The organism is Pseudomonas sp. 8(2025) (genome assembly GCF_052665325.1).
The window spans coordinates 108,573-222,707 of the sequence record NZ_JBQOIE010000009.1 but is presented as its reverse complement, the minus strand read 5'-3'; the positions used below and the strand labels follow the sequence as shown (position 1 = coordinate 222,707).

Below are 114,135 nucleotides of genomic sequence, written 5' to 3'. Positions count from 1 at the left end.
ACAAGCTACCCCAGATCACCCTGGCCTTCTGGGTCATGAAAATCTGCGCGACCACCCTCGGCGAAACAGCGGGGGACCTGCTGTCGATGACCCTGAATGTGGGTTATGCCATCAGCTCGATGATTCTGATCAGTGTGTTCCTGCTGACCCTGGTCACCCAGCTGTGGTCCAAGACCTACAACCCGGTGCTGTACTGGATCGTGATCCTCTCCACCAGTACCGCCGGCACCACCATGTCGGATTTCATGGACCGCACCCTGGGCCTGGGCTATGCCAGTGGCTCGTTGATACTGATCGGTATTCTGCTGGCGATCTTCGCGCTCTGGCGTCTGAGCGGCGACTCGCTGAACGTCAACAAGATCCAGACCTTTCGCGGCGAGATGTTCTATTGGATGGCGATCCTGTTTTCCAACACCCTGGGCACCGCCCTCGGCGACTACCTGGCTGACGATTCGGGGCTGGGCTTTGCCGGCGGGGCGCTGTTGATCGGCTCGACCATCGCCGTGGTGGTGCTGCTCAAGTACTTCACCAGGCTCTCGTCGGTACTGTTGTTCTGGGTCGCTTTCGTATTGACCCGGCCGTTCGGCGCAACCTTGGGCGACTTCCTCACCAAACCCCACGAAAAAGGCGGCCTGGATTTCGGCACCATCGGCTCGTCGGCGGTATTGGCGGGAATCCTGCTGGTGATGATCGTGGGGGCGGCCTGGGCCCAGAGCCGCGATGGGCGCCAGGGCGCTGCCGAACTTTCCTGACCTGTACAGCCTCTGTAGGAGCCGGCTTGCCGGCGAAAGCTTCCCCACAGATCGCGAAAAGCGCCCGGGCCTTGCACCCGGGCGTTGTTGTTTTCAGTCAGTCTCGATCCGCGAATGCTTGCGGGTGTCTTTCATGGTCGCGTAGACCAGCAGCGAACAGGCGATGCAGGCGGTGACGTACCAGTAGTAGCCGGTTTCCATGCCGATGCTCTTGAACCACAGGGCGATGTATTCGGCGGTACCGCCGAAGATCGACACGGTCAGTGCGTACGGCAGGCCCACGCCCAGGGCGCGGATTTCCGTAGGGAACAGCTCGGCCTTGACCACCGCGTTGATCGAGGTGTAGCCGCTGACGATGATCAGCGCCGCCATGATCAGGAAGAACGCGCCCCACCAGGTCTGGATGGTGTGCAGGGTGGTGAGGATTGGCACGGTGAACAGGGTGCCGAGGATACCGAAGGCAATCAGGATCGGGCGCCGGCCAACCTTGTCCGAGAGAGCACCGATCACCGGTTGCAGGCACATGAACAGGAACAGCGTGGCGGCGGAAATGGTGGTGGAGTCGGAGATGCTCATGCCGACAGTGTTCACCAGGTATTTCTGCATGTAGGTGGTGTAGGTATAGAAGGCCAGGGTGCCGCCCATGGTCAGGCCGACCACGGTCATCAACTCCTTGGGATGACGCATCAGGGTGCGCATCAGGCTTTCCTTGGGCTTTTCCTTCTTCTTGGTGAAGGACTCGGTTTCTTCCATGCCGCGACGCAGGTACAGGGCTACCACGGCGCAGAGGGCACCGATGCCGAACGGAATCCGCCAGCCCCAGGACTGCAGTTCCTCGGTGGTCAGAATGTTCTGCAGCACGATCAGCACCGCCAGGGCGATGAGCTGGCCGGAGATCAGGGTCACGTACTGGAAGCTGGAGAAGAAGCCACGACGTTCCTTGGTCGCCATCTCGCTGAGGTAGGTGGCCGAGGTACCGTATTCACCGCCTACCGACAGGCCCTGCATCAGGCGCGCCAGCACCAGCAGGATGGGAGCGCCGACGCCGATGGTTTCGTAACCCGGGGTCAGGGCGATGATCAGCGAGCCGAAGCACATCAGCAGCACCGAGGCCATCAAGGCGGCCTTACGCCCTTTGCGGTCGGCATACAGCCCCATCAGCCAGCCACCGATCGGGCGCATCAGGAAGCCCACGGCGAAGATCGCGGCGGTGTTCAGCAGTTGGGCAGTGGTGTCGCCCTTGGGGAAGAAGACTTTGGCGAAGTACAGCGAGAAGGCGGCGTAGACGTACCAGTCGTACCACTCGACCATGTTGCCCACGGAACCGCTGAAGATCGACTTCAGGCGGCTGGCGGTGGTCTTTTCTGTGGCGGGCGCAGCCGCCGACCCGGCAGGCAGGGTATTAGAGATATCCATGAAGGACCCTTCTATTCATTGTTTTTGTGGAGTGCGCGCGAGCGCAGCCTGCTGGGGCTATAGCAGGACCTGTGCCAAGGGCGAGAAGCCCGGGCTAGAGGGGGGGAGGCGGGAGTGATGAGCGGAAATCCGCCTATCGGCACCTTGCGGGTAAGCGGGAAATTGCCGAAAGCGGCCGTGCCCCTGGGCATGTGGGCGAAGGCGTCGATGGGGGCGGTGCCGGGCTTGAGGGCTGATTCTCCGGCAAGCCGGGTCCTATAGGGGTTACTCCTCCTTGAGGAACTGTTCCCTGGTCAGTCCATGGCGCTGCATCTTTTCGTTAAGAGTCCGGCGGGGCAGTTGCAGCTCGTTGAGTACCGCCTTGATATCACCCTTGTGCCGGCTCAGGGCCGCGCGCAGGCATTGGGCCTCGAAGGCTTCCTGCTGCGCCGCCAGGGACTGGCCGGGTTCGATGGCGTCGGGTTCCGGCTCGCCCAGGCCCAGCACCTGGCGCTCGGCGGCGTTGGCCAGCTCGCGCACGTTGCCCGGCCAGTCGTGGCTGAGCAGGCGGCTCAGTTGCGCGCCGCTCAAGGGCGCGACGCTGCGCCCCAGGCGTTCCCCGGCATTCTGGGCAAAGTGCTCGTAGAGCAGGGGGATGTCCTCGCGGCGCTCGCGCAAGGGTGGCAGGCGCAGTTCAGCCACGGTCAGGCGGTAGGCCAGGTCTTCACGGAAACGCCCGGCACGGGCCTCGTCCAGCAGGTCGGGCTTGGTGGCGGCGATGATCCGCAGGTCGACCTTGATGCTCTGGTTGGATCCCAGGCGTTCCAGCTTCTGCTCCTGCAACACCCGCAGCAGCTTGACCTGCTGGGCCAGGGGCATGCTTTCGATCTCGTCGAGAAACAGCGTGCCGCCGTCGGCGTATTCCAGTTTGCCGACGCGTTTGCCCTGGGCGCCGGTGAAGGCGCCGCTTTCATGGCCGAACAGCTCGGCCTCGAACAACTGCTCGGGGATCGCCGCGCAGTTCAGGGCGACGAAGGGCTTGCCGGCCCGCGGGCCGAAGTCGTGCAGGCAGCGGGCAATCAGTTCTTTGCCGCTGCCGGTCTCGCCGCGGATCAGCACGTTGACCGGCAGGGCTGCCAGTTCCAGTACCTGGCGGCGCAGGGTCTGCAAGGCTCTGGAGACCCCCAGCAAGGTGGCGTCGAGCTTGGCCCGGCTGTCGGCCTGTTGGTGCAGGCGGCGGTTTTCCAGGACCAGGCGGCGCTTGTCCAGGGCCCGGCGCAGGCTGCTGAGCAGGGTGTCGGGGCTGAAGGGTTTTTCCAGGAAGTCGTAGGCCCCGTCGCGCATGGCTTCCACCGCCATGGGGACATCGCCGTGGCCTGTGAGCAGGATGATCGGCAGGTCCGGGTCCAGGCGCTGGACCTGGGCCAGCAGTTCCAGGCCACTGATGCCGGGCATGCGCACATCGCTGAGGATCACCCCGGGAAAGTTCTTCGGCAGTTGCGCCAGACAGTCCTCGGCCCGGCTGAACAGCTGGACCTCGAAGCCCGACAGGCTCAGCCACTGCTCGACGGCGGTACGGATGCTGGCTTCGTCGTCCACCACGATCACTGAGTTCAGCATTGGATATGGGCCTCCAGGTCGATGGGCAGGCTCAGGGTGAATACCGCCCCTTGCTCCTGGTTGGCCACGCTCAGGCGGCCACCCAGCTCGTGGACTATGGCATAGGACACCGCCAGCCCCAGCCCCAGGCCATCACCCACCGGTTTGGTGGTGAAGAATGGATCGAAGACGCTCAGCAAGTGTTCCTCGGCAATGCCGCCGCCGTTGTCGGCCACCCGCAGTTGCCAGAGCTGGTCTTCGGCTTCGAGACTGATCTCCAGGCGCTTGTGCGGTTTGTCCTGCATGGCGTCCAGGGCATTGCGCAGCAGGTTGATCAGCACCTGTTCCAGGCGGATGGCGTCGCCCCGGACCCAGGCCGGGCGGGTCAGTTGCAGCACCACTTCGACGTCTTCGGCACGCAGCCGGGCTTCCAGCAAGTGCAGCGACTGGTCCACCACAGCGGTCAGGTCCAGGCGTTCTCGCAGGCCACTGGGGCTCTTGCGGGCGAAGGTCTTGAGATGGCTGGTGAGGGCGGCCATGCGGGTCAGCATGTCGTCCAGTGGGCGCAGGGCTTTGTAGGCTTCGTCCACCCGGCCGTGATCCAGCAACAGCCTGAGGGTTGCCAGCTGCATGCGCTGGGTGGTCAGGGGCTGGTTGATTTCGTGGGCCAGGGCGGCGGACATCTGCCCCAGGGCCGCGAGCTTGGCCGATTGCACCAGGCCTTCCTGGGCGGTGCGCAGATCGCGGGTACGTTCCTCCACCAGTTGTTCCAGCTCCTGGCGATTGCGCTGGCGGACTTTCCCCAGACGCCAGCGCTGGTTGAGGAACAGCAGCAGGAACACCAGGGTCAGCCAGGCACCGGCGGCGGCAAGCCCGGCATTGCGGGTTTCCTCGAAGGCATTCGGCGGTTTGCGCAGCAGGTGCAGGGTCCAGCCTTCGGCGGCCAACGGCAGGGACTCCCAGAGGTAGCTGGCGCGGCCCTCGGGGCCTTCGACCCGGGCCAGGCTGCTGTTGTCGTCAAAGCGTTGCAGCGTCTGGTGCTGCAGCGGGGTCAGGGGCTGTTTGTCGTACTGGCGGGTGAGCTTGATTTCTTCCAGATCGTTGCTCGACAGCGGCTGCAAGTGCCGGTAGCGCCAGCCGGGCTGGTTGGCGATGAACACGATGCCCCGGGCATCGCTGACCAGCAGGGTGTCGTTGCCCTGGCTCCATTCATGTTCCAGCTCGGGGAATTCCAGCTTCACCACCATGGCCCCGAGGAAGTCCTGGTTGTCGGCCTTGACTGCGCTGGCCAGAAAATACCCCGGGATGCCGCTGGTCACGCCCACCGCATAGAAGCGCCCGCTGCCCTGGCTGCGGGTCTGCTTGAAGTAGGGGCGAAAGCCGTAGTTGTGGCCCACGTAGCTGCTGGGCAGGCGCCAGTTGCTGGCGGCCACGGCCAGGCCCTCATGGTTCAGCAGCTCCAGGGTCGAGGAGCGGGCCGCGCCATTGATCTTTTCCAGCTTGCGGTTCAATGCGTCCTGGGTTTCGGTGGCCACAGGCCCCTGCAGCGCCGCGCGCAGTTCCGGGTCCAGGGCCAGGACCGCCGGCAGGGCGCGATAGCGTTCGATCAGGGTATGCAGCGAGTTGGCATACAGCCCCAACTGCTCATTGGCACGGGCGGCTTCCTCCACCAGCGTCTGCCGTTCTGCATGGCGCATGGCCAGGCCGGCGCTGAGCACGGTGCCAGCAAGAATCACCAGGATATAGAACGTCAAGCGGAGGGGGCGAGAGATCTGGGCCATGAGTCGGGGCAGGCTGCAATGGGGGCGGGAACGATAGCATGAGCGCCGGGGCTAACGTTGATCGCGGACAGTGTCGGGAAAGGGCGGTGCATAAAAAAAGCGGCGGGCCATTCAATGAACAGCACCGCCGCCTGGGCCGAACGGAGGAAGGGCTTACTGCACTTCTACCGCCAGGCTGTCACTGATCTTCTTCTGCCAGATGGCGGGACCTGTGATGTGTACCGACTCGCCCTTGCTGTCGACGGCGACGGTCACCGGCATGTCCTTGACCTCGAACTCGTAGATCGCTTCCATGCCCAGTTCGGCAAAGGCCAGGACCTTGGACTTCTTGATCGCCTGGGCTACCAGGTAGGCAGCGCCGCCGACGGCCATCAGGTACACGGCCTTGTTGTCCTTGATCGCTTCGATCGCGGTCGGGCCGCGCTCGGACTTGCCGATCATGCCCAGCAGGCCGGTCTGCTCGAGGATCTGGCGGGTGAACTTGTCCATCCGCGTGGCGGTGGTCGGGCCAGCCGGGCCGACCACTTCGTCACCGACCGGATCGACCGGGCCGACGTAGTAGATGAAGCGACCCTTGAGGTCCACCGGCAGGGTTTCGCCCTTGTTCAGCATCTCGACCATGCGTTTGTGCGCAGCGTCGCGGCCGGTGAGCATCTTGCCGTTGAGCAGTACGGTTTCGCCCGGCTTCCAGCTTTGCACTTCTTCCGGGGTCAGGGTGTCGAGGTTGACCCGACGGGCCGACGGGCCGGCTTCCCAGACGATTTCCGGGTAGGCGTCCAGCGGTGGCGCTTCCAGGCTCGCCGGGCCGGAGCCATCCAGTACGAAGTGCGCGTGACGGGTGGCGGCGCAGTTGGGGATCATGCACACCGGCAGGGAAGCGGCGTGGGTCGGGTAGTCCATGATCTTCACGTCGAGCACGGTGGTCAGGCCACCGAGGCCCTGGGCGCCGATGCCCAGCTGGTTGACCTTCTCGAACAGCTCCAGGCGGATCTCTTCGATGCGGTTCTGCGGGCCACGGGCCTTGAGCTCGTGGATGTCGATGGATTCCATCAACACTTCCTTGGCCATCACTGCCGCTTTCTCGGCGGTGCCGCCGATACCGATGCCCAGCATGCCCGGTGGGCACCAGCCGGCGCCCATGGTCGGAACGGTCTTGAGTACCCAGTCGACGATCGAGTCGGACGGGTTGAGCATGGCCATCTTCGATTTGTTCTCGGAGCCGCCGCCCTTGGCCGCCACGTCCACTTCCACGGTGTTGCCCGGGACGATGGAGTAGTGGATCACCGCGGGGGTGTTGTCCTTGGTGTTTTTCCTGCTACCTGCCGGGTCGGCCAGGATGGAGGCGCGCAGGACGTTTTCCGGCAGGTTGTAGGCGCGACGCACGCCCTCGTTGATCATGTCGTCCAGGCTCATGGTGGCGCCGTCCCAGCGCACGTCCATGCCCACGCGCACGAATACCGTGACGATGCCGGTGTCCTGGCAGATCGGCCGGTGGCCGGTGGCGCACATGCGCGAGTTGATCAGGATCTGCGCTATGGAATCACGGGCAGCCGGCGATTCTTCCCGCAGGTAGGCCTCGTGCATCGCCTGGATGAAGTCCACGGGGTGGTAGTAGGAAATGAATTGCAGGGCGTCGGCAACGCTCTGAATCAGGTCGTCTTGCTTGATCACGGTCATGAGTCGCGCTCCTCTAAAAGACGGGAACATTTAATAAGGTGCCTGCACTTGGGTGCATCGGTCGGATGCAGGCACCTTCTAAGGCACGCCGGACAGACAACTGGCGCGACGCTAAAAAGGCGCGGCAGTATACCTCGCCTGGGGGTTGGGTACACCCGCCGGCCGGGCCAACCAAAGTCGCCCATCGGATGGGCACTGTTCTTGCCTGAGTCGGCGCTGAAACCTGGCGACGGGGTTTTAAATTTGAATAGTCATTTGCCGGGCTCAGCACTAAAGTGGCAAGTGGCCTGCAGGGTAGGAAACTCTTTAAGCCTCCTTTCTCACGGTGAGTCAACGATTGACCCATAAAGCCATCCAGAGCCTGTTATTCAAGCGCTTCGCCATTGCCGCGGGCACTTACGCACTGATCCTGCTGCTGTTCTGGCTGGCCGTCGTCACGGGGCATTCCCGTGCTTCGAGCGGCAGCGCGCTGCTGGGCACTGGCCTGGTGCTGGCCAGCCAGGCGCTGCTGTGCTGGGTGTTCGTCAGCGGACGCAACCTGCAGTTCGCCGACCCCAGCCTGACCGAAGTCCAGGTGGTGCTGGGCATCGCCTGGCAGACCTGGCTGATGGCCCATCTGGATCAGGCCCGCGGGGTGTTCCTGGTGTTCTACCTGCTGCCGTTGCTGTTCGGCCTGTTTCACCTCTCCCGCCGGGCCTATCTGCGCAGCGCGGCGCTGAGCTTCTTCTGCTTTGCCGGGGTCAATCTGTGGGACGGCTATCGCCTGCTCCTCGGTGATCCGCAACTGGCCGCGCTGCAGGTCTGCGTGCTGCTGGTGATGCTGGTGTGGATGTGCCTGTATGCCGCCTATGTCCAGGCTTCGCGCTCACGCATGCGCCAGCGGCGCTTTGCCTTGCAGGCCCATCAGGACACGCTGCGAGGCATGATGCGACAGCTGGAGGACCTGGTAGCCACCGATGAACTGACGGGCCTGTTCAACCGCCGGCACTTCCTGCGCATTGCCAGCCGCGAGCTGCAAGCCATGGATCAGGAGCAGGTGCATGGGCTGGCGCTGATCGACCTGGACCATTTCAAGCGCATCAACGATCTCCACGGCCATGCTGCCGGCGACCAGGTACTGCAGGCCTTCGCCGCGGTGGCCACGGCTTGCCTGCGCGATGGCGACGTATTGGCCCGTTACGGTGGCGAGGAATTCGTGGTACTGCTGCCCGAGTGTGACGCCGAGCGCCTGACCTCCTGCTGCGAGCGTTTGCGCCTGGCGTTCACCGAAGTGCAACTGGTGGGCCTTAACGTACGAGACCTGAGCCTGTCGGCGGGGATGACCCTGCTGCGGGCCGGCGACGATCTGGACCATGCCCTGCAACGCGCCGATCAGGCGCTGTATCGGGCCAAGCGCGACGGTCGCAATCGTTGCTCTGCGGCCTGGGAAAACCTCGATGCCTGAATTGACCGTTGGCAACCGGTGCTGGCCGGTGGCGCCTGGAAGCAACCTGCTGGATGCCCTGAATCAGGCTGGCGTGACGGTGCCCTACAGTTGCCGCGCCGGTAGTTGCCATGCCTGCCTGGTGCATTGTGTCCAGGGCTTGCCCAGCGATAGCCGGCCAGATGCCTTGAGCGACGAACAGCGCCGGCTCGGCTGGCGCCTGGCTTGCCAGTGCCAGGTGGTGGAGGACCTGCACGTCGAGACCTTCGACCCTGTGCGTGATGGCCTGCCTGCGACGGTGAGCGGCCTGGACTGGTTGTCGAGCTCGGTCCTGCGCCTGCGCCTGCAGCCGCAGCGGCCCTTGCGTTACCGCGCCGGCCAGCATCTGGTGCTGTGGGCCGCCGGCCAGATCGCCCGGCCTTATTCCCTGGCCAGCCTGCCGGAAGACGACCGCTTTCTGGAGTTCCACCTGGATTGCCGGCATCCGGGCCAGTTCAGCGATGCGGCGCGCCAGTTGCAATTGGGCGATCCGATGCGCCTGGGGGAGTTGCGGGGCGGCGCCTTGCACTACGATCCGGACTGGCAGCAGCGCCCACTCTGGCTACTGGCCGCGGGAACCGGCCTGGCGCCGCTGTTCGGCATACTGCGCGAGGCCCTGCGCCAGGATCACCAGGGCCCCATCCGTATCATTCACCTGGCCCATGACAGCAGTGAGCATTACCTGGCCAAACCCCTGGCGGCCCTGGCGGCGAACCGGGCCCAGCTGTCCGTCGAGCTGTGGACCGGGGCCGAGCTGACAGCCGCTTTGGCGCAACTGCGGCTTGTTTCCCGGCAAACCCAGGCCTTACTCTGCGGTCACCCTGACAGTGTCGAAGCCTTCGCCCGGCGCCTGTACCTGGCGGGGCTGCCGCGCAATCAACTGCTGGCCGATGTGTTCCTGCCCCGCGGTTGAGCGCTGATTCTTCCAGAGCGAGATCCCCATGACCGATGCCATCGAGTTGCAACGTGAGGGCGGGCTGCTGACCCTGCGCCTGAACCGTCCCGACAAGAAAAACGCCTTGACCCGCGCCATGTACGCTCGCCTGGCCGACGCCCTGAGCGAGGCCGATGGCGATCCCGAGATCAACGCCGTGCTGATCTGCGGCAGCAGCGAATGCTTTACCGCCGGCAATGACATCGCCGACTTCCTCCAGCAACCGCCCCGGGACCTCGACAGCCCGGTGTTTCGCTTCATGCGCAGCCTTGTGCAATGTCGCAAGCCGGTGGTGGCCGCAGTGGCCGGCGCGGCAGTAGGCATCGGCACCACGATGCTGCTGCATTGCGATCTGGTCTATGTCAGTCGCGATGCACGGCTGCGCATGCCGTTCGTCAACCTGGGGCTGTGCCCGGAATTTGGTTCGAGCCTGATCCTGCCGCGCTTGCTGGGGCAGGCCAAGGCGGCGGAGTTGCTGTTGCTGGGCGAAGGCTTCAGTGGCGAACAGGCCGCCGCCTGGGGGATTGCCAGCGCCGCCCTGGGGGATGGTGTGGCCACCTTGGCCAAGGCCCGGGAGGCGGCCTTGCGTTTCAGCCAGTTGGCGCCCGAAGCGGTGCAGGTGAGCAAGCGCCTGATGAAGGCGCCGGACCGCGAACAACTGCGCCAGGTCATTGAGCAAGAGGGCGTGGAATTCACCCGGCGCCTGCAGTCCCCGGAAGCCATCGCCGCGTTGTCCGGGTTTCTCAGCAAGGGCTGAAGCCGTGGACAGCGGTTTCACGCGGGCATGAAAAAGCCCCGGTGTTTTCAGCACCGGGGCTTTTTGCTCAGCAAGGCGAAGACTCAGACCATCGGGTCGCCCACGTGCAGGATCTTCATGCCGTTGGTGCCGCCGGTGGTGTGGTAGCTGTCGCCCTTGGTGAGAATCACCCAGTCGCCTTTCTCTACGACACCGCGCTTGAGCAGCTCATCGATCGCTGCCTGGCTGACCTGCTCGGGCGGCAGGGAAGCCGGGTCGAACGGGATGGTGTAGACGCCACGGAACATGGCTGCGCGAGCCTGGGTTTCGCGGTGCGGGGAGTAGGCGTAGATCGGCACCGAGGAGCGAATGCGCGACATGATCAGCGGGGTGTAGCCACTTTCGGTCAGGGCGATGATCGCCTTCACGCCCGGGAAGTGGTTGGCGGTGTACATGGCAGCCAGGGCGATGCTCTGGTCGCAGCTTTCGAACACCTTGCCCATGCGGTGGCTGGAGGTCTTGCTGGTGGGGTGCTTTTCCGCACCGACGCAGATCCGCGCCATGGCCTGCACCGCTTCCAGCGGGTAGGCACCGGCGGCGCTTTCCGCCGAGAGCATCACCGCATCGGTGTAGTCGAGCACGGCGTTGGCCACGTCGGACACTTCGGCGCGGGTCGGCATCGGGTTCTGGATCATCGACTCCATCATCTGGGTCGCAACGATCACCGCCTTGTTGTGGCGACGGGCGTGCAGAATGATTTTCTTCTGGATGCCCACCAGCTCGGCGTCGCCGATTTCCACGCCCAGGTCGCCACGGGCAACCATGACCGCGTCGCTGGCCTTGATCAGGCCGTCGAGGGTTTCGTCGTCGGCCACCGCTTCGGCGCGTTCGATCTTCGCTACCAGCCAGGCAGTACCACCGGCTTCGTCACGCAGCTTGCGCGCGTATTCCATGTCGGCGGCGTCCCGTGGGAAGGACACGGCCAGGTAATCGACTTCCATCTCGGCCGCGAGCTTGATGTCGGCCTTGTCTTTCTCGGTCAGGGCCGGGGCGGTCAGGCCACCACCACGACGGTTGATGCCCTTGTGGTCGGACAGCGGGCCGCCGATGGTCACCACGCAATGCAATTCGGTGGCGGTGGCGGTTTCCACACGCATCACCACGCGGCCGTCGTCCAGCAGCAGCTCGTCACCCACGCCGCAGTCCTTGACCAGATCCGGGTAGTCGATGCCGACGATATCCTGGGTGCCTTCGGTCAGCGGATGGCTGGTGGAGAAGGTGAACTTGTCACCGATCTTCAGCTCGATGCGCTTGTTGGCGAATTTGGCGATGCGGATCTTCGGGCCCTGCAAGTCGCCGAGGATGGCCACGAAGCGGCCGTGTTTGGCTGCCAGGTCGCGGACCAGTTTGGCGCGAGCCTTGTGCTCGTCCGGAGTGCCGTGGGAGAAGTTCAGACGGGCAACATCCAGGCCCGCGAGAATCAGCTGTTCGAGAACTTCCGGCGAGTTACTGGCCGGGCCAAGGGTGGCAACGATTTTGGTACGACGAACGGACATGCACGGACTCCTGAGTTCAAGCGCAACGAGAGGCTACTATGCTCCGAAGTTGTAGTCATTGTTCGTTTGCACTACTTATTGCTTTGTTTGTTTACCGCAACAACCTTGAAGATTTTTGCCGATGAGTCGATACACTGCACAAGACAGGAGATACCCCATGCGATTCGTACTCATTGCTGCCCTGGCCGTCAGTGTTGTCGGCTGTACCCGCTGGTCCATGGACCATCATTTGAATAACGCCTACCGCGCTTATGACCGCGGCAACTGCGAGAGCGTGATGCTCGAGTTGAGCCAGGTCGACCGTGACAGCCGTGCCCGTCGCTACATCCAGCCGGAAGTGTCGATGCTGCGCGGGCAATGCCTGGAGCGCCAGAAGTTGTTCGTCGATGCCGCGCAGACCTACCAGTTCATCATTACCCAGTACCCCACCAGCGAGTACGCGTTTCGCGCCCGGGCTCGCCTGGATACCCTGCAACAGTTGGGGCACTACCCGGCAAATGGCGCCGCTCAAGTTCGTCGCACGGCGTTGTAAAAGAGATTCACTAGGGGGCGGTGTAATTGCCCCTCGTGCTTGAGCTAACATCTGCACAGGCTGTTCGAAAACTGCCCCGGCCCGGCTGGTGGCAGTGGCGTTGGAATCCTTCTGGCAGTCTTCCTCGCGCATCGAATCCGGGAGGGCGGGCCGATATCAGGGCCTGTTCCGAAGCACTAGTGCGGTCATGCTTAATGACCTTTCATAGCGATACCCAGCATGTTCATGGAACCTCGGATCGAGCGGCACCAACTGCCGTCCTTTTTAAAAGTATTCAATCGTTTCACCGACAAGCCGGTGGGTTTCCTTGGCAACCTGTCGGCCGACGGGCTGATGCTGATCAGCCAGTTGCCGATGCTGATCGGTGCCGAATTCGACTTGCGGGTGAAAGTCCCCGGCGGTGACGGCCAGGTGCAGTTCATCGACTTCAGCGCCTGCTGCCTCTGGTGCCATGAGGACCTGACGCCGCACCACTACGACAGCGGTTTCAGCCTGTTGCGGGCCGGTGCGGAGTTTGTCGAGCTGGAGCAGGCGTTGCGTCATTACTTCAGCTTTCACCCGTTGCAGACCTCGGCCTGAGGCGCTCGGCAGCAGTTACAGGCTGCCGGCTTTCTTCCAGCTCAGATAGCGGCTGACCAGTTCGGCCCCCAGTTCTCCCGGGCGAGCGTCGAGCAGGGCGACGCCGTGGGCGCTCAGGCGTTCGTGCAGCTCGGCGCGGCTGTTCAGGTAGTTCACCGTCGCGCTGTAGGCCAGGGCTTCGGGCAGGGTTTGCACCGGGCTCTGGCGCAACTGGTCGTGCACCTCTTCGCGCAGGCTGGCCACCAGCACCCGATGCTGGCGGCCGATGCGCTTGACCGCCGTCAGCAGTTCCTGGTCATCCTCGTCCCGCAGGTTGGTAATCAGCACCACCAGTGCCCGGCGTTTCTGCCGCGCCAGCAGCTCGCTGGCGGCGGCCTGGTAATCGGCGGGGCGCTGGCTGGTGTCCAGGTCGTAGACGCCATTGAGCAGCACGCTCAACTGGGCCGAGCCCTTGACCGGTGCAAGGTAGCGCGAGCGTTCCCCGGCAAAGCTGTACAGGCCCACCGCATCGCCCTGGCGCAGGGCGACATAGCTCAGCAGCAGGCAGGCATTGAGGGCGTGGTCGAAGTGCGCCAGCTCGCCATCCTGGCTGCGCATGCGGCGCCCGCAGTCGAGCATGAAGATGATCTGCTGGTCGCGTTCGTCCTGGTACTCCCGGACGATGGGCGCGCGTTGGCGGGCCGTGGCCTTCCAATCGATCTGCCGCAGGCTGTCGCCTTCGCGAAACTCACGCAGTTGGTTGAACTCCAGGCCCAGGCCGCGGCGTTGTCGCTGGCGCACACCGAGTTGGCTGAGCCAGTTGTCCACCGCCAGCAATTGCGCGCCGTAGAGCCGGGCGAAGTCCGGGTAGACCCGGGTGCTGTCGTGCACCTTGAGCAGGCGCCTGGCGCTCCATAATCCGAGAGGGCTGGGCAGGCTGACTTCGCACTGGTCGAAATTGAAGTGGCCGCGCTGCAGTGGGCGCACGTTATAGCCGATCCGGCTGACCTGCCCCGGCTCCAGGCGCGTGGACTGCGGCAGGTGCTCGAAGCCCAGGCCCTGGGGCGGGTGGTCGAACAGCTGCACATCCAGTGGTTGCCGGTAGTCGTGCAGGATCTCCAGTTGCACTTCGCTCCAGCGGCCCAGGGGCAGGCTGCCGGGTAGCTGGCGCTGGATCTGCGGCGAGGCCACGCGCAGCAGGCGCAGGGCGTCCAGCAACGCCAGCAGCAACAACGCCAGCAGCAGGCCCCAGGCAATCGAGTCCAGGCGCGGCAGGGCCTCGCTGCCCAGGGCACGGGCGGCGCCGAGCAGGGTGTACAGGCCGGTCAAAGTACCCAGCCAGATCAACAGCAGACGGGTCGGCTTCATTGGCGTGGGCGGCTCACAGGCGCGGTGCCGGAATCTGTTCGAGCATCTGCTTGAGCACCTGTTCCACCGACAGGCCTTCGATGTCCAGTTCCGGGGCGACCCGCACTCGATGCCGCAGCACGGCCATGGCGCAGCCCTTGATGTCATCGGGAATCACGAATTCGCCGCCACGCAGCAGGGCTCGGGCACGAGCGCCGCGTACCAGGGCAATGGAAGCGCGGGGGCCGGCGCCCAGGGTCAGGCCTGGCCAACTGCGGGTGGCCCGGGCCAGGCGCACGGCATAATCGAGCACCTGCTCGTCCAGGGGCAGTTCGCTGGCGATGCGCTGCAGAGCCAGTACGTCCTTGGCCTGGAGTACGGTGCGCAGAGGCTGTACGTCGAGCATGTCGGCGCGGGTCGAGCGCGTCACCTGGCGGACCATGGTCAGTTCTTGTTCGGCATCCGGGTAGTCCATGCGCAGCTTGAGCATGAAGCGATCCAGCTCGGCCTCCGGCAGCGGGTAGGTGCCTTCCTGTTCGATGGGGTTCTGGGTAGCCAGGACCATGAACGGCTGGGCGATGGGCAGCGCTCGGCCTTCGAGGGTGACCTGACGTTCCTGCATGGCTTCCAGCAGGGCGGCCTGGGTCTTGGCCGGCGCGCGGTTGATCTCGTCCGCCAGCAGCAGGTTGGTGAACAGCGGGCCCTTGCGCAGCTTGAACTGCTCGGTCTGCAGGTCGTATACCGCATGCCCGGTGACGTCGCTGGGCATCAGGTCGGGGGTGAACTGGATGCGCGCGAACTCGCCGCCAAAGCAGCGGGCCAGGGCTCGTACCAGCAATGTCTTGCCGAGCCCGGGTACGCCTTCGAGCAGCACATGGCCGCCAGCGATCAGGGCGGTCAGCACATCATCGATGACCGCTTCCTGGCCGATCACCGCCTTCTGCAGTTCCAGGCGCACCGCCTGAGCCAGCTGGCTGGCCCGCTGGCGCTGCTGGGCAGCATGGACCTGAGGCTGTGGGGCCTCGGAAGGCTCGGGGGATTCGATCGGTTGTTCGCTCATAGGGCATTCCTGAGAGTTTGCAGGCGGGCGACCTGGTGGCTGAAATCAACGCTGGAAAGGCGCTGTCCGGACAAGGGTTGCAGGGCCTGTCGAATGGCCTCGACAGGTTGTTGGCTGAGCAGGGCCAGCACGTCCCACTGGGCCTCGGCCGGCAATTGCTCGAAGCCCGGGTGGCGGCGCCGCGCACGGCGCCGGATATCCAGTTGCAGGGCCTGCAGCAACGCACCCTGGCCGGCATGGCGCAGCAGGAAGTCGGCACTGGCCCGCAGGTGTTCACGCAGTTGACGCCGCGCCTTGGGGGCTGGAGCCAGCAACGGCCCGTGGCGCACGCCGGCCTGCCAGAGCCACAGGCCGAGCAGCAGGGCCAGGGCTACCAGCGCCTGGGGGAAATAGCGCCAGAGCAACTGCCAGAGGTCCGGGTGATCGGTATTGAACAGCAGCGTCACGGCGCTATCGGTATTGAGGTACCACAGCAGCCAGGCGTTGTCGTACAGGCCGATGGCTGGGGCTTTCCAGATATCGGCATCGGTGAGCACGATGACCGCGCCCTTGCCGTATTCAAGCTGGATCATGTGGGTCGCCGCGCCGCTGTTGGCCCAGGATTGCGCCAGGCTTTGCGGGTCGTCCAGGTGGAAGTCGGTGTCGAAACTGATGTAGGCCGGAGCCTGTTCGTCTTCCAGGTAGACCTTGGTCAGCTTCGGATAGGCATCGTCGGCTTCCGGCTCCGGTGGCTCGTCAAGGTCCTGGCTGAGCTGCTGGTGGATCTGCACCTGGTCCAGCAGCAGGTCGCCGCTCTTCTGGCTGTCCTCGTCCCACAGGGCCTCGGCGACGAAGAGCAGGCGGCCGCCGGCGCGGGCCCACTCCAGGAGCTGGTCGACCTGGGGCGGGCTCATGTTCGAGCGCTCTCCCAGCAGCAACAGGCTGTTGCCGGCCGGGGGCAAGCTGGCCAGGACATCCAGGCTATTGGCGTGTTGTACCTTGAGGCCACGTTCACGCAGGAACATCTCGGCCGCCAGGTAGGGGTTGGCCCGGGCCTCGGGGGAGGGGCCGTGATCGACCAATTCCTGATAGGGAGTGGCATGGCGATACAGGTAATAGCCGCCGGCCCCGAGGACCAGAGCCAGGAGCAGGACCAGGCCGCCCCACAGGTAGCGCTTCATGGCTGTGCTCCGGGGCCGAACAGGCTGCGCCAGGCGCCGCACAGTTGTGGTTGCAGGTCGGCGCCGGGTACCTGATGACCGTACGCCATGTTCTGCCAGTGGCGGGTCAGGCTGATGCTGAAAGCCTCCAATTGTGGCTGCTGCAGCGCCTTGATGCGCTCCAGCACCTGGCCTTCGGTATCGGCCACGCTGAGGGGCAGGTGGAAGTCTTCCAGCAAGCGACTGAGCAGCGCCCGGTACAGCAGGCCCAGGGCTTCCCGGGGCTGGCTGGCCCAGAGTTCAGCGGCGCGGGCGGCGACATCGGCGGGCAGGGTTTCGCTGCTGACTTCCAGCCCGAACAACTGCTGGGGCATGGCCGCGGGGCGTTTCTTGCGCGGCAGCGGACGACGGCTGACGAAGGCCTGCAGCCAATCGCGGTAGCGCCAGATCAGCCAGCCCAGAGCCGCCAGCAGCAACCCCCAGAGCAGAATCTCCAGGCCCTTGGCGACCCCGCCGAAACTGTCCTTGCCGAGGCTTTCCAGCAGGTTCTTGAGCCAGCCTGGAGGCTTGCCCTTGGCGTCCTTCTTCTGGGCTTGCTCGTCACCGAAACGGTAGCGAGTGACCGACTCCTGGTTCTTGAAGGGGGGCTTGTCCAGGATGGCTTGGATGCTGTCCCTGGAGGCCTTGCTGGTCAGCGGTTGCTGCAGCAGCCGCGGGGTCTCGGGGCCGGCCGCGGAACTGCTGGGGGCGGCGGCCCAGAGCGCTTGGGTCGGTGCCAGGAACAGCAGGCCGGCGAGCAAGAGCAACGTGCTGGCACCGGTCAGGCGCTGGCGCAGGCGACGGAACACCAGCTCGATGTCCCAGGCCTCCAGCTCGGTGCGTCGGTTCAGGTACAGGCTGAAACCGCAGGCCACGTAGATCGGCTCCCAGATCACCAGGACCAGGGCGTAGAAGACGTTGGTCAGGTGTTCCAGCCATAGCCAGTCCTGTTGGGCGGCGATCATCAGGCTCTGCCAGCTCCAGTCCACTTCGACCTGTTGTGGCAGCAGCAGGTAGAACAGCACCATCAGGCCAATCCACAGGGCGCCTTCCAGGTGCATGCCAATCAGGGTCAGCCAGCGCGCGGCACCGGCATTTTTCTGTAGCAGCACCGCCAGGCGTTGTTGCCGGGCGTCGGCGCTCAGGCCTTCAAGTTGTACCACCGGCAGGGTGAAGCTGCGGCTCATGCTCAAGCGACGCCAGGTCAGGCTGGCCAGCAGTTGCGGCTTGAGCAGGCGGGGCCATTGTTTCAGCGCTTGCCCCAGGCTGGGTGTTTCGCCGAACAGGGCTTTAGACAGAATAAACAGCGGCAGGCGTTCGAAGGCCGGCTTCAGCCACCAGAACAGCAGGATCGCCAGCGACGGCGATTCCCAGAGCAGCAGGCTCAGCAGGGCGAACACTGGCAGGCTGACGATGGCCCAACTGCTCATCAGCAAGCGCCGATGACGCTGGCTCAGTAGCACGCCCAGGTCCATGGCCTCCCAGGCGCTGCGGGGGCGGATCACCACGCTGGCATCACTCAGGCGCATGGGATTCACGTCCGGCCAGGGTCAGGTAGGCCGCCACCAGGCCCCAAAGGGCACTGCCGACGCTGTATTTGACCCAGGCGGCCGGCCAGGTCATGGAGGACCAGTAGGCCTCGACAAAGGCGGCGATCAGCAAGAAGCCGATGACGCCGTAGATCAGTTGCACGCTGACGCGCGCGGCTTGCAGCAGGGCTTCGCCGCGGGTCAGGCGGCCCGGCGCGATCAACGCCCAGCCAAGCTTCAGCCCGGCGGCGCCAGACAGGGCAATGGCGCTGAGTTCAAAGGCGCCGTGGCCGATCACGAACGGCCAGAAGGTCTGGCCGAAGCCGATCTGGGTCAGGTGGCCGGCAATGGCGCCGATCATCAGGCCGTTGAAAAACAGGAAGAACACACTGCCCACGCCGAACAGCAGGCCGCTGGCAAAGGTCTGAAAGGCGATCCCGATGTTGTGCATGATGTAGTAGCCGAACATCACCCAGTCTTCGCTCGAGGCCCGTTCGGCGGCCCGCCCCAGGCGCCCGGCGGTAGGGTCGTACATGCCCTGCATCTCGCTGACTTGCTGCGGGCTCACCAGGCTGTAGATCAGATCGGGAAACAGGTACACCAGCACCCCGATGGCCAGCAGGCTGCCGAAGAACAGCAGGCTGGCCAGCAGCACCAGGCGCCACTCCTGACGCACCAGGCGGGGGAAACCGGCCAGCACGAAACTCAACAGATTGGCCCCGAAGGCGCTGCGCTGTCGGTACAGCTGCTGGTGGCCACGCAGGGCCAGTTGTTGCAGCGGATCGATCAGGTAGCTGCTGTAGCCGCGTTCTTCGGCCAGGGCCAGATGCTGGCACAGGCGCCGGTAGTCCTGGACGAAGCTCTGGCATTCCTCGGCTTTGGCCCGGCCATGTTCCAGACGCTCGAGCAACTGCTCGAACTGCTGCCATTGCGCCTGGTGGCGGTGTTCGAAAAGGCTTTGTTTCATGGGGTTCCCAGGAAGCCGCGGGCAATGCCATTGAGTTCGGCCGTGGCCTGGGCACTGGGTACATGCAGCGGTTGTGCGAGGATGCCGGCCAGTTCCCGGGTACGTTCGGCCGACAGCTGGCCCTGGCGCTCGGCAAAGCCGAGGATCGCCCGTTGCTCATTCAGGCTCAGGGCGAAGGGCGCAGTGCGGGGGACGGCTGGCGGCAGTTCGGGGCGTTTGACCGGCTGCTCGCGGTAGATCACCAGGGTGCCGGCGGCCAGATCGCCGAGGCGTTTGAAGGTCGGGTGCTGTAGGCAACTGATGGCGCCGAGGAAATAGCCGAAAGGCAGCATGTCGGCAAAGCGCAGCAGGTTGCGGGTCAGGGAGGCACTCCAGCCAATCGGGGTGCCGTCGTCCTGCACCACTCGCAGCCCCATCAGTTGCTTGCCGGGGGAGCGACCCTGGTTCAGCACCTCGAACAGCACCATGTACCACCAACTGATGAGGAACAGCAGGATGGAGCCGAGGCCGACGCCGACTTCGTCGAAAAAGCCCAGGATGATGAACAGCAGGCCCAGCACCAGCCCGCGGATGCCCAGGTCGAGACTGAAGGCCAGGGTGCGCACCAGCAACCCCGCAGGCCGCAGCGGCAGGTCGATGCCCTCGGGGGTTTCGACCTGGTAGCGCGTATCCAGTGGCGGGTGCAGCGATGCGTTCCTTGGCGTTGCTGTCGTCTCAAGCATGGGTAACTTATCGGCTTGGTCTGGTAAAAAATCCAGCGCCGATGCTAGCAGTGTCTGAGGGGCAAACGACATCATTAACTACGAATTCGCCAAGTCCAATGCCTTCGCCCCGGTTCGTGCGGCTGGCCCTGACGGCGCCTGAACGCCTAGACTGCGGCGGTCTTTCAGTTCAGGAACAGGCCGTGACTTCCCTCTTTTGGTACGACTACGAAACCACCGGCATCAATCCGCGTTGTGATCGCCCGTTGCAAGTGGCCGGTATCCGCACCGACCTGGCACTCAACGAGATCGACGAGCCGGTCAACCTCTACTGCCAGCCCAGCGACGATATCCTGCCCCATCCGATGGCTTGCATGATCACTGGCATCACCCCTGGCCGTCTGGCCGAACAAGGCCTGGGCGAGGCGGATTTCATGACCCGGGTGCACGGGCAACTGGCGCGCCCCGGGACTTGCGGCGTGGGCTACAACACCCTGCGTTTCGACGATGAGATGACCCGCTACAGCCTGTATCGCAATTTCTTCGACCCCTACGCCCGGGAGTGGCAGGGCGGCAACAGCCGTTGGGACCTGATCGACGTGGTGCGCACGGCTTATGCGTTGCGCCCCCAGGGGATCGTCTGGCCCGAGGAGCAGGGGCAGGTAAGCCTCAAGCTGGAGCGCCTGACCGCAGCCAACGGCATCGATCACGGCCAGGCCCATGACGCGCTGTCCGATGTCCGGGCGACCATCGCTCTGGCGCGACTGGTTCGCGACAAACAGCCCAGACTCTATGACTGGCTGTTCCAGTTGCGCAGCAAGCAGCGGGTGATGGATCAGGTCCGCCTGTTGCAACCCATGGTGCACATCTCCGGGCGCTTTTCTGCGGCGCGCCACTACATCGGCGTGGTCCTGCCCCTGGCCTGGCATCCACGCAATCGCAATGCCTTGATTGTCTGCGACCTGCACCTGGACCCTCAGGGGCTGTTGGAGTTGGACGCCGAAACCCTGCGCCAGCGTTTGTACACGCGCCGGGAAGATCTGCTCGAAGGCGAGTTGCCGGTGCCGTTGAAACTCATCCATATCAATCGCTGCCCGGTCGTGGCGCCATTGAGTGTTCTGCGCAGTGAAGATCAACAGCGGCTGCACTTGGACATGGAGCTATATCAGCGTCGGGCTGTGGCCTTGAGCGAAGCTCAAGAAGTTTGGCGGGATAAACTTTCGGTGATTTATGGGCCGGATGAATTTGCCGCAAGCGATGACCCGGAGCAACAGTTGTACGACGGTTTTATTGGTGACCGTGACCGGCGTTTGTGTGAGCAAGTACGTGAGGCTGACCCGTTGCACTTGGCCCAGCAACAATGGCCATTCGATGATGAGCGCTTGCCGGAATTACTCTTTCGCTACCGTGCCCGCAACTTTCCAGAAACATTGAACAAAGCCGAGCAAGAACGTTGGCTGGTTTTTTGTCAGCAGCGTTTGCTAGATCCGCAACTCGGTGCACCCAATACCCTGGAAAGTTTCCGGCAAGGGCTTGAGCAATCGCTGTTAAGTGCGGACCCGGTGCAGCGTCAGGTTCTGGATCAATGGCAGGACTATGTACAGGCCCTGACTCGGCGCCTGGCTCTTTGAGCCGCGGCCCCGCTCCTTGGGCGGGTTGCCAGGGCATAAAAAAACGCCAGCATGCTGGCGTTTTCTCTGTAGGGCTGAAAAGCCCGGGCGCTCAACGGAGAGGCTTAGCCCAGCAGGGTGGCCCAGCCTTCTACCACGTCGCCGCCCCACTTGGCTTTCCACTCTTTCAGAGTCTTGTGGTTGCCACCTTTGGTTTCGATGACTTCGCCGTTGTGCGGGTTCTTGTACTGTTTAACTTTACGGGCGCGCTTGGTGCCGGTGGTTTTAACCGCGGCGCGAGGTGCTTTAACTTTCGAGTCCGGATCCAGCAGGGCGATGATGTCGCGCAGGGATTTGGAGTACTCGCCCATCAGGCTGCGCAGTTTGCCTTCGAACTCGAGTTCGGCTTTCAGTTTGTCGTCTTGGGACAGGTTCTTCAAACGCGCTTGCAGTTCTTTGATGGCTTCTTCAGTGGCACGGTATTCGTTGATCAGGGACATGAGGACTACCTTATTGAGCGCTGAGTGGCTGGGTGACAGTGTCGCAATAATAGTCAGGGAGTTTGAGCAAGTAAACATAATACCGCTGTTTTATTCGTCTCTCTTAGTGTGTTTAGGCGTAAAAGACATTTCGCTATTTAATAGGTTGATGCATTCGGGCCGGTTATTCACAAACTAGTTAAGCACTATTTACAAGTGCCATTACGGCGCCTGGAGTAGCGGCCGCTAAGCCGGGCTGGGGCGGCCCTTGGTGATCTACCCAGGGCGCTGGATGCAATGAATACTGCAGTTTTGTCGCGCAATCGCTAGAATGGCGACCTTTGCGAAGTTCTGGAGTTTCCCCCCCATGCGCACCTTTCGGTTGGTGATTTCTTGCCCTGACCGCGTTGGCATCGTTGCCAAAGTCAGTAACTTTCTAGCCTCCCACAACGGTTGGATCACCGAAGCGAGCCACCACTCGGACAATCTCAGTGGCTGGTTTTTCATGCGCCACGAGATTCGTGCCGATTCACTGCCCTTTGGCCTGGAGGCTTTTCGCGAGGCCTTTGCGCCGATCGCCGAAGAGTTCTCGATGGACTGGCGCATTACCGATACCGCCGAGAAAAAGCGCGTGGTACTGATGGCCAGCCGCGAATCCCACTGCCTGGCCGACTTGCTGCACCGCTGGCACAGCGATGAGCTGGATTGCCAGATCGCCTGCGTGATTTCCAACCACGATGATCTGCGCAGCATGGTCGAGTGGCACGGCATTCCTTATTACCACGTGCCGGTCAACCCGCAGGACAAGGAGCCGGCCTTCGCCGAGGTGTCGCGCCTGGTCAAGCAGCACGACGCCGAAGTGGTGGTGCTGGCGCGCTACATGCAGATCCTGCCGCCGGAGCTGTGCAGCGAGTACGCGCACAAGGTGATCAACATCCACCACAGCTTCCTGCCATCCTTTGTCGGTGCCAAGCCTTACCATCAGGCCTCGCTGCGCGGTGTGAAGCTGATCGGCGCAACCTGCCACTACGTCACCGAGGAACTGGACGCCGGTCCTATCATCGAGCAGGACGTGGTGCGGGTCAGCCACAGCGACAGCATCGAGGACATGGTGCGTTTCGGTCGTGACGTGGAGAAAATGGTCCTGGCCCGCGGCCTGCGCTATCACCTGGAAGACCGCGTGCTGGTGCACGGCAACAAGACTGTGGTGTTCTGATTGAAAAAAAACCAGGCGCGGGGGTTCAATACCCCGCTCCTGGTTTTGCACATCACGAGGTCAGCCCGATGACCGATCCACTGGATAAAGCCACGTCCAAGGCACCCGCCACCCTCGGCGAAGGTTGCCTGAGCCGTTATGACCCCGATGAGTTGAGCCCTGACGACGGCACCGATTTTCCCGATGCCGCGCAGTTGTGGGAGCAATTGCAGCAGGAACCCCAGGCGCCATCCCGGCCCAAGCCTGCTTGAGCCTGCCGCCGGCTAGCCGGCGGCAGGGCATTGGGCGCTTTCAGATCCTGAAACTGCCCACCAGTTGCTTCAAGCGTGCTGCCTGCTGCTCCAGATCGGAGCAGGCCCGCAAGGTGGCCTGGAGGTTTTCCACGCCTTCCTGATTCAGCGTATTGATCTCGGTAATGTCCATATTGATGGACTCCACCACCGAGGTCTGCTCTTCGGTCGCCGTGGCCACCGACTGGTTCATGCCGTCAATCTCGCCTATGCGCTGGGTCACGCTGTTGAGTCGTTCCCCGGCCTGGTTGGCGATTTCCACGCTGTCCTGGCTGTGGCGCTGGCTGTTGCTCATGGTGCTCACCGATTCGCGGGCGCCCACTTGCAGCTCCTCGATCATGCCCTGCACTTGCTGTGCCGACTCCTGGGTGCGGTGCGCCAGGTTGCGCACTTCATCGGCAACCACGGCAAAGCCGCGTCCTGCCTCGCCGGCCCGGGCCGCTTCGATGGCCGCGTTGAGGGCCAGCAGGTTGGTCTGCTGGGAAATGCTGGTGATCACTTCGAGGATCTGCCCGATGTTCACGGTCTTGCTGTTGAGGGTTTCGATGTTGCTGCTTGAGGCGCTGATCATGTCCGACAGTTGGTTCATCGCCTGGATGCTGCGATCCACCACTTGCTGGCCGTCTTCGGCGAGGTTGCGCGCATCGCTGGCTTGTTGCGAAGCCTGGGCGGCATTGCGGGCGATTTCCTGGGCGGCGGCCCCGAGCTGATTGATGGCGGCGGCCACGCTGTTGGTGCGGCTGGCCTGCTCGTCGGAGTTGAGCATCGACGAGTTGGAGGCGCTGACCACGCGCAGGGCGACTTCGTTGACGTGCTCGGTGGCCGAGGACACTTCGCGGATCGAGCCGTGGATGCGTTCGACGAAACGGTTGAAGGCGGTGCCGAGGATGCCGAACTCGTCCTGGTTATGGATGTTCAGGCGTCGAGTCAGGTCGCCTTCGCCATCGGCGATGTCCTGCATGGCCCGGGTCATCACGTGCAGCGGCTGCATCAGCAGGCGGATCAGCAGGCCCAGCAGGGCAATGGTCAGGGCCACGGCCGTCAGGGTGGCGATGATCGCCGAGGTGCGGAACTCGCTGAGCATGGCGAAAGCCTTGTCCTTGTCCACGGACAGGCCGATGTACCAGTTCACCGAGGACAGGCCCTTGATCTGGGTGAAGGTGACAATACGCGGCTTGCCATCGACAGTGATCTCGCTGAGTTCACTGCTGATCTTGGGGGTGTCCTGGGGGTAGACGTCCTTGAGGGTCTTCATCACCAGGTTCTTGTCCGGGTGCACCAGGATCTTGCCGTCGGCGCTGATCAGGAAGGCGTAGCCCATGCCGTCGAAGTCCAGGGCATTGATGCTGTCGGTGATTACTTGCAGGCTCAGGTCGCCGCCGACCACACCGATCCTCTGGCCGGCCTTGATCACGCTGTCGACGATGGAGATCACCAACTGGCCGGACGCCAGGTCGATATAGGGTTCGGTCAGGGCCGAGCCGCTGCTGCTTTCGGCACTCTTGTACCAGGGGCGGGCGCGAGGATCGTAGCCATCCGGCATCTTGCTGTTGGGACGGATGATGAAGGTGCCGTCATTGTTGCCCAGGTAGGCCCCCATGAAGGTCGAGCTGACGGATTTCTGTTCCAGCAGGTTGCTGACATTCGCAGGGTCCGTGTTGAGGGCCACCGACTGGGAGATGTTCTCGATCAGCAGGGCGCGACCGGCGAGCCAGGTCTGAATATTTTTTGCCGTGACGTCGCCCATTTCCTGAAGATAGTTGTCCAGATCATCACGAATGGCGTTGCGTTGCAGGTAATCGTTGTAGAGCGTGAATAGTGCAAATGCAGCTATGACGATCAGCGAGGCGGCAAGCAGGATCTTGTGGCTGAAGCGCAGATTTTTGTTCATGGCTTGGGGTGTCCGCTAAGGTCTTTGAGTCCAGGGCATCGGGTTGGAAAAACGCACAGAAGGGCGGTGTTATAAGTAAGCTGATATCTCCATCTATCCCACGGGAATTACCTGACCTTTATTTCAGATACTTCTGATCCATCATTTATTCATATCGACCGTGTAAGGCCAAAGATTAACCAGGGGTGACAAAATGCCTGACTCATCGCAACTCGTAATCGGTGCCGGCCTCGATGGCCTGCCGATCGCCCAGGCCATGCGCCTGGCCAACCGCCACGGTCTGGTGGCGGGCGCCACGGGCACCGGCAAGACCGTCACCCTGCAGCGCCTTGCAGAAGCCTTCAGTGATGCCGGGGTGGCGGTATTTGCCGCAGACATCAAAGGCGACCTCTGTGGGCTGGGTGCTGCGGGCAACCCCCAGGGCAAGGTTGCCGAGCGGATCGCCGGCATGCCCTGGCTCAAGCATCAACCACAGGCCTATCCGGTGACCCTGTGGGATATCCATGGGCAAAGCGGTCATCCTCTGCGCACCACCCTGAGCGAAATGGGCCCGCTGCTGCTGGGCAGTTTGCTGGAACTCACCGACAGCCAGCAGTCGGCGCTCTATGCGGCGTTCAAGGTGGCTGATCGCGAAGGCCTGTTGCTGCTCGACCTGAAGGACCTCAAGGCGTTGCTCAACCACCTCAAGGACAACCCGCAGCTTCTCGGGGACGATGCTGCGTTGATGACCACCGGCTCCAGCCAGGCGCTGTTGCGGCGCCTGGCGACCCTGGAGCAGCAGGGCGCCGAAGCACTGTTCGGTGAGCCGGCGTTGCAGCTGGAGGACATTCTGCAGCCGGCCGCCGATGGTCGCGGGCGGATTCATCTGCTCGATGCCAGCCGCCTGGTGCATGAGGCGCCGAAAGTCTATGCGACCTTCCTTTTATGGCTGCTGGCCGAGCTGTTCGAGCAACTGCCGGAGCGGGGCGATGCGGACAAGCCGCTGCTTGCGCTGTTCTTCGACGAAGCGCACCTGCTGTTCGCCGGTACTCCCAAGGCCTTGCAGGACCGGTTGGAGCAGGTGGTGCGGCTGATTCGCTCCAAAGGTGTGGGGGTGTATTTCGTTACCCAGTCGCCCGGGGACCTGCCGGACAATGTACTGGCTCAATTGGGATTGCGTATCCAGCATGGCTTGCGGGCCTTTACTGCCAAGGAACAGAAGTCCCTGCGCGCCGTGGCGGATGGTTTCCGTCCCAACCCCGCCTTCGATGCGCTGGCGGTACTGACCGAGCTGGGCATCGGCGAAGCGCTGGTGGGCACCTTGCAGGACAAGGGCACGCCAGAAATGGTCCAGCGGGTACTGGTGGCGCCGCCGCAGTCGCGGATCGGGCCGCTGACCGAGGCCGAGCGCCAGGCCCTGATCGCCAGTTCGCCGCTGCTGGGGCGCTATGACAAACCGATCGACCGCGAATCAGCCTATGAAGTGTTGCTGGGGCGCAAGGAGCTGGCACCGCAGGATCAGCAGCCTTCTGGCAAAGCAGCGGTTGAAGAGCCCAGCCTGGCCGACCGGGCGGGTGAGTTCCTTGGCACGGCTGCCGGGCAGGCATTGAAGTCGGCCATGCGCCAGGCGGCTAATCAATTGGGACGGCAACTGGTGCGGGGCTTGATGGGTTCCCTGCTCGGCGGCAGCAAGCGGCGCTGAAGTACAGGCTTGAGTCAGCCCCGCGGTTTGGCGTGGCTGGCCAGGCGCTCCAGGGCCGCGCGCAGGTTGGGGTCGGTGATGCCCTCTGCGGTGGCCTGGATGGTTTCAGCGGCGTTGTTCGACAGGTCCATGGTGTGTCCCGCGGCCCCTTGCTGGACCGTCGGCGGCTGGACCTTGAACAGGATGCGCGTCAGGTTGCTGAACTCGTTGAACTCCAGCAATTGACGTTGCAGACGCTTTTGCTGATAGCGCAGGCGCGTTGCCCAGTGCCCGTCGGTGACGATCAGCAGCAGGCTGCCTTCACGCCAGGAAGCAACGTGGCAATGTTCGCGAGCGGCCGGCTGCAGCTGGCTTTCCAGCAGGCGCTGCAGATGCGCCAGGCGCTGGGCGTGGCCGAGTATGGCTTTCAGAGGCTTGGCTTCGCGAAGAAGAACGGCGGGAGCGCGTGCCGTAAGGGGGCGAAATGCCATGATCAGAAACCTGAAGTTACAGAGGCGCCATGGTAGCAGAAAGCGCCCGCCACGCCGGCGCCATCGCTTGTTCGTACTTTGATCAATTTCTGGTTCTTTGCTGATCGTAATCATTAACTTCTGTGGTCAATGGGCTTGAAGTTCAGCGAAAAGCCCTTATTTTAGGTGAGCCCCGTCACAGCGCTGTGCCAGCATCGTGGAATAACGCCACTTTCCTCACCATCGTTTCCGGGTAGAATGCTCGTTCGCATGCGGCCATGAGGGCTGCTCGGGCGACTCACGGGGCCGCCCTCCAACCCTATGTGTGGAAGATCCTGCCGATATGTTTGCGCCTTTGTTAAAGAAACTTTTTGGAAGCAAGAACGAGCGTGAAGTCAAACGCATGCTCAAGACGGTACAGATCGTCAATGCCTTCGAAGAGCAAATGGTGGCCCTTTCGGACGATCAATTGCGTGCCAAGACTGCCGAGTTCAAGGCCCGTATCGCCAAGGGTGAAACCCTCGACAAACTGCTTCCCGAAGCCTTCGCGGTCGCCCGTGAAGCCGGTAAGCGGATCATGGGAATGCGCCACTTCGATGTGCAACTGATCGGCGGCATGACCTTGCATGAAGGCAAGATCGCCGAGATGCGCACTGGTGAGGGCAAGACCCTGGTAGCGACCCTGGGTGTGTACCTCAACGCGCTGTCCGGCAAGGGCGTGCACGTGGTGACCGTGAACGACTACCTGGCTCGCCGCGACGCCAACTGGATGCGCCCGCTGTACGAATTCCTCGGCCTGAGCGTCGGCGTGGTCACGCCGTTCCAGCCGCCTGAAGAGAAACGTGCTGCCTACGCCGCCGACATCACCTACGGCACCAACAACGAATTCGGTTTCGACTACCTGCGCGACAACATGGCTTTCAGCATGGAAGACAAGTTCCAGCGCGAGCTCAATTTTGCCGTGATCGACGAAGTCGACTCGATCCTCATCGACGAAGCCCGTACTCCGTTGATCATTTCCGGCCAGGCTGAGGACAGCTCCCGCCTGTACACCGAGATCAACAAGCTGATCCCGCGCCTGGAACAGCACATCGAGGAAGTGGAAGGCCAGGTCACCAAGGCCGGGCACTTCACCGTCGACGAGAAGACCCGCCAGGTCGAGCTCAACGAAGCCGGTCACCAGTTCATCGAAGAAATGCTGACCCAGGTCGGCCTGCTGGCTGAAGGCGAAAGCCTCTACTCGGCGCACAACCTGGGCCTGTTGACCCACGTTTACGCCGGCCTGCGTGCGCACAAGCTGTTCAACCGCAACGTTGAATACATCGTCCAGGATGGGCAGGTGGTCCTGGTGGACGAACACACCGGTCGTACCATGCCCGGTCGCCGCTTGTCCGAAGGCCTGCACCAGGCCATCGAAGCCAAGGAAAACCTCAATATCCAGGCCGAGAGCCAGACCCTGGCCTCGACCACCTTCCAGAACTACTTCCGTCTGTACACCAAGCTGTCCGGCATGACCGGCACCGCCGACACCGAAGCCTTCGAGTTCCATCAGATCTACGGTCTGCAGGTGATGGTGATTCCGCCGAACAAGCCGCTGGCCCGTAAGGACTACAACGACCTGGTGTTCCTGACTGCGGACGAGAAATACGCCGCGATCATCAACGACATCAAGGAATGCATGACCCAGGGCCGTCCGGTGCTGGTAGGCACCGCGACCATCGAAACGTCCGAGCACATGTCCAACCTGCTCAACAAGGAAGGCATCGAGCACAAGGTCCTGAACGCCAAGTTCCACGAAAAGGAAGCGGAAATCATTGCCCAGGCCGGTCGCCCGGGCGCCCTGACCATCGCCACCAACATGGCCGGTCGTGGTACCGACATCCTGTTGGGCGGCAACTGGGAAGTGGAAGTGGCTTCCCTGGAGAACCCGACTCCGGAGCAGATCGCCCAGATCAAGGCCGACTGGCAGAAGCGCCACCAGCAAGTGCTGGAGTCCGGTGGCCTGCAGGTGATCGCTTCCGAGCGCCATGAGTCCCGTCGTATCGACAACCAGCTGCGTGGCCGTGCCGGCCGCCAGGGCGACGCCGGTTCCAGCCGCTTCTACCTGTCCCTGGAAGACAGCCTGATGCGTATCTTCGCCTCTGACCGGGTGAAGAACTTCATGAAGGCCCTGGGCATGCAGTCCGGCGAGGCGATCGAGCACCGCATGGTGACCAACGCCATCGAGAAGGCCCAGCGCAAGGTCGAAGGCCGCAACTTCGACATCCGCAAGCAGTTGCTGGAGTTCGACGACGTCAACAACGAGCAGCGTAAAGTGATCTATCACATGCGCAACACCTTGTTGGCCGCGGACAACATTGGCGAAACCATCGCCGACTTCCGCCAGGACGTGCTCAACGCTACCGTCAGCGCCCACATCCCGCCGCAATCGCTGCCTGAGCAGTGGGACGTGGCAGGCCTGGAAGAAGCCATCCAGAGCGGCTTCGGTGTCAGCCTGCCGATCCAGCAATGGCTCGACGAAGACGATCACCTGTACGAGGAAACCCTGCGCGAGAAGCTGCTCAACGAGCTGATCGCCGCGTACAACGAGAAAGAAGACCAGGCCGGTGCCGAAGCCCTGCGCACTTTCGAGAAGCAGATTGTTCTGCGGGTACTGGACGACCTGTGGAAAGACCACCTGTCGACCATGGACCACCTGCGTCACGGTATTCACCTGCGTGGTTACGCGCAGAAGAACCCGAAGCAGGAGTACAAGCGCGAATCCTTCACCCTGTTCTCCGAGTTGCTCGACTCCATCAAGCGCGACTCGATCCGCGTGCTGTCCCACGTCCAGGTGCGTCGCGAAGACCCGGCCGAGGAAGAGGCTCGCCTGCGTCAGGAGGCCGAGGCTCTGGCCCAGCGCATGCAGTTCGAACACGCCGAGGCACCGGGGCTGGATCAGCCGGAAGCCCTGGAAGAGGGCGTCGAGGTCGATGTGGCCCTGGCCACCGCGCCAGTGCGCAACGAGCAGAAGCTTGGCCGCAATGAACTGTGCTACTGCGGTTCGGGCAAGAAGTACAAACACTGTCACGGCCAGATCAACTAAGATCCCCGCCAGACACTGAAACACCCGCGCCGTGACGGCATCAGCCGTCGCGGCGTTTTTCCATTTGCGGCACCGTCTTTTGAGACGACGGTGCAGACACCTGATAAGAGGAGCGCATTCATGGCTGTTGGTCTTGGTCCTTTGCCTACGTTGCACCCGGTTGCCGGCTTCGAGCTTGGTATCGCTTCGGCCGGCATCAAGCGCCCGGGGCGCAAGGATGTGGTGGTCATGCGTTGTGCCGAAGGCTCCACGGTGGCGGGGGTGTTCACCCTCAACGCGTTCTGCGCCGCACCGGTGATTCTGGCCAAGCAGCGGGTACAAGGCCCGGTGCGGTATCTGCTGACCAACACCGGTAACGCCAACGCCGGCACTGGTGAGCCGGGCCTGGCCGCGGCGTCCCGCACCTGCGCCAAGCTGGCGGAGCTGACCGGCGTCGATGCCAGCGCCGTGCTGCCTTACTCCACCGGGGTGATCGGCGAGCCATTGCCGGTAGAGAAAATCGAAGGCGCTCTGCAAGCTGCGCTGGACGACCTGTCCGTGGACAACTGGGCTGCCGCCGCCACTGGCATCATGACCACCGATACCCTGCCCAAGGGCGCCAGCCGCCAGTTCCAGCATGATGGCGTGACCATCACCGTGACCGGCATCAGCAAAGGCGCGGGGATGATCCGCCCGAACATGGCAACCATGCTCGGCTACATCGCCACTGACGCCAAAGTCTCCCGCGAAGTGCTGCAGAACCTGTTGCTGGACGGTGCCAACAAGTCCTTCAACCGCATCACCATCGACGGCGACACGTCGACCAACGACTGCTGCATGCTGATCGCCACGGGGCAGGCCAAGCTGCCGGAAATCACCAAGGCCGAGGGCCCGCTGTTCGCTGCCCTGAAGCAGGCGGTGTTCGAGGTGTGCATGGAAGTGGCCCAGGCCATCGTCCGTGACGGTGAGGGCGCGACCAAGTTCGTCACTGTGGAAGTCAACGGCGGGGCTACTTGCCAGGAGTGCCTGGACGTGGGCTACACCGTGGCTCACTCGCCACTGATCAAGACCGCGCTGTTCGCTTCGGACCCGAACTGGGGCCGCATCCTGGCGGCAGTAGGTCGTGCCGGAGTGCCGGACCTGGATGTCAGCAAGATCGACGTGTTCCTCGGCGAAGTCTGCATTGCCAGCCGTGGCGCCCGTGCTGCCAGCTACACCGAAGCCCAGGGCGCGGCGGTGATGCAGCAGGAAGAAATCACCATCCGCATCGAACTGGGGCGTGGCGCGTGCAGCGAAACCATCTGGACCACCGACCTGTCTCACGAATACGTGAAGATCAACGCGGAATACCGCACCTAAGAACCTCGCCGGCGTTGCCGCTCCTGCTGTAGGAGCCGGCTTGCCAGCGAAGCGCAGATCCAAGGCCCGGCCCGCAAGGGCCTGGCCAACATGCCTGAGCAGAGGAAGTAGTGCGGTGAAACGAGTACATGTGGCTGCGGCCGTTATCCGGGATGCCAGCGGCAAGATCCTGATTGCCCGGCGTGCCGATACTCAACATCAAGGTGGCCTGTGGGAGTTCCCCGGCGGCAAGGTCGAGCCCGGGGAGGCGGTCGAAGCCGCGCTGGCCCGCGAGCTACAGGAAGAACTGGGCATCGCCGTCACCGCAGCGCGCCCGCTGATCAAGGTGCAGCACGATTATCCGGACAAGCAGGTACTGCTGGATGTCTGGGAAGTCTCGGCGTTCAGCGGTGAGCCTCACGGCGCCGAAGGGCAACCTCTGGCCTGGGTCACTGCTCGTGAGCTGGCCGACTATGAGTTCCCCGCGGCCAATCAGCCGATTGTCGCTGCCGCGCGTCTGCCAGCCCAATACCTGATCACCCCGGAAGGCCTGGAAACCCCGACCCTGCTGCGAGGCATGCAAAAAGCCGTGGCCCAGGGCTGCAAGCTGATTCAACTGCGGGCTCCCGGCGGCTACGACCCGCAGTACCGCGACCTGGCGGTGGATGCGGTGGGCCTGTGCGCTGGCAAGGCGCAACTGATGCTCAAGGGGCCCTTCGAATGGCTGGGGGATTTCCCCTCGGCGGGCTGGCACATCACTGCGGCGCAACTGCGCAAGTACGCCAGCGCCGGGCGGCCGTTCGGCAAGGATCGCTGGTTGGCGGCTTCCTGCCATAACGCCGAGGAGCTGTCCCTGGCCCAGCAGATGGACGTGGACTTCGTGACCTTGTCTCCGGTACAGCCCACCCAGACCCATCCGGATGCACAGCCATTGGGCTGGCAACAGGCCGAGCAACTGATCAGCGGTTTCAACAAGCCGGTGTATCTGCTGGGTGGCGTGGGGCCCGCCGAATGCCAGCAGGCCTGGGCAGCGGGTGCTCAAGGTGTAGCGGGTATCCGCGCCTTCTGGCCGCAGGATTGAAGACATCCTCAATGGCAGCCTGGGCCCAGGTCTGCGGGAGCAGGCTTGCCTGAGAGGCATCGTCGGGCGCTTGCAGGCCCTTTCGCCCGCAAGCCGCGTGGTCAGGGCTTGGCGGCAGCCTGCCAGAGGATTTCGGCAATGCCCTGGCGCTTGGCGATCAGTCGGGCGGCGACAAACAGCAGGTCCGACAGGCGATTGATGTAGGCCAGCCCAACCCCTTGCAAAGGCTCAACGGCATTCAGGTGCTGACAGCGACGCTCGGCGCTGCGGGCCAGGCTGCGGCAGACATGGGCCTGGGCGATCAGCGCCGAGCCGCCGGGCAGGATGAAGTTCTCCAGCGGGCCCAACTCCTCGTTCCACAGATCGATGGCCGCCTCCAGGCGCTGTACTTCGGCCTCGTTGAGTGCCTGATAGACCGGCATCGCCAGCTCGCCACCCAGGTCGAACAACCGATGCTGACAGGGAGCCAGCACTGTGATCACTTCTTCGAGCCCGGGGCAGTCACCGCTCTGCTCACCGAGGCCTGCCAGTAGCAGGCCCAATTGGCTGTTCAGGGTATCAACCTCGCCAATGGCTTCGACCCGAGGGTGATCCTTGGGCACCCGACGGCCATCCCCCAGTCCGGTTTCGCCTTTGTCGCCAGTGCGGGTGTAGATCTTCGACAAGCGAAAGCCCATGTTCAGTTCTCCAGTGGTAACGGTTCTTGGACCAGCGGCTGGCTGCTGGCCAGGGGCAGGCGCAAGGTGAAGCAAGTGCCCTGCCCGCGAGTGGACTGCACCTCCATCTGCCCCTTGTGGTTATTGGTGATGATGAAGTACGACACCGACAGGCCGAGCCCGGTGCCCTGGCCGATTTCCTTGGTGGTGAAGAAGGGCTCGAAGGTACGCTTGCGCACGTTTTCGCTCATGCCGATTCCGTTGTCCTCCACCTGGATCTCTGCCCAGGGCGGATTCAAACGGGTACGCAGGATGATACGTCCGGGTTCGCTGTCATCTTCGCGCTGATGGATGGCCTGGGCGGCGTTTTTCAGCAGGTTGAGCAGCACCTGTTCCAGTTCGTTGGCAGTGCCGGCAACCGGGCCCAGGTTCGGGTCGAACTGGCGAATGATCGCCTGGCCCTTGAAGTCGAAGCCAATGGCCAGGTCGAAGTCGTTGCTGGCGATCTCCACCGCCTGGTCGATCAGCGCCGGCAGGTCGCAGGGGGCCATCTGCCGGTTGCTGCGCCGGCTGAAGCTGAGCATGTGGGTGACGATCTTCGCCGCCCGGGCTCCGGCCTGCTGAATGCCATCGAGCAGTTGCGGCACTTCGCGGCTTTCCAGGTAGCGATTGACGGTCTGCAGTTCAACACCGATCTGCTGCGCGTGCTCAAGGTTCTTTGGCAGGTCGGCAGACAGTCGTCGGCGAATGTTCTGTACGTTGTGCAGGATCGCTCCCAGCGGGTTGTTGATCTCATGGGCCATGCCGGCCGCGAGGCCGCCCACCGAAAGCATTTTCTCCGATTGCACCATCATCTCTTCCAGGGACAGGCGCTGGGTGATGTCGTCGATACGGATCACCACCCCGCGTCCGGCGCCCCCCATCAGGGGGTAGAAGGTCAGGGCGTAGTGCTTGGGTTCTTCATCCTTGAACCAGGTGACCCGCTCGACCTTGGTCACCGTGTGCTGTTCGACGGTTTCCTTGAGTTGCGGCAGGAACGGCTTGAGCGGTTCGAAGGCGAGGAAGATCGGCTGGTTCAGGGCTTCGTCGAGCCGGGTGCCGGACAGGGCGCTGGCTTCCTGGTTCCACTGGGTGACGTAGAGCTGTTCATCCAGAGCGATCAGCGCCGAGGGCATGGAGTCGATGATGCTGTTGAGGTAGTTCTGAAAGCCGGTGAGCTTCTTCTCGATCTTGCTGCGCACCTGGACTTCCAGTTCCAGCTTGCGGTTGGTATGGCGGGTTTCCTCCGCCAGCCCCTGGGCCTGGTCGTAGGCGGCCTGGGAGTCGTCCCGGGCGCGCTTGAGCTGCTGCTCGCGAGCTTCGATGCGCGACAGCATGGTGTTGAAGGCTTCTGCCAGGCTGCCGATTTCATCGTGGTTGCCCCGGGCTGCGCGCAGGGCGTAGTTCTCCTCGCGGGTGACCTGGCGCGACAGTTCCTCGAGCTGATGGATCGGCTGGGTGATCAGGCGCTTGATCTGCCGGGCGATGACCAGCCACAGCAGCACACTGAAGATCAGGATTCCCAGGCTGGCGGTCAGGGTGCCGGTGTAGAAGGCCATCGGCAGTTCGCTGGTGGCCACCAGCAGCAGGTGGCCGGGGGCCTGGCCCGGGCGGGGCAGGGTGATGACCTGGTTGCTGCGAAACTCGGTCATTTGCCAGGCTTCGATGTGCCGGTAGCGTTCGGGCAGCTTGAGGCGTTCGCCGTGCTGCAACTGGGCCAGGCGCTGGCCCTTGCCGTCATAGAGTGCGGCAGCCCGCAGCGGGGTATAGCTGTCGAGTTCGTTGAGCAGCTTCTCGGCATCTTCGGGGGAGTTCAGCGCCTGGATCGCCAGGGTCGGATTGGACACCAGGCGGCCAATGGTCTGCAGCGCCTGGGGCGCCATGCTTTCCTGGGAGATCCAGTAGGCCGCGCTGATAAAGGTCAGGTTGGCGACCAGCAGAACGGTGGTCAGCAGGACAAGCAGGGCGGCCAGGAGCTTTTGGCCCACTGGCAGGTTTTCGAGGCGCTGGCGCAATGGCATCGGCTATATCGCTGGAAATGAGCAAGTGGGGAGCGTAGCCGCTGCTCAGGCGCTGGGCAATCCGCGTTGCTGCAGCTGGTTCACCAGGCGCTGTTGCAACTGCTGCAGATGGGGCAGTTGCAGGCGATGCCGGGCAGCGGCTTCACAGGCGTAACCCAGCAGGTAGCTGATTTCGGTACGCCGCCCGTTGCTGACATCCTGGTGCATTGAGGAATAGTTGGCGGCGGTGGCCAGGATCACCCGTTCCACTTCCTGTTGCAGGTTTTGCGCTGCGGCGGGTTGCCCGCAGCATTGCAGCAGCTCGCTCAGCTCGGCGCACAGGGTGGCCACTTCGCAATGATGCTGCTGCAAGCCACCGTTACGGCAGTCGTGCAGTACCGTCAGTGGGTTGATCGCGCAGTTGAGTGCCAGCTTGCGCCAGAGCCGGGTGAGGATCTGGGTGCTCCATTCATGGGGAATGCCGCTGGCCGCCAATTCGTCGAGCCAGATCGGCGGCGTGGGGTGCCCCGAGTCCCCCAGCCAGGTGTAGCCGTGGCCGGCAAAGACCACGCGCCAGTCGCCATCGCGGAAGGCGCCCTCGGTGCTGGAGGCGGCAATGCAGCGTGCCTGGGGTACTCGGGCGGCCACGGCATCCTGGCTGCCCAGGCCGTTCTGCAGCAGGATCAGTTCGGCTCCCGGCGCCAGGCGCGGGGCGATGCTGGCCACTGCCGCCTCGGCGTCGTAGGCCTTGCAGGCCAGCAACAGGCGCTGGATGGGGGCGCTGCTGGTGCTGGTTTCTCCAGGAATTGCCAGCAGGCTGCTCTGGCCCTGTTCTACCAGGGTCAGGCCGCCGGCCGCCTGATAGGCCTGCAAGCGGGCGGCGTCACGCAGAATCAGGCGTACCGGCAAGCCGGCGCGGGCCAGGCGGGAGGCCCACAGGGTGCCGAGGCTGCCGGCGCCGAGAACATGCCAGGTGGTGGACATCAGGTTTTCGCTCTGTTTGGCCGCCCGGGGGAGGGCGCGGGGTGAAGGAGGGGAAAGACCCGTTATAATGAGCGCGGATTTTAACCGCAAGCCGGGCGTGTTCGATGTTTTGAACAGCGCCCCTTTTTATTTGGAGAGATTACATGCCGTCGTTTGACGTGGTATCCGAACTGGACAAGCACGAAGTCACCAACGCGGTGGAAAACGCCGTCAAGGAACTGGATCGCCGTTACGACCTCAAGGGCAAGGGCAGCTTCGAGTTCAAGGACAAGGAACTGACCGTCAACCTGACCGCCGAGGCCGAGTTCCAGCTTGAAGCGATGATCGAGATTCTCAAGCTGGCCCTGGTCAAGCGCAAGATCGACGTGCAGTGCCTGGAGGTCAAGGACGCCTATGCCTCGGGCAAGGTGATGAAGCAGGAAGCGGTCCTCAAGGAAGGTATCGATAAAGAACTGGCGAAGAAAATCGTCGCCCATATCAAGGACGCCAAGTTGAAAGTGCAAGCCGCCATTCAGGGCGAGCAAGTACGGGTGACCGGCAAAAAGCGTGACGACCTGCAAGAGGCCATCGCCGCCCTGCGTGCCAAAGAGTTCGGCATGCCGCTGCAATTCAACAACTTCCGCGATTGATCGGCTTCTCCGGGAACCTCTAGAGCTTATTGGCGTCCGAGGCCGGAGGAATGGCAGAAACGATTGAGCTCCCGCGGGGCTGGTCGTTCTGCCTGTCAGTCATGTGCGCCGCAACCCCGGGAATCTGGAGAAATAGATGGATTTGAACGCTGAAGTAGACAATCTGGTCCGGGCCTCCCAGGCCTGGATTCCAATGATCATGGAATACGGCAGCCGGGTGCTGCTGGCTGTCATCACCCTGGCCATCGGCTGGTGGTTGATCAACAAACTGACTCACAAAGTGGGCAAGTTGCTGGCCCTGCGCAATGCCGACCTGGCGCTGCAAGGTTTTATCAGCAGCCTGGCCAACATCATTCTCAAGGTCCTGCTGATCGTCAGTGTGGCTTCGATGATCGGTGTCGAAACCACCTCCTTCGTGGCCGCGATCGGTGCTGCCGGCCTGGCCATCGGCCTGGCGCTGCAAGGCAGCCTGGCGAACTTCGCCGGTGGGGTATTGATCCTGCTGTTCCGCCCGTTTCGTATCGGTGACTGGATCGAAGCCCAGGGCATCAGCGGTACTGTCGACAGCATCCAGATCTTCCACACCGTGCTGCGTACCGGTGACAACAAGACAGTGATCGTGCCCAACGGCAACCTGTCCAACGGCATCATCACCAACTACAACCGTCAGCCGACCCGCAAGGTGGTGTTCGACGTGGGTGTGGACTATGACGCGGACCTGCAGAAGGCCCGCGAGGTGTTGCTGGAACTGGCCAAGGATGAGCGGGTACTGGCCGATCCGGCCCCGGTAGCTGTGGTTTCTACCCTGGGCGATAGCGCCATTACTTTGTCGCTGCGGGTATGGGTCAAGACTTCGGACTATTGGGACGTGCTGTTCCAGTTCAATGAGTTGTCCCGTGATCGCTTGAAGGCAGCGGGCATTGATATTCCTTTTCCACAACGGGTGATTCGAGTGGTTCAGGAAGCAGCAGCGCAATAAGTCAGTTTCATGACCTGGCCGTTCGGTCAGCTAATGTTGTTCAAGACAAGGGGCTATCAGCCCCTTGTTTGTTTTCGATACTAGCCAATAGCAACTAGTGAATCTGCTTTCGAGGCGGAACATGGACTATCCCAAGCACTCCTGTTAGTTAGCTTGCTATTTAATTGTGTATTTGATCTGGTACTTTTCCAGAGGCAAAAAAAACCGCCGCCCTGATTAGGAGCGGCGGTTCTTATTAGTGCTGCGCGTTAGCGCAATCAGCTGGGCATCGATATTACAAGATGCTTAGTGGGTACTCTACGATGATGCGAACGTCGTTGTTGTCTGCGGTGTAGTCTTTGTTGTAAGCACCGTTTGCACGGTACACAGCGCTACGCAGGCGGAACGACAGGTCCTTGGCTGGACCTTCTTGCATCACGTACTTGGTTTCGAAGTTGAACTCGTTTTCCTTGCCTTCGGTGTTCGACGAAGTGGTGATGTTGTCACCCTTCACGTAACGGGCCATGAAGCTCAGGCCTGGAACACCCAGGGTCGCCATGTTCAGGTCGTAGCGAGCCTGCCAGGAGCGCTCGTCTTCACCGATGAAGTCGGAGATCTGGATAGAGTTGGCGACGAAGACGGTACCGTTGCCGTCAACACCGTACAGGTAGTTGGTGTCGCCGGTGGAGCGCTGGTGGGCGATGGTGAACTTGTTCGGGCCGATGCTGTAGGCGGCCGCCAGGCTCCACAGTTTGTTGTCCAGCTTGCCGTACAGCTTCTTGCCGTCGTCTTCGGTGCGATAGCCGTTGAAGTCGAGGTTCAGCGACTGGTTATCGGCGATCGGGAAGGTGTAGTTCAGGTTGATGTACTGCTTCTTGAAGTAGTCATCGACCTTGGACGCGGCCACGCCACCGACGAAGTTATCGGTGAACTGGTAGGTAGCGCCCGCGAAGTCGGCAGCGGTCAGGCCCGGGTTTTTCAGGCCGGTGTCACCGTTGCGACCGTTGATGCTGTCGTTGTACTGGCCGGTTTGCGAGCGCAGTGCAGTGAAGTGACCAGCGTTCAGTTCCAGGCCTTTGATCTCTTTGCTGGTGATCAAGGTACCGGTGGCCACTTCAGGCAGCAGACGGCTGTCGTCGGTGGAGAACACAGGGCTTGCAACCATCTGGTCGCCGTACTTGAGCACGGTGTCGGAGATGCGGAATTTGACTGCGCCGCCTACGGCCGAAGAGTCTTTTTCGGGTTGGCCGAGGCTATTGTTGGCGGCCAGGCCGTTACCGGAGCGACCTGCGCCGCCGTCGAGTTTGATCACGCCCATGGCGAAAGCATCGACACCGACGCCTACGGTGCCCTGAGTGAAGCCGGAGTTGTACTGCAGCAGTTCACTCAGGCCGGTATCTTGGCGATAGCCGCTCTTGAAAGTACCGTCGTCACGCGCATGGTTGCCTGCACCGTTCTTGAAATCACGGTTCATGTACTCGAGACGGGTTTTGGCTGTCAGGGTGCTATCTTCGATAAAGCCTTTTGCATCGTCCTGGGAGGATGCAATTGCAAACTGCGAGGTGCCTGCTGATACAGCCAGGGCGATCATGCTCCACTTCATCACGCGCATCGTGATTTGCTCCTTTGGTTTTTAGAAGAGTACTGCCGTCCCACCTGTTTTTTTATCTGGGCGGCTCTTTCTTTTTGTGTCGGCGCAAACTTATATCACGCTGACAATGTTGGCGATACTTGCCTATCTATCCTTTCAGCTTCTTTACGGCCCTGTCGCAATTTGCTCGATAGGCGTCGTAATTCTGCAGTCAGTCTGTATCCAGGCCGACAACTTTCAGCAGTGTTTTTCGAAGCCGAGAATGAAGGAAACAAGTCCCCATGCACACACTCTAAAAAGCACCGCGGGGCAGCCCTGCCACTATTATTATGAGTCTGTAAGGCCTGACTTCCGTTAGACCGTTGCAGACGATGCGGGGTTGAATGCAACAAGCGTGCACAAACTGAATCCAGCCACCCATTTTTCTTCAAAGAGCCGTTCGGGCCTGTAAAAACCGCATAAAACCGCTGTTTCAAGGGGCGTTTTGTTTGGCTTGACTCTGTGGTTTTCCTGGTGCAGGGCTGTGCATTAAGTTGCACAGTGCGGCGAAACGTTACCGCTGCACACTGCAAAGTGAGTAAACGGCGGATGCTTGAGGAATTTAGCGTAGACCGCCTGTGCGATTCTGGTGCAAAACTTTTGCAACGCTGTGCACGATTCATACAGTCAGGCCCAGGCAAAATAAGGGGCGCAAGGGTTGGCTCGGGTCATTTTCCGAATGGTCTGCGGGTTGTGGGCGCAAATGGTGCGAGGCACGAGAAAATGTCCTGCTGTGGGGCGTGGCCTTTGCATCGCGATCGGCTCCTTGCCGTGCCTGAGTGTGTGCTGTCCGGTCTCTGGCTCATTGGTCATGAAGCGCAGGGCATTCGCAGGTATGCTGCGCGTCTGTCGCCTGGCAGGAGTCCGTCTACTGGACGCCGGGCTGAAACAAGCTGAGCGGGAGTAAACGCGGTGTTCACTTTAGATTCACGGCTGCAACAAGACACATTGACCCTCGGGGATTTCCCCCTCTGCCGGTTGCTGCTGTCCAATGACGCCAACTATCCCTGGTTCATCCTGGTGCCGCGTCGCGAGGATATCAGCGAGTTGTTTCAACTGGATGTCACCGACCAGCAACAGCTATGGCAGGAAACCACCGCGCTGGCCGAGTTGCTCAAGGACTCGTTCGATGCCGACAAGTTGAATGTGGCGACGTTGGGCAATGTGGTGAGCCAACTGCATATGCACGTGATCGTGCGCAGGCGTGATGATGCGGCATGGCCGGCACCGGTATGGGGCAAGCATCCGGCCAAGCCTTACAGCACCGAGCAAGTGGCGGCGATCCGTGAACGCCTGCGGTTGGTGCTGACCGATGATTTTCAGTTTCTGGAGGGGTGAGGCATGAGTCTGCAAGAGCGTGTAACCGACCTGGAGAGCCGCCTGGCATTTCAGGATGACACCATTCAGGCCTTGAACGATGTGCTGGTGGCGCAGCAGAGGGCAGTGGAGCGCCTGCAGTTGCAGATGGCGGCATTGCTCAAGCGCCAGGAAGAAATGGTCGGGCAGTTCGAGTCGTTCGAAGAGGAAGCGCCACCCCCTCATTATTGAGGGGGATCGCCCCCCATAAAAAAACCGCGCCTGGGCGCGGTTTTTTTTATGGGCGACCGATCAGCGGCGCGGCAGCGCGGCAATCACGTCTTCGGCTTGCAGGCCCTTGTCACGGTTCATTACCGAGAACTCCACGCGCTGGCCTTCCACCAGGACGCGATGGCCTTCTCCGCGAATGGCGCGAAAGTGCACGAAAATATCATCGCCGGAATCCCGGGAGATAAAACCGAAGCCCTTGGAGGTGTTGAACCACTTCACGGTACCGGTATCACGATTGCTCATATCGTAGCTTGGCGTGGCGGAAGCGGAAGGTGATGACTTGTAGAAGCTGATGGCCAGGTGCAGGACTACGGCGATCAGTGCAGTCAGCAAGCTGACCAGAACCGCCGGTTGGCCACCAATGACTGGCATGGGGGCCAGCAGGGTGAGGGTTTGCAGTACAACGACCAGCACCAGCAGGGCGCTGACCAGATTTTGCAGGTGATGACGAGAGCCTTTGTTCCAGTAGGGAATAACTGGAGCCAGGATCAGGTTGAGCAGGCCGAAAAGGGCCAGGTAAAGAGCATCGGGTTGTTGCAGGTAGGGAACCGCGTCAGATCTCAGACTCGGAATCAAGGACAGCAGCAAAGCTGCAATGCCTGTCAGCAGGTGGACGATTTTCAACATTTTGATTAACTCACGTTAAGAAGGAAGCACAAGGAGGAGCTGATCACGCACGGTTCGCTTCTGAACAAATAGGTGAGGCGGTGGTTACGTACGCGGTGTCAGCCTATGCGCGCTGGCCGAAGAAATAGGCAACAGCGACACGGGCTCTATTTAACAGCAAAGCCCAGGCCTTCTCAAATCAGCAGCGGGGCTTGGCCCGGGCGTACAAATGAGCGCTTCTGCAGGCCGAGCTCGGAGAATCGGGCAAAAGCCTGTTCTAGACAGATGGCGGTGATTTTTCCAAGGAACGTCGGATTTCTGCTGCTGTCTGACCTGACTCGAACTCAGTGAGGTTTATCCCGGGCCGGGCCACGGGACAATCCACCGCAGGCCGATTGACGATCCTGGGCGGCGCAGGGGCGGTACTCTTGCTAGAGTGGTCCGGCAGATGAATGGGTGAATCCATCCCGATAACGGAGAGAAACATGGCAATTGATATCGGTATCAGCGAAGAAGATCGTAAATCCATCGTCGACGGTCTTTCCCGTCTGCTTTCGGATACCTACGTGTTGTACCTGAAAACCCATAATTTCCATTGGAACGTCACCGGCCCGCAATTCCGTACCCTGCACTTGATGTTCGAAGAGCAGTACAACGAACTGGCCCTGGCAGTGGACCTGATCGCCGAACGCATTCGCGCCCTGGGCTTCCCGGCTCCGGGGGCCTATTCCATCTATGCCCGGCTGTCTTCGATCAAGGAAGAGGAAGGGGTGCCTGCCGCCGAGGAAATGATCAAGCAACTGGTCGCCGGCCAGGAAGCAGTGACCCGTACCGCCCGGGGCATCTTTCCGTTGCTGGACAAGGTCAGCGACGAGCCCACGGCGGATCTGCTGACCCAGCGCATGCAGGTGCATGAAAAAACCGCGTGGATGCTGCGCTCTCTGCTGGAAAACCGTTAAGCCCGCTCCTGCGAATGGCGTCCCGTACGCCGTTCGCACCCTCGCCCAGCAGGCAGCACCTGCGTTCTCCTGACCTTCCGGGGTTGCAGCCGGATAGATGCCTGACGGTCGGTGACGCCCGCGATGGGGTCATACGGCTGCACAGGGCCGATTTAATGGATATAATCCCGCTCTTTGCTACGTAGCCCGGGCTTTGGCGTGGGCTCTGGCTGTAGTTCAAGCAGTAATCTGGATTGCCGAGACGCCCCCCATGCCCATGTACGACTATCAATGCGCTTCCTGTGGTCATCAGCTGGAAGCCATTCAAAAGATCAGCGCCGCGCCGCTGGTCGACTGCCCAGCCTGCCAGGCGCCCGAGCTGAAAAAGATGCTGTCCATGCCTGGTTTCCGCCTGAGCGGCACCGGCTGGTACGAAACCGACTTCAAGACCGGCTCCAAGAAGAACCTGGCCGGTGGCGACAAAGCTGACTAAGTTGAACGACACGCGCGAGTTCTTGCACTATCCGGCACCTTGAGGTGCGCAAGGCCTCCATCGAATTTCGAATTACGAGAAGTGAAACCACTACCATGATGCGCAGCCATTATTGCGGCCAACTGAACGAAAGCCTGGAAGGTCAGGAAGTAACCCTTTGCGGATGGGTCCACCGTCGCCGTGACCACGGCGGGGTGATCTTCCTCGATATCCGTGATCGTGAAGGTCTGGCCCAGGTGGTGTTCGACCCGGACCGCGCTGAAACCTTCGCCGCCGCCGACCGCGTGCGCAGCGAATACGTGGTCAAGATCACCGGCAAGGTACGCCTGCGTCCGGCCGGTGCCGGCAACGCCAACATGGCTTCGGGCATGATCGAAGTCCTGGGCTACGAGCTGGAAGTGCTGAACGAAGCGGAAACCCCGCCGTTCCCACTCAACGAATACTCGGACGTGGGTGAAGAAACCCGTCTGCGCTATCGCTTCATCGACCTGCGCCGTCCGGAAATGGCCGAGAAGCTGCGCCTGCGTTCGCGCATGACCACCAGCATCCGTCGCTACCTGGACGAGAACGGTTTCCTCGACGTGGAAACCCCGATCCTGACCCGCGCCACCCCAGAGGGCGCCCGCGACTACCTGGTGCCGAGCCGCACCCACGCCGGCAGCTTCTTCGCCCTGCCGCAATCGCCACAGCTGTTCAAGCAACTGCTGATGGTGGCCGGCTTCGACCGCTACTACCAGATCGCCAAGTGCTTCCGCGACGAAGACCTGCGTGCCGACCGTCAGCCTGAGTTCACTCAGATCGACATCGAGACCAGCTTCCTCGACGAAAAAGACATCATGGGCCTGACCGAAGGCATGATCCGCAACCTGTTCAAGGAAGTGCTGGGTCTGGAATTCGGCGAATTCCCGCACATGACCTTTGAAGAAGCCATGCGTCGCTACGGTTCCGACAAGCCGGACCTGCGCAACCCGCTGGAACTGGTGGACGTTGCCGACCAGCTCAAGGAAGTGGAGTTCAAGGTGTTCAGCGGCCCGGCCAACGATCCGAAATGCCGCATCGCCGCCTTGCGCGTTCCAGGCGGGGCGAGCATGCCGCGCAAGCAGATCGACGACTACACCAAGTTTGTCGGCATCTACGGCGCCAAGGGCCTGGCCTACATCAAGGTCAACGAGCGCGCCAAAGGCGTTGAAGGCCTGCAATCGCCGATCGTCAAGAACATCCCGGAAGCCAACCTGAACGTGATCCTCGATCGCGTGGGCGCGGTCGACGGCGACATCGTGTTCTTCGGGGCCGACAAGGCCAAGATCGTCAGCGAAGCCCTGGGCGCGCTGCGTATCAAGCTCGGTCACGACCTGAACCTGCTGACGTGCGAATGGGCGCCGATGTGGGTTGTCGACTTCCCGATGTTCGAAGAGAACGACGACGGCAGCTTCACCGCCCTGCATCACCCGTTCACCGCGCCGAAGTGCTCGCCGGAAGAACTGGAAGCCAACCCGGCTACCGCTCTGTCGCGCGCCTACGACATGGTTTTGAACGGCACCGAATTGGGTGGCGGTTCGATCCGTATCCACCGCAAGGAAATGCAGCAAGCGGTATTCCGCCTGCTGGGCATCAGCGAAGCGGAACAGGAAGAGAAGTTCGGCTTCCTGCTGGACGCCCTCAAGTACGGCGCGCCGCCGCACGGTGGCCTGGCCTTCGGCCTGGACCGCCTGGTGATGCTGATGACCGGCGCCCAGTCGATCCGCGAAGTGATCGCGTTCCCGAAAACCCAGAGCGCGGCCTGCGTCATGACTCAGGCACCGGGTCTGGTGGATGCCAAGGCTCTGCGCGAGCTGCACATCCGCCTGCGCGAACAGCCCAAGGCTGAATAAGCCGGCCCGATAAGGCGCACCTTCGGGTGCGCTTTTTCTATGGGTCGAGTTTTGTTGCCCGCACCCGCCAGGCGGCGTGGGCAATGTTTCAAAGAGAATTTGGAGCAAGTTATGGCAGGTCATTCCAAGTGGGCGAACATCAAGCACCGCAAAGAGCGTCAGGATGCCAAGAGAGGCAAGATTTTCACCAAGTGGATTCGTGAGCTGACCGTCGCGGCCCGTCAGGGCGGCGGCGATCCCAACTCCAACCCACGCCTGCGCCTGGCCCTGGACAAGGCCCTGGGTGCCAACATGAGCCGCGACATCATCGACCGGGCCATCGCCCGTGGCACCGGCGCTGCCGGCAGCGACGATGTGGTCGAGCTGACCTATGAAGGCTACGGCCCCAACGGCGTGGCGGTGATGGTCGAGTGCATGACCGACAACCGCAACCGCACCGCGGCAGCTGTTCGTCATGCCTTCAGCAAGTGTGGCGGCAACCTGGGTACCGACGGTTCGGTGGCCTACCTGTTCGAGCGCAAGGGGCAGATCACCTTCGCCGAAGGTGTCGATGAAGACGCCTTGATGGAAGCGGCGATGGAAGCCGATGCCGACGATGTGGTCAGCAACGAAGACGGTTCGATCGACGTGTTCACCTCGTTCGCCGGTTTCTATGGCGTGCGCAATGCCTTGGAAGCGGCGGGTTTTACTGCTGCGGACGCGGAAATCGTCATGCTGCCGACCACCAGTGCCGAACTGGACCTAGAAGGCGCCGAGAAGGTCCTCAAGCTGATCGACATGCTGGAAGACCTGGATGATGTGCAGAACGTCTATTCCAACGCAGATATTCCCGAGTCGGTCGCCGAGCAACTCGGCTGATTCAACTGCACTAACCTTGAGGCCGGAGGTGCGACGCCGTGATCATTGCGCGGCAGGGCGCTTCCGGCTTCTGCCTTTTCGCTGTTCCGGTCCTGGCCGGCAAGCCTCTTTATTCAAGCAGCAGGCGTTATGACTCTTATTCTTGGCATCGACCCCGGTTCGCGCATTACCGGTTATGGCGTGGTTCGAGACACGGGGCGCGGCTGTGTGTACGTGGCCTCTGGCTGTATCCGTACCGGGGCTGGCGAGCTGCCCGACCGGCTGCAGATCGTCTATCGCGGGGTGCGTGAAGTGATCCAGACCTACGGTCCGGTGACCATGGGGATCGAGAAGGTGTTCATGGCGCGCAACGCCGACTCGGCGCTCAAGCTCGGCCAGGCGCGGGGGGCAGCGATCGTTGCCGGTGCCGAAGAGGGGCTGGAGATTGCCGAGTACACCGCCACCCAGGTCAAGCAGGCCGTGGCCGGCACTGGCGGGGCCAACAAGGAACAGGTGCAGATGATGGTCATGCACCTGCTCAAGCTGACCACCAAGCCGCAGATCGATGCCTCGGATGCCCTGGCCATTGCCATCTGTCACGCTCATACCCGTTCCAGCCTGCTGCCCCATGGTCTGGGGACAGCACGCAGTCGTGGCGGCCGCCTGCGTCTCTGATAGCATCAGCGCAGTCATTTTAGGGATTGAGCGTTTTGCGCCTGGGTAGCCGGCGCAGACGCTCGCCCAACGAGTCGCCAGCTGCGGGCTGGCCATCGCCTAAGGATCTGAAACGTGATTGGACGCTTGCGCGGCACCCTGGCTGAGAAACAGCCGCCGCACCTGATTCTTGATGTAAACGGGCTGGGATATGAAGTCGAAGTGCCGATGACCACCCTGTATCGCCTGCCGTCGGTCGGCGAGCCCCTGACCCTGCACACCCATTTGGTCGTCCGCGAGGATGCGCAGTTACTCTACGGTTTTGCCAGCAAGCGCGAGCGAGACTTTTTCCGCGAGTTGATCCGTCTCAATGGTGTTGGCCCGAAACTGGCCCTGGCGTTGATGTCCAGCCTTGAGGTGGATGAGCTGGTGCGTTGCGTGCAGGCCCAGGACACCTCGGCCCTGACCAAGGTGCCCGGAGTCGGCAAGAAGACCGCCGAGCGCCTGCTGGTAGAACTCAAGGACCGTTTCAAGGCCTGGGAAGCCGTGCCGAGCATGTTCGCCCTGGTGCCGAACCAGCCGGATGCGCCGGCGCCAGTGGCCAGCGCCGAGTCGGACGCGGTCAGCGCGCTGATCTCCCTGGGCTATAAGCCGCAGGAAGCCAGCAAGGCCGTATCCGCGATCAAAGACAAAGGCTTGAGCAGTGAAGACATGATCCGCCGAGCCCTGAAGGGAATGATTTAAGTGATTGAAGCCGACCGTCTGATCGCCGCCACGGGCCCCCGTGAGCGCGAGGAAATCCAGGACCGGGCGATTCGTCCGGTCAGCCTGGCCGACTACATCGGCCAGCCTAGCGTGCGCGAGCAGATGGAGCTGTTCATCCAGGCCGCCCGTGGGCGCAACGAATCCCTGGACCACACCCTGATCTTCGGTCCCCCGGGCCTGGGCAAGACCACCCTGGCCAACATCATCGCCGAGGAAATGGGGGTGTCGATCAAGAGTACGTCCGGCCCGGTGCTGGAGCGCCCAGGCGATCTGGCGGCCTTGCTGACCAATCTTGAGCCTCACGACGTACTGTTCATCGACGAGATTCACCGGCTTTCGCCGATTGTCGAAGAAGTGCTGTACCCGGCCATGGAAGATTTCCAGCTCGACATCATGATCGGCGAAGGCCCTGCGGCGCGCTCGATCAAGCTCGATCTGCCGCCGTTCACCCTGGTGGGGGCAACCACGCGTGCGGGGATGCTGACCAACCCGCTGCGGGACCGCTTCGGCATCGTCCAGCGCCTGGAGTTCTACAGCACTGCGGACCTGGCAACCATTGTCAGCCGTTCCGCCGGCATTCTTGGTTTGCCCCTGGATCCGGAAGGCGCCTTCGAGGTCGCGCGCCGTGCCCGGGGCACTCCGCGGATCGCCAACCGTCTGCTGCGTCGGGTGCGGGATTTCGCCGAGGTGCGGGCCAAGGGGCATATCACCAAACCGATCGCCGACCTGGCGTTGAACCTGCTGGACGTCGATGAGCGTGGCTTCGACCACCAGGACCGACGTCTATTGCTGACCATGATCGAGAAGTTCGACGGCGGACCGGTGGGGGTCGACAGCCTGGCCGCGGCCATCAGTGAAGAGCGCCATACCATCGAGGATGTGCTGGAGCCGTACCTGATCCAGCAGGGCTATATCATGCGCACTCCCCGTGGTCGTGTGGTGACCCGGCATGCCTACCTGCACTTCGGTCTTAACATTCCGTCACGAATGGGGGACATGCCCGTGGTAGACGAATTCCTCGATGCCGTGGACGATTAATAACCCGCTCTTTGTCGATTTATTCGGGGTTTGTGCTGTCCTAGGGACTGGCATGGTTAAAACATCACGAAAAGTCGTACAAGAATGAAAAAACAGTTGCCTGGCCGGATTGGCAACCTGAGGAGTAAGCACTAGAGTATGCGCGCGCAAAACGGGCTTGAGCCGTTCGCACATCGTTGTCGCGTTTATTACGAGGACACCGATGCCGGCGGCATCGTGTATTACGTTAATTACCTTAAGTTTATGGAGCGGGCTCGAACCGAGCGGCTACGACACCTGGGCTTTGCCCAGTCGCAGCTGGTGGGGGAGAACCTGTTATTTGTCGTGCACTCCAGCGAAGCGCGTTATCACGCGCCGGCGCGACTGGACGACGAACTTCTGGTCAGTGCCCAAGTTACCGAATTGAACCGGGTCAGCCTGCGCTTCACTCAGCAGGTCAGGCGAGCCAAAGACAATGCGCTGCTCTGTGAAGGGCAGTTCCTGGTGGCCTGTGTGCGCGCCGACAATTTCAAACCCCGCGCCATTCCAGACGCTCTGCGTACGGCCTTTGCCGACGAGAGCAGCGCGGGTACACACTCAGAGCAGGAGATAAAGCGTGGAAGCTAACGTCGTCGACCATTCCTCCATGTGGAGCCTGGTCAGCAATGCCAGCGTTGTAGTGCAGTTGGTAATGCTGACCCTGGTTGCCGCATCGGTGACTTCATGGATCATGATCTTTCAGCGCAGCAACCTGCTGCGTGCCGGTCGACGTGCCCTGGAGAGCTTCGAAGAGCGCTTCTGGTCCGGTATCGACCTGTCCAAGCTGTACCGTCAGGCGGGCAGCAACCCTGATCCGGATTCCGGCGTGGAGCAGATCTTCCGTGCCGGTTTCAAGGAGTTCTCCCGCCTGCGCCAGCAACCGGGGGTCGATCCTGAAGCGGTCATGGAAGGCGTGGCCCGTGCCATGCGCGTAGCGATTTCCCGCGAAGAAGAAAAGCTCGAGCAGAGCCTGCCGTTCCTCGCCACTGTCGGTTCCGTCAGCCCGTACATCGGTCTGTTCGGTACCGTCTGGGGGATCATGAACTCCTTCCGCGGCCTGGCTCAGGCCCAGCAAGCGACCCTGGCTACCGTAGCCCCGGGTATCGCCGAAGCATTGATCGCCACGGCCATCGGCCTGTTCGCGGCCATCCCGGCGGTGATCGCCTACAACCGCTTCGCCGCTCGTGGCGAGACGCTGATCAGCCGTTACTACACCTTCGCCGACGAGTTCCAGGCGATCCTGCACCGTAAAGTGCACACCAGCGAAGAGTGAGCAGGTAAAACCCATGGCCCGAGTTCGCCACAAACGCAAGCCGGTTGCCGAGATGAACGTGGTGCCTTACATCGACGTGATGTTGGTACTGCTGGTTATCTTCATGGTGACCGCGCCGATGCTCAACCAGGGCGTGAAAGTTGACCTGCCCAAGGTTTCCAGCGAAGCCTTGCCCCAGGACAACAACACCCAGGTGCTGACCATCTCGATCAAGGCTGACAAGACCTACTACTGGAACCTTGGCAGCGAAGTCGACACCGAAAAGCAACAGGACAAGGCGATGACCTTGCCGCAAATGACCGACGCGGTGACCAAGATCATCCGTGCCGGCAATGAAGGCGGCAAGCACACCCAGGTGTTCATTCGCGGTGATAAATCCGTCGACTACGGCGCCGTGATGGGTGCCATGGGCGGCCTGCAGAAAGCCGGAGTCGGTAACGTTGGCTTGATTACCGAGGCGCCCTGATGCACCAACAGCGAGAGCCGTCCGCCTCGGAAAGCTACTTCTGGCCTAGTGTCTGGGCAATTGCCCTGCACGTGCTGGTGTTTGGCATGCTGTTCGTCAGCTTTGCGATGACCCCGGAACTGCCCCCGGCCAAGCCGATCGTTCAAGCGACCCTGTACCAGCTCAAATCCAAGAGTCCGGCAACCACCCAGACCAATCACAAGATTGCGGGTGAGGCGAAGAAATCCGCCGCGCGCCAGACCGAAGCCGAACAGTTGGAGCAGAAGAAGGTCGAGCAGGAAGAGATCAAGGCCGCGGAACAAAAGAAAGAAGAGGCTGCTCAAAAAGCCGAGGAAGCGAAAAAGGCCGATGAGGCCAAGAAAGCCGATGAGGCGAAGAAGGCGGATGACGCCAAGAAAGCCGCAGAAGCGAAAAAGGCTGAAGAGAAACAATTGGCTGATATAGCCAAGAAGAAATCCGAAGAAGAAGCCAAGAAAGCTGCTGAAGAAGAGGCCAAGAAAAAGGCCGCTGAAGAAGCGAAGAAGAAAATCGTCGAAGACGCGAAGAAGAAAGCCGCGGAAGACGCGAAGAAAAAAGCTGAAGCAGACGAGGCGAAGAAAAAGATCGCCGAGGATGCCAAGAAGAAAGCTGCGGCCGACGCTGCGAAGAAGAAGGCCCAGGAAGCAGCGCGCAAATCTGCCGAAGAGAAAAAGGCCCAGGCCCTGGCGGACTTGCTGTCCGATAAGCCGGAGCGTGAAGCCACCAAGTCGGATGAGGTGGGTGACAGTGTCGCAGGCAGTTTCGATGACCTGATTCGCATTCGTGCGGCGGAAGGCTGGGCTCGTCCTCCTTCGGCGCGCAAGGGCATGACGGTGGAACTGCGGATCGGCATGTTGCCTGATGGCACGGTGACCACGGTCAGCGTGATCAAGTCCAGTGGTGATGGTCCGTTCGACGCTTCGGCGGTGGCGGCAGTCAAGAACATTGGGCGTTTGACAGAAATGCAGGGTTTGAGTCCGAAGGATTTCGCGCCCTATCGTTCATTCAAGATGACATTCACACCTGAGGATCTAGCCTTGTGAGAAACCTTCTTCGAGGAATGCTTGTCGTTATTTGCTGTATGGCAGGGATAGCGGCAGCGGATGAAAAAAACATTCTGGTCACCAGTGGCAGTGATCGGGCGACACCGATTGCGGTAGTGCCGTTTGGCTGGCAGGGCGGCAGCGTGCTGCCGGACGACATGGCACAGATCATCGGTGATGACCTGCGCAACTCGGGTTACTACGCACCGATTCCAAAGCAGAACATGATCAGCTTGCCGACCCAGGCCAGCGAAGTCATTTTCCGCGACTGGAAAGCCCTGGGCGCCCAGTACGTGATGGTCGGCAGCATTGTTCCAGCCGGCGGTCGCCTGCAGGTGCAGTACGCGCTGTTCAACGTCGCGACCGAGCAGCAAGTGCTGACCGGCAGCGTGTCGGGCAGCGTTGATCAACTGCGGGACATGTCGCACTACATTTCCGACCAGTCCTTTGAAAAACTCACCGGCATCAAGGGGGCGTTCTCTACGCGCCTGCTGTATGTGACGGCTGAGCGTTTCTCGGTGAACAACACCCGTTACACCCTGCAGCGTTCGGACTACGACGGTGCTCGGGCGGTAACCCTGTTGCAGTCTCGCGAGCCGATCCTATCGCCGCGCTTTGCTCCGGATGGCAAGCGCATTGCGTACGTGTCGTTCGAGCAGAAGCGCCCGCGCATCTTCGTCCAGCACATCGATACCGGGCGTCGTGAGCAGATCACCAACTTCGAAGGCCTGAACGGCGCTCCAGCCTGGTCGCCAGATGGCACCCGCCTGGCGTTCGTGCTGTCCAAGGACGGCAACCCGGATATCTATGTGATGAACATGGCGTCCCGGCAGATCAGCCGCGTCACCAGTGGCCCGGGCATCAACACCGAACCGTTCTGGGGCAAGGATGGTTCCACCATCTATTTCACCTCCGACCGTGGCGGCAAGCCGCAAGTCTATAAAAGCAATATCAATGGCGGTGGCGCCGAGCGTGTGACCTTTATTGGTAACTACAACGCCAACCCGAAACTTTCTGCTGACGAAAAGACCCTGGTAATGATTCACCGCCAGGATGGTTTCACCAACTTCCGGGTAGCGGCTCAGGATTTGCAGCGCGGTAGCGTAAAAATCCTTACAGACACTAACCTTGATGAGTCAGCTACTGTTGCGCCCAACGGCACCATGGTAATCTACGCCACCCGCCAGCAGGGCCGGGGAGTCTTGATGCTCGTGTCCATTAATGGACGTGTGAGGCTCCCGCTTCCTACCGCTCAAGGCGAAGTCAGAGAACCGTCCTGGTCCCCTTACCTGAACTGACGCGGCGCTACAATGTTTCACTTAACACACTGGGGTTCATTAGGAGTTTCACGATGGAAATGTTGAAGTTTGGTAAGTTTGCTGCGCTGGCTCTGGCCATGGCTGTGGCTGTAGGTTGCTCCTCCAAAGGCGGCGACAATGCCGGTGAAGGCGCTGTTGATCCAAACGCTGGTTACGGCGCTAACACCGGTGCTGTTGATGGCTCCCTGAGCGAAGAAGCTGCTCTGCGCGCAATCACCACCTTCTACTTCGAATACGACAGCTCGGACCTGAAGCCAGAAGCCATGCGCGCTCTGGACGTTCACGCCAAAGACCTGAAAGCAAACGGCGCTCGCGTTGTTCTGGAAGGCAACACCGACGAACGTGGTACTCGTGAGTACAACATGGCTCTGGGCGAGCGTCGTGCTAAAGCCGTTCAGCGCTACCTGGTTCTGCAGGGCGTTTCCCCTGCACAGCTGGAGCTGGTTTCCTACGGTAAAGAGCGTCCAGTTGCTACTGGCCACGACGAGCAGTCCTGGGCTCAAAACCGTCGCGTCGAACTGCGTAAGTAATTCGTCATGCGAACGTGCCGTCGTGCTGTAACTATTTTGGCTCTCAGTCTCACGCCGCTCGCGGCGTGGTCTGCGGTTCCTGTGGTCGATAACAACTCCGGCTATAACAATAGCGGGAGCAGTTATCCGCCAGCGGGTTATGGCACGAACGGCGCCTATGCCGGGGGAGGGGTTTCGACCCCTGTCTCGGCACAGGGCGAGCTGTTCCAGCAACTGCAGCAAATGCAGGAACAGATTGCACGCCAACAGGGTGTGATCGAAGTTCTGCAAAATGATGTAGCGCGGATGAAGCAAGAAAGCCTGGAGCGTTACCAGGATCTTGATCGACGCATAGGAAGCGGTGTCGCACCTGCCGCAACTCCTGAGAATTCTTCTGCCGGTGGCGATAACAGCGCTGCCGGTGCCGCTGCTCAGGCGCCAGCCGCCAGTAGCGAACCCGGTGATCCGGCCAAGGAAAAGCTCTACTACGATGCTGCCTTCGACCTGATCAAGGCCAAGGATTTCGACAAGGCCAGCCAGGCCTTCTCGGCATTCCTGCGCAAGTACCCCAACAGCCAGTACGCCGGCAATGCCCAGTACTGGTTGGGTGAAGTGAACCTGGCCAAAGGCGACCTGCAAGGCGCGGGCCAGGCATTTGCCAAGGTTTCCCAGCTGTATCCCAAGCACGCCAAGGTGCCGGATTCGCTGTACAAGCTGGCTGACGTAGAGCGTCGTCTCGGTCACACCGACCGGGTCAAGGGCATCCTGCAGCAGGTGGTGGCCCAGTATCCGGGCACTTCCGCCGCTCAGTTGGCCCAACGGGACCTGCAGCGCATGTAAGTGCGTTGGCCTCCGTTACAAGAAACCCGCGCTTGTCGCGGGTTTTTTCGTTAGAATCCATGCCCTTTTTCTGAAACACGCTTCCTGGGATCTGCGCGATGGCGGGGTTCCTTGAAGTGCCTGACGGAGGCGGACAGCCTGTTTAGCTGTTACGCCCGTGGCGACTATGCAAGACACATTGAGAATCACCGAAGTTTTCTACTCGTTGCAGGGGGAAACTCGGACTGCCGGGCTGCCCACGGTTTTTGTGCGCCTGACCGGTTGCCCGTTGCGTTGCCAATACTGCGACAGTGCCTACGCGTTCAGCGGCGGTAGCCAGCGGACCCTCGATAGCCTGCTGGAGCAGGTTGCCGGTTTCCGCCCTCGCTACGTCTGCGTCACTGGTGGCGAGCCTCTGGCCCAGCCCAATGCCATTCCCTTGCTCCAGCACTTGTGCGATGCCGGCTACGAGGTCTCGCTGGAAACCAGCGGTGCCCTGGATATCTCTGCGGTGGACCCGCGCGTCAGTCGGATCCTTGATCTCAAGACTCCCGGCTCCAAGGAAGCGCACCGCAACCGCTACGAGAATATCGAGTTGCTGACTGCCAACGACCAGGTCAAGTTTGTCATCTGCTCCCGCGAGGACTATGACTGGGCGGTGTCCAAGCTGATCCAGTACGGTCTTGAGCGACGCGCCGGCGAAGTGCTGTTTTCGCCCAGCCACCATGACTTGAATGCACGAGACCTGGCGGACTGGATCGTCGCCGACAACCTGCCAGTACGTCTGCAACTGCAGTTGCATAAATACCTGTGGAATGACGAGCCGGGGCGCTGACATGACTGAACAAGCACAGAACCCATCTTCGAGTGAAAAGCGTGCCGTGATCCTGCTGTCCGGTGGCCTGGACTCTGCCACCGTGGTGGCCATGGCTCGCGCCGAAGGCTACCGCTGCTACACCATGAGCTTCGATTACGGCCAGCGCCATCGGGCCGAGTTGCACGCCGCCGAGCGCGTGGCCCGGGACCTCGGTGTGGTGGAGCACAAGGTGATCGGCCTGAACCTCAACGGTATTGGCGGCTCGGCACTGACTGATAGCACCATCGAGGTGCCAGAGGCGCCGGGGGAGGGCATTCCTGTCACCTACGTGCCCGCACGCAACACCGTCTTCCTGTCCCTGGCCCTGGGCTGGGCGGAAGTCCTGCACGCGCGGGATATCTTCATCGGTGTCAATGCGGTGGATTATTCCGGTTATCCGGATTGCCGTCCCGAGTTCGTCGAGGCCTTCGAGCGCATGGCCAACCTGGCGACCAAGGCCGGTGTCGAAGGGCAGGGCTTTCGTATCCAGGCGCCGCTGCAGAACCTCAGCAAGGCCGAGATCATCCAGGCCGGTGTTCGCCTGGGGGTTGATTACGGGCTGACGGTTTCCTGCTATCAGGCAGACGATAGCGGCCACGCGTGCGGCAAATGTGACAGCTGCCGTTTGCGTGCTGAAGGCTTCAAGGCGGCCGGAATCAGTGATCCAACACCTTATTTTTGATTTTTTTCATATAGGGTGTTGAATTCCCGTTAGAAATCAGTATTATACGCGCCACCACACAGCGGGTCGTTAGCTCAGTTGGTAGAGCAGTTGGCTTTTAACCAATTGGTCGTAGGTTCGAATCCCACACGACCCACCATATTTGGCGGTTTAGAAAATCCGGAAGGCCCACGAAAGTGAGGATTTCCGGGTTTTTTTTTGCCTTGCAAAAAACCGTGACCCCGCCACTCAGCTGCTCAGCTTGCCTTCTTCTCACTGCTTGAATATCAACTCTTCTGCAGAGGCTGGCCTTTTGCCGGTAGCCGGACTCATCTCTAAAAACCTTGATAAATTCAGGGGCTTTATCTGAATTCCCCCTTTTTTTCAGGGGTTATCGCTTTAAATTCAGAATAAGTGCGGGGCTCGTTGACAGCGCAAATGCCTCCCGCGTAAATCTTGCCGCCATTGCCGACAGGGGTTGCGTCCCTGGCAAGGAGAACACATACCAGGGTCGGTAACTTCGCAGTCAGCAGGGCTTTGCCCTGCCTGTACGAATCTGTCCCTGAGTCTGTGCGTGAGTCACAAGCCCGGCTTACTCAAGGTGACAGGATGTTCACAGAAGCAGTTGCAATATCCGTTAGGCGCAGTGCCCCCTCCAGCCCTTCCGTCATTCGTGGCAAGGGGTGCTTTCTCTACGATGAGCAGGGCAAATCCTTCCTCGACATGTCCGGTGGCAGCGGTGCCGCCAACCTGGGTTATCAGCGCGATGACCTGGTCGAAGTCCTCAAGCGTCAATCCGAACTGCTGATCCATACCGGTTGGAACATCGACAACCCGCAGCGCCATGAAGTGGTCGCCAAGCTGGAGGGGCTGGTGCCCTACGCGCAGGCTTCGGTGTTTGGCGCGGTCACCGGTGCCGAGGCAATCGAGGTGGCGCTGAAAATCGCCCGCGCGGCTACCGGACGCCAGGGCGTGGTGTATTTCCACAATTCCTTCCATGGCAAGACCCAGGGCGCCCTGTCGGTGACCTCCAACCGCGGTTTTCGCAAGCACCTGGCCGGTGGCGACAGCCTGCAACTGACCGCCCTGGCCCTGGACTATGACGCCGACCAGGACCCGGCCCTGGCCGCCTTGTGGCGTGAGCAACTGGCCGAGGATCTGCGCCAGGCGCAGCAGGCCAATTGCTTGCCCGCGGCGCTGATCATCGAGCCGATCCAGGCAGCGGAGGGCATGTATCCGGTGCCTCTGGCGTTGCTCGAAGCGATTGTCGAACTGGGCAGGACCTTCGGCGTGATCACCATCTTCGATGAGATCTACACCGGTTTTGGCCGCACCGGGACGCCGTTTTTCAGCAACCCGCAACTGCTGCCGGACCTGTTGGTGCTGGGCAAGGCCCTGGGCAATGGCTTGCCGATTTCCGCGGTGGTAGGCCGCCCGGAACTGGTGGACTGCCTGGGCTATGCCGAGCATTCCTCCACCTTCACCCTGATGCCGCTGGCCTGTGCCGTGGCTTCCAAGGTGCTGGATATCTACCACCAGGAACAACCCTGGCAGTGGGCGGCGAGCAACGGCGCGTACCTACGCCAGGCCCTGGAAGGCCTGGGGGGCCAGGACGCGCGAGTGGTCAATGTGCGCGGCCGCGGCATGATGCTCGCCTTCGATTTCGAGGGCCAGGGCCAGGGCGCTGATGTACTGGCGCTGCGCAACCGGCTGCTGGAGCACGGGGTGATCGTGCGCACCGGCGGGCGCAATCCGGCGACGGTCAAGCTGACCCCGCCACTGAGCATCTCCCAGCAGGAAATCCAGGCATTCATGCAGACGCTGCAGGGCGTTTGTCGCTCCCTCTAATAACAACCAGGCAGGGATATCATGTTGCAGGCTTTTACCCGCATGGCGGGTACCGATGTTGCGGGTGTCATCGATGTCCAGGGCAGCCTTGGCTTTGCCGCGCTCGACCAGTTGCGCGAGGGGGTCAGCGCCGAGCTGCAAGGGCTGCCGGAGCCGGTGCTGGCGCTGTATGCCAGCCATGGCCGGGCCATGTATGCGGCGTTGATCGCGGCCTTGTCCGCCGCCCGGCGAGTGGTGTTCATCGACCCGGCGAGCAACCTCGACGAGTTGATGCCGGTGCTCCAGCACCTGGGCGTACACCTGGTCCTCAATGGCACGACACGGCCTGGTTCACAACTGACCCGTTCCTTGCCGGTGCTCGACCTGCAGCACCTGCAACCCCGGCCCGTGCCCCCTGGCCGGGAATACCCGTTGCGTTGCCAGGACTACGTGATCTTCACCAGCGGCTCCACTGGCGAGCCCAAGGCCATAGTGCAGCGCATCGAGGCCCTGGGCCGGCACATCGACAACTACATCGGCTATGTCGGAATCGGCCCCGGGCAGCGTGTGCTGCAACTGGCTTCCGCGGGGTGGGACGCCGGCCTGATGGACATCTTCGCCAGCCTGAAGACTGGCGCCACCCTGTGCAGCCTCAACCCCCGGGAGCATGACTTCGCCGCAGTCGAGGCGCTGATCGCCGAACATGACATCGATGTGTTGCATATGACGGTGCCCTATCTGCGTGCCTTCTACAGCGATGCGAGCGCCATCTATGCCCGGCCCAAGCAACTGGTGATCGGCGGCGAGATCATCCACCCCTCGGACATCCAGCGCTTCAACCACGCCTTTGCCCCAGGCTCGCAGCTGTTCAACGCCTACGGGCCGACCGAATGCACCACCGCGCTCTACGCCCGCATCGACCAGGGGCAGACGCTGCAGGACCCGACCTGGGCCCTGGACCGGCCGGTGGACGGCGTCACCCTGGACATTGCCAAGGAACCGGGGCAGCCCTACGGCGAAGGGGTGGGTGAACTGCTGCTCTATTCTTCCCTGGTGGCCCGGCGCCTGGACCCGGCCAGCGGGCTGATCGTCGAGCTGACCCAGCCCAGCCCCCTGGACTCGCAGCGCCAGTGCTACGCCACCGGTGATCTGGCGTGCCACCAGCCCGATGGCGCCATACGCCTGCTGGGGCGCAAGGATTCCATCGTCAAGATCAACGGGCAGAAGGTCAGCCTGGTCCAGGTGGAGTCGGAGCTCAAGGCTCTGGCCCAGGTACGGGAAGCCTGTGTGATCGCCCATCAGGCCGGGGACAACCTGGCCCTGGTGGCCTTTGTCATTGCCCGTGACGCCAGCCTTGGCGAAGACCTCCTGCGTCAGGCCGCCAGGGCCGCACTGCCGGCGCACCGGGTGCCGGCGCGCTTCCTGCTGGTGGAGCGTTTTGCCTTGAACCGCAACAACAAGATCGACCGGCAGGCGTTGGCGCAACTGGCTGCCCGCGCCATGGCGGCGCCGGAGCCGGTACAGGCCGCACCGGAGCCTTTCTGGCAAGCCATCGGCCAGGTACTTGGCGGGCAGAGCCCGGACCGGGCCAAGAGCTTTATCGACAATGGCGGCGATTCGCTGCGGGCGTTGCAGGTGGTGGCCACGCTGAAGAGAAAGGGCCTGGTGCTGGACCTGGAAGAGTTGCTGTCGGATCAGGCCCTGGGGCAATTGCCGGTGCACGCGGCGGCGGCCAAGGCCCGGCCCGGGGTTTTCCGGCCGCAGGTCGAGGGCCTGCCCAATCGCCGCTTCCTGCTGAGCCGCGGCATCAGCGACCTGGATCACTGGAATCAGGCCCTGGTGCTGGACATAGCTGCCGGCCAGGAGCCACAGCGAGTCAGCCAGGCGCTGCGGGCAATTTTCCGCCATCACTTTATCGAGGCGGGCGTTCAGGATCAGGGGCTGCAGCCTGCCGGAACGGATCTGCAGCAAGCGGTGCAGCGGACCTGCGCAGCCATCTCCCTGAGCCAGGGGCAACTCTTCTGCTTCAGCCAGCAACAGGACGCCGCTGGCCATCACCTGATCATTGCCGGGCACCAGTTCCAGGTCGATCGCTACTCCTGGATGCTGCTGGTTTCCGAGCTGGACGAATGCCTGGGGCAGGGCCTGGAGTGCATGCAAAGCTGGCCGCGGCCGACGGCCTTCGAGGAGTGGCAGCAGAGCTACCAGCGCGAGCATGCCGCGGCGACCCATGAAGCGTTCTGGGAAGCACTGCCCTGGGGCCGCTGCGCGCAGTTGACCGGGCAGCGCCCCGAGTTTCCCCGACGCGAGGCCTTTCGGCGAGCCGAACTGTGCCTGGGGCCGGTCCGCGACCTGCCGCAGTGGGCCCGGGGTGTGGCCGAGACCAGCCAGTTGCTGCTGGCGGCTATCCTGCGCGCCATGAGCCAGAGCGATGACAACCCGTTCCAGAAAGTCCATTTGCTCGACCATGGGCGGGCCCTGGACAAGAGCGGCGCCGAGCTCAACAGCGTGTTCGGCTGGCTGACGGTGATCTACCCCCTGGTGCTGCAAGTTGCCAGCCTGGACCTGGAGCAGATCGCCAGGGAAATCAAGGCCGGCCAGCAAGCCAGCCAGGGCATTGCCCACAGCTTCGGCAACCGTTATTTCGCCACGCCCGAGGCCGAGCGCCTCAAGGGCCTGTTCGATTGCGGCTACAGCTACAACTTCCTGGGCGCCGTGGAGAACCCGCCCGGGGCCCGGGTCGGCGTGCATCCCTTGAGCCTGCAACTGATGCAGGGCAGCCCCAGCCATCACCTGGAGTTCACCGGCTACCTGGCCGCGGGCGAGTTGCTGCTGAAAATCGACTATGACCCGCAGGCCTTCGGCGAAGAACGCCTGGAGTCGCTGCTGACCGGGATCACCGCTGCCTTGAGCTAGAGAAACCTCCATGAACGCCTTATCCGATAACAACAAGAAACCCCGTTCACTGGTCGCCGTGCTGATTTTCCTCGGCTGCCTGCTGATCTGGTCCACCAACTGGATCGCCATTTCGCTGCAGGTGGAACACAGCGACGTCGGCTCTTCGCTGATGCTGCGTTTCCTCATTGCCTACGGGGTGCTGTGGCTGTGGCAACGGCTGTTCGCCGGCCCGCAGCAGCCGGTAACCCGCAAGGCCTACTTGCTGATGGCCGGGGTGGGGGCGGTGTACTTCTATGCCGGCATCGGCCTGGCCTACCTGGCCACCGCTTACCTGGGCAGTGCGCAGATGGCCTGCCTCAGCGCCTTTGTGATTTTCTACATCATCGGCATCAAGCGCCTGTTCCTGCATGTGCCGGTCGCCCTGCACAACCTGCTCGGCGCACTGGTGAGCATCGCCGGGCTGGGGCTGTTCATGCTTGGCGATCCGGGGCGGCCGCTGTCGCTGGCGGGAGTGGCCCTGGGGCTGACTTCCTTCCTGGCGGTGGCCATCGGATCGGTGCTTTCGGAGCACATCCAGAAGACCTGCCAGCTCGGCACCTTGCACATCAACAAGGTGGCGGCCGGCTGGGCCTGCGCTCTATACGCCGTCAGCCTGTTGCTGGGCGGCCATGGCTTGCAACTGCCGGGCACCCTGGCCGATCTGGGCATCCTGCTGTACCTGGGGGTGGTGTGCTCGGCGCTGGTGTTCGTGCTGTTCATCGACCTGATCAAGCGCATGGGCGCCGAGAACGCCGGCTATGTCGGCGTGCTGTACCCCATCGGCGCCAGCTACCTGTCGGTGTGGCTGGGGGAAACGCCCCTGAGCCTGCACCTGATGCTCGGCAGTGCCCTGGTGATGCTGGGCAGCCTGATCAATTTCAAGTTTCGCTACCACCCCGCCCCCAAGAAAGTGGAGTTCAGCTGAATGAGCAATGTACGGATACGCCAGGCCACCACGGACGACCTGATCGGTATTTTCGAGGCCCACCGCAACTCGGTAGAGCGCCTGTGCACCTCTGAGTACAGCGATCAGCAGATCCGCATGTGGCTCGATGGGCGCTCCCCGGAAACCTACCGCGAAGCCGTGGAAAAGGGATCGCTGTGGCTGGCCGAGGGCGAGCAGATCGAAGGGTTCGTCGAACTCGACGGCAATGAGGTCAGCAAGCTGTTCATCCGTGGCGATGTGGCCAGGCGTGGCCTGGGCAGCCGTCTGCTGGAGGTGGCGCTGGCTCGGCTGCGGGCCAGCGGTGCCAGCTCGGCCTACCTGGAGGCGACCCTGACGGCCGAAGGCTTCTATGCCTACCACGGCTTCCAGAAGATCGGCGAGGGCACCTTCAGCCGCGGCAACAGCCCGGTGTCCATCGAGATCATCAAGATGGAACGCCCGCTTTGATCTGACCGTCAGCGGCCACTTCAGCACAGCAGGTCTTGCCCGTCCCCGGTTCGCGGGGGCGCGGCCGGCTGCACCCGGAAAACGGCACACGAGGCTTATCCAAGATGACAGGGATGTTATTGAAATTGACGGTGCTCGATCAGAATCTGTGCGCCGGGTGCGGCGCCTGCGCCCTGGTGTGCCCACAGCAGGTGATCGTTTTCGACCCGGACCGGGTGGTGCCGCTGCTCGAGGGCATCGGCGACAGTTGTGAAAGCTGCACCGAGTGCCTGGCGGTGTGCCCGGGGCTGCAGCCGGACACCGATCGCTCCGAACTGGAACTGTTCGGCCGTACCCGCCGCGCCGAAGAGCGCTGGCTGGGGATCAGCCGCCAGGCCATCGGTGCGCGCTCCACAGACCCGCAGATAGTCCGGCGCTCGGCCAGTGGCGGCACCGCCACCACCTTGCTGCTGACCGCCCGGGAGCACTTTGACGTGGACCTGACCCTGACCATGGGCCGTCATCCGGGGCAGGGTTGGCGCAGCGCGCCGCAACTGGGCAGCGCCACACAGGCGATCATCAACAATGCCCAGTCCACCTACCAGCTGGCGCCTTACCTCAATGCCCTGCGCGAATGCTACGAACAGCAGCCGGACGCGCGCATTGCCGTGGTGGGGCTGGCCTGCCACGTCCAGGCGATCCGCAAGCTGCAGCGCCGGGACACCGCCATCGGCCACTGGGCCCGCAGCCGAATCATCTGCGTGATCGAGACCGCCTGCTCCTCCAACACCCTGCCGGCCGGCACCCACAGCATCATCAGCGACGTGCTGGGGCAAGACCCGCAGCAGGTGCGCGATATCAAGTACCGCGAAGGCGATTACCCCGGCCGGCTGCAAGTCACCTTGCTGGACAGCCAGACCTTTGGCATCGATTTCTGGGAGATCCTCGGCAAGCTCAAGGACAACAAGACCTTTCGCTGCCTCAGTTGCGGTGACTGGATGAGCGGGCTGGCCGACGTCAGCGTGTGTGACGGCGACCCCAACATCTTCGAAGCCAGCCTCAACGGTTCCGAAGAACAGAAACACGGCCGCGCGCTGATCCGCACCGAGATGGGCCAGGCCCTGGTGGACAGCGCCATCACCCATGGCCGGCTGGAAAGCTGGGGAGTCGACCTTGGGGGCTTCAACCTCGGCCTTGAACGCAAGAAGAACCGTCGGCGCTTCTATGAAACCCAGCCGCTGGTGTTGCCCGCGGGCCCCGGGGTGGGCGACCACTTCGAGGACGAAGCGCTGGTGGACGACGCCGAACTGATCAACCCCGCCAAATACAGGAGTAGCCCATGATCGACTACCCGGACCGGCCCATCGATTTCACCCTCGGCCGCCAACAGCAAGTCTGGGCCAACATCGACGGCTACCTGCCATCGGACAAGTCCATCAGCCATCGGATGATCCTGTTTGCCGCCCTGGCCCGGCATCCGGTGCGCCTGCGGGACCTGAACCGCGGCAAGGCGGTGACCCTGTTGCTCGATGCCCTGCAGCAACTGGGCCTTGAGGTGACGCCAGGGCAGACGCCCCAGACCCTGGAGATCAGCGGTGAGTTCGCCCAGGCGACCCACGAGCGGCGGGTCGACCTGGGGCCCTCCAGCGCGGCCGCGCGGTTACTGATCGGGATGCTGGTGGGGCTCAATGTGCCGTGCATCGTCGATGGCGACGAAACCCTGCGCAACCGCCCCTTCGACTGGATCGTCGAGCCCCTGAACCAGATGGGCGCCCACCTGGAGTACCTGGGGCGTCCGGGCGCGCTGCCGATCCGTATCCACCAGGCTGCATTCCGCGGCGGCGCGGCGCAGATCCACATCGGCAGCGCCCAGGCCATCAGCACCTTGCTGTTTGCCGGGGTGGCGGCACGCAAGCCGATGTCGATCCGGTACCCGGTGGTGGCCCGGGATCACACCCAGCGCATCATCAACAGTTTTGGCGACCGGCTGCAGGACGAGCAGTTGCAGATCCACTACCAGCCACGGGACTGCGCGATTCCCGAGGAGATCAGCATCCCTCGCGACCCCTCGGCCATTGCCTATCCGGCGGCGTTGTTCCTGCTGTGCAACCGCCACCAGGAGCAGCAGCGCCTGAGCTTCGACAATGTGTGCCTGAACCCTACGCGCCTGGGCTTTTTCAACTGGCTGCTGGCCTGTGGTTTCAACCTGACCCTGGAGGTGGACAGCATTCGTCATGGCGAGCCGGTGGGCCGCCTGCTGCTGCGCGGGGGTGGCCAGCCCAGGGCTCACGACTTGCGCGACAAGCACCAGTTCCACGCAATGATCGACGAAGTGCCGCTGGCCCTGGCCATCAGCTGCGTGCTGCCCGGCAGCGCGACCTTCAGTGACCTCTACGAGCTGACCTTCAAGGAATCGGACCGGATCGCCGCCACCCGCAGCATGCTCAATGCCCTGGGCCTGGACTACCAGGTCGACGGCTACGACGTGCGGGTGGAAGGCGGGCAGGTGCCCAGTGTGCAGGGAGCGATCCCGACTTTCGGTGACCATCGCCTGTCGATGACCGCCCACGTCCTGCTGCTGGCTCACGGGCTGCAGGCCACCATCCTCGAAGGGCATTGCTACCAGACTTCATTTCCAGGGTTTGCCCAGTGCCTGGATCGCCTGACCGGACGGGAGGCCTGATGAGCAGCAGCCGATACACACTCACCGCCTGTGGCGCCGATGGCGTGATCGCCGTGCATGAACCTCTGGCCGCTCTGGCGGCCACTGAAGTGCAGGTGGCGGTGGACTACTCCATGGTCAGCCCGGGCACCGAGCGTCATTACCTGCAGCAGGTACGCGAGACTGGCGAGCAACTGCCGCTGGGCTATTGCGCGGCCGGGGAGGTTAGCGCCGTGGGGCCCGAGGTGGAAGGCGTGCAGCCGGGGGACCGGGTGGTGGCCATGGGCTGGAAGATTGCCACCCATTCCAACTGGATCCAGGTGCCCCAGCGGCTGGTGTGCAAGGTACCGTCGCCACTGACCCAGGACCAGGCGATTCTTGCCACCCTGGGTGCCACTGCGGTGCATGCGGTGGACCGTGCGCAATTGCAGGCGGGGGAGCAGATCCTGGTGGTGGGCATGGGCCTGGTGGGCAAGATGCTGAGCCTGGTGGCGGCCTGTCATGGTGCGCGGATCTGGGTCGCGGACCTCAACCCCGCCGCCATCGACCCGGGCCTGCCGGTGCAGGTGCTCGACCTGCTGGCCGAGCCGGGGGCGATGGCCGGGCAGTTCACCCGGATCTTCCTGTGCATCGATGCTGATATCAGCGCCTTGTTCCCGCGGTTGCTGGCCCTGCTCAATCCGCAGGGCAACGGGGCTGGCCGCTCGCGGCTGGTGAATGTCGGGCGGGTCAGCCTGACCCTGGAGCTCTCGCCGCAAATGGGCAACATCGACATCATCAACGTGTCCCGCTGCGGTAACGGTTACCGCGACGATGCCTACCATCACGGGCGCAAGAGCGTGCAGTGCCCGGCAGGGGAAGCCACGGTGGAGCGCAACATCGCTCGTTGCCTCGACTACCTGGTGGCCGGCAAGGATTGGCTGGAGCACTTGCAGCGGGTCGAGATGGACCTGGGGCAGGCGTTGGCGCACTACAACGGCGCGGCGTTCTTCGCCCCTGGAATCAACCTGATCAAACACAGGGAAGCGTGACGGCATGGCTCATCTATCTATTGCTTCGTGCCTGGACGACGTCTTCGCCCGGCATGCCACGGATACCGCGCTGAGCTGCAACGGCGCACGGCTCAGCTACCGAGAGCTGGAACAGCGTTCGGCACAGGTGGCGGCCCGCTTGCTGGGCTTGGGCCTGACGCCTGGCAGCACCCTGGGCCTGGAGGTGGAACGCTCGATTGAACAACTGGTGCTGCTGGTGGGCATGGTGCGGGCCGGCCTGTCGTACTGCTATCTGGACCGCAACAACCCGCCCCAGTGGAACCAGTCGGTGTGTGAACGCAGTGGCGTGCGCTGGCGGGTCACGCCGGAGGTTGCCGGTGGCCCGGGGTATCTGGCGCTGGATGAGTTGCTCGCGCCCACGGACGAGGCTGCGTGCTGGCCGCCGCTATGCGGCGCCGAGCCGGTGTACGTGAACTTTTCCAGCGGTACCACCGGCGCGCCGAAGATCATTCCCTGTACCCATCGCGGGGTGTTGGGGTTCTGCGACCGGCCGCGACATTTTCCGCTGCAGCCGGGCTTTCGCATGCTGTACGCCTCGAACCTGACCTTCGACGCCTCGCAGTTCGAGATCTGGACCGCGCTGCTCAATGGCGGCGAATTGCATATCCATGTTCCCGGCGCCCTGACCCTGGAACACCTGCATCGTTACATCCACGAGGCCGGGGTCGACAGCCTGTGGCTGACCTCGACCCTGTTCAACACCTTCGTCGATATCGATCGCGGCTGGCTGCGGGGCGTCAAGCGGCTGATGGTCGGCGGTGAGGTCCTGTCCGCAGGGCATGTCCGCCAGGCCTATGCTGCCGCCGATGGGCTGGTTCTCTACAACGGTTATGGCCCCACGGAAAACACCATGGGTACCTGTGTCTATGCCATTCCCCGCAGCTTCGACAGCACCCGGGACATTCCCATCGGCCAGGCCGTGGACGATGCCACCCTGTTGCTGCTGCGCCCTGACGGGCAGCCGTGCGAGGAGGATGAACCCGGCGAGCTGCTGATCGCCGGGGGCGGCTTGTCCCCGGGGTATCTGGGGGATGCCGGGCTGACCCGGGAGCGCTTCATCGACCTGCCATGGCAGGGCCGGACGCTGCGTTGCTACCGCAGTGGCGACCTGGTTTCCCGGGATGGCCAGGGGCTCTATCACTTCCATGGCCGCAGCGATGACCAGATCAAGCTGCGTGGCCAGCGCCTGTCGCTGACCGAGGTCGCCGCCGCCTTCAAGCGTTACCCGGGAATGCTCGATTGTGTGGTGTTGCTGGATGACCAGGGAACCGAAGCGCAGTTGCTGCTGGTGTACCTCAAGGCGCCTGGGGTCGAGCCCCGGGCGCTGGCCGACTATGGCCGGCAAAGCCTGCCGCCGTTCATGGTGCCGTCGCGATTTGTCGAGATTGAGCGCTTTGCCCTGCGCTCTTCCGGCAAGCTGGATATTGCTGAGCTCAAGCAGCGCCTGTGTCTCGGGCAGCCGGCCACTGAAACGGACGACTCGCTGGCAGGGCGTTTTCTCGCGCGTTTCGGCGTGTCGGCTCATGACCTGCAGCGCAGCTTCTTCGACAGCGGTGGCAACTCGCTGGCGGCGATCAAGCTGGTGGGCACGGTGAACCGTCACTTGGGCTGGGAAGGCCTGGGCCTGGAGCAGTTCTACCGCATGGCCACCCTGGGCCAGTTGCTGGACTGGCTACAGGCCCAACCCGGCCTGGCGTCCCTGCTGGAAAGCGGTGCGCAGGAGTACTACGTGATCGAGTCGGAGCAGGAGTCCTTGCCCGCCGCCCATGCAGGGTTTTCGATCAATACTCACCTGGGGCGTTTTGCCGTGGTCCGCGCCACCTCCGCCAGCCACGCCCGGGAGGCGCTGCGCAGCGGTTCCGGGCGGTTGCCGGCTGCCGGCGACAGCCGCTGGATCGGCTTGAACAAGAGCCAGTTGTCGATGGTGTATGCCGAACTGTTCAACAAGGATCTACGGGCCAACAACGTGCTCTACCTGTTCCGGCCCGAGCAGTTGCCGGCCGCCGGGCTGGACCTGCAGGCGTTGGCCCAGGGCTTGAAGCAGCGCTATCCACTGGCGGGCTGTCGGGTGGCGCGGGTCGAGGGCGAGTACTGTCTTGATCTGGCCCCCGAGCCGCCGGCGCGCCTGTGGCTGGAGCCTGTGGCGGAGTTTCCCAGCCAGCAGGCCTGCGTGGAGCATTTCCTTGAGCGGCCGCTGTCACTGTTCGAGCAGGACCTGTGCAGCCTGTTCAAGGTGCGCATCGACGGCACCTTGCACCTGGGGCTGTGGCTGCACCACATTCTTGGCAACCATGTCGGCCAGTTGAGCCTGCTGCGCAGCGTGGAACAGTTGGCGCTGGGTGTGCAGTCGCCGCCGGTGGCGGATTTTTCCTTTGTCGGCAATAACCTGATGCAGGCCGAGGAATATGAGCGTCTGGCAGATGCCGGCACCGAGGCCTGGGAGCAAGAGGCCGAGGAGTACGCGCCGCTGGCCGATGTCCCGGCGCCGGCGGCCACTGCCCAGGCGCTGCAGTTGCGGGCGGCACTGGCCATGGACCCGATGAAGCTGGACTCGCCGCAGCGTCTGTTCCACCTGTTGCAGGCGTTTCGCCAGGGCTGTGCCGAAGGCTTGGGGATAGAGGCGCCGATCGTCAATCTATTGTTCGCCTGGGCTGAGCGTTCGGTGATCAGCGGATTCTCCAGTTACACGGTGCCCGTGCCCCTGGCTCCCGGGCGCTTCGCCGAAGGCTGCGAGCCACAGGCCTGCATGGATTACCTGAATGCCAAGCTGGCCCGGGCGGCCTTGGGCTACGAGGAAATACTCGCGGCCCTGGGCCTGTACGGCTTTGCTCCGGCGTTCCTGTGCAATTTCGTCGAGCTGCCGGCCAGTGACGCCCGGTGGTTGCAAACGCGGATTGCCAACCCGGTTAGCGAGTGGCCCAAGACCCTGCTCGACCTGACGGTGGTCAAGTCGGCGCTGGGCTGCGAAGTGCTGCTCAACAGCTATCTGCCCGAGCCGCAGGCCAGGGCATTTCTCGAATCCTTTGTCGCGGCGGGGCAACGTCAATGAAACTGATCTGCTTTCCCGACTTCGTCGGCCATCCGATCTGTTTTTCCGCCCTGGGCCGGGCACTCAAGGGGCGGGTGTCGCTGGTGCAGGTCAACTACAGCGACTACTGGCCCTATTCCAGTGTCGAAGACCTGGCCAGGCAGATTGCCCAAGAGCATGAGCTGACGACCCTGGATGCGGTGCTCGGTTACTCCTTCGGCGCTTATGTGGCGGCCTGTTGCGTGGCCCGCAGCACGGCACCCGCCAGGCCGCTGCTGTTGGTGGACCCGCCGCTGCTGGCCGAGCTTCGAGGGTTGGCCCCGGACGCCATTGCCCGGCGTTTGGCGGCCGATCCGCAGTATGCCTACGTCGATGACCTGGTGGACGCGCAGTTGGTCAATCGCGAGTGCGTGCACGGCAATATCCTGCTGCTGTCCCAATGGCAGGCGGTGCCGCTGAAGGGGCGCGCGGTGGATGTGCTGTTGTCCGCCGGGCGCAGTGCCGAGGGGCTGCCCCCGGGCCTGGGGCTCGATCCGGCCCAGGACAATCGCTACTGGCGGGACGAGCAGCGCCACCATGGCTCGGTGATCAATAGCCCCGATGTACTCACCTGGCTGCTGGACCCTGAGGCCTTGCAGCGCATTGCTTGGTGATCGAAGCCGGCCCGTTCGGGGTGCCCTCAGTTCCAGCTAAGTTTTCCCTCGTAGCCTCTGCTTCGCGCCAATACACGCGCCGTTATGGAGAGGCACCCGATGAAGCCGCTGAGCAAGACCGATTGGCTGAACAAGGTTCCGGAGGTGACGCTGTCCTTCTGGATCATCAAGATCATGTCCACCACCGTGGGCGAAACCTGCGCCGACTACCTGGCCGTCGACGCCGGCCTGGGGCAGGGCGTGACCAGCATCGGCATGGCCCTGTTGCTGGGGCTGGCGCTGTTCGCGCAGTTCCGCAGCCGGGCCTACACGCCATGGATCTACTGGCTGAGCGTGGTCCTGGTGAGCATCGTCGGGACCCAGATCACCGATGTGCTCACCGATCAGCTGGGCATCAGCCTGTACCTCAGCACCGCAGTGTTTGCAGGCTTGCTGGCGGTCAATTGCGCTGTCTGGTACGCCGTTGAGCGCAATCTGTCGATCCGCCAGATCGTTACCCCGCGACGCGAGCTGTTCTACTGGGCCACCGTGCTCTGCACCTTCGCCCTGGGAACCGCCGCCGGGGACCTGGCCACCGAGGCGCTGGGGCTCGGCTTTACCCTGGGAGCGCTGATCTTTGCCGCACTGATTGCCGTGACCCTGGTGGCCTGGCGCCTGGGGGGCAATGCGGTGCTGACCTTCTGGATCGCCTACATCCTCACCCGACCGTTTGGCGCCGCCCTCGGCGACCTGCTGACACAAGCCAAGACCTACGGTGGCCTGGGCCTGGGCGCCACCTGGACCAGCGCAATCTTCCTCTGCGTGATTCTTTTGCTGGTGACCGTCGCGCAGCTCAACGTCAACAACCGTCAGCGCCTTTCCCACTGATTATCCGACCTTCACTCAAGGACTCATCATGGCCTTTATCCGCTCTGCCATTCGCTACACCACGACTCTTTCCATGATTGCCCTGCTGGGGCTGGCCGCGGGGTGTTCCAAGCCTGCCGATGCGCCCAAGCCCGGCACTGCCGCTTCAGCCCAGGCTACCGCGGCCACGGCCTCCAGGCTGGGCGACCTGGCCGAGTTCCAGGCCATTGCCCGTGATGTGGCCGGCTTGGTGGACAAGCAGGACCTGGCGGGGGCGAAGCGCCGGATCAAGGATCTGGAAGTTGCCTGGGACTCCGCCGAAGCCGGCTTGAAGCCTCGTGCCGCCGGTGACTGGCATGTATTGGACAAGGGCATCGACCGAGCACTTGACGCCCTGCGCGCCGGCACCCCGCAACAGGCCGAGTGCAAGTCGGCGATGGACGATCTGCTGGCAACGTTCAGTCGCTTGCAAGGCAAGGCCTGACCCTCATCTTTTCCAGCAGACCGGCAGGCGAGTGATTACCCTTGGGGGGACTCGACCCGGGCCCGGCCTTGCTCAAGCGCAGGCCGGGCCTGTTTCACTACGGAGGCACTATGCGGATCTTGCTGGTGGAGGACGACGGGATGATCGCCGAGGCGATACAGGGCGCCCTCAAGGATGCAGGCTACGCCGCCGACTGGGTCAGCGATGGGGTGACCGCCCTGGCTGCCCTGGACAGCCAGCATTACGACCAGGTGCTGCTAGACCTCGGCCTGCCCGGCAAGGACGGGTTACAGGTGCTCGACAGTATTCGTCGCCGTAACAACCCGGTGCCGCTGTTGATCATTACCGCTCGTGACAGCCTCGATGACCGGCTGCGAGGCCTGGACGGCGGCGCGGACGACTACCTGCTCAAGCCCTTCGCCATGGCCGAGCTGCTGGCGCGAATGCGTGCGGTCATGCGTCGCAAAGGCGGTAGCGCGGCACCGCTGCTGGGCAATGGTGTGGTTTCGCTGGACCCGGTATCGAAACAGGCAAGCTCGTTCGAGCAGCCTGCGGTGCAGCTGTCGAACCGCGAATTCGCCTTGTTGCAGGCGCTGTTGATCCGCCCGGGGGCGATTCTTTCCCGTAGTGAGCTGGAAGACCGCATCTACGGCTGGGGCGAGGAGGTGGAAAGCAATGCGGTGGAGTTCCTGATCCATGCCTTGCGCCGCAAGTTGGGAAGCCAGGTGATCAAGAACGTCAGGGGGATGGGATGGATGGTTTCAAAAGACGTCTGAGCGAATCGGTCCAGCTCAGGCTGTCCATTGCCCTATCAGTGGCGGTGCTGATCGTTGCGCTGCTGGCCGGAGTCTTTGCTTATGTCTCGGCCTTCGACGAGGCCCTGGAGATGCAGGACAACACCCTGCGCCAGGTGGCCGCGCTGTTCGAGCGCCAGCACATGACCCTGGCCTACCCGCCGCCGGGGCAGGTCGTCGCCGACGATAACGAGGAATCCAGGGTGGTCGTTCAATACCTGGCCGATGGCGCCAGGGCGGCGGCGGACAGTGATGCCGAAATCCCCCTGCCGCTGCCCACCACCCTGGCGGACGGTCTGTCGACCCTGGCGGTGGGCGGCGAGCCGTTTCGGGTGCTGGTCAAGACCACCAGCGCCGGCCTGCGGATTGCCGTGGCCCAGGAAACCGGCGCTCGTGACAGGGATGCGCGGGAAAGCGCCTGGCGTGGACTGTTGCCCTTCCTGATCCTGTTTCCCGTGCTGTTGCTGGTGATTGCCGATCTGGTGCGCAAACTGTTTCGTCCCATCGAGCAGTTGGCGGCCGAGATCGATCTGCGTGACGAGCAGGAATTGCACCCGATCGACGAGCGCCATCTGCCGACCGAGGTGCGGCCTTTCGTGCGGGCCATCAATCGCCTGTTGCTGCGGGTGACTCAGTCCATGACGACGCAGCGGCGTTTCGTGGCGGATGCCGCCCATGAATTGCGCTCGCCGCTGACGGCCTTGTCCCTGCAGGCCGAGCGCCTGGCATCGGTGGAGATGCCCAGCCTGGCTCGGGAGCGCCTGCAACTGTTGCGCCGGGGGATCGAGCGCGGCAGGAAGCTGATCGATCAATTGCTCGGGCTGGCGTCTGCACAATCGGCCATCAATGGCCGGATTGAGCCGGTCTCGGTGCACGGGGTGTACCGCCGGGTGCTGGAGGACCTGCTGCCCCTGGCGGAGGCCAAGGCGATCGACATCGGCCTGGAAGGTGGGCCGGACAGGCAGGTGCTGATCAGCCAGGAGGACCTGTTGACCCTGGTGAAGAACCTGGTGGACAACGCCATCCGCTATACCCCGCAAGGTGGGCGGGTAGACCTGTCGGTGGCCCAGGTGCAGGACGAGATCCTGCTGCAGGTCAGCGACTTGGGGCCGGGTATTGCCGTGGCTGAGCGCGAGCGCGTGTTCGACCCTTTCCATCGCGGGCTGGGCAGCGATGAAGTGGGCTCCGGGTTGGGGCTCGCCATCGTCAAGGCCATTGCCGATCGGCATGCCGGCCGGGTCTGGCTGGATTACTCCGACCAACGGGCCAAACGCGGGTTGTGTGTGACGGTGGCTTTCGCCCGGGTGCAGGCGCCGCCGGCAGGGTAGGGCGCGGCTGTTGGGCAGAATAGGCTTTTGAATACCCTGGATATTCTGTAGCCTTGCGCGGCTCCAATGTTGTCCGTACCTGATGAACTCACTCTCCCGGCGGGGCCTTAAGCGGTCCGGAGCCGGTGGTATACTCGACTTTCGCGCCTCAAGCGCCTGCAGGTCTTGCGAACATGACGCAAATTTCTGAACGCCTTCTGGTTCAAGCCCACCTCGACGCCAAGCAGCCCAAACCCTTGAGCGCTGCGCAAGAGGCCCATCTGCGTGCCGCCATCGCTGCCGAGCTCAAGGCTCAGGATGCAGTGCTGGTTGCACACTTCTACTGTGATCCGGTGATTCAGGCCCTGGCCGAAGAAACCGGTGGCTGCGTGTCCGACTCCCTGGAAATGGCCCGCTTCGGCAATGCCCATCCGGCCAAGACCGTGCTGGTTGCCGGGGTCCGCTTCATGGGTGAGACGGCGAAGATTCTCAACCCTGAAAAACGGGTGTTGATGCCGACCCTGGAAGCCACCTGCTCCCTTGACCTTGGCTGCCCGGTGGAGGAGTTCTCGGCCTTCTGCGACCAGCATCCCGAGCGCACCGTGGTGGTTTATGCCAACACGTCGGCGGCGGTCAAAGCCCGTGCCGACTGGGTGGTGACGTCCAGTTGCGCCCTGGAAATCGTCGAAAGCCTGATGGATAACGGCGAGAAGATCATCTGGGGCCCCGACAAGCACCTGGGCACCTACATCCAGCGCCAGACCGGTGCCGACATGCTGCTCTGGGACGGTGCCTGCATCGTTCACGAGGAGTTCAAGTCCAAGCAGCTGGAAGACATGAAGGCGCTGTATCCGGATGCGGCCATTCTGGTGCACCCGGAGTCCCCCAGCTCGGTGATCGAACTGGCCGATGCGGTGGGCTCCACCAGTCAGCTGATTGCTGCCGCGCAGCGCCTGCCGAACAAGACCTTCATCGTCGCCACCGACCGCGGCATCTTCTACAAGATGCAGCAGCTGTGCCCGGACAAGGTGTTCATCGAGGCGCCGACGGCCGGCAATGGTGCGGCGTGCCGCAGTTGTGCCCATTGCCCGTGGATGGCCATGAATACCCTGGAGCGTACCCTGCAGTGCCTGAAGGATGGCAGCAACGAGATCAGCGTCGACCCGGCGCTGATCCCCAATGCGCTCCGCCCTCTGAAGCGCATGCTGGATTTCACCCAGGCCGCGCGGATGAAACTGGCGGGCAACGCCTGATCGGTTCTTCTGCTCGCTTAAAAAAAACGCCCCGATCTGTCGGGGCGTTTTTGTAGGCGGCGGGCTTACTTCTTCTGCTTGGGAATGCGCACCAGCTGGCTGTTGGAGTAGATGTCGTGCCAACTGCGTTTCTGCTTGTCCACCAGCACCCAGAAGAAGCCCAGGCCGGCACACAGCCAGGACGCGATCGACACCATGAAGCGCAACAGTGCCTGCCACAGGCTGATACGGCTGCCGTCGGCGTTCTGCACCCGGATACCCCAGACCTGCATGCCCAGGGTCTGGCCGGAGTGGGTCCAGAACTTGGCGAAGAAACCGAACAGTACGAACAGCAGCACCGTGGAATACAACGGGTCACCGTCCAGGGCGCCGGACTCGGTCAGGGTACGCATCCGCGCCTCGCCGATGATCTGCATCTGGATCAGCTTGTAGACGCCGCCCGTGACAATCAGCAGGGCAACGCACAGCAGGAAATCATAGAACATCGCTGCCAGGCGACGACCCAGGCCGGCGGCGGGGAACTCGCCTTGGGGGCTTAGCAGATGTTTCGACATGACAGGCTCTCGACTGAAAAAAGAAGCCATTTTACGGAATTGCGCGCACAAAAAAGCCCCTGATGTCAGCATCAGGGGCTTTTTCGTTACAGACGATTAAGCTTCTGCTTGTACTTCGTCAGCCTGCATGCCTTTCTGGCCTTGCACAGCGATGAAGGTCACTTTTTGGCCTTCTTTCAGGCTCTTGAAGCCGTTGCCCTGAATGGCGCGGAAGTGTACGAACAGATCCGGACCGCTTTCTGGAGTGATAAAACCAAAACCTTTCTCGTCGTTAAACCACTTGACGGTACCGCTCTGACGTTGGGACATTTCTTATTTCCTTTGACGCTAAAAAATTAATGACAGTCTCTTTCTCATGAAAGAGTACTGGGCTGGGTTGCAGGAAAGTAAGAGACGTCGAACGGGTTGTAGCAAACTTGTTAGCTACTGCCCAGGTCACGATTCCAAGCGACCCATGCAAACACAGTGGGGAAACTCTACGCCAACTATGGGAGAAAAAACAAGCCCCGCGAAGCCCCGGTTTTACTCAGCTTGCCGAGGTTTGGCGGAACTAGCGTACGGGGCTTATTCGATAGAGTTGTTCAATTGTTTTCGGGCGTTATAAGTGAAGTTCAGTATCGAAAATATGCACTGTTTTATGGCGGTTGCGTTACAGATTAGTGCACTTTTAACGCAACCGCGTTACTTATAGAAACAGTCCCTCAGCCGCGGTAGTAGCGTTGTGGCACGAATGGCATTTTGCTTACAAGCATTGGCACCTTTTTCCCACGAACTATTGCTGCAACTGGCGTATCGAGTGCGCAGTGCTCTATGTCGAGGTAGCCCATGGCCAAGGGGCCGCCCAGGGTCGGACCAAAACCGCCGCTGCACACGCTGCCGATAACCTTGCCTTGGGCGTCGACGATCTCTGCACCTTCACGTACCGGTGTGCGTTCCTGGGGCAGCAGGCCGACGCGTTTGCGGCTGACACCGCCTTGCTGTTGGGCAAAGATCACCTCGGCACCGGGGAAGCCGCCGGCGCGGGCGCCATCGGCACGACGTGCCTTGGAGATGGCCCACAGCAGGCTGGCCTGGATCGGCGTGGTGTCGCTGTTCATGTCATGGCCATAGAGGCACAGGCCGGCTTCCAGGCGCAGGGAGTCGCGGGCGCCGAGGCCGATGGCCGCTACTTCCGGCTCGGCTAGCAGGGCACGGGCGAGTTTTTCCGCCTGGGCCGCCGGCACCGAGATTTCGAAACCGTCTTCGCCGGTGTAGCCCGAACGGCTGACAAAGCAGTCTACGCCCAGCAGGGTCACCGGCTTGAACTGCATGAAGGTCATCTGCGCCACCTCCGGCGCCAGGCGCGCCAGCACCGTGACCGCAGCCGGGCCTTGCAGGGCCAGCAGGGCCCGTTCCTCGAACAGCGGTTGAATGTCGCATTGCTCGCCCAGGTGGCGGCGCAGGTGGGCCAGGTCCTGGTCCTTGCAGGCGGCGTTGACTACCAGGAACAGCTGTTCGTCCCCCAGGTTGGCCACCATCAGGTCATCAAGGATGCCGCCCTGTTCGTTGGTGAACATGGCGTAGCGCTGCATGCCCACCGGCAAGTCGATGATATCCACCGGCACCAGGGTCTCCAGGGCCTGGGCGGCATTGGCGCCGCGCAGCAGGATCTGCCCCATGTGGGACACCTCGAACAGCCCGGCCTGTTCACGGGTGTGCTGGTGCTCCTTCATCACTCCCAGCGGGTACTGCACCGGCATGTCGTAGCCGGCGAACGGCACCATGCGGGCGCCGAGTTCCAGGTGCAGGCTGTGCAGCGGGGTTTTCAACAGTGTTTCGGTGGACATGGGCAACTCCTGAAAAAAAACGTGCGGATACAGGCTGCGTATCAGCACTCGATAATGTTCACGGCCAGACCGCCACGGGCGGTTTCCTTGTATTTGCTTTTCATGTCGGCGCCGGTCTGGCGCATGGTGCGGATGACCTTGTCGAGGGAGACGAAGTGCTGCCCGTCGCCACGCAGGGCCATGCGCACCGCATTGATGGCCTTGACCGAGCCCATGGCGTTGCGCTCGATGCAGGGCACCTGCACCAACCCGCCAATGGGGTCACAGGTCAGCCCGAGGTTGTGTTCCATGCCGATTTCCGCGGCGTTCTCCACTTGCTGCACGCTGCCGCCGAGGACCTCGCACAAGGCCCCGGCCGCCATCGAGCAGGCCACGCCCACTTCACCCTGGCAGCCGACTTCGGCGCCGGAGATCGAGGCGTTTTCCTTGTAGAGGATGCCGATGGCTGCGGCGGTGAGGAGAAAACGCACCACCCCGTCTTCGTTGGCCCCGGGAATGAAGCGCATGTAGTAGTGCAGCACCGCCGGAATGATTCCGGCCGCGCCATTGGTGGGGGCTGTGACCACCCGTCCGCCGTTGGCGTTTTCTTCATTCACCGCCAGGGCATAGAGGTTGACCCAGTCCAGCACCGACAGGGCATCGCGCAGTGCCGCTTCCGGGTGCTTGCACAACTGGCGGTGCAGGGCCGCGGCACGGCGCTTGACCTTGAGCCCGCCGGGCAGGATGCCTTCGTTGCGGCAGCCGGCATCCACGCAGTCCTGCATCACCTGCCAGATCTTCAGCAGGCCGGCGCGGGTTTCAGCTTCCGGGCGCCAGGCACTTTCATTGGTCAGCATCACCTGGCTGATGGACAGGCCATAGGTAGCGCAATGTTGCAGCAGTTCCTTGGCATTGCGGAAAGGGAAGGTCAGGCGGGTGGTGTCTTCAACGATGCGATCGGCCCCGGCGGCATCTTCATCCACGACGAAACCACCGCCAACGGAGTAGTACTCGCGGCTGCGGATCTGCAAACCGGCGCTGTCGAAGGCACGAAAGATCATGCCATTGGGGTGATAGGCCAGGGGCTTGCGGATCATGGCCAGGTGTTCTTTCTCGTTGAACGCAATGCTGTGTTCGCCGAGCAGGTTGAGGCGCGCGCTGCTGCGTATTTCCTGCAGGCGCGCGGCGATGTTTTCGGTATTCACGGTGTCCGGGTGCTCGCCTTCCAGGCCCAGCAGCACCGCCTTGTCGCTGCCGTGGCCTTTACCGGTGGCGCCCAGCGAGCCGTACAGCTCGACCTTGACGCAGGTGGTGGCCTTCAGCAGGTCTTCACGGCGCAGGCCTTCGACAAAGCGCGCGGCGGCGCGCATCGGGCCGACGGTGTGGGAGCTGGAGGGGCCGATGCCAATCTTGAACAGGTCGAACACGCTCAGGGACATGTTGGTTCTCCGGTTTCTTATTGTGATGATCGGCACGCAGGCACTTGTAGGCGCGGGCTTGACCGCGATCCAGGCGCGCTGTTCGACCCGATTGATGGGGGTCGCTCATCGCCGGCGAGCCGGCTCCTACAGGTATACGCGGTATCTGCAGGGGCACGGCTCTCCAGTGATGGACGGCTTACGCGTCCTGGTAGCTCTCGATCGAAGGGCAGGCGCACACCAGATTGCGGTCGCCGAACACGTTGTCGACCCGGCCAACCGGCGGCCAGTACTTGCCTTCCACCAGGGATGCCACGGGGTACACCGCCTGTTCACGGCTGTATGGATGGGACCACTCGCCCACCAGTTCGGCCGCGGTGTGCGGAGCGTTCTTCAGCGGGTTGTCGTCCTTGTCCAGGGCGCCGTTTTCCACTGCGCGGATTTCTTCGCGGATGCGGATCATGGCGTCGCAGAAGCGGTCCAGTTCTTCCTTGGATTCGCTTTCGGTGGGCTCGATCATCAGGGTGCCGGCCACCGGGAAGGACATGGTCGGCGCGTGGAAGCCAAAATCGATCAGGCGCTTGGCCACGTCGTCCACGCTGATGCCGCTGCTGTCTTTCAAAGGACGCAGGTCGAGGATGCATTCGTGGGCCACCAGGCCGTTGCTACCGGTGTAGAGCACCGGGTAGTGCTCTTCCAGGCGGCGCGAGATGTAGTTGGCATTGAGGATCGCCAACTGCGAGGCGCGCTTGAGGCCGGCGCCGCCCATCATGCTGATATACATCCAGGTGATCGGCAGGATGCTGGCGCTGCCGAACGGAGCGGCACAGACCGCGCCTTTCTTGTTTTCCAGCGCGGCATGGCCGGGCAGGAAGGGTGCCAGGTGCGACTTGACGCCGATCGGGCCGACGCCCGGGCCGCCACCGCCGTGGGGAATGCAGAAGGTCTTGTGCAGGTTCAGGTGCGACACGTCGCCACCGAACTTGCCCGGCGCGCAGAGGCCGACCATGGCGTTCATGTTGGCGCCGTCGATGTACACCTGGCCGCCGTTGTCGTGAATGATGCCGCAGATTTCGCGGATGCCTTCTTCGAACACGCCGTGGGTCGACGGGTAGGTGATCATCAGCGCGGCGAGGTGCTCGCGGTGCTCGATGGCCTTGGCCCGCAGGTCCTCGATGTCGACGTTGCCGCGGGCGTCGCAGGCGGTGACTACCACGCGCATGCCGGCCATGTTGGCAGTGGCCGGGTTGGTGCCGTGGGCCGAGGAGGGAATCAGGCAGATATCGCGGCGCTCGTCGCCACGGCTCTGGTGATAGGCACGAATGGCCAGCAGGCCGGCGTACTCGCCCTGGGAGCCGGCGTTGGGCTGCAGCGACACCGCGTCGTAGCCGGTGGCAGCGCAGAGCATCGCTTCAAGTTCGGTGGTCAGTTGCTGGTAGCCGGCGCTTTGCTCGGCGGGAGCGAAAGGGTGCAGCGCGCCGAACTCGGCCCAGGTGATGGGGATCATCTCGCTGGCGGCGTTGAGCTTCATGGTGCAGGAGCCCAGCGGGATCATGGTGCGATCCAGGGCCAGGTCCTTGTCCGCCAGCTTGCGCAGGTAGCGCATCAGCTCGGTTTCCGAGTGATAGCGGTTGAATACCGGGTGGCTGAGGATCGCCGACTGGCGTGCCAGGGCCGCGGGGATGGCGCTGGTGACCGCCGCCGCGAGTGCCGCGAAGTCCGGCGCGGGCTTGCCGTCGGCCAGCAGGCTCCACAGGGTTTCAACGTCGGCTTGAGTGGTGGTTTCGTCCAGGGACAGGCCCAGGCGCTCGGGGTCTATCACCCGCAGGTTGATGCCCTGGGCGCGAGCCTTGTCGTGCAGCGCAGCGGTGCGGCCAGCGGTGTGCAGGCTCAGGGTATCGAAGAAGCTTTCCTGCTCCACGGTCAAGCCCAGCTGGACCAGGCCCTTGGCCAGAATCGCGGTCAGGTGGTGGATGCGCTGGGCGATCTGGGTCAGGCCCTTGGGACCGTGGTACACGGCATACATGCTGGCGATGTTGGCCAACAGGACCTGGGCGGTGCAGATGTTGCTGGTGGCCTTCTCGCGGCGGATATGCTGCTCGCGGGTCTGCATGGCCAGGCGCAGGGCCGGCTTGCCGAAACGGTCCACCGAGACGCCCACCAGGCGGCCGGGCATGTCGCGCTTGAAGGCATCGCGGGTGGCGAAGTAGGCCGCATGCGGGCCACCAAAGCCCAGGGGCACGCCGAAGCGCTGGGCACTGCCGATGGCCACGTCGGCGCCGAATTCCCCGGGCGGGGTCAGCAGGGTCAGGGCCAGCAGGTCGGCGGCCACGGCCACCAGGGCGTTGGCAGCGTGGAAACGCTCGGTCAGCTCGCGGTAGTCGAACAGGTCACCGTTGCTTGCCGGGTATTGCAGCAGGGCGCCGAAGAACGGGCTGACGTCGGTCAGCTTGCGCTCATCGCCCACCACCACGTTGATCCCCAGGGGCTCGGCACGGGTGCGCAGCACATCGAGGGTCTGTGGGTGGCAATGCTGCGAGGCGAAGAAGGCGTGGCTGCCCTTGTTCTTGCTCAGGCGCTTGCAGAAGGTCATGGCTTCGGCGGCGGCGGTGCCTTCGTCCAGCAGCGAGGCGTTGGCGATTGGCAGGCCGCTCAGGTCGCTGATCAGGGTCTGGAAATTCAACAGGGCTTCCAGGCGACCCTGGGAGATTTCCGGCTGGTACGGGGTGTAGGCGGTGTACCAGGCGGGGTTTTCCAGGAGGTTGCGCAGGATCGGCGACGGCGTATGGCAGTTGTAGTAGCCCTGGCCGATATAGGTCTTGAACAGCTGGTTCCTGGCGGCGATGGCCTTGATCGAGGCCAGGGCCTGGGCTTCGCTCAGGCCCTGGCCCAGCTCCAGTACGCTGGTGCCCTTGATGCTCTCGGGAATCACGCTGGCGCTCAGGGCTTCCAGGGAGTCGAAGCCGAGGCTATTGAGCATGGCTTGCTCATCGCCCTGGCGCGGGCCGATGTGGCGCGCGATGAATTCGTTGGCGGTGCTCAGGTTGACGGTCATGGCGGCTCCTCAGGCTTCGGCGCTGGCTTTGATCAGGCGGTCGTAGGCGTCCTGGTCCAGCAATTGGCCAACGGCAGCGGCATCGGCAGGGATGAAGCGGAAGAACCAGCCTTCGCCCAGCGGGTCTTCGTTGACCAGTTCCGGGCTGTCTTCCAGGGCCGGGTTGGTGGCGACCACTTCACCGTCCAGGGGCATGTACACGCCGCTGGCGGCTTTCACCGATTCCACGGTGGCGGCTTCGGCGCCCTTGTCGTAGCCCTGCAGCTCCGGCAGTTGCACAAACACCACATCACCCAGGGCGTTCTGGGCGAAAGCCGTAATGCCGACGGTGACACTGCCATCCGCTTCGGTACGCAGCCATTCGTGATCTTCAGTAAAACGCAACTCGCTCATGGAAACTCCTCAGGGGCCAGACTCGTCTGGTGGACGCGATTGAATGCTCGGACAGCGCCGAGCCGAATGGCAATGTCCATAGCAAGAACACGGCCAATATTTATTTGGCCGTTGTAAATCAAGGGGTTGAGTGTTTTTTGTAGAGAATGGAATTTCACGGCCGTAGCGAAAACGCTACAGCACGGGGTGCGGAAAAAAGGCTTTGAGGATCAAAGCCTTGCACGGCTGCGATTGCAAGGCTTTGTAGCGAAATCGTTCCACTGTAGCGCTTTCAGTACAGATGGAGGTCGCTTCCAGAGCGGCAGGCGCAAGCTCAGGCCTTGCTGGGAATGCCGTATTTGCGCAGGCGGTGGGCAATCGCGGTATGGGAGGTCTGCAAGCGGTTGGCCAGTTGCCGGGTCGAGGGGTAACTGACGTAGAGGTTTTCCAGCAGCTCCTTCTCGAAGGCTTCCACGGCCTGTTCCAGGCTGGCCACTTCGGCATCGTTCTGGCGGGCTACCGAGGTGCCGGCAATGTCCAGGTCACCGATGTCCACCAGGTTGCTCTCGCAGATCGCCGCCGCACGGAAGATCACGTTCTGCAATTGCCGCACGTTGCCCGGCCAGCGGTTGCCCAGCAGCGCCGGGTAGGTCCCCGGTGTCAGCCGGCACACCGGCCGCTGGATCTGCGCGCAGGCCTGCTGCATGAAGTAGCGGGCCAGCAGCAGGATGTCCTGGCCGCGTTCGCGCAGCGGTGGCACTTCCACGTTCAGCACGTTGAGGCGATAGAACAGGTCTTCGCGGAAGGTGCCTTCGTTGACCATTTTTTCCAGGTCACGATGGGTGGCGCTGAGGATGCGCACGTTGACCTTGATCTCGCGATCGCCACCGACCCGGCGAAAGCTGCCGTCATTGAGAAAGCGCAGGAGCTTGGCCTGCAGGTAGGGCGACATCTCGCCGATTTCATCGAGGAACACCGTGCCCTGGTTGGCCAGCTCCATCAGCCCCGGCTTGCCGCCGCGCTGGGCGCCGGTAAAGGCGCCGGGGGCATAGCCGAACAGCTCGCTCTCGGCCAGGTTTTCCGGCAGTGCCGCGCAGTTCAGGGCCAGGAACGGCGCGCCGTGGCGGGCGCTGATGGCGTGGCAGGCACGGGCCACCAGTTCCTTGCCGGTGCCGGTTTCACCCTGGATCAATAGTGGTGCGTCCAGCGCTGCAACCCGCTGCGCCCGGGCCTTGAGGGTGCGGATCGCCGGTGATTCGCCGAGCAGGGCATCGAAGCCTTCGGCGTGGTCGTGATGCAGGGCCGAGAGCCGTTCACCGATGCGGTTGGGCGGGTACAGGGTCAGCAGGGCACCGGCGTCGGTAATGGGAGTGGCGTCCAGCAGCAGGGTCTGGCCATTGACGGTGATTTCCCGCAGCGGCAGGCGAAAGCCGTTTTCCAGCAGGGCCTCCAGCAGTGCGGGGTCGGCAAACAGCTCGGCGACGCTTTCCCCGGCCGGTTCGCGACCATACAGGGCGATCAGCGCCGGGTTGGCCAGCAGCACTTTGCCGGCACTGTCCAGGGCCAGCACCGGATCGGTCATGGCCGCCAGCAGGGCGTCCAGTTGCAGGTGCCGGCGTTGCCCGGGAAGGATGTCCACCACCGTCACCGCCTGCACGCCACGTACGTTGAACAGCGCATCGCGCAGTTCTTCCAGCACCTGGGGGCTCAAGGTCGGGGCATCGATATAGACGTTGGGCGGCACCATTTCCACCGCATCCAGGTTGAGGTTGCGCCCGCCCAACAGGGCCAGGACTTCCTGGGTGATGCCGACGCGGTCGATGAAGCTGACGTGGATACGCATGGGGTGACTGACGGTTCTGCAAAGCGGAGGGTGGCCAGTATGCCTTGGGGCAGGGGCTTAGTCGAAATCGTCACGCATGCCGCAGGAGCCGGCTAGCCGGCGAAGGCGGGCCGGGCAGCGATGCAGGGCCGTGGTCAGTTCGCCGGCACGTCGGCCCCAGCAGGGGATCGGGGGTTATGCAAGGTGCTCGGGTTTCACCGGGTCGCCGGGCTTGACGTCCAGTTGCTTGCGTACGTCCTCGAACATTTCGTCGTAGTACTTGTGCATCGAGGCAATGCTGGCGCTCTTGGGCAGGCCGTGCTGCTGGGCGAGGCGGGTGGCGTGGCGGGCGAAGTCAAAAGCCAGGTCCTTGGCCAGGAAGAACTGCTCCTTCAGGGACTTGTCTTCGATGGTGCCGTGCAGGGTGAACAGCATGCCCTTGCCCTCCTTGGGGTCGTGGGCCACTTCGTAGTCAATGCACAGGTTGTAGCTGAAGTCGTCCTTGTTCAGCGCATGGCGCTCGATATGCAGGTGACCGGGCTCAAACATGGCCATAGGCTTCTCTCCTCCAGGGCTTTGAAATGAGGGCAGGCGCCGGGCCTGCCCCGAGTTTTCACTGCAAGCGTCTTACAGGTAACTGATGCCAGGTTGCGCGGTGCTGATGCGGGTGCCGGCCTTGCCCTGGACGATCGCTTCGATGTCCGAGAGTGAACCGATCACTGCGGTTTTGCCAGTGTGCCGGGCAAATTCGCAGGCGGCCTGGACCTTCGGCCCCATGGAGCCGGCGGCAAAGCCCAGCTTCTCGATTTCGTCCGGGTGGGCCTGGCCGATGGCCTTCTGGGTCGGTTTGCCGAAGTCGATGAACGCCGCGTTGACGTCGGTGGCGATCACCAGCAGGTCGGCTTCCAGTTGCTCGGCCAGCAGCGCCGAGCACAGGTCCTTGTCGATCACGGCCTCGATGCCCTTGAGCTTGCCATCCTCGCCGTACATGGTGGGGATGCCGCCACCGCCGGCGCAGATCACGATGCTGCTTTTTTCCAGCAGCCACTTGATCGGACGGATCTCGAAGATGCGCTTGGGTTTCGGGCTGGCCACTACCCGGCGGTACTTGTCGCCATCCGGGGCGATGGCCCAGCCTTTTTCCTTGGCCAGCTTCTCGGCTTCTTCCTTGCTGTAGACCGGGCCGATGGGCTTGGTCGGGTTCTTGAATGCCGGGTCCTTGGCGTCCACTTCCACCTGGGTCAGCAAGGTGGCGAACGGCACCTCGAAGTCCAGCAGGTTGCCCAGTTCCTGTTCGATGATGTAGCCGATCATGCCTTCGGTCTCGGCGCCTAGCACGTCCAGCGGGTAGGGCGAAACCTGGGTATAGGCCGCCGCTTGCAACGACAGCAGGCCGACCTGCGGGCCATTGCCGTGGGCAATCACCAGTTGGTTGCCGGGGTGGATCTTGGCGATCTGTTCGGTGGCGATGCGGATGTTGGCGCGTTGGTTGTCCGCGGTCATGGGTTCACCACGGCGGAGCAGGGCGTTACCGCCCAGTGCAACGACGATACGCATAATGCAGTCCTTCTAGAGTCCGGTGCCGGCGCCGCCTGGGCGGCGCCGGTGCTGGAGGGGGATTACAGGTCGGCCAGGGTCGAAACCAGGATCGCCTTGATGGTGTGCATGCGGTTTTCCGCTTGCTCGAAGGCGATGCAGGCGGGCGACTCGAACACGTCGTCGGTCACTTCAATGCCGTTGGCCAGGTGCGGATACTGCTCGGCGATCTGCTTGCCGACCTTGGTATCGCTGTTGTGGAAAGCCGGCAGGCAGTGCATGAACTTGGTCCGTGGGTTGCCGGTGGCTTTCATCAACTGGGCGTTGACCTGGTAGGGCAGCAGTTGCTCGATACGCTCGGCCCAGGCTTCCACCGGTTCGCCCATGGAGACCCAGACGTCGGTGTGAATGAAGTCCACGCCCTTGACCGCGGCTTTCGGATCCTCGGTGAGGGTGATGCGGGCACCGCTTTCCTCTGCGTATTGCTTGCAGCGCTGCACCAGGTCGTCATGGGGCCACAGGGCCTTGGGCGCGCAGATGCGCACGTCCATGCCGAGCTTGGCGCCCACCAGCAGCAGAGAGTTGCCCATGTTGTTGCGCGCATCGCCCAGGTAGGCGTAGCTGATCTCGTGGATCGGCTTGTCGGCGTGCTCACGCATGGTCAGCACGTCGGCGATCATCTGGGTCGGGTGGTATTCATCGGTCAGGCCGTTGAACACCGGAACCCCGGCGAATTTCGCCAGTTCTTCGACGATTTCCTGCTTGAAGCCGCGGTACTCGATGGCGTCGTACATGCGCCCCAGCACTCGGGCGGTGTCCTTCATGCTTTCCTTGTGGCCGATCTGCGAGGAGTTGGGGTCGATGTAGGTGACGTTGGCGCCCTGGTCATAGGCCGCCACTTCGAAGGCGCAACGGGTACGGGTCGAGGTCTTTTCGAAGATCAGGGCGATGTTGTTGCCCTTAAGGTGCTGCTGCTCGGTGCCGGTGTACTTGGCGCGCTTGAGGTCGCGGGACAGGTCCAGCAGGTAGCGCAGCTCACGTGGGGTGTGGTGTTCCAGGCTCAGCAGGTTACGGTTGTGGATGTTGAAAGCCATGATGGATCTCCTTTGATTTCGGTCGTCCACTTGCCGAGGCCCTTTGTAGGGGCAACGGCAAGCTGCTATGTCGGATAGGGGCGCTTAGTAGTCGATCGGGTCGCGGATGATCGGGCAGGTCATGCAGTGGCCGCCGCCACGGCCCCGGCCCAGTTCGCCGGCGCTGATGGTGATGACCTCGACCCCGGCCTTGCGCAGCAGGGTGTTGGTGTAGGTGTTGCGGTCGTAGCCGATGACCACGCCGGGCTCCACGGCCACCACGTTGTTGCCGTCGTCCCATTGCTCGCGCTCGGCGGCGAAGGCGTTGCCACCGGTTTCCACCACGCGCAGGGCCTTGAGGTTGAGGGCCTTGGCCACGGTGTCGAGGAAGCTGGTCTCTTCGCGACGCACATCGATGCCGCCGGGCTTGCTTTCGTCAGGGCGCAGGCTGAAGGCGACGATCTGGCTCACCACTTCCGGGAAGACCGTGACCAGGTCGCGGTCGCAGAAGCTGAACACGGTGTCCAGGTGCATCGCCGCGCGGGATTTCGGCAGGCCGGCGACGATCACGCGCTCCACGGCCTTGTGCTTGAACAGGTTCAGCGCCAGTTGGCCGATGGCCTGACGCGAGGAGCGCTCGCCCATGCCGATCAGGACCACGCCGTTGCCGATCGGCATCACGTCGCCGCCTTCCAGGGTGGCGTTGCCGTGTTCCTGGTCCGGGTCGCCGTACCAGATCTGGAAGTCGGCGTTGGTGAACTCGGGGTGGAACTTGTAGATGGCGGTGGTCAGCAGGGTTTCCTGACGTCGCGCCGGCCAGTACATCGGGTTCAGGGTCACGCCGCCGTAGATCCAGCAGGTGGTGTCGCGAGTGAACTGGGTGTTGGGCAGCGGCGGCAGGATGAAGCTGGAGTGGCCGAGGAAGTCGCGGAACATCTCGATGGTCTTGCCACCGAAGCTGGTGGGCAGGTCATCGGCCGATACACCGCCGATCAGGTACTCGGCGACCTTGCGCGGCTCCAGGCTGCGCAGCCACGAACCGACTTCGTTGACCAGGCCCAGGCCGACCTGGTTGGCGGTGATCTTGCGCTCCAGAATCCAGTCCAGGGCTTCGGGCATGGCGACAATGTCGGTCAGCAGGTTGTGCATTTCCAGCACATCGATATCCCGCTCACGCATCTTGGTGACGAAGTCGAAGTGGTCGCGTTTGGCCTGGGCCACCCACAGCACATCATCGAACAGCAGTTCATCGCAGTTGTTCGGGGTCAGCCGCTGATGGGCCAGGCCTGGGGAACAAACCATGACTTTGCGCAGTTTGCCGGCTTCGGAATGTACGCCGTACTTAACTTTTTCCGTGGTCATTACTGTGATCCTCCAGAGACAAAACAATCGGGGGTGTTGCTAGAGCTATAGGGTCAGGAAGCCGTCGTAGAGTCCGTAGGCCGCCACCAGGGCGCCTATGACCACTGCGGCAAAAATCAGCTTCTCGACGTTGGTGAAAATCGGTTTGTGCAGTTCCATCTTGGCCTTGGCGAACAGCACCACGCCGGGGGCGTAGAGCAGGGCCGAGAGCAGCAGGTACTTGACCCCGCCGGCATACAGCAGCCAGATCGCGTAGAGCAGGGCGATGCTGCCGATGATCAGGTCCTTCTTGCGTTCGGCCAGGGCCTGTTCATAGCTTTCGCCGCGCACCGCCAGCAGTACTGCGTAGGCCGCCGACCACAGGTAGGGCACCAGGATCATCGAGGTGGCGAGGTAGATCAGCGACAGGTAGGTGCTGGCCGAGAACAGGGTGATGACCAGGAAGATCTGCACCATGGCATTGGTCAGCCACAGGGCGTTGGCCGGTACGTGGTTGGCGTTCTCGCGGCGCAGGAACTCCGGCATGGTGTGGTCCTTGGCGGCGGCGAACATGATTTCCGCGCACAGCAGCACCCAGGACAGCAGCGCCCCCAGCAGCGAGATGATCAGGCCGACGCTGATCAGTACCGCGCCCCAGTGGCCCACCACATGCTCCAGCACTGCCGCCATGGACGGGTTCTGCAGCTTGGCCAGTTCCGGCTGGGTCATGATCCCCAGGGACAGCACGTTCACCAGCACCAGGAACAGCAGCACGGTGATGAAGCCGATGACGGTGGCCTTGCCCACATCCGAGCGTTTCTCCGCCCGGGACGAGAAGATGCTCGCGCCCTCGATGCCGATGAACACCCACACGGTGACCAGCATCATGTTGCGCACCTGGTTCATCACGCTGCCCAGGTCCGGATTCTTCACGCCCCAGATGTCGGCGGTGAAGATATCCAGCTTGAAGGCGAACAGGGCGATCAGCACGAACAGCAGCAGCGGCACCACCTTGGCAACCGTGGTCACCAGGTTGATGAAGGCCGCTTCCTTGATGCCGCGCAGCACCAGGAAGTGCACGGCCCAGAGCAAAACAGAGGCGCCGATCACGGCCGCGGGGGTGTTGCCCTCGCCGAAGATCGGGAAGAAATAGCCCAGGGTGCTGAACAGCAGGACGAAGTAGCCGACGTTGCCCAGCCAGGCGCTGATCCAGTAACCCCAGGCCGATGAAAAGCCCATGTAGTCACCGAACCCGGCCTTGGCGTAGGCGTAGACGCCGCCATCCAGGTCAGGTTTGCGATTGGCTAGAGTTTGGAAGACGAAGGCCAGGGTCAACATGCCGACAGCGGTAATTGCCCAACCAATAAGAACAGCACCAACATCGGCGCTGGCGGCCATGTTTTGCGGTAAGGAGAAGATCCCGCCGCCAATCATGGAACCCACTACCAGGGCGACTAAGGCGCCCAGTCTTAGTTTACCGGGGGATTCAGACATTGCATGACTCCAATGCAGGAGAAGAGAGACGTCAGAGTAAATCTGCTTGCAATCCGAACAGCTGACTCAGATCAGTTCATTACTGCATTCCGTTGTGAATGAATGACTTAAGATTTGTTGCGGGGGGTAGAATGCTGCCCGGAGAGGGCCATTCCAGACAGGTTTCGATCTCCTTATCAGTAGCGGTTCTCATTGCCGACGACGTTTGAAACTAGACCCTTTTGGGGAATGTGCAAATCTTTCAGCGGCATTGATTAATCACTTGGTAGTGATGGCACTTAGTGCATATACATAACAAAACAGTCGGTTATTCAGGGCCTTCTACGGGGTGTCCAGAGGCCCGTTGCTTAAAGGATAAATAATTGACTGTTACTGTTAGACGCAAATTTGTAGAAGTTATTTAATAGCGTGTAGCTTTAATCGCCAGATCGACTCACTGAAGCAGAGGTAGGGATGTCACAACCGGCGCAGAAGCTGCAACTCGGTGCATTGATCGCCCTGGTGGTGGGTTCCATGATTGGCGGCGGGATCTTCTCGCTGCCGCAGAATATGGCGGCCCGGGCCGATGCCGGAGCGGTGCTGATCGGCTGGGCCATCACCGCGGTGGGGATGCTGACCCTGGCCTTCGTCTTCCAGACCCTGGCCAACCGCAAGCCGGAGCTCGATTCCGGGGTCTACGCCTATGCCAAGGCCGGGTTCGGCGACTACATGGGCTTTTCATCGGCCTGGGGTTACTGGATCAGTGCCTGGCTGGGCAATGTCGGCTACTTCGTCCTGCTGTTCAGCACCCTGGGCTATTTCTTTCCGGTGTTCGGCCAGGGCAATACCCCGGTGGCCATCGGCTGTGCCTCGGTCCTGCTGTGGGCCGTGCATTTCCTGGTGTTGCGGGGGATCAAGGAGGCGGCGTTCATCAACCAGCTGACCACGGTGGCGAAGATCGTGCCGCTGGTGATGTTCATCGTCATCGCTGCCGTGGCATTCAAGGCGGATATCTTCACCCGGGATATCTGGGGCCGCAGCAACCCGAACTTCGGCGGGGTGATGGACCAGGTGCGCAACATGATGCTGGTGACGGTGTTCGTGTTCATCGGTATCGAGGGCGCCAGCGTGTATTCGGCCCGGGCGCAGAAGCGCGCCGATGTCGGGCGGGCCACGGTGATCGGTTTTCTCGGTGTGCTGGCGCTGCTGGTACTGGTCAACGTGCTGTCGTTGGGGATCATGAGCCAGCCGGAGCTGGCGCAATTGCAGAACCCTTCCCTGGCGGCAGTGCTGGAGCATATCGTCGGCCCCTGGGGCGCCTTGCTGATCAGCATCGGCCTGGCGGTTTCCCTGCTGGGGGCCTTGCTGTCCTGGGCCTTGCTGTGCGCCGAGATCCTCTACGCCACCGCCCGGGACCGGACCATGCCGGCTTTCCTGAAGAAGGAAAACGCCAACCATGTGCCGGTCAATGCCTTGTGGCTGACCAACGTGATGATCCAGATATTTCTGCTGATCACCCTGTTCTCCGCCGGCACCTACACCAGCCTGATCTACCTGGCGTCGTCGATGATCCTGGTGCCCTACCTGTGGTCGGCAGCCTATGCGGTGCTGCTCAGCGGTCGCGGGGAAACCTACGAGCAGGCCTCCCGGGAACGCAAGAAGGACCTGTTCATCGCCACCGTGGCCCTGAGCTATGCCATCTGGCTGCTGTACGCCGGTGGCTTGAAGTACCTGCTGCTGTCGGCCTTGTTGTATGCGCCGGGGGTGATCCTGTTCGCCAAGGCCAAGCATGAGCAGGGCGAGCCGTTGTTCACCCCGCTGGAAAAACTGATCTTCGCGGCCGTGGTCATCGGCGCCTCATTGGCGGCCTATGGCTTGTACAGCGGCCTGCTGGCGCTGTGATTCATCACCTGCCCTACCAGGGCGCCTACGACTGGCCGGCGATGCTGGGCTTTCTCAGGGCCCGCGCCATCGAAGGCCTGGAGGTGGTGCAGGGCGATACTTATGCCCGCACCTTCGCGCTGGCGGGCGGGCAAGGCACCTTGAGTGTCTGCCCGGGGCCTGCAGGCCATTTGCAGGTGCAGTTGCAGGGGGCCGAGCAGGCCCTGCTGCCCCAGGTGCTGGCGCGCTTGCGCCGGCAATTCGATCTGGACGCGGACCTACCCCTGATCAACCGCCATCTGGCCCGTGATCCGCTGCTCGCACCGTTGCTGGCGGCACGCCCGGGCCTGCGAGTACCCGGGGCCTGGGACGGTTTCGAGCTGGCCATTCGCGCCGTGCTGGGCCAGCAGATCACCGTGCAGGGCGCGATCCGCCTGGCGGGCAAGCTGGTGGCGGTGCATGGCCGGTTGCTGGCCAGTCCCGACCCGCAGTGGCCCGGTTTGACCCACCAGTTTCCCATTCCCCAGGTGGTGTCCACTGCCAACCTAGCCGACCTGGGAATGCCCCGCAGCCGGGCACGCACGCTGTCTGCCGTGGCCCAGGCCTTGCTCGACGATCCACTCCTGTTCGAACCCAGGGCCAGCCTGCAACAGGGGGTGGAGCGCCTGTTGCAATTGCCGGGAATCGGCGATTGGACCGCGCAATATATCGCCCTGCGCCAGTTGCGCGAGAGCGATGCCTTTCCGGCGGCGGACGTAGGCCTGTTCAACGCTGTGGCACGTCTGCAGGGGCTGCGGCCCAATGCCCGCCAACTGCTGGCCCGGGCCGAGGCCTGGCGGCCGTGGCGCGGTTATGCGGCGCAGCATTTGTGGGCGGCCATGGGCTGAAACGGTCTGCCGGTTCCTACGGGATCAACTGCCAGCCAAGGCCTTCACCACCATCTGGGGCGATGGGCGCCCAGGGCGGTGGCCGGGCAACTCCACTGCACCGGCGTTCCATTGATGTGCAACGGCACCCGCAGGCGCCGCGCCGGCCCCCAAGGGGTCTGTTCCAGCACCAGCCCCTGATCCTCGTGGTCTTCGGCGCGCAGTGGAGTTTCGGCGGTTGCTGACGGGGAATGATCAACCAGCAACTGGGCGGTACGGGCCAGGGACAGGCGCGCCGATGCGCCCTGCTCGCCGCTCAGGGACCGGGTCAGTGCCCGCAGGGCGCTGGCTGCCATCAGGTAACCGGTGGCGTGATCCAGGGCCTGGACCGGCAGTGGTACAGGCCTGTCCGCGGCTTTCCAGGCCATGCCGGCTTCGGCGATGCCGCAGCTCATCTGCACCAGGCTGTCGAAGCCCCGGCGGTTGCGCCAGGGGCCGCTCCAGCCGTAGGCATTGAGGCTGACTTCGATCAGCCCCGGAGCGATTTTCTGGCGTGCCTGGGCGTCATAACCCAGGTGTTCCAGGGCATCGGCGCGGTAGCCATGCAGAAGCAGGTCGGCCTGCGCCAGCAGGCCTTCGAACAGGGCACGCTGCTCAAGGTCGTGCAGATCGAGGCGCGCGCAGCGTTTGCCCAGGGTCACCTCCGGCTCCAGGGCCGGCTCGTTCCAGTGTGGCGGATCGATGCGCAACACCTCGGCGCCCAGCCCCGCCAGCAGGCGGCTGGCCACCGGGCCCGCCAGGACCCGGGTCAGGTCCAGTACCTTGAGCCCGGCCAGGGGCCGGTCGACGCGACCGCTCCAGGCCTTGTGCCGCTGATCGGCCTGGGGCAGCCAGTGCACCAGGGGTTCGCTGTTTACCGCCTGGCCCTGGGGGTGGGCCTGCCACTGCGCCCAGCTGCGCATCTTCGCGGCACAACCGCCCTGGTCGACTATCGCCTGCTCCAGTTCCAGGGCGTTCCAGGTGGCCACCTGGGCGGCCATGGCCGAGCGTTCGGTCACCGCTCCCAGCACCCGTTCGGCGGCGGCCCGGTGCTGAGGTGCGTTGGTGTGCAGGCGAATCCAGCCGTCGCGGCTGGCGTAGTCGCCGGCAATCGGGTCCCAGGGTGATGGCAGGCTCCAGCCCTGCGGGCGGATCGAGCTGGCGAACCAGAACGAGGCCAGGCGCCGGTCGACGCTGACCTCTGGCAGGCGTCCGGTCTGGCTGTACAGGAGTTCAGCGACTGCCTGCCCGGCAGCGGCAATGCTGGCGCTGGCCAGGTCGGTCACGGCGAAGGCCGAGGGCAGGGCGCCCTGGCCGGTTTGCCGGATGCTTGATGACGCCAGGCCCAGCGCGGCCTGGATGGATGCGAGTAACTCGGTCATGGCCCACTCCGCGGATCAGGGGAGGGCATTGCACCCTGAAACTGCCGCGGCTGTCGATCACCCCTGGTCATCGGCCGCGGCTGGCGCCGGAGCAGCGCTTACACGCGGAACTGATCCATGAGTTTCATTTGCTGGGTGGCCAGGGCATTGAGCTGGCTGCTGACCTGGGCCGACTCACTGGCCTGTTCGGTGAGGGTTTCGGTCACGGTGCGAATCGCCGAGACGTTGCGGTTGACCTCTTCGGCCACCGCGCTCTGCTGCTCGGCAGCGCTGGCGATCTGCAGGTTCATGTCGCTGATCACGGTGACCGCGTCGCTGATCTTGCCCAGGGCCTGGACTGCCTGCTGGATCTGCCCGGCATTGTTCTGCGCCTGGCTCTGGCTGGCGTGCATGGTGGTCACCACATCCCGGGTGCCGCTCTGGATGCGTTCGATCACCACGCGGATTTCCTCCACCGAGTCCTGGGTGCGCTTGGCCAGGTTGCGCACTTCATCGGCCACCACGGCGAAACCGCGACCGCTTTCCCCGGCGCGGGCCGCTTCGATGGCGGCGTTGAGGGCCAGCAGGTTGGTCTGCTCGGCAATACTGCGGATCACTTCCAGCACCGACCCTATCTGTTCGCTGCTCACCGCCAGGGCTTCGACTTCCCCCACCGCCTTGCTCACCTCGTCGGCCAGCAGGCTGATGTCCCGGGTGCTGCGCTCGATGATGGTCATGCCTTCCTTGGCCGACTGGTCTGCGCCACGGGCGGCCTGGGCGGCATTGGAGGCACTGTTGGCAACATCGTGGGCAGTGGCGCTCATTTCGTTGGAGGCGGTGGCCACCTGGTCGATTTCGCGGAACTGCACCTGCATGCCTTCACTGGTCTGGCGGGCGATCTCCGAAGACTGGTCGGCGGTGCCCCGGGCTTCGGTGATGCTCTGCTTGATCTGGGCGATGGTCGGTTGCAGCTTGTCGAGGAAGCGGTTGAACCAGCCCACCAGTTCGCCGAGTTCGTCTTTCTTGCTGTAGTCCAGGCGCTGGGTCAGGTCGCCGTCGCCGCTGGCGATGGCCTTGAGCATCTGCGCCACGCTGTTGATCGGGCGGGTCACGCCCGAGGCGCTGAGCCAGATCAGCAGCAGGCCCAGCAGGCCGGCGCCGACGGCCACCAGTACGGTTTTCACCGTGCCGCTGGTCTGGGCTTCATCCAGCAGGCCTTGCAGTTTTACCGAGTCTGCCAGCAGCACTTGTTGCGGCAGGTCGATGGTGACGCCCCAGGGCTTGGCATCGGCAATCGGGCTGAAGGGGTAGACCGCGCGGATCAGTTCACCCTGTTGCAGGACCTTGTTCTGGTTGCCGGCGAGCAGCGCGAGGATATCCTTGCCCTGGGCGCCGAGGGTTTCGTTGATGTTCTTGCCGACCTGGCTGGCATCGGCGCCCACGGCCGCCAGCAAGCCGCTGCCGGCGACGATCATCATGTGCCCGGCACCGTTGAACAGAAAACGCTGGGATTCGCCGGCCGCGGCCTGCAGGGAGTCCAGGGCGATGTCGACGCCAATCACCCCGATGACCTTGCCGTCCACCAGCAAGGGCTGGGAGATGGTGGTCATCAGCACCTGTTTCTTGTCCTCGCCGATGGTGTCGGCGTAGGGGTCCAGCAGGCAGGTACGGCGGCTGTCGCGGGGGCAGGTGTACCAGACGTTGTAGGGGGTGCCGCTGAGGTTGAGGGTGGTCTTGGTCAGGTCGTCTTCCACCATCACGGTGTTCAACTGCTGGCCCCCGGATCGGCTCCAGTAGGTGGCGAAGCGCCCGCGTTCGTTGGAAGCACGGGCTGCGTCATTGAGAAATTCGCTGTCCTTGCCATCCAGGGCGTTGGGTTCGTAGGCCAGCCAGATGCCGAGCACTTTGGGATTGCGCTCGAAGGCGGTCTTCAGGCTGTGGTTGAGCTCTTCGCGCAGTGCCGCAGCTTCCAGGCCGCGCTTGCTCGCCATGTCACGCAGGTCGCGTACCTGGTCCGCCAGGGCGGTGATCACCAGGTTGCTTTCACCGAAGGTCTTCTGCACCCGTACTGCCTGGTCGGCGGCCTTTGCCTGCAGCAACTCTTCGACCCCGGCGGTGAGCATCCGCGTGCTGGAGGTGTTGACCAGTTGGTTGTTCTGCTGGCTCTGGTACAGGTTCATGCCGACGATCAGCGCCACTACGCCCAACAGGCACAGTCCGGACAACAGCACTATTTTCAGGCGAATGGAGAGAGAGTCGAACATGGGGGCGATCTCGCGAAAGGACGGATGGAAAGCACGGAATCGGATGACTCCGGTCGCCAAGTCCATTCAGCGCTATGCCCGGAACATCGGCTCGGGCGGCCTTTGCGTGAGGGGCTGCCGACGAACGGTCATGTCCTTGACATATATGGCCTCAGGGGCAAGGGCATAGCTGCCAGCGGGCGCAGGTCAGGAGGCCTGCGGCAGGGCTTCGGGGCGTGACCAGATCCACAGGTTGCCCAGGGTCATGCCGGCAATGGCGGCATACATCGTCCAGTGATGGTTGAGCAGGGTCAGCATCAGCCCGGCACACAGCAGCATGCTGACCGTGGCGCTGATCTTGGCCTTGCGGCTGACGATCCGGCCGTTGCGCCAGTTGCATAGGATAGGCCCGAACAGGCGATGGTTCTCCATCCAGGCGCTTAGCCGTGGCGAGCTCTTGGTGGCGGCCCAGGCAGCCAGCAGGATGAACTCGGTGGTCGGCAGGCCGGGTACGACGATGGCGATCAGGCCGATGGCCAGGCTGACATAGGCCAGCGCGCCAAACAGCAGGCGGGAAATCTTCGACGAGGAGGGGCGAGTGGGGGTCATGGTTTCGATGATGAGGTAACGCGTCGTACGGCTCAATCCGCGAATGCCGCCGGCCGACAAAATACCGCTGCGGGCAGGGGCACGCCTTGGCGCGCCACCTGCCCGCAACTACGCGGGTCAGGCCGGTTGTGCGGCGCCGGAGTAAGCCTGTTCCAGCAGCACGGTGAAGCGGTTGAAGGCATCCAGGGCACCTTTTTCCGCCGCGGCTTCTTCTTCGGCGGTGAACTCCAGGCCGTCGAGGATGCGGGTGAAGGTTTTCCAGCCTTCGGCGCGGCCACCGGCCGGTTCGCCCAGGTGACGGGCACCGAAGGTTTCGCTCAGGCCCAGGCCCACGGCACGCTTGATCAGGAACGCGGCACCCAGCTTGGAGCCCTCGGAGACGAAGATCCAGCCCAGGGCTTCGGCCTGGCTCGGGTTGCTGACGGCACCGGCCACTGGTGCAGGAACCTCGGTTTCCAGGTCGGCCAGGTCAGCCTTGGCAGCTTCGGCGCGGCAGCGCTCGGCCAGGTCCGGGACGATCTTGTTCAGTTCGGCATCGTTGTACAGGTCCACCAGTTCCGACTGGAACAGGTACTGGGCCACCACGAAACGGGCGAATGCACCTTGGGTTTCGAAGGGCGCATGGGCCTTGACCAGGGCGTCGAGCTTGGAATGAGGCTCGTGGGTGATCTGGTTCAGGCGTTGGGAGCGCAGGTGGTGACGCTGGGAGGAATCCTGGGAGGTCATGCAGATGTCCTTGAGAATGAGAGGCACTTAGTGACTAGACGAACAAGAAGACGCGACACAGTAAAAAATCCTCACTGCCCTGGATGAAAAAGGGCAGTGAGGTGTCCAGGCGTCAGATATCCCACACCAGGTTGACCGAGAAGTTGCGGCCGGGCTGGGTCAGGCGGTCGAGGTTGGCGGGTGCGGTCTGGCCGGCTTCGCCGACGCTGTCGTAGCCGCGCACGTCGTCCCAGTTCCAGTATTTCTTGTCGGTCAGGTTGTACAGGCCGGCGTTCACGGTCAGGTCATCGGTGACCTTGTAGAAGCCGCTGAGGTCGAGAATGCCGAAGCCCGGGGATTTGAACTGGCTGCTGGTAACGCGCCCGTCCGGAGCCTTGAAGGTACTGTCGTCGACCCGGTCCTTGCGCTTGACCAGGGTCCAGCTCAGCAGGGCGCCGTAGTTGTCCTGGTCATAGCCCAGGCCGAACACGCCTTTGAGCGGGTTGACGCTGTTGATCGGTTCGCCGTTGTCGTTGTTGCGACCGTATGCGTAGGCCACCGAGCCGATGCTGTACAGCCCTTGTGGAGCACCGAAGGCGTCGAGGTTGAGGCGGCCCTTGGCTTCCGCGCCCTTGATGGTGGCGTGCTTGATGTTGTTGCTCTGGATGACCGACAACAGTGCCCCGGCAGTAATGGCGTCTTCGTTGATGAAGTCGCGGTACTGGTTGTAGAACACCGAGACGTCGAAGGAGCCCGCGTCGAAGTTGCCGCGCAGGCCGGTTTCGTAGCTCTTGCTCGTTTCCGGCTTGAGGTTGGAGTTGGGCTCCACTACATAGCCGCCCGCGAGGTTTTCGAAGCGGCCGTAGAGCGCCTTGGCCGAGGGGGTACGGAAGCCTTCGGAGTATTGGCCGTAACCGGTGTAATGCTCGTCAAAGGCGTAGGTCAGGCCGAACTTGGGCGATACGCGGTGCCAGGTCTTTTCATCGTCGCTGACCGGGAAGGCGCCCGTTGAGTTGGCAACGTTGAGAAACTCCTGGGTCAGCTTGGGCTTGAGCCGGGTGTAGTCGTAGCGCAGGCCCGGAGTGAAGGTCCAGGCGTTCCAGCTGATCTGGTCCTGGACGAACAGGCTGTAGGTGTTGATGGTCGGGTCCGGGAAGTCGCTGGACTTCTTCACGCTGTCACCGGCAGAAGGGCTCGGCGCGCCAATCGCGGTACAGCCGGCACCGACGGCCAGGCAACTGGCGGTACCATAGCGCGAGCCCGTGACCTTCTGCTGCTTGAGAGTGGTGCCGTAGGTCAACTGGTGATCGGTTTCACCCAGGGCGAAGGCCTTGTCCAGCTGAGCGTCGAACACCCATTGTTTTTCCTGGTACAGGGTTTTCCGCTCACGCTGCACGTCACGCGCCACCGGGCTGAAGATCGACACCGGGTTGTAGCGCTCGGAGGTGGTCTGGTCGGTCTTGGCGATCTGGTAGTTCAGGCTCCACTTGATCTGGTCGGCGATCGGCGACTCCAGGGCAAAGCTGTTTTCCAGGCCGAAGCGTTCGCGGGTGATGGTGTCGTTGCCGACGCGCGAGCGATACCAGTTCTGGCCAACGCCATTGAGGAACAGGCCGCCCACCGCGCTTTTCTGATTGGTGTCGCGGTCGTCCTTGTACTTTTCGTAGGTCAGGCCCAGGCGTGCGTCGTCCGCATAGTTCCAGCCGAGCTTGGCCAGTACGTTGGTGGTCCGGGCGTCTTCCGGGTTGGCGGCAGTGCGGTTCAGGCCGGTGCCGTTGTTGCTGCCATAGGACTCGGTCTCATGGCCGTCACGCTGGCTCAGGTGCAACAGACCGTCGAATTCGCCGACCCGCCCGGCGAAGGTGCCGGATTTCAGCCAGCTTTCGTCCGCCGAGCTGTAGCCGGTCTTCAGGCGCGCGCCAAAATCCTCGCCGGGCTTGATGATGTCGTCGGCGTCCAGAGTGTAGTAACTGACGGCGCCACCGATGGCGCTGCTGCCGTAGAGCACCGAGGCAGGACCGCGCAGGATTTCCACGCGCTTGACGATTTCCGGGTCGACGTAGTTACGGTTGGTCTTGGCATAAGGGCCGCTGAAGAAGTGATCCGGCACTTCCACGCCGTCCACCTGGGTGAGGATCCGGTCGCTGTCGATACCACGGATGTTGTAGCCGCTGATACCGGCACGCTGGCCTGCACCGCCTACCGAAACTCCGGGTTCATAGCGCACCAGTTCCTTGATTGTGTTGACGTTCTGGCGGTCGAGTTCTTCCCGGGTGTGCACGCTCACGGTGCTGGGCACCGAGTTGATGTCCTGCTCCTGACGGGTGGCGCTGATGGTCACCTGCTGCAGGTTCACCACATTGGCTGCGCTGCGCTTTTCCAGAACGATGTTGTTGTTGCCCAGCTTGCGGTAGCTCAGGTTGGTGCCGCTGAGCAGCCGATCCAGGGCCTTTTCCGGTGGCAGCGAACCGCGCACGCCCGGGGAGGACACCCCGCTGCCCAGCTCCGCCGGCAGGCCCACTTGCCAGCCGGTGACCGCAGTAAAGGCGTTGAGCGCCGATACCAGCGGCTGCTGGGCGATAGCGAAGTTGTAGTTGCCCATGCGCTGGCTGGAGGATGCCGGGGCATCGGCGGCCATCACGGGGGCAGCGTGGGCGCCGGCCAGCAGGATGGCTGCGGTCAGCAGCGACAGGGTGCAGTTTTGCAGGCGGGCACAGGGAACAGGGGATCGGCTGTTGAGGCGAGGGGACATCGAGAGCGCTCCGGGTCGCACGAAACTTTTATAGGTGCAGATACACATTCAAAATGCGAATCAGTTGCATTGGCTATAACGAGACGTACGACCCGTAGAGATCGCGTAAAAATAATTGTTCTCAGTTGAGAATCACTAGTGCCGGGAACTCGGAAAGCCGTGCCGAAGTGATGTGGGCCAGGGAACGCACCACATCCAGAGGCTGATCCAGGCGGTAGTTGCCGGTTACCGCGACCTTTGCCAGGTGTTCGTTGTTGTTGACGATCCAGCCTGGGTAATAGCGCCGCAGTTCGGCCAGGACCTGGCTCAGGGGGCAGTTCTCGAACACCAGGCGGCCCTGGACCCAGGCCAGTTCCTTGTCGGCGTCGAGCCTGGCCGGCTGGTCGAAACCCTGGGGCCCGACCCGCACGCTTTCCCCGGCGCGCAGGCGCAGGCGCTGGTCGGCGTGGGTGGCGCGCAGGTCGATGTCACCGCGCTGCACCTGGACTTGTGCCACGCCGTCCAGGTAGCGCACGGCAAAGGTGGTGTCGCGCACGCTGGCCTTGACCGGGCCGGCGTCCAGTTCCAGGGGCAGGCCGCGATTGCCGGGGATCTCGAAGAAGGCTTCGCCCTGGTACAGCCGGGCCACGCGCTGGTGATCGTTGATGTCGCTGGAAAAGGCCGAGTTGGTGTTGAGCAGCACCTTGGAACCGTCTTCGAGCTGCAGGCGCTGGCGCTCGCCGACCTGGGTCAGGTGGTCGGCCTGCAGGCGCAGCGGCAGGTTGCTGAAGCTGAATAATCCGAGCAGCAGCACCGCGGCGGTGGCCAGGGGTTTCCAGTGGGGGCGCAGGCGCGCCAGGCGCGAGACTTTCGGTGGCGCTGCCAGGGTCAGGGCGCATTGCGCCACTTGCGGGCCATTCCAGATCGCCTGGGCCTTTTCGAAGGCCTGGGCGTTGAGCGGTGAAGCCGCCAGCCACTGATGAAACTGGCGCACTTGTTCCTCGTTCGGATGTTCCAGCTCGATCAGCCAATCCAGTGCCTGATCCATAGCCAGGGTGCTTGAGTGCGGGCCGGCAGGGGTGGGCGGCTCGGCGCTGTGAAAATCCGTCACGGGTGTTCCTCGGCTGCGTCTGTGCGCGGCTGTTTTTTCAAGAGAGAGCGAAAGCCGGCCAAGGTTAACAAAGGCTCGGGGCTGCCGCAGTCATTCTGCTCAGCGGTTGAGACTCACTGGCCGTCGAGACGTTCGGCGACGCCGATGCAGATGGCCATGATCAGTTTCAATTCCTTTTGCACCGTGCTCAGTGAAACCCCGAGCTCATCGGCGATCTCCTGGTAACTGTGGCCGTGCAGGCGGCTGAGGATGAAGATCTGCTGCTGGCGCGGGCTGAGCTGGCCGAGGCTGAGGTTCAGGCGTTCCAGCATCTGCTCGGCGTGGGCCGCGTCTTCGGCACTGCTGACGGGCGCGGCGACATTCTCCACCACCTCCGGCGGTACGTCTTCGAGCAGGGTGCGGCCCTGGATGCGCCGGGCCCGCAGGTGATCCAGGGCGAGGTTGCGCGCGGTCTGGAAGACAAAGGGTTCAAGGTGCGTGATCGGCCGCTCGCTCAGGGCCCGGGTCACGCGCAGGTAGGTTTCCTGCAGCAGGTCTTCGGCGGTGCTGTGGTTGTTGACCATCCGCTCCAGCGTTCGCAGCAGAGAAATGCGTTGGGTGAGGAAGACGTGGTTGAAGTGCGATTGACTCACAGCAAGGCCTGATCCATTTTTTCAGCAGATGATAATGATTGTCATCTACGTCAATGGTCAAGCCTTGCGTGAATTATCCTCGGCCGGCCAGGTAGGCCTGATAGTCGGGAATCCGGTGCTCATGGGCCTGGTTCATCAGCGGGCTGCTGAGCAGGTAGTCGGCGCTGCACTCGTTGCAGGCCACCGGAATGTTCCATACCGCCGCTACCCGCAACAGGGCCTTGATGTCCGGATCATGGGGCTGGGGTTCGAAGGGGTCCCAGAAGAACACCAGCAGGTCGACCCGTTGCTCGGCAATCTGCGCCCCCAGTTGCTGATCGCCGCCCAGGGGGCCGCTGATCATGCTTTCCACCGGCAGCCCCAGGTGCTTGCTCAGCAACAGGCCGGTGGTACCGGTGGCAACCAGCTCGTGCTCGGCCAGGCGCGCCTTTTGCCGCCCGGCCCACTCCAGCAGGAACGCCTTGCAGTGGTCATGGGCGACCAGGGCGATGCGCTTGCGCGCGGCCATGGTCTTGTGGGTGAAACTGATACCGATCATCGACGAATATCCGTTTTATTCCGCGTTGCACAGGGCCAGGCAGTTATCCAGCATGCGGTTGGAGAAACCCCACTCGTTGTCGTACCAGGCCAGCACCTTGAGCAACCGGCCACCGCTGACCTTGGTGTGGTTGGCGTCGAAGATCGACGACAGCGGATTGTGGTTGAAGTCGCTGGAGACCAGCGGCAGGGTGTTGTAGCCGAGGATCGTCGAGTGCTGGCTGGCGCTCTTGAGCAACGCATTGACCTCTTCGGCGGTGGTGTCGCGCTTGAGGGTCACCGTCAGGTCCACCAGGGACACGTTGATCACCGGTACTCGCACGGCCATGCCGGTCAGCTTGCCAGCCAGCTCCGGCAGCACCAGGCCCACCGCTTCGGCAGCGCCGGTCTTGCTCGGGATCATGTTCTGGGTGGCCGAACGGGCGCGATAGGGGTCGCTGTGGTAGACGTCGGTGAGGTTCTGGTCGTTGGTGTAGGCGTGGATGGTGGTCATCAGGCCGTTGTCGATGCCCAGCTCGCGGTGCAGTACCTGGGCCACTGGCGCCAGGCAGTTGGTGGTGCACGAGGCGTTGGAGATGATCTGGTGCGACTGGCGCAGGATGTCGTGGTTGACCCCGTAGACCACGGTGGCGTCGGCGCCCTTGGCCGGGGCCGAGATGATGACCTTGCGGGCACCGGCGGTCAGATGGGCGGCAGCCTTGGCGCGGTCGGTGAACAGGCCGGTGCATTCGAACACCACGTCGATCTTCTCCGCGGCCCAGGGCAGTTCGGCCGGGTTGCGGATGGCGCTGACGGCAATCCGGTCGCCATTCACGGTGAGGCTTTCCTGATCGTGTTCGACTTGGGCGTCGAAAGTACCGTGCACGGTGTCGTATTTCAGCAGGTGGGCATTGATAGCGCTGTCTCCGAGATCGTTGATAGCGACGATCTGCAGATCCTGGCGATAGCCTTGGGTATAAAGTGCGCGCAGGACGTTACGGCCGATACGGCCAAAACCATTGATTGCGATTCGAAGAGTCATGTGCAAACGCCTGTCGTTGAATTTGTTGTTGGAATTACAAGATTATTCGCATAGAAATAGAAAACAAGCCTTTTTAGTGGCAATATTTTGTCTTATCTACAACGAGTGACCTGAATCAACTGGTCCAAATGGTCAGAAACATCCTCCGCTGTCCCTGAGCGGTGGCGCGTCTGATCAGCATAGACAAACAGGTCGCCACATCCGTTAGCCTGGAGTTCTACACATGCATCCCCGCGTTCTTGAGGTCACCGAACGGCTTATCGCCCGTAGTCGCGCCACTCGCCAGGCCTATCTCGCGCTGATCCGCGATGCCGCCAGCGACGGCCCGCAGCGGGGCAAGCTGCAATGTGCGAACTTCGCCCACGGCGTGGCCGGTTGTGGCACCGACGACAAGCACAACCTGCGGATGATGAATGCGGCCAACGTGGCAATTGTTTCGTCATATAACGACATGTTGTCGGCGCACCAGCCTTACGAGGTGTTCCCCGAGCAGATCAAGCGCGCCCTGCGCGAGATCGGCTCGGTGGGCCAGTTCGCCGGCGGCACCCCGGCCATGTGCGATGGCGTGACCCAGGGCGAGGCCGGCATGGAACTGAGCCTGCCGAGCCGTGAAGTGATCGCCCTGTCTACGGCGGTGGCCCTCTCTCACAACATGTTCGATGCCGCGCTGATGCTGGGGATCTGCGACAAGATTGTCCCGGGGTTGATGATGGGCGCCCTGCGCTTCGGTCACCTGCCGACCATCTTCGTTCCGGGCGGGCCCATGGTCTCGGGCATTTCCAACAAGCAGAAAGCTGACGTGCGCCAGCGTTACGCCGAAGGCAAGGCCAGCCGCGAGGAACTGCTGGAGTCGGAAATGAAGTCCTACCACAGCCCCGGCACCTGCACCTTCTACGGCACCGCCAACACCAACCAGTTGCTGATGGAAGTCATGGGCTTGCACCTGCCGGGCGCCTCTTTCGTCAACCCCAATACGCCGCTGCGCGATGCCCTGACCCATGAGGCGGCGCAGCAGGTCACGCGCCTGACCAAGCAGAGCGGGGCCTTCATGCCGATTGGCGAGATCGTCGACGAGCGCGTGCTGGTCAACTCCATCGTTGCCCTGCACGCCACGGGCGGCTCCACCAACCACACCCTGCACATGCCGGCCATCGCCCAGGCGGCGGGCATCCAGCTGACCTGGCAGGACATGGCCGACCTCTCCGAGGTGGTGCCGACCCTGTCCCACGTCTATCCAAACGGCAAGGCCGATATCAACCACTTCCAGGCGGCGGGCGGCATGTCGTTCCTGATCCGCGAGCTGCTGGAAGCCGGCCTGCTCCACGAAGACGTCAATACCGTGGCCGGCCGCGGCCTGAGCCGCTATACCCAGGAACCCTTCCTGGACAACGGCAAGCTGGTGTGGCGCGACGGCCCGATCGAAAGCCTGGACGAAAACATCCTGCGCCCGGTGGCCCGGGCGTTCTCTGCGGAGGGCGGCTTGCGGGTCATGGAAGGCAATCTCGGTCGCGGCGTGATGAAGGTTTCCGCCGTGGCCCCGGAGCACCAGATCGTCGAGGCCCCGGCCGTGGTGTTCCAGGACCAGCAGGACCTGGCCGATGCCTTCAAGGCCGGCCTGCTGGAGAAGGACTTCGTCGCGGTGATGCGCTTCCAGGGCCCGCGCTCGAACGGCATGCCCGAGCTGCACAAGATGACCCCCTTCCTCGGGGTGCTGCAGGACCGCGGCTTCAAGGTGGCGCTGGTCACCGACGGGCGCATGTCCGGCGCTTCGGGCAAGATTCCGGCAGCGATCCATGTCAGCCCCGAAGCCCAGGTGGGTGGCGCGCTGGCCCGGGTGCTGGACGGCGATATCATCCGCGTGGATGGCGTCAAGGGCACCCTGGAGCTTAAGGTAGACGCCGCAGAATTCGCCGCCCGGGAGCCGGCCAAGGGCCTGCTGGGCAACAACGTTGGCACCGGCCGCGAACTCTTCGCCTTCATGCGCATGGCCTTCAGCTCGGCAGAGCAGGGCGCCAGCGCCTTTACCTCTGCCCTGGAGACGCTCAAGTGAAACTGGCCCTGGTCGGTGATATCGGTGGCACCAACGCGCGCTTCGCGTTGTGGAAAGACCAACAACTGGAGGCGATCGAAGTCCACGCCACCGCGGACTACAGCTGCCCGGAAGACGCCATCAAAGCCTACCTGCGAAACCAGGGGCTGGCCCTGGGTGCCATAGGTTCGGTGTGCCTGTCGGTGGCCGGCCCGGTCAGCGGCGATGAGTTTCGCTTCACCAACAACCACTGGCGCCTGAGCCGCCAGGCTTTCTGCCAGGCGTTGCAGGTGGACCAACTGCTGTTGGTCAACGACTTCTCGGCCATGGCCCTGGGCATGACCCGCCTGCAGCCGGATGAATTTCGCGTGGTCTGCGAAGGCGTTGCCGAGCCCTTGCGCCCGGCCGTGGTGATCGGCCCGGGCACGGGCCTCGGGGTGGGCACCCTGCTGAACTTCGGCGACGGTCGTTACATGGCCTTGCCGGGAGAGGGCGGGCATGTCGACCTGCCCTTGAGCAGTGCGCGGGAAACCCAGCTCTGGCAGCACATTCACGACGAGATCGGCCATGTCAGCGCCGAGACCGCCCTCAGCGGTGGCGGCCTGCCCCGGGTGTACCGGGCGATCTGCGCAGTGGACGGTCATGAGCCGCGGCTCGAGACTCCGGAGGCCATCACCGCGGCCGGCCTGGCCGGCGACCCGATCGCCCGGGAAGTGCTGGAGCAGTTCAGCTGCTGGCTGGGCCGGGTGGCGGGCAACAACGTGCTGACCACCGGGGGGCGTGGCGGGGTGTACATCGTCGGTGGGGTGATTCCGCGCTTTGCCGATTTCTTCATCCACAGCGGCTTTGCCAAGAGCTTTGCCGACAAGGGTTGCATGAGCGATTACTTCAAGGGCATCCCGGTGTGGCTGGTGACCGCGCCCTATTCCGGGCTCACCGGTGCCGGCGTGGCCCTGGAGCAGGCCCAGGGCTGACGCCGCCCTGGCAGGCGACCCGGCATCAGGCATAATCGCGCACCCTGCCTAACAATAAGGACGGCCCCGGTGAGTTCAGTCAGTAAGTCGATTTTGTTGGTTGACGACGATCAGGAAATTCGCGAGCTGCTGGAAACCTATCTCAGCCGCTGCGGCTTCCAGGTGCGCAGCACCGCCGACGGGGCCGGCTTTCGCCTGGCCCTCAACGAGGCGCCCAGCGACCTGGTGATCCTCGATGTGATGCTGCCGGACGAAGACGGCTTCAGCCTGTGCCGCTGGATCCGCCAGCATCCCAAGCGCAGCCAGGTGCCGATCATCATGCTGACCGCCAGCTCCGACGAGGCCGATCGGGTCATCGGCCTGGAGCTGGGCGCCGACGACTACCTGGGCAAGCCTTTCAGCCCCCGGGAGCTGCAGGCGCGGATCAAGGCCCTGCTGCGGCGCGTGCAGTTCACCCAGGAGCGGGTTGTCGGCGAGGTGCTGTGCTTCGACGAATGGCGCCTGGATGTGATCAGCCACCGGCTGTTCCACAACGATGGCGAGGAGGTGATTCTTTCCGGCGCCGACTTCGCTCTGCTCAAGCTGTTTCTCGACCATCCCCAGGAAATCCTCGATCGCGACACCATCGGCAATGCCACCCGCGGGCGTGACCTGATGCCCCTGGATCGCATCGTCGACATGGCGGTGAGCCGCCTGCGCCAGCGTCTGCGTGACACCGAAAAGCCGCCGCGGCTGATTCGTACCGTGCGCGGCAGTGGCTATCAATTGGCAGCCAATGTGGTTGCCGGCAGTGGCCACTGAGGCATTGCGCAAAGTGCTGCGGCGCCTGCCGGTGCCCCGTTCCCTGCTGGGGCGGATGCTGCTTTTGACCCTGCTGGCGGTGCTGTTCGCCCAGGCGCTGTCCAGCGTGATCTGGGTTTCCCAGCTGCGCGCCACTCAACTCGAAGGGCTGGTGACCAGCGCCCGCAGCCTGGCCCACTCGATGACCGCCAGCGTCAGTTACCTGCGTTCGTTGCCGGTGGCGTACCGGCCCCTGGTGCTGGACCAGTTGCGCAGCATGGGCGGTACGCGGTTTGTCGTGACCCTGAACGACAAGCCCCTGGGCATGCAGGTGCTGCCCGCCACCCCGCGCAAAGAAGCGGTGTTGCAAGCCGTGGAGCAGGTGTTGCGCCAGTCCCTGGGCAATGACGCGGATATCTCCGTGACCTTCGTCAGCCCCGATGACCTGCGGATCTTCAATGGCGGCCTCAAGCTCGACGAATTGCCGCGCTCCTGGGCCCATTACGCCCTGACCCTGGAACCGGTAAACCCGCCGGTGCTGGTGACCCAGATCCAGATGGCGCCGGGAGAGTGGCTGTACATCGCCTCGCTGTTGCCCGAGCCCTATACCAGCCTGGAAGAACAGGGCCTGCCGGCACAGCAGGTGTGGTTCATCCTGCTCACCAGCGGTTTTCTGCTGTTGTTCATCGGCCTGTTGGTGCATTGGCAGAGCCGGCCCCTCAAGCGCCTGGCCCGGGCGGCGCGGGACATGTCCCTGGGGGCCGACGTCGAGCCGGTAGCGGAGGGCGGCGGAAGTGAAGTGGTGGAGGTGGGCCGGGCCTTCAACAGCATGCGCGAGCGCATCAGCCGCTACCTGACCGAGCGCAGCCAGCTGTTCAGCGCCATCTCCCACGACCTGCGCACCCCCATCACCCGCTTGCGCCTGCGGGTGGAATTGCTGGAGGACGAGCAACTGCAGGCCAAGTTCGGGCGCGACCTAGATGAACTGGAGTTGCTGGTCAAGGGCGCGCTGCAGTGCGTCAAGGACACCGACATCCACGAGAACATCGAGCCGGTGGACCTCAATCAGGTACTCGACTGCCTGGTAGAGCCTTATCTGGCACCCAACGGCAATGGCCGCGTGACCCAACAGGGCCGGGCCCTGGCCAGCTACCCGGGCAAGCCCCTGGCGCTCAAGCGCTGCATGGGCAACCTGATCGACAATGCCCTGAAGTACGGACAGAACGCTCACCTGCACATCGAAGACGACGACAGCGGCTTTGTCCTGCATGTCGACGACGAAGGCCCCGGCGTACCGGAGCAGCGCCTGGAGCAAGTCTTCGAGCCGCACTTCCGTCTTGCTGGCCAGCAGCAGGGCTACGGCCTGGGCCTGGGGATTGCCCGCAACATCGCCCACAGCCATGGCGGCGAAGTCAGCCTGCAGAACCTGCGCGAAGGCGGCCTGCGCGTAACCCTGTACCTGCCCCGGACCTTCGACTGACCTGCCGGCCGTTGTAAGCGCTGGCTTGTGGAGGAACTGGCTTGCCAGCGAAGGCGTCCTCAAGGGCACCACAGGGCTCAAGGTGCAATGTCACGGTTTGGTGACATTGCGCTGGTCCTTTGTTACCTGCGGTCGCAGGCGGCTTGATTAGACTCAAGCCTTCGATAAAAACAACAACAGGTCACCCATGGACGCTCTCTCCCTGCCATTCAGCAGTTGGCTGAATGCCCCTGCACATCAGGCCTGGCTCGCCGCCGAAGGCCTGCGCCTGCTGGATTTTGCCAAGGCCTCACGGCTCCCCGCGGGCTTTGGCAACCTCGATGAACAGGGCCGCCTGCCCAGCGGCGCCCAGGCCGAAACCATGAACACCGCGCGCATGACCCACAGCTTCGCCATGGCCCATATCCAGGGCCTGCCGGGTTATGCCGCTCTGGTGGACCACGGCATCGCCGCCCTCGGCGGGCCCTTGCGTGATGCCGAGCACGGCGGCTGGTTCGCCGTGGCCGGGCAGGCCGACGGCAACAGCACCAAGGCCGCCTACCTGCATGCCTTTGTCGCTCTGGCGGCCAGCTCCGCGGTGGTGGCCCAACGTCCCGGCGCCGAGCGTTTGCTGGAGGAGGCCATCGCCATCATCGACCGGCATTTCTGGAGCGAGGAGGAGGGCGCGCTGCGCGAGTCTTTCAACTGCGACTGGAGTCAGCCGGAAGCCTATCGCGGTGCCAACAGCAACATGCACGCCACCGAGGCGTTCCTGGCCCTGGCCGATGTCACCCAGGACTCACGCTGGCTGACCCGCGCCCTGCGGATCGTCGAGCGGGTGATCCACACTCAGGCGGCGGCCAACGACTTCATGGTGATCGAGCATTTCGACCTCGCCTGGCAACCACTTCGTGACTACAACCGGGCCTTTCCCGCCGACGGTTTCCGGCCCTTTGGCACCACCCCGGGACACGGCTTCGAATGGGCGCGGCTGTTGCTGCACCTGGAGGCTTCGCGGGTGAAGGCCGGCATGCTGACCCCCGGCTGGCTGGTGCAGGACGCGCAGAAGCTGTTCGAAAGCAACTGCCGCCATGGCTGGAGCGTCGATGGCGCCCCGGGCATGGTCTACACCCTGGACTGGGACCACCAGCCAGTGGTGCGCGAGCGCCTGCACTGGACCCACGCCGAGGCCAGCGCCGCCGCCAGCGCCTTGCTCAAACGCACCGGCCAGGCCCAGTACGAGGCCTGGTACCGCTGTTTCTGGGAATTCTGCGAGGCCCATTTCATCGACCGCAGGCACGGTAGCTGGCACCACGAACTGGGCCCGGACAACCAGCCGTCAGCCCGGATCTGGGGCGGCAAGCCGGACCTCTATCACGCCTGGCAGGCGGTGCTGATCCCGCGCCTGCCGTTGGCCCCGAGCATGGCTTCGGCATTGGCCCAGGTGTCTGTTCCGGGCCTTGTGTAACCATGTGGTGACATTTCCCCATCGCTTCGTTACTCGAATGATCGACTAGGCTGTTTAGACTCGTTTGCAGCGCAAGCACCAGACTTGCATGCATAACAACAAGAAAGGTACTTCAAATGAATGCGATTTCTCGCCTCGCCACTGTCATTTCCCTTGCCTCTCTGTTTCCCCTGAGTGCCCTCGCCGCCGACTCCAAAGGTTCCGTGGAAGTCGTCCACTGGTGGACTTCGGGTGGTGAAAAAGCCGCCGTCGATGTGCTCAAGGCCCAAGTGGAAAAAGACGGTTTCACCTGGAAGGACGGCGCCGTGGCCGGCGGTGGCGGTTCCACTGCCATGACCGTGCTCAAAAGCCGCGCCGTGGCCGGCAACCCGCCGGGTGTGGCGCAGATCAAGGGCCCGGACATCCAGGAATGGGGCAGCACCGGCCTGCTTAGCACCGATACCCTCAAGGACGTGGCCAAGGCCGAGAACTGGGACGGCCTGCTGTCGCCCAAGGTGGCCAATACCGTCAAGTACGAAGGTGACTACGTGGCGGTGCCGGTGAACATCCACCGGGTCAACTGGCTGTGGATCAACCCTGCCGTGTTCAAGAAAGCCGGGATCGACAAGGCTCCGACCACCCTCGAAGAATTCTATGCCGCCGGCGACAAGCTCAAGGCCGCCGGCTTCATCGCCCTGGCCCACGGTGGCCAGCCGTGGCAGGACAGCACCGTGTTCGAAGACGTGGTGCTCTCGGTCATGGGCCCGGAGGGCTACAAGAAAGCCCTGGTGGACCTGGACCAGAAAACCCTCTCCGGCCCGGAAATGGCCAAGGCCTTCACCGAGCTGAAGAAGATCACCGGCTACATGGACCCCAACCGTGCCGGGCGTGACTGGAACATTGCCGCAGCCGACGTGATCGGCGGCAAGGCCGGCATGCAGATGATGGGCGACTGGGCCAAGAGCGAGTGGACCGCGGCCAAGAAGGTCGCCGGCAAGGACTACCAGTGCGTACCGTTCCCGGGTACCGACAAGGCCTTCACCTACAACATCGACTCCCTGGCGGTGTTCAAGCTCAAGGCCGACCGCAAGGGCGATATCGCTGCCCAGCAGGACCTGGCCAAGGTCGCCCTGGGCAAGGACTTCCAGAAAGTCTTCAGCATCAACAAGGGTTCGATCCCGGTGCGTACCGACATGCTCAACGACATGAGCGCCGAGGGCTTCGACTCCTGCGCCCAGGCGTCGGCCAAGGACTTCCTGGCAGACGAGAAGACCGGCGGCCTGCAGCCGAGCATGGCGCACAACATGGCCACTTCCCTGGCGGTGCAGGGCGCGATCTTCGACGTGGTGACCAACTTCATGAACGACAAGGATGCGGACCCGGCCAAGGCCAGTGCGCAGCTGGCTTCGGCGGTCAAGGCCGCGCAGTAATCCTTGAACCCCGCCGCCGGTACGCCGGCGGCTCACCCGTGACTGTCGCCGCCCTGCCTGTGCCCCGGCCCATGCAGCGACGGTGTGCAGCCCGGATTCACTCCTGACTGGGTTATTCCGATGAGCTCTGTGGCGGTTTTCAGCAAAGCCTCACCGTTAGATGCATTGCAGCGCTGGCTACCCAAGCTGGTGCTGGCACCGAGCATGGTGATCGTGCTGGTGGGTTTCTACGGCTACATCATCTGGACGTTCATTCTGTCCTTTACCAATTCCAGCTTCATGCCGAGCTACAAGTGGGTCGGCCTGCAGCAATACCTGCGCTTGATGGACAACGACCGCTGGTGGGTGGCGAGCAAGAACCTCGCGGTCTTCGGCGGCATGTTCATCGCCATCAGCCTGGTGCTGGGAGTGTTCCTCGCGGTGCTGCTGGACCAGCGCATCCGCAAGGAAGGCTTTATCCGCACCGTGTACCTGTACCCCATGGCGCTGTCGATGATCGTCACCGGTACCGCCTGGAAGTGGTTGCTCAACCCCGGCCTGGGCCTGGACAAGATGCTTCGCGACTGGGGCTGGGAAGGCTTTCGCCTGGACTGGCTGGTGGATCAGGACCGGGTGGTGTACTGCCTGGTGATCGCTGCGGTGTGGCAGGCCTCGGGCTTTGTCATGGCGATGTTCCTCGCCGGCCTGCGGGGTGTCGACCAGTCGATCATCCGCGCCGCCCAGGTGGACGGCGCGAGCCTGCCGACCATCTACCTGAAGATTGTCCTGCCGAGCCTGCGGCCGGTGTTCTTCAGTGCCTTCATGATCCTCGCCCACATCGCCATCAAGAGCTTCGACCTGGTGGCGGCGATGACCGCGGGCGGCCCGGGCTATTCCTCCGACCTGCCGGCGATGTTCATGTATTCCTTCACCTTCAGCCGCGGCCAGATGGGCATAGGTTCGGCCAGCGCCATGCTGATGCTGGGGGCCGTACTGACCATCCTGGTGCCTTACCTGTACTCCGAACTGCGAGGCAAGCGCCATGACTAACTCCCTCGCCAAGCCGACCCTGAACTTCAGCCGGATCGCCATCTACGCCACCCTGCTGCTGGCGGCGGCGGTGTACCTGATACCGCTGGTGGTGATGCTGCTCACCAGCTTCAAGACCCCGGAGGATATCCGCACCGGCAACCTTTTGAGCTGGCCACAGGTGGTGGACGGCATCGGCTGGATCAAGGCCTGGGACACTGTCGGTGGCTACTTCTGGAACTCGGTGAAGATCACCGTGCCGGCGGTGCTGATCTCCACCTTCATCGGTGCAATGAACGGCTACGTGCTGTCGATGTGGCGCTTTCGCGGCTCCCAGCTGTTCTTCGGCCTGCTGCTGTTCGGCTGCTTCCTGCCGTTCCAGACCGTGCTGCTGCCGGCTTCGTTCACCCTGGGCAAGTTCGGCCTGGCCAACACCACCACCGGCCTGGTGCTGGTGCACGTGGTCTACGGGCTGGCCTTCACCACTTTGTTCTTTCGCAACTACTACGTGAGCGTGCCGGATGCGCTGGTCAAGGCTGCGCGCCTGGACGGTGCCGGGTTCTTCACCATCTTCGGCAAGATCCTGCTGCCGATGTCGGTGCCGATCATCATGGTCTGCCTGATCTGGCAGTTCACCCAGATCTGGAACGATTTCCTCTTCGGCGTGGTGTTCGCCAGTGGCGACGCGCAACCGATCACCGTGGCCCTGAACAACCTGGTCAACACCAGCACCGGGACCAAGGAATACAACGTTGATATGGCAGCGGCGATGATCGCCGGGCTGCCGACACTGCTGGTCTACATCTTCGCCGGCAAGTATTTCCTGCGCGGGCTGACGTCCGGCGCGGTCAAGGGGTAAGGCATGGCAACTCTCGAATTACGCAACGTCAACAAGACCTACGGTGCCGGCCTGCCGGACACCCTGAAGAACATCGAGCTGAAGATCGATGACGGTGAATTCCTGATCCTCGTCGGCCCATCCGGCTGCGGCAAATCCACCCTGATGAACTGCATCGCGGGCCTTGAGAACATCAGTGGCGGGGCGATCCTGGTGGACGACGCCGACATCAGCGGCATGAGCCCCAAGGATCGTGACATCGCCATGGTGTTCCAGTCCTACGCGCTGTACCCGACCATGAGCGTGCGCGACAACATCGCCTTCGGCCTGAAGATCCGCAAGATGCCCGCCGCCGAGATCGACGCGGAAGTGGCGCGGGTGGCCAAGCTGCTGCAGATCGAGCACCTGCTCACCCGCAAGCCGGGCCAGCTCTCCGGTGGCCAGCAGCAACGGGTGGCCATGGGCCGGGCCCTGGCCCGGCGGCCGAAGATCTATCTGTTTGACGAGCCGCTGTCCAACCTCGACGCCAAGCTGCGGGTGGAGATGCGCACAGAAATGAAGCTGATGCACCAGCGTCTGAAAACCACCACGGTCTATGTCACCCACGACCAGATCGAAGCCATGACCCTGGGTGACAAGGTGGCGGTGATGAAGGACGGGATCATCCAGCAGTTCGGCACCCCGAAGCAGATCTACAACGACCCGGCCAACCTGTTCGTGGCCAGCTTCATCGGTTCGCCACCGATGAACTTCATCCCCCTGCGCCTGCAGCGCAAGGACGGCCGCCTGCTGGCCCTGCTGGACAGTGGCCAGGCTCGCTGCGAGCTGCCCCTGGGGCCCCAGGATGCCGGGCTGGAAGACCGTGAGGTGATCCTCGGCATTCGCCCGGAACAGATCGCCCTGGCCGCGGGCGAGGCCAACGGCCTGCCGACCATTCGTGCCGAGGTCCAGGTGATCGAGCCCACCGGCCCCGACACCCTGGTGTTCGTCACGCTCAATGGCACCAAGGTCTGCTGCCGCCTGGCACCGGACCAGGCCCCCGAGGCCGGGGAAACCCTGACACTGCAGTTCGATCCGGCCCGGGTGCTGTTGTTCGACGCCCAGAGCGGTGAACGCCTGGGCGCCGCCGGGGCACCGGTGACAGAGGCCCGGGGCGGCAATGTGGCGCAGTTCAAGGGCCGCTGAATCCGTGACGGATGGCCTGTCATCCGTCGCCATTGCTGTAAACCGCGTTGGATAAATCGTTAATAACAATAAAGACGAGGATGTAGGGATGAAAAAGCAACACAGCAACACCCGATTGCTCTGCCAGTTGTCGGCGGTGGCGGCCCTGGTCCTGTCCGGCAATGCCATGGCCGATGAGGCGTTCAGCGCCGATTCGAAATGGATGACCGGCGACTGGGGCGGCGAGCGCACCAAGCTGATCGAGCAGGGGATCGACATCAAGGCCGACTACGTCGGTGAAATGGGCGCCAACCTGCATGGTGGTTACAACGACGACAAGACCGGGCGCTACAGCGACCAGTTCGGCCTGGGCGTGGCGTTCGACCTGCAGAAGCTTTTGGGCTGGGACAACACCCAGGCCAAGATCCAGCTGACCAACCGTAACGGCCAGAACATCTCCAACGACCGCATCGGCGACCCGCGTGCCGGCACCTTGAGCTCCTCCCAGGAGGTCTATGGCCGGGGGCACATGGTCCGCTTGACCCAGTTGTGGGTTCAGCACCAGTTCCTCGACGGCAAGCTGGACGTCAAGGCCGGCTACTTCGGCGAAGGCGAAGACTTCAACACCTTCCCCTGCGACTTCCAGAACCTGGCGTTCTGCGGCTCCCAGGTGGGCAACTGGGCCACCGGCATCTGGTACAACTGGCCGGTCAGCCAGGCGGCGCTGCGAATCAAGTACAACATCACCCCCGAGCTGTATGCGCAAATCGGCGCCTACAACCAGAACCCGTCGCAACTGGAGCACGGCAACGGCTTCAAGCTCAGCGGCAGCGGCACCAAGGGCACCGTATTGCCCGTGGAACTGGTCTGGTCGCCCAAGCTCAACAGCCTGCCGGGCGAGTACCGCGTCGGTTACTACAAGAGCACGGCCGATGCCAATGATGTGCGCAAGGACGTCAATGGTCAGGATGCCGCGGACACCGGCGATGCCTATCGCGTGCACAACAGCAAGCACGGCTACTGGTTCGTCGGGCAGCAGCAACTCACCACGCACAACGGTGATGCTTCCCGGGGCC

The 114,135-nt window shown here is 62.9% G+C and carries 99 protein-coding genes, 1 tRNA gene and 1 pseudogene (2 of these 101 running past the window's edge); 60 read left to right on the top strand and 41 right to left on the bottom strand.

What is annotated here, in order from left to right; all coding sequences use genetic code 11:
* Positions 1-752: the 3' portion of a COG4705 family protein gene (locus tag ACUXVH_RS18785; RefSeq protein ID WP_065365292.1), read on the top strand. The gene continues 4 nt to the left of window position 1, outside the view; 752 of the gene's 756 nt are visible here — the last part of the coding sequence; its start codon lies beyond the left edge, outside the window; its stop codon occupies positions 750-752.
* A 93-nt stretch (positions 753-845) separates the two neighbouring features.
* Here ACUXVH_RS18785 and ACUXVH_RS18780 read toward each other — a convergent pair whose 3' ends face one another.
* The 4 genes from ACUXVH_RS18780 to ACUXVH_RS18765 all read right to left on the bottom strand — a co-directional run bounded on the left by ACUXVH_RS18780 (position 846) and on the right by ACUXVH_RS18765 (position 7,204).
* The gene (locus ACUXVH_RS18780; protein WP_011063058.1) at positions 846-2,168 is read right to left on the bottom strand and encodes an MFS transporter; all 1,323 of its coding nucleotides are present in this window, start codon (positions 2,166-2,168) and stop codon (positions 846-848) included.
* 264 nt (positions 2,169-2,432) lie between these two features.
* Positions 2,433-3,767 carry a sigma-54-dependent transcriptional regulator gene (locus tag ACUXVH_RS18775; RefSeq protein ID WP_065365293.1) on the bottom strand — a complete coding sequence of 445 codons (1,335 nt, stop codon included), beginning with the start codon at positions 3,765-3,767 and terminating at the stop codon, positions 2,433-2,435.
* A complete protein-coding gene (locus ACUXVH_RS18770; protein WP_011063056.1) occupies positions 3,761-5,527 on the bottom strand; it encodes an ATP-binding protein in 1,767 nt (588 codons plus the stop codon). The genes ACUXVH_RS18775 and ACUXVH_RS18770 overlap by 7 nt, the downstream gene beginning before the upstream one ends.
* Before the next feature lie 153 nt (positions 5,528-5,680).
* Positions 5,681-7,204: a fumarate hydratase gene (locus ACUXVH_RS18765; RefSeq protein WP_011063055.1), complete on the bottom strand. Its 1,524-nt coding sequence runs from the start codon at positions 7,202-7,204 to the stop codon at positions 5,681-5,683.
* A gap of 337 nt (positions 7,205-7,541) precedes the next feature.
* On the opposite strand from ACUXVH_RS18765, the gene ACUXVH_RS18760 reads away from it, so the two are divergent.
* Genes ACUXVH_RS18760 through ACUXVH_RS18750 form a run of 3 tightly spaced genes read left to right on the top strand, consistent with a single transcriptional unit; the run spans position 7,542 to position 10,357 of the window.
* A complete protein-coding gene (locus ACUXVH_RS18760; protein WP_065365294.1) occupies positions 7,542-8,648 on the top strand; it encodes a GGDEF domain-containing protein in 1,107 nt (368 codons plus the stop codon).
* Complete coding sequence (locus ACUXVH_RS18755; protein ID WP_065365295.1) at positions 8,641-9,579, top strand: iron-sulfur-binding ferredoxin reductase; 939 nt, start codon at positions 8,641-8,643, stop codon at positions 9,577-9,579. The genes ACUXVH_RS18760 and ACUXVH_RS18755 overlap by 8 nt, the downstream gene beginning before the upstream one ends.
* 28 nt (positions 9,580-9,607) lie before the next feature.
* A complete protein-coding gene (locus ACUXVH_RS18750) occupies positions 9,608-10,357 on the top strand; it encodes an enoyl-CoA hydratase-related protein (protein WP_047288807.1) in 750 nt (249 codons plus the stop codon).
* 83 nt (positions 10,358-10,440) lie between these two features.
* On the opposite strand, the gene pyk is transcribed toward ACUXVH_RS18750, so the two are convergent.
* On the bottom strand, positions 10,441-11,892 hold the full coding sequence (gene pyk, locus ACUXVH_RS18745; protein WP_011063051.1) for a pyruvate kinase: 1,452 nt from the start codon (positions 11,890-11,892) through the stop codon (positions 10,441-10,443).
* Positions 11,893-12,049: 157 nt separating this feature from the next.
* Here pyk and ACUXVH_RS18740 point away from each other — a divergent pair, with 157 nt between their 5' ends.
* Positions 12,050-12,424, top strand: coding sequence for a hypothetical protein (locus ACUXVH_RS18740; protein ID WP_011063050.1), 375 nt, complete (start codon positions 12,050-12,052; stop codon positions 12,422-12,424).
* A 219-nt stretch (positions 12,425-12,643) separates the two neighbouring features.
* Positions 12,644-13,003 (top strand): PilZ domain-containing protein, encoded by a 360-nt coding sequence (locus ACUXVH_RS18735; RefSeq protein WP_011063049.1) that lies wholly within the window; start codon positions 12,644-12,646, stop codon positions 13,001-13,003.
* Positions 13,004-13,018: 15 nt separating this feature from the next.
* Here ACUXVH_RS18735 and ACUXVH_RS18730 read toward each other — a convergent pair whose 3' ends face one another.
* The 6 genes from ACUXVH_RS18730 to ACUXVH_RS18705 are packed head-to-tail and all read right to left on the bottom strand — an operon-like array spanning position 13,019 to position 19,785.
* Positions 13,019-14,350 carry a DUF58 domain-containing protein gene (locus tag ACUXVH_RS18730; protein ID WP_445495624.1) on the bottom strand — a complete coding sequence of 444 codons (1,332 nt, stop codon included), beginning with the start codon at positions 14,348-14,350 and terminating at the stop codon, positions 13,019-13,021.
* A gap of 13 nt (positions 14,351-14,363) precedes the next feature.
* On the bottom strand, positions 14,364-15,389 hold the full coding sequence (locus tag ACUXVH_RS18725) for an AAA family ATPase (protein ID WP_041119656.1): 1,026 nt from the start codon (positions 15,387-15,389) through the stop codon (positions 14,364-14,366).
* Complete coding sequence (locus ACUXVH_RS18720) at positions 15,386-16,549, bottom strand: DUF4350 domain-containing protein (protein WP_065365296.1); 1,164 nt, start codon at positions 16,547-16,549, stop codon at positions 15,386-15,388. The genes ACUXVH_RS18725 and ACUXVH_RS18720 overlap by 4 nt, the downstream gene beginning before the upstream one ends.
* Entirely contained in the window at positions 16,546-18,096 is a 1,551-nt protein-coding gene (locus ACUXVH_RS18715; RefSeq protein ID WP_065365297.1) for a DUF4129 domain-containing protein, read from the bottom strand. The genes ACUXVH_RS18720 and ACUXVH_RS18715 overlap by 4 nt, the downstream gene beginning before the upstream one ends.
* Positions 18,083-19,063, bottom strand: a complete 981-nt coding sequence (locus ACUXVH_RS18710) for a stage II sporulation protein M (RefSeq protein ID WP_011063044.1) — start codon at positions 19,061-19,063, stop codon at positions 18,083-18,085. The genes ACUXVH_RS18715 and ACUXVH_RS18710 overlap by 14 nt, the downstream gene beginning before the upstream one ends.
* Positions 19,060-19,785, bottom strand: a complete 726-nt coding sequence (locus tag ACUXVH_RS18705) for an RDD family protein (RefSeq protein WP_011063043.1) — start codon at positions 19,783-19,785, stop codon at positions 19,060-19,062. Before ACUXVH_RS18705 ends, ACUXVH_RS18710 begins: the two co-directional genes overlap by 4 nt.
* Positions 19,786-19,967: 182 nt before the next feature.
* Here ACUXVH_RS18705 and sbcB point away from each other — a divergent pair, with 182 nt between their 5' ends.
* Positions 19,968-21,395: an exodeoxyribonuclease I gene (sbcB, locus tag ACUXVH_RS18700; RefSeq protein ID WP_065365298.1), complete on the top strand. Its 1,428-nt coding sequence runs from the start codon at positions 19,968-19,970 to the stop codon at positions 21,393-21,395.
* 104 nt (positions 21,396-21,499) lie between these two features.
* Here sbcB and mvaT read toward each other — a convergent pair whose 3' ends face one another.
* The gene (gene mvaT / locus ACUXVH_RS18695) at positions 21,500-21,874 is read right to left on the bottom strand and encodes a histone-like nucleoid-structuring protein MvaT (RefSeq protein ID WP_011063041.1); all 375 of its coding nucleotides are present in this window, start codon (positions 21,872-21,874) and stop codon (positions 21,500-21,502) included.
* Between the two features lie 346 nt (positions 21,875-22,220).
* On the opposite strand from mvaT, the gene purU reads away from it, so the two are divergent.
* Both purU and ACUXVH_RS18685 read left to right on the top strand, forming a co-directional pair.
* Positions 22,221-23,069 (top strand): formyltetrahydrofolate deformylase, encoded by an 849-nt coding sequence (purU, locus tag ACUXVH_RS18690; protein WP_011063040.1) that lies wholly within the window; start codon positions 22,221-22,223, stop codon positions 23,067-23,069.
* A gap of 68 nt (positions 23,070-23,137) precedes the next feature.
* Positions 23,138-23,320: a hypothetical protein gene (locus tag ACUXVH_RS18685; protein ID WP_011063039.1), complete on the top strand. Its 183-nt coding sequence runs from the start codon at positions 23,138-23,140 to the stop codon at positions 23,318-23,320.
* A gap of 40 nt (positions 23,321-23,360) precedes the next feature.
* On the opposite strand, the gene ACUXVH_RS18680 is transcribed toward ACUXVH_RS18685, so the two are convergent.
* Both ACUXVH_RS18680 and ACUXVH_RS18675 read right to left on the bottom strand, forming a co-directional pair.
* Entirely contained in the window at positions 23,361-24,125 is a 765-nt protein-coding gene (locus tag ACUXVH_RS18680) for a methyl-accepting chemotaxis protein (protein ID WP_370059447.1), read from the bottom strand.
* A 93-nt stretch (positions 24,126-24,218) separates the two neighbouring features.
* Positions 24,219-25,250: pseudogene (locus tag ACUXVH_RS18675) on the bottom strand (HAMP domain-containing protein); the annotation flags it as partial.
* 193 nt (positions 25,251-25,443) lie between these two features.
* On the opposite strand from ACUXVH_RS18675, the gene ACUXVH_RS18670 reads away from it, so the two are divergent.
* On the top strand, positions 25,444-26,931 hold the full coding sequence (locus tag ACUXVH_RS18670; protein ID WP_065365299.1) for a helicase HerA-like domain-containing protein: 1,488 nt from the start codon (positions 25,444-25,446) through the stop codon (positions 26,929-26,931).
* Between the two features lie 14 nt (positions 26,932-26,945).
* Here ACUXVH_RS18670 and ACUXVH_RS18665 read toward each other — a convergent pair whose 3' ends face one another.
* Complete coding sequence (locus tag ACUXVH_RS18665) at positions 26,946-27,401, bottom strand: DUF721 domain-containing protein (protein WP_011063036.1); 456 nt, start codon at positions 27,399-27,401, stop codon at positions 26,946-26,948.
* Positions 27,402-27,723: 322 nt separating this feature from the next.
* On the opposite strand from ACUXVH_RS18665, the gene secA reads away from it, so the two are divergent.
* From secA to ACUXVH_RS18650, 3 genes are all read left to right on the top strand, one after another.
* A complete protein-coding gene (gene secA / locus ACUXVH_RS18660) occupies positions 27,724-30,465 on the top strand; it encodes a preprotein translocase subunit SecA (protein WP_011063035.1) in 2,742 nt (913 codons plus the stop codon).
* 120 nt (positions 30,466-30,585) lie between these two features.
* Positions 30,586-31,803 (top strand): bifunctional glutamate N-acetyltransferase/amino-acid acetyltransferase ArgJ, encoded by a 1,218-nt coding sequence (argJ, locus tag ACUXVH_RS18655; RefSeq protein WP_015636776.1) that lies wholly within the window; start codon positions 30,586-30,588, stop codon positions 31,801-31,803.
* Positions 31,804-31,918: 115 nt separating this feature from the next.
* Positions 31,919-32,863 (top strand): Nudix family hydrolase, encoded by a 945-nt coding sequence (locus ACUXVH_RS18650; RefSeq protein WP_011063033.1) that lies wholly within the window; start codon positions 31,919-31,921, stop codon positions 32,861-32,863.
* A gap of 101 nt (positions 32,864-32,964) precedes the next feature.
* On the opposite strand, the gene ACUXVH_RS18645 is transcribed toward ACUXVH_RS18650, so the two are convergent.
* Genes ACUXVH_RS18645 through ACUXVH_RS18635 form a run of 3 tightly spaced genes read right to left on the bottom strand, consistent with a single transcriptional unit; the run spans position 32,965 to position 36,542 of the window.
* Entirely contained in the window at positions 32,965-33,540 is a 576-nt protein-coding gene (locus tag ACUXVH_RS18645) for a cob(I)yrinic acid a,c-diamide adenosyltransferase (RefSeq protein WP_065365300.1), read from the bottom strand.
* A gap of 2 nt (positions 33,541-33,542) precedes the next feature.
* On the bottom strand, positions 33,543-35,579 hold the full coding sequence (locus tag ACUXVH_RS18640) for a sensor histidine kinase (RefSeq protein WP_011063031.1): 2,037 nt from the start codon (positions 35,577-35,579) through the stop codon (positions 33,543-33,545).
* 45 nt (positions 35,580-35,624) lie between these two features.
* Positions 35,625-36,542, bottom strand: coding sequence for a putative 2-dehydropantoate 2-reductase (locus ACUXVH_RS18635; RefSeq protein WP_065365301.1), 918 nt, complete (start codon positions 36,540-36,542; stop codon positions 35,625-35,627).
* A gap of 143 nt (positions 36,543-36,685) precedes the next feature.
* Between ACUXVH_RS18635 and ACUXVH_RS18630 the strand changes: the two genes are divergently transcribed.
* Together ACUXVH_RS18630 and ACUXVH_RS18625 are read left to right on the top strand one after the other, a co-directional pair.
* Positions 36,686-37,171: a YajQ family cyclic di-GMP-binding protein gene (locus ACUXVH_RS18630; RefSeq protein WP_011063029.1), complete on the top strand. Its 486-nt coding sequence runs from the start codon at positions 36,686-36,688 to the stop codon at positions 37,169-37,171.
* A 136-nt stretch (positions 37,172-37,307) separates the two neighbouring features.
* Entirely contained in the window at positions 37,308-38,150 is an 843-nt protein-coding gene (locus ACUXVH_RS18625; protein WP_011063028.1) for a mechanosensitive ion channel family protein, read from the top strand.
* Between the two features lie 274 nt (positions 38,151-38,424).
* Here the strand turns inward: ACUXVH_RS18625 and ACUXVH_RS18620 are convergent, their stop codons facing one another.
* The gene (locus tag ACUXVH_RS18620) at positions 38,425-39,741 is read right to left on the bottom strand and encodes an OprD family porin (protein WP_065365302.1); all 1,317 of its coding nucleotides are present in this window, start codon (positions 39,739-39,741) and stop codon (positions 38,425-38,427) included.
* 930 nt (positions 39,742-40,671) lie between these two features.
* Here ACUXVH_RS18620 and ACUXVH_RS18615 point away from each other — a divergent pair.
* Both ACUXVH_RS18615 and ACUXVH_RS18610 read left to right on the top strand, forming a co-directional pair.
* Complete coding sequence (locus ACUXVH_RS18615; RefSeq protein WP_011063026.1) at positions 40,672-41,097, top strand: HIT domain-containing protein; 426 nt, start codon at positions 40,672-40,674, stop codon at positions 41,095-41,097.
* Between the two features lie 3 nt (positions 41,098-41,100).
* Positions 41,101-41,307 (top strand): SlyX family protein, encoded by a 207-nt coding sequence (locus ACUXVH_RS18610; protein ID WP_011063025.1) that lies wholly within the window; start codon positions 41,101-41,103, stop codon positions 41,305-41,307.
* Between the two features lie 60 nt (positions 41,308-41,367).
* Here ACUXVH_RS18610 and ACUXVH_RS18605 read toward each other — a convergent pair whose 3' ends face one another.
* Complete coding sequence (locus tag ACUXVH_RS18605) at positions 41,368-41,973, bottom strand: cold-shock protein (RefSeq protein WP_011063024.1); 606 nt, start codon at positions 41,971-41,973, stop codon at positions 41,368-41,370.
* Between the two features lie 464 nt (positions 41,974-42,437).
* Between ACUXVH_RS18605 and ACUXVH_RS18600 the strand changes: the two genes are divergently transcribed.
* The 31 genes from ACUXVH_RS18600 to nadA all read left to right on the top strand — a co-directional run bounded on the left by ACUXVH_RS18600 (position 42,438) and on the right by nadA (position 73,745).
* Complete coding sequence (locus ACUXVH_RS18600; protein WP_011063023.1) at positions 42,438-42,911, top strand: Dps family protein; 474 nt, start codon at positions 42,438-42,440, stop codon at positions 42,909-42,911.
* A 250-nt stretch (positions 42,912-43,161) separates the two neighbouring features.
* Positions 43,162-43,383, top strand: coding sequence for an FmdB family zinc ribbon protein (locus tag ACUXVH_RS18595; protein ID WP_010457489.1), 222 nt, complete (start codon positions 43,162-43,164; stop codon positions 43,381-43,383).
* Positions 43,384-43,478: 95 nt separating this feature from the next.
* On the top strand, positions 43,479-45,254 hold the full coding sequence (gene aspS, locus ACUXVH_RS18590; RefSeq protein WP_011063022.1) for an aspartate--tRNA ligase: 1,776 nt from the start codon (positions 43,479-43,481) through the stop codon (positions 45,252-45,254).
* Between the two features lie 111 nt (positions 45,255-45,365).
* Positions 45,366-46,112 (top strand): YebC/PmpR family DNA-binding transcriptional regulator, encoded by a 747-nt coding sequence (locus ACUXVH_RS18585; protein ID WP_011063021.1) that lies wholly within the window; start codon positions 45,366-45,368, stop codon positions 46,110-46,112.
* Between the two features lie 129 nt (positions 46,113-46,241).
* Positions 46,242-46,766, top strand: coding sequence for a crossover junction endodeoxyribonuclease RuvC (gene ruvC / locus ACUXVH_RS18580; protein ID WP_011063020.1), 525 nt, complete (start codon positions 46,242-46,244; stop codon positions 46,764-46,766).
* A gap of 114 nt (positions 46,767-46,880) precedes the next feature.
* A complete protein-coding gene (ruvA, locus tag ACUXVH_RS18575) occupies positions 46,881-47,489 on the top strand; it encodes a Holliday junction branch migration protein RuvA (protein ID WP_011063019.1) in 609 nt (202 codons plus the stop codon).
* Positions 47,490-48,548 carry a Holliday junction branch migration DNA helicase RuvB gene (ruvB, locus tag ACUXVH_RS18570; RefSeq protein ID WP_011063018.1) on the top strand — a complete coding sequence of 353 codons (1,059 nt, stop codon included), beginning with the start codon at positions 47,490-47,492 and terminating at the stop codon, positions 48,546-48,548.
* 138 nt (positions 48,549-48,686) lie between these two features.
* Positions 48,687-49,154, top strand: a complete 468-nt coding sequence (gene ybgC, locus ACUXVH_RS18565) for a tol-pal system-associated acyl-CoA thioesterase (protein ID WP_011063017.1) — start codon at positions 48,687-48,689, stop codon at positions 49,152-49,154.
* On the top strand, positions 49,144-49,839 hold the full coding sequence (gene tolQ / locus ACUXVH_RS18560; protein WP_011063016.1) for a protein TolQ: 696 nt from the start codon (positions 49,144-49,146) through the stop codon (positions 49,837-49,839). The genes ybgC and tolQ overlap by 11 nt, the downstream gene beginning before the upstream one ends.
* 13 nt (positions 49,840-49,852) lie before the next feature.
* The gene (gene tolR / locus ACUXVH_RS18555; RefSeq protein ID WP_011063015.1) at positions 49,853-50,305 is read left to right on the top strand and encodes a protein TolR; all 453 of its coding nucleotides are present in this window, start codon (positions 49,853-49,855) and stop codon (positions 50,303-50,305) included.
* On the top strand, positions 50,305-51,366 hold the full coding sequence (gene tolA, locus ACUXVH_RS18550) for a cell envelope integrity protein TolA (protein WP_011063014.1): 1,062 nt from the start codon (positions 50,305-50,307) through the stop codon (positions 51,364-51,366). Before tolR ends, tolA begins: the two co-directional genes overlap by 1 nt.
* 17 nt (positions 51,367-51,383) lie before the next feature.
* Complete coding sequence (gene tolB / locus ACUXVH_RS18545) at positions 51,384-52,664, top strand: Tol-Pal system beta propeller repeat protein TolB (protein ID WP_015636767.1); 1,281 nt, start codon at positions 51,384-51,386, stop codon at positions 52,662-52,664.
* Positions 52,665-52,717: 53 nt separating this feature from the next.
* Complete coding sequence (pal, locus tag ACUXVH_RS18540) at positions 52,718-53,215, top strand: peptidoglycan-associated lipoprotein Pal (RefSeq protein WP_003227510.1); 498 nt, start codon at positions 52,718-52,720, stop codon at positions 53,213-53,215.
* A 6-nt stretch (positions 53,216-53,221) separates the two neighbouring features.
* On the top strand, positions 53,222-54,034 hold the full coding sequence (gene ybgF / locus ACUXVH_RS18535) for a tol-pal system protein YbgF (protein ID WP_011063012.1): 813 nt from the start codon (positions 53,222-53,224) through the stop codon (positions 54,032-54,034).
* A 166-nt stretch (positions 54,035-54,200) separates the two neighbouring features.
* The gene (gene queE / locus ACUXVH_RS18530) at positions 54,201-54,848 is read left to right on the top strand and encodes a 7-carboxy-7-deazaguanine synthase QueE (RefSeq protein WP_011063011.1); all 648 of its coding nucleotides are present in this window, start codon (positions 54,201-54,203) and stop codon (positions 54,846-54,848) included.
* 1 nt (position 54,849) lies between these two features.
* The gene (gene queC / locus ACUXVH_RS18525) at positions 54,850-55,551 is read left to right on the top strand and encodes a 7-cyano-7-deazaguanine synthase QueC (protein WP_011063010.1); all 702 of its coding nucleotides are present in this window, start codon (positions 54,850-54,852) and stop codon (positions 55,549-55,551) included.
* A gap of 63 nt (positions 55,552-55,614) precedes the next feature.
* A tRNA-Lys gene (locus tag ACUXVH_RS18520) sits at positions 55,615-55,690 on the top strand.
* A gap of 449 nt (positions 55,691-56,139) precedes the next feature.
* The gene (locus ACUXVH_RS18515; RefSeq protein ID WP_065365363.1) at positions 56,140-57,378 is read left to right on the top strand and encodes an aspartate aminotransferase family protein; all 1,239 of its coding nucleotides are present in this window, start codon (positions 56,140-56,142) and stop codon (positions 57,376-57,378) included.
* A gap of 21 nt (positions 57,379-57,399) precedes the next feature.
* Entirely contained in the window at positions 57,400-60,273 is a 2,874-nt protein-coding gene (locus ACUXVH_RS18510) for an AMP-binding protein (protein WP_065365364.1), read from the top strand.
* Between the two features lie 10 nt (positions 60,274-60,283).
* The gene (locus ACUXVH_RS18505; protein WP_093407432.1) at positions 60,284-61,219 is read left to right on the top strand and encodes a DMT family transporter; all 936 of its coding nucleotides are present in this window, start codon (positions 60,284-60,286) and stop codon (positions 61,217-61,219) included.
* A complete protein-coding gene (locus tag ACUXVH_RS18500) occupies positions 61,220-61,687 on the top strand; it encodes a GNAT family N-acetyltransferase (RefSeq protein ID WP_019094547.1) in 468 nt (155 codons plus the stop codon).
* A gap of 113 nt (positions 61,688-61,800) precedes the next feature.
* Positions 61,801-63,009: a Coenzyme F420 hydrogenase/dehydrogenase, beta subunit C-terminal domain gene (locus ACUXVH_RS18495; protein WP_255313442.1), complete on the top strand. Its 1,209-nt coding sequence runs from the start codon at positions 61,801-61,803 to the stop codon at positions 63,007-63,009.
* Positions 63,006-64,349, top strand: a complete 1,344-nt coding sequence (locus tag ACUXVH_RS18490; protein ID WP_015636761.1) for a 3-phosphoshikimate 1-carboxyvinyltransferase — start codon at positions 63,006-63,008, stop codon at positions 64,347-64,349. The genes ACUXVH_RS18495 and ACUXVH_RS18490 overlap by 4 nt, the downstream gene beginning before the upstream one ends.
* Positions 64,349-65,359: a zinc-dependent alcohol dehydrogenase gene (locus tag ACUXVH_RS18485; RefSeq protein ID WP_065365367.1), complete on the top strand. Its 1,011-nt coding sequence runs from the start codon at positions 64,349-64,351 to the stop codon at positions 65,357-65,359. The genes ACUXVH_RS18490 and ACUXVH_RS18485 overlap by 1 nt, the downstream gene beginning before the upstream one ends.
* A 4-nt stretch (positions 65,360-65,363) precedes the next feature.
* Positions 65,364-68,429: a non-ribosomal peptide synthetase gene (locus ACUXVH_RS18480; protein WP_065365368.1), complete on the top strand. Its 3,066-nt coding sequence runs from the start codon at positions 65,364-65,366 to the stop codon at positions 68,427-68,429.
* Positions 68,426-69,061, top strand: a complete 636-nt coding sequence (locus ACUXVH_RS18475) for a thioesterase domain-containing protein (protein WP_065365369.1) — start codon at positions 68,426-68,428, stop codon at positions 69,059-69,061. Before ACUXVH_RS18480 ends, ACUXVH_RS18475 begins: the two co-directional genes overlap by 4 nt.
* A 99-nt stretch (positions 69,062-69,160) precedes the next feature.
* Entirely contained in the window at positions 69,161-69,928 is a 768-nt protein-coding gene (locus tag ACUXVH_RS18470; RefSeq protein ID WP_065365370.1) for a COG4705 family protein, read from the top strand.
* A 28-nt stretch (positions 69,929-69,956) separates the two neighbouring features.
* Positions 69,957-70,391 (top strand): hypothetical protein, encoded by a 435-nt coding sequence (locus ACUXVH_RS18465; protein WP_041119609.1) that lies wholly within the window; start codon positions 69,957-69,959, stop codon positions 70,389-70,391.
* Positions 70,392-70,501: 110 nt separating this feature from the next.
* Entirely contained in the window at positions 70,502-71,167 is a 666-nt protein-coding gene (locus ACUXVH_RS18460) for a response regulator (RefSeq protein WP_019094554.1), read from the top strand.
* Positions 71,143-72,513: an ATP-binding protein gene (locus ACUXVH_RS18455; protein WP_065365371.1), complete on the top strand. Its 1,371-nt coding sequence runs from the start codon at positions 71,143-71,145 to the stop codon at positions 72,511-72,513. Before ACUXVH_RS18460 ends, ACUXVH_RS18455 begins: the two co-directional genes overlap by 25 nt.
* A gap of 173 nt (positions 72,514-72,686) precedes the next feature.
* Complete coding sequence (nadA, locus tag ACUXVH_RS18450) at positions 72,687-73,745, top strand: quinolinate synthase NadA (protein ID WP_015636755.1); 1,059 nt, start codon at positions 72,687-72,689, stop codon at positions 73,743-73,745.
* Positions 73,746-73,810: 65 nt separating this feature from the next.
* Here the strand turns inward: nadA and ACUXVH_RS18445 are convergent, their stop codons facing one another.
* The 12 genes from ACUXVH_RS18445 to arcD (ACUXVH_RS18390) all read right to left on the bottom strand — a co-directional run bounded on the left by ACUXVH_RS18445 (position 73,811) and on the right by arcD (ACUXVH_RS18390) (position 88,215).
* Entirely contained in the window at positions 73,811-74,299 is a 489-nt protein-coding gene (locus tag ACUXVH_RS18445; RefSeq protein ID WP_011062898.1) for an RDD family protein, read from the bottom strand.
* A gap of 96 nt (positions 74,300-74,395) precedes the next feature.
* The gene (locus ACUXVH_RS18440; protein ID WP_007977299.1) at positions 74,396-74,608 is read right to left on the bottom strand and encodes a cold-shock protein; all 213 of its coding nucleotides are present in this window, start codon (positions 74,606-74,608) and stop codon (positions 74,396-74,398) included.
* 392 nt (positions 74,609-75,000) lie between these two features.
* On the bottom strand, positions 75,001-76,125 hold the full coding sequence (gene gcvT / locus ACUXVH_RS18435; protein ID WP_065365372.1) for a glycine cleavage system aminomethyltransferase GcvT: 1,125 nt from the start codon (positions 76,123-76,125) through the stop codon (positions 75,001-75,003).
* A gap of 41 nt (positions 76,126-76,166) precedes the next feature.
* Positions 76,167-77,543, bottom strand: coding sequence for an L-serine ammonia-lyase (locus ACUXVH_RS18430; RefSeq protein WP_065365373.1), 1,377 nt, complete (start codon positions 77,541-77,543; stop codon positions 76,167-76,169).
* Positions 77,544-77,721: 178 nt separating this feature from the next.
* Positions 77,722-80,577 (bottom strand): aminomethyl-transferring glycine dehydrogenase, encoded by a 2,856-nt coding sequence (gcvP, locus tag ACUXVH_RS18425; RefSeq protein WP_065365374.1) that lies wholly within the window; start codon positions 80,575-80,577, stop codon positions 77,722-77,724.
* Positions 80,578-80,586: 9 nt separating this feature from the next.
* A complete protein-coding gene (gene gcvH, locus ACUXVH_RS18420; RefSeq protein WP_011062894.1) occupies positions 80,587-80,970 on the bottom strand; it encodes a glycine cleavage system protein GcvH in 384 nt (127 codons plus the stop codon).
* A 313-nt stretch (positions 80,971-81,283) separates the two neighbouring features.
* Positions 81,284-82,792, bottom strand: a complete 1,509-nt coding sequence (locus ACUXVH_RS18415) for a sigma-54-dependent transcriptional regulator (RefSeq protein ID WP_011062893.1) — start codon at positions 82,790-82,792, stop codon at positions 81,284-81,286.
* 174 nt (positions 82,793-82,966) lie between these two features.
* A complete protein-coding gene (locus tag ACUXVH_RS18410; protein WP_011062892.1) occupies positions 82,967-83,326 on the bottom strand; it encodes a DUF5064 family protein in 360 nt (119 codons plus the stop codon).
* A gap of 72 nt (positions 83,327-83,398) precedes the next feature.
* The gene (gene arcC, locus ACUXVH_RS18405) at positions 83,399-84,328 is read right to left on the bottom strand and encodes a carbamate kinase (protein WP_011062891.1); all 930 of its coding nucleotides are present in this window, start codon (positions 84,326-84,328) and stop codon (positions 83,399-83,401) included.
* 62 nt (positions 84,329-84,390) lie between these two features.
* Positions 84,391-85,401: an ornithine carbamoyltransferase gene (locus ACUXVH_RS18400; RefSeq protein ID WP_015636749.1), complete on the bottom strand. Its 1,011-nt coding sequence runs from the start codon at positions 85,399-85,401 to the stop codon at positions 84,391-84,393.
* A gap of 84 nt (positions 85,402-85,485) precedes the next feature.
* Positions 85,486-86,742, bottom strand: coding sequence for an arginine deiminase (gene arcA / locus ACUXVH_RS18395; protein ID WP_011062889.1), 1,257 nt, complete (start codon positions 86,740-86,742; stop codon positions 85,486-85,488).
* Between the two features lie 45 nt (positions 86,743-86,787).
* Complete coding sequence (arcD, locus tag ACUXVH_RS18390; protein ID WP_011062888.1) at positions 86,788-88,215, bottom strand: arginine-ornithine antiporter; 1,428 nt, start codon at positions 88,213-88,215, stop codon at positions 86,788-86,790.
* Positions 88,216-88,668: 453 nt separating this feature from the next.
* Between arcD (ACUXVH_RS18390) and arcD (ACUXVH_RS18385) the strand changes: the two genes are divergently transcribed.
* A complete protein-coding gene (gene arcD, locus ACUXVH_RS18385) occupies positions 88,669-90,096 on the top strand; it encodes an arginine-ornithine antiporter (protein WP_011062887.1) in 1,428 nt (475 codons plus the stop codon).
* Complete coding sequence (locus ACUXVH_RS18380) at positions 90,093-90,962, top strand: DNA-3-methyladenine glycosylase family protein (protein WP_065365375.1); 870 nt, start codon at positions 90,093-90,095, stop codon at positions 90,960-90,962. Before arcD (ACUXVH_RS18385) ends, ACUXVH_RS18380 begins: the two co-directional genes overlap by 4 nt.
* 44 nt (positions 90,963-91,006) lie before the next feature.
* On the opposite strand, the gene ACUXVH_RS18375 is transcribed toward ACUXVH_RS18380, so the two are convergent.
* From ACUXVH_RS18375 to gap, 9 genes are all read right to left on the bottom strand, one after another.
* On the bottom strand, positions 91,007-92,362 hold the full coding sequence (locus tag ACUXVH_RS18375) for a CoA transferase (protein WP_065365376.1): 1,356 nt from the start codon (positions 92,360-92,362) through the stop codon (positions 91,007-91,009).
* Positions 92,363-92,460: 98 nt separating this feature from the next.
* Positions 92,461-94,605, bottom strand: a complete 2,145-nt coding sequence (locus ACUXVH_RS18370; RefSeq protein ID WP_011062884.1) for a methyl-accepting chemotaxis protein — start codon at positions 94,603-94,605, stop codon at positions 92,461-92,463.
* Between the two features lie 186 nt (positions 94,606-94,791).
* Positions 94,792-95,193, bottom strand: a complete 402-nt coding sequence (locus tag ACUXVH_RS18365; protein WP_053153419.1) for a YbaN family protein — start codon at positions 95,191-95,193, stop codon at positions 94,792-94,794.
* Positions 95,194-95,310: 117 nt separating this feature from the next.
* Positions 95,311-95,919, bottom strand: a complete 609-nt coding sequence (locus ACUXVH_RS18360; protein ID WP_011062882.1) for a biliverdin-producing heme oxygenase — start codon at positions 95,917-95,919, stop codon at positions 95,311-95,313.
* A 112-nt stretch (positions 95,920-96,031) separates the two neighbouring features.
* The gene (locus tag ACUXVH_RS18355; protein ID WP_019094562.1) at positions 96,032-98,650 is read right to left on the bottom strand and encodes a TonB-dependent receptor; all 2,619 of its coding nucleotides are present in this window, start codon (positions 98,648-98,650) and stop codon (positions 96,032-96,034) included.
* A gap of 121 nt (positions 98,651-98,771) precedes the next feature.
* Positions 98,772-99,740, bottom strand: a complete 969-nt coding sequence (locus ACUXVH_RS18350) for a FecR family protein (RefSeq protein ID WP_011062880.1) — start codon at positions 99,738-99,740, stop codon at positions 98,772-98,774.
* Between the two features lie 113 nt (positions 99,741-99,853).
* Entirely contained in the window at positions 99,854-100,372 is a 519-nt protein-coding gene (locus tag ACUXVH_RS18345; RefSeq protein WP_011062879.1) for an RNA polymerase sigma factor, read from the bottom strand.
* A gap of 73 nt (positions 100,373-100,445) precedes the next feature.
* The gene (locus ACUXVH_RS18340) at positions 100,446-100,910 is read right to left on the bottom strand and encodes a methylglyoxal synthase (protein WP_011062878.1); all 465 of its coding nucleotides are present in this window, start codon (positions 100,908-100,910) and stop codon (positions 100,446-100,448) included.
* A 15-nt stretch (positions 100,911-100,925) separates the two neighbouring features.
* A complete protein-coding gene (gene gap, locus ACUXVH_RS18335; RefSeq protein WP_011062877.1) occupies positions 100,926-101,930 on the bottom strand; it encodes a type I glyceraldehyde-3-phosphate dehydrogenase in 1,005 nt (334 codons plus the stop codon).
* A 223-nt stretch (positions 101,931-102,153) separates the two neighbouring features.
* On the opposite strand from gap, the gene edd reads away from it, so the two are divergent.
* From edd to ACUXVH_RS18285, 10 genes are all read left to right on the top strand, one after another.
* A complete protein-coding gene (gene edd / locus ACUXVH_RS18330; RefSeq protein WP_011062876.1) occupies positions 102,154-103,980 on the top strand; it encodes a phosphogluconate dehydratase in 1,827 nt (608 codons plus the stop codon).
* Positions 103,977-104,933, top strand: a complete 957-nt coding sequence (locus ACUXVH_RS18325; protein WP_065365377.1) for a glucokinase — start codon at positions 103,977-103,979, stop codon at positions 104,931-104,933. The genes edd and ACUXVH_RS18325 overlap by 4 nt, the downstream gene beginning before the upstream one ends.
* Positions 104,934-105,002: 69 nt before the next feature.
* On the top strand, positions 105,003-105,734 hold the full coding sequence (locus ACUXVH_RS18320) for a response regulator (protein ID WP_011062874.1): 732 nt from the start codon (positions 105,003-105,005) through the stop codon (positions 105,732-105,734).
* Positions 105,724-107,193 (top strand): ATP-binding protein, encoded by a 1,470-nt coding sequence (locus tag ACUXVH_RS18315; protein ID WP_019094564.1) that lies wholly within the window; start codon positions 105,724-105,726, stop codon positions 107,191-107,193. The genes ACUXVH_RS18320 and ACUXVH_RS18315 overlap by 11 nt, the downstream gene beginning before the upstream one ends.
* Positions 107,194-107,380: 187 nt before the next feature.
* On the top strand, positions 107,381-108,640 hold the full coding sequence (locus ACUXVH_RS18310; protein WP_015636742.1) for a D-mannose isomerase: 1,260 nt from the start codon (positions 107,381-107,383) through the stop codon (positions 108,638-108,640).
* Between the two features lie 116 nt (positions 108,641-108,756).
* Entirely contained in the window at positions 108,757-110,049 is a 1,293-nt protein-coding gene (locus ACUXVH_RS18305; RefSeq protein ID WP_011062871.1) for an ABC transporter substrate-binding protein, read from the top strand.
* A gap of 120 nt (positions 110,050-110,169) precedes the next feature.
* Entirely contained in the window at positions 110,170-111,078 is a 909-nt protein-coding gene (locus ACUXVH_RS18300) for a carbohydrate ABC transporter permease (protein ID WP_011062870.1), read from the top strand.
* Complete coding sequence (locus tag ACUXVH_RS18295) at positions 111,071-111,916, top strand: carbohydrate ABC transporter permease (RefSeq protein ID WP_065365378.1); 846 nt, start codon at positions 111,071-111,073, stop codon at positions 111,914-111,916. The genes ACUXVH_RS18300 and ACUXVH_RS18295 overlap by 8 nt, the downstream gene beginning before the upstream one ends.
* Positions 111,917-111,919: 3 nt before the next feature.
* Positions 111,920-113,080 carry an ABC transporter ATP-binding protein gene (locus ACUXVH_RS18290; protein WP_015636741.1) on the top strand — a complete coding sequence of 387 codons (1,161 nt, stop codon included), beginning with the start codon at positions 111,920-111,922 and terminating at the stop codon, positions 113,078-113,080.
* An 88-nt stretch (positions 113,081-113,168) separates the two neighbouring features.
* On the top strand, positions 113,169-114,135 hold the 5' portion of the coding sequence (locus ACUXVH_RS18285; RefSeq protein ID WP_047288671.1) for a carbohydrate porin. The gene runs 383 nt beyond the window's last position; only the first 967 of its 1,350 coding nucleotides appear in the window; it begins with the start codon at positions 113,169-113,171; its stop codon lies off the right edge, out of view.

What these genes read in the sequence shown, in the direction of transcription:
- ACUXVH_RS18780 (WP_011063058.1), bottom strand. Translation starts at nt 2,168, where the DNA reads ATGGATATCTCTAATACCCTGCCTGCCGGGTCGGCGGCTGCGCCCGCC.
- ACUXVH_RS18775 (WP_065365293.1), bottom strand. Translation starts at nt 3,767, where the DNA reads ATGCTGAACTCAGTGATCGTGGTGGACGACGAAGCCAGCATCCGTACC.
- ACUXVH_RS18770 (WP_011063056.1), bottom strand. Translation starts at nt 5,527, where the DNA reads ATGGCCCAGATCTCTCGCCCCCTCCGCTTGACGTTCTATATCCTGGTG.
- ACUXVH_RS18765 (WP_011063055.1), bottom strand. Translation starts at nt 7,204, where the DNA reads ATGACCGTGATCAAGCAAGACGACCTGATTCAGAGCGTTGCCGACGCC.
- ACUXVH_RS18755 (WP_065365295.1), top strand. Translation starts at nt 8,641, where the DNA reads ATGCCTGAATTGACCGTTGGCAACCGGTGCTGGCCGGTGGCGCCTGGA.
- ACUXVH_RS18750 (WP_047288807.1), top strand. Translation starts at nt 9,608, where the DNA reads ATGACCGATGCCATCGAGTTGCAACGTGAGGGCGGGCTGCTGACCCTG.
- pyk (WP_011063051.1), bottom strand. Translation starts at nt 11,892, where the DNA reads ATGTCCGTTCGTCGTACCAAAATCGTTGCCACCCTTGGCCCGGCCAGT.
- ACUXVH_RS18740 (WP_011063050.1), top strand. Translation starts at nt 12,050, where the DNA reads ATGCGATTCGTACTCATTGCTGCCCTGGCCGTCAGTGTTGTCGGCTGT.
- ACUXVH_RS18735 (WP_011063049.1), top strand. Translation starts at nt 12,644, where the DNA reads ATGTTCATGGAACCTCGGATCGAGCGGCACCAACTGCCGTCCTTTTTA.
- ACUXVH_RS18730 (WP_445495624.1), bottom strand. Translation starts at nt 14,350, where the DNA reads ATGAAGCCGACCCGTCTGCTGTTGATCTGGCTGGGTACTTTGACCGGC.
- ACUXVH_RS18725 (WP_041119656.1), bottom strand. Translation starts at nt 15,389, where the DNA reads ATGAGCGAACAACCGATCGAATCCCCCGAGCCTTCCGAGGCCCCACAG.
- ACUXVH_RS18720 (WP_065365296.1), bottom strand. Translation starts at nt 16,549, where the DNA reads ATGAAGCGCTACCTGTGGGGCGGCCTGGTCCTGCTCCTGGCTCTGGTC.
- ACUXVH_RS18715 (WP_065365297.1), bottom strand. Translation starts at nt 18,096, where the DNA reads ATGCGCCTGAGTGATGCCAGCGTGGTGATCCGCCCCCGCAGCGCCTGG.
- ACUXVH_RS18710 (WP_011063044.1), bottom strand. Translation starts at nt 19,063, where the DNA reads ATGAAACAAAGCCTTTTCGAACACCGCCACCAGGCGCAATGGCAGCAG.
- ACUXVH_RS18705 (WP_011063043.1), bottom strand. Translation starts at nt 19,785, where the DNA reads ATGCTTGAGACGACAGCAACGCCAAGGAACGCATCGCTGCACCCGCCA.
- mvaT (WP_011063041.1), bottom strand. Translation starts at nt 21,874, where the DNA reads ATGTCCCTGATCAACGAATACCGTGCCACTGAAGAAGCCATCAAAGAA.
- purU (WP_011063040.1), top strand. Translation starts at nt 22,221, where the DNA reads ATGCGCACCTTTCGGTTGGTGATTTCTTGCCCTGACCGCGTTGGCATC.
- ACUXVH_RS18685 (WP_011063039.1), top strand. Translation starts at nt 23,138, where the DNA reads ATGACCGATCCACTGGATAAAGCCACGTCCAAGGCACCCGCCACCCTC.
- ACUXVH_RS18680 (WP_370059447.1), bottom strand. Translation starts at nt 24,125, where the DNA reads ATGCTCAACTCCGACGAGCAGGCCAGCCGCACCAACAGCGTGGCCGCC.
- ACUXVH_RS18670 (WP_065365299.1), top strand. Translation starts at nt 25,444, where the DNA reads ATGCCTGACTCATCGCAACTCGTAATCGGTGCCGGCCTCGATGGCCTG.
- ACUXVH_RS18665 (WP_011063036.1), bottom strand. Translation starts at nt 27,401, where the DNA reads ATGGCATTTCGCCCCCTTACGGCACGCGCTCCCGCCGTTCTTCTTCGC.
- secA (WP_011063035.1), top strand. Translation starts at nt 27,724, where the DNA reads ATGTTTGCGCCTTTGTTAAAGAAACTTTTTGGAAGCAAGAACGAGCGT.
- argJ (WP_015636776.1), top strand. Translation starts at nt 30,586, where the DNA reads ATGGCTGTTGGTCTTGGTCCTTTGCCTACGTTGCACCCGGTTGCCGGC.
- ACUXVH_RS18645 (WP_065365300.1), bottom strand. Translation starts at nt 33,540, where the DNA reads ATGGGCTTTCGCTTGTCGAAGATCTACACCCGCACTGGCGACAAAGGC.
- ACUXVH_RS18640 (WP_011063031.1), bottom strand. Translation starts at nt 35,579, where the DNA reads ATGCCATTGCGCCAGCGCCTCGAAAACCTGCCAGTGGGCCAAAAGCTC.
- ACUXVH_RS18635 (WP_065365301.1), bottom strand. Translation starts at nt 36,542, where the DNA reads ATGTCCACCACCTGGCATGTTCTCGGCGCCGGCAGCCTCGGCACCCTG.
- ACUXVH_RS18630 (WP_011063029.1), top strand. Translation starts at nt 36,686, where the DNA reads ATGCCGTCGTTTGACGTGGTATCCGAACTGGACAAGCACGAAGTCACC.
- ACUXVH_RS18625 (WP_011063028.1), top strand. Translation starts at nt 37,308, where the DNA reads ATGGATTTGAACGCTGAAGTAGACAATCTGGTCCGGGCCTCCCAGGCC.
- ACUXVH_RS18620 (WP_065365302.1), bottom strand. Translation starts at nt 39,741, where the DNA reads ATGCGCGTGATGAAGTGGAGCATGATCGCCCTGGCTGTATCAGCAGGC.
- ACUXVH_RS18610 (WP_011063025.1), top strand. Translation starts at nt 41,101, where the DNA reads ATGAGTCTGCAAGAGCGTGTAACCGACCTGGAGAGCCGCCTGGCATTT.
- ACUXVH_RS18605 (WP_011063024.1), bottom strand. Translation starts at nt 41,973, where the DNA reads ATGTTGAAAATCGTCCACCTGCTGACAGGCATTGCAGCTTTGCTGCTG.
- ACUXVH_RS18600 (WP_011063023.1), top strand. Translation starts at nt 42,438, where the DNA reads ATGGCAATTGATATCGGTATCAGCGAAGAAGATCGTAAATCCATCGTC.
- ACUXVH_RS18595 (WP_010457489.1), top strand. Translation starts at nt 43,162, where the DNA reads ATGCCCATGTACGACTATCAATGCGCTTCCTGTGGTCATCAGCTGGAA.
- aspS (WP_011063022.1), top strand. Translation starts at nt 43,479, where the DNA reads ATGATGCGCAGCCATTATTGCGGCCAACTGAACGAAAGCCTGGAAGGT.
- ACUXVH_RS18585 (WP_011063021.1), top strand. Translation starts at nt 45,366, where the DNA reads ATGGCAGGTCATTCCAAGTGGGCGAACATCAAGCACCGCAAAGAGCGT.
- ruvC (WP_011063020.1), top strand. Translation starts at nt 46,242, where the DNA reads ATGACTCTTATTCTTGGCATCGACCCCGGTTCGCGCATTACCGGTTAT.
- ybgC (WP_011063017.1), top strand. Translation starts at nt 48,687, where the DNA reads ATGCGCGCGCAAAACGGGCTTGAGCCGTTCGCACATCGTTGTCGCGTT.
- tolR (WP_011063015.1), top strand. Translation starts at nt 49,853, where the DNA reads ATGGCCCGAGTTCGCCACAAACGCAAGCCGGTTGCCGAGATGAACGTG.
- tolA (WP_011063014.1), top strand. Translation starts at nt 50,305, where the DNA reads ATGCACCAACAGCGAGAGCCGTCCGCCTCGGAAAGCTACTTCTGGCCT.
- tolB (WP_015636767.1), top strand. Translation starts at nt 51,384, where the DNA reads ATGCTTGTCGTTATTTGCTGTATGGCAGGGATAGCGGCAGCGGATGAA.
- pal (WP_003227510.1), top strand. Translation starts at nt 52,718, where the DNA reads ATGGAAATGTTGAAGTTTGGTAAGTTTGCTGCGCTGGCTCTGGCCATG.
- ybgF (WP_011063012.1), top strand. Translation starts at nt 53,222, where the DNA reads ATGCGAACGTGCCGTCGTGCTGTAACTATTTTGGCTCTCAGTCTCACG.
- queE (WP_011063011.1), top strand. Translation starts at nt 54,201, where the DNA reads ATGCAAGACACATTGAGAATCACCGAAGTTTTCTACTCGTTGCAGGGG.
- queC (WP_011063010.1), top strand. Translation starts at nt 54,850, where the DNA reads ATGACTGAACAAGCACAGAACCCATCTTCGAGTGAAAAGCGTGCCGTG.
- ACUXVH_RS18515 (WP_065365363.1), top strand. Translation starts at nt 56,140, where the DNA reads ATGTTCACAGAAGCAGTTGCAATATCCGTTAGGCGCAGTGCCCCCTCC.
- ACUXVH_RS18510 (WP_065365364.1), top strand. Translation starts at nt 57,400, where the DNA reads ATGTTGCAGGCTTTTACCCGCATGGCGGGTACCGATGTTGCGGGTGTC.
- ACUXVH_RS18505 (WP_093407432.1), top strand. Translation starts at nt 60,284, where the DNA reads ATGAACGCCTTATCCGATAACAACAAGAAACCCCGTTCACTGGTCGCC.
- ACUXVH_RS18500 (WP_019094547.1), top strand. Translation starts at nt 61,220, where the DNA reads ATGAGCAATGTACGGATACGCCAGGCCACCACGGACGACCTGATCGGT.
- ACUXVH_RS18495 (WP_255313442.1), top strand. Translation starts at nt 61,801, where the DNA reads ATGTTATTGAAATTGACGGTGCTCGATCAGAATCTGTGCGCCGGGTGC.
- ACUXVH_RS18490 (WP_015636761.1), top strand. Translation starts at nt 63,006, where the DNA reads ATGATCGACTACCCGGACCGGCCCATCGATTTCACCCTCGGCCGCCAA.
- ACUXVH_RS18485 (WP_065365367.1), top strand. Translation starts at nt 64,349, where the DNA reads ATGAGCAGCAGCCGATACACACTCACCGCCTGTGGCGCCGATGGCGTG.
- ACUXVH_RS18480 (WP_065365368.1), top strand. Translation starts at nt 65,364, where the DNA reads ATGGCTCATCTATCTATTGCTTCGTGCCTGGACGACGTCTTCGCCCGG.
- ACUXVH_RS18475 (WP_065365369.1), top strand. Translation starts at nt 68,426, where the DNA reads ATGAAACTGATCTGCTTTCCCGACTTCGTCGGCCATCCGATCTGTTTT.
- ACUXVH_RS18470 (WP_065365370.1), top strand. Translation starts at nt 69,161, where the DNA reads ATGAAGCCGCTGAGCAAGACCGATTGGCTGAACAAGGTTCCGGAGGTG.
- ACUXVH_RS18465 (WP_041119609.1), top strand. Translation starts at nt 69,957, where the DNA reads ATGGCCTTTATCCGCTCTGCCATTCGCTACACCACGACTCTTTCCATG.
- ACUXVH_RS18460 (WP_019094554.1), top strand. Translation starts at nt 70,502, where the DNA reads ATGCGGATCTTGCTGGTGGAGGACGACGGGATGATCGCCGAGGCGATA.
- ACUXVH_RS18455 (WP_065365371.1), top strand. Translation starts at nt 71,143, where the DNA reads ATGGATGGTTTCAAAAGACGTCTGAGCGAATCGGTCCAGCTCAGGCTG.
- nadA (WP_015636755.1), top strand. Translation starts at nt 72,687, where the DNA reads ATGACGCAAATTTCTGAACGCCTTCTGGTTCAAGCCCACCTCGACGCC.
- ACUXVH_RS18445 (WP_011062898.1), bottom strand. Translation starts at nt 74,299, where the DNA reads ATGTCGAAACATCTGCTAAGCCCCCAAGGCGAGTTCCCCGCCGCCGGC.
- ACUXVH_RS18440 (WP_007977299.1), bottom strand. Translation starts at nt 74,608, where the DNA reads ATGTCCCAACGTCAGAGCGGTACCGTCAAGTGGTTTAACGACGAGAAA.
- gcvT (WP_065365372.1), bottom strand. Translation starts at nt 76,125, where the DNA reads ATGTCCACCGAAACACTGTTGAAAACCCCGCTGCACAGCCTGCACCTG.
- ACUXVH_RS18430 (WP_065365373.1), bottom strand. Translation starts at nt 77,543, where the DNA reads ATGTCCCTGAGCGTGTTCGACCTGTTCAAGATTGGCATCGGCCCCTCC.
- gcvP (WP_065365374.1), bottom strand. Translation starts at nt 80,577, where the DNA reads ATGACCGTCAACCTGAGCACCGCCAACGAATTCATCGCGCGCCACATC.
- gcvH (WP_011062894.1), bottom strand. Translation starts at nt 80,970, where the DNA reads ATGAGCGAGTTGCGTTTTACTGAAGATCACGAATGGCTGCGTACCGAA.
- ACUXVH_RS18415 (WP_011062893.1), bottom strand. Translation starts at nt 82,792, where the DNA reads ATGCGTATCCACGTCAGCTTCATCGACCGCGTCGGCATCACCCAGGAA.
- ACUXVH_RS18410 (WP_011062892.1), bottom strand. Translation starts at nt 83,326, where the DNA reads ATGGCCATGTTTGAGCCCGGTCACCTGCATATCGAGCGCCATGCGCTG.
- arcC (WP_011062891.1), bottom strand. Translation starts at nt 84,328, where the DNA reads ATGCGTATCGTCGTTGCACTGGGCGGTAACGCCCTGCTCCGCCGTGGT.
- ACUXVH_RS18400 (WP_015636749.1), bottom strand. Translation starts at nt 85,401, where the DNA reads ATGGCTTTCAACATCCACAACCGTAACCTGCTGAGCCTGGAACACCAC.
- arcA (WP_011062889.1), bottom strand. Translation starts at nt 86,742, where the DNA reads ATGACCACGGAAAAAGTTAAGTACGGCGTACATTCCGAAGCCGGCAAA.
- arcD (WP_011062888.1), bottom strand. Translation starts at nt 88,215, where the DNA reads ATGTCTGAATCCCCCGGTAAACTAAGACTGGGCGCCTTAGTCGCCCTG.
- arcD (WP_011062887.1), top strand. Translation starts at nt 88,669, where the DNA reads ATGTCACAACCGGCGCAGAAGCTGCAACTCGGTGCATTGATCGCCCTG.
- ACUXVH_RS18375 (WP_065365376.1), bottom strand. Translation starts at nt 92,362, where the DNA reads ATGACCGAGTTACTCGCATCCATCCAGGCCGCGCTGGGCCTGGCGTCA.
- ACUXVH_RS18370 (WP_011062884.1), bottom strand. Translation starts at nt 94,605, where the DNA reads ATGTTCGACTCTCTCTCCATTCGCCTGAAAATAGTGCTGTTGTCCGGA.
- ACUXVH_RS18365 (WP_053153419.1), bottom strand. Translation starts at nt 95,193, where the DNA reads ATGACCCCCACTCGCCCCTCCTCGTCGAAGATTTCCCGCCTGCTGTTT.
- ACUXVH_RS18360 (WP_011062882.1), bottom strand. Translation starts at nt 95,919, where the DNA reads ATGACCTCCCAGGATTCCTCCCAGCGTCACCACCTGCGCTCCCAACGC.
- ACUXVH_RS18355 (WP_019094562.1), bottom strand. Translation starts at nt 98,650, where the DNA reads ATGTCCCCTCGCCTCAACAGCCGATCCCCTGTTCCCTGTGCCCGCCTG.
- ACUXVH_RS18340 (WP_011062878.1), bottom strand. Translation starts at nt 100,910, where the DNA reads ATGATCGGTATCAGTTTCACCCACAAGACCATGGCCGCGCGCAAGCGC.
- gap (WP_011062877.1), bottom strand. Translation starts at nt 101,930, where the DNA reads ATGACTCTTCGAATCGCAATCAATGGTTTTGGCCGTATCGGCCGTAAC.
- edd (WP_011062876.1), top strand. Translation starts at nt 102,154, where the DNA reads ATGCATCCCCGCGTTCTTGAGGTCACCGAACGGCTTATCGCCCGTAGT.
- ACUXVH_RS18310 (WP_015636742.1), top strand. Translation starts at nt 107,381, where the DNA reads ATGGACGCTCTCTCCCTGCCATTCAGCAGTTGGCTGAATGCCCCTGCA.
- ACUXVH_RS18305 (WP_011062871.1), top strand. Translation starts at nt 108,757, where the DNA reads ATGAATGCGATTTCTCGCCTCGCCACTGTCATTTCCCTTGCCTCTCTG.
- ACUXVH_RS18300 (WP_011062870.1), top strand. Translation starts at nt 110,170, where the DNA reads ATGAGCTCTGTGGCGGTTTTCAGCAAAGCCTCACCGTTAGATGCATTG.
- ACUXVH_RS18295 (WP_065365378.1), top strand. Translation starts at nt 111,071, where the DNA reads ATGACTAACTCCCTCGCCAAGCCGACCCTGAACTTCAGCCGGATCGCC.
- ACUXVH_RS18290 (WP_015636741.1), top strand. Translation starts at nt 111,920, where the DNA reads ATGGCAACTCTCGAATTACGCAACGTCAACAAGACCTACGGTGCCGGC.